This is a genomic window from Zobellia barbeyronii (genome assembly GCF_018603515.1).
In the GTDB taxonomy this organism is placed as follows: Bacteria; Bacteroidota; Bacteroidia; order Flavobacteriales; family Flavobacteriaceae; genus Zobellia; species Zobellia barbeyronii.
Genome location: NZ_JACATN010000007.1, coordinates 57,672 through 159,656 on the forward strand (window position 1 = coordinate 57,672; position 101,985 = coordinate 159,656).

Here is a 101,985-nt window from a genome sequence, read left to right on the forward strand (position 1 = left end):
CCATCATTAACTTTCTAAGTTCAGATTCACATGACCACTGGCGTTATTTACCTTTAGGGTTTGGAGATCAAATGGCCTGGTTATCAGCACAGACAAAAGCCATGACGGTAGATGGTAATTACCATTCCGCTCGCCGTTTACCAGAACTTACCACAAGGGCCATTGAGCGTTTAGAAAATTCTAAATTTAGAGGGGTTGAAGGTATTGGTTCTCTACAGCAATTCTTGACGGTACCTGAAAAATACAACCTTAAATATATATTTTCCAACGATAAATTTTATGACCCCATTCTCTATTTCTGCGGATGGCAGCGCCTACAACAACTGGAAAATGGAATAATGGTCTGGGAGAAATTAAACGTACCTCCCTTTCCCACAATAATGCCCAAAGAAGATGTTCATGTAGCCTTTAAAGTTATGTGGGGAATAATTCCTATTCTTACCGTTGTTCTTGCATTTATTATAAATATTCAGTGGATATGGGTGAGAGCATTAAAAGCAAAAAAACTACCGCAAGGGGAGTTTATGAAATACGCTATTAAGTTTAAGAATTTCCCAAAAAAATTGATAATCATCAATCATATTTGGGCTGTAATTATACTAATTGTTTTGGGGTATGGCATCTATCTATTCTATATCAAAAATGTAGATCAAATTGCTCCTACTAATGTCGTTGAGGCCTATTATGATGCATTAGATTTTAAGGAATTCAACAAAGCATACTCATTTTTAAATCCTGATAGCGATAAAAGCATAGCACAATATATGCTGGAAGTATCGGTAACCGATGGTATTCTAAGTTCTTATGCCAAACTAGATTCTTTAGGTATTGAGTTTTTACAGGAAAATGATACGACCGCTCGTGTCAAAGCAGCCACAAGATGGATTACTCCTTTAGAAAGCATAGATAAGGACTTTTACCATAGCCTTGTTAAGAAAAAAGGCAAATGGTATATTGAACCCTCTACGATAGATAATGATTTACCGCCCGATCAACTCTTTACCTCTAACAATACAACTTTCTTTAATCATGGTAGACGAAAGATTACTACGCAACAAACACATCATGAAGATGTCCTAAAACAACCTGTTTTAGAGGTGCTGAAAGCTAAATTGGTCCAATACAACGGGAGTTATAGTATTATTGGCGAACTGCAAAACGTAGATCACGTTCCTGCAGATGTCGTTATAAAGGGTACACTTTATAATGACTTAAATAAAGAATTGGCAACCTATAATGCCAAAGATGTTGCCAAGCATAAACTGATGCCAAAAGAAACTACTACGTTTAGAATAGATTTTGAAGGTATAGCTTGGTCATCTACAAAAGATACTTTGCCTCCTACTTTTGACCCCGATCAGTTTACTCCTATGACGTTTGAGGAGCAACCTACTAAATTCAACCTACAGTGTGCGGGTAATGTTGCCAATACGGATTTATACAAACAGGTGAGTCTGCAGGAGCTAATTTTTGAAGATCATAAAATTAGTGGTTCCCTTTTTAATTCGGGTATACAGGAAGTAACCATTCCACAGCTGTTAATTTCTTATTATGACGAAAGTAAAAACCTTCTGTGGGTAGAACATGAGTTTTTAACCGATGGTGTTCGCATTCAAAGAAAACGGTATTTTGAGTATGAACCAGCGTGCTTAACGGATATAAAAATTATAAATAGTAGTCTTAAAAACTGTTTCGTAAACGGAAGCCCTAACTCGGAAATTAGTGACAAGCTATTTCCTAACAGGGATAAATCACATGCCGAAGACCAGCTGCAGCCGTACTCCGGAAATGGTTTTGATTATTTAAAATTTGAGTTGAATAGTTATATCGGTAATCCTAAATGAAAATGCACATACTACATATCTGCATTATTTTATCCCTACTTTTCTCGGGGTGTTCTAAGGAAACCGAAGTTAAGAAAGCTTCTAGTGTCAATTTTAAATTGCTCACATCAGAAGAAAATTTTACCGCCGGAGTACCTTTTTCTCTAAAATTTAGCGCTTCAGAGGAATCTAGTCCTGTCTTAGTATTTAGAAATGCGGTAGGCACAACAATTCTGGATACTTCGTATAGCGATGGAGCTGTACAATTTGATGTTCCTAAGAACTTCTATGAAAAATCTGGTATTTGTTATTGGTCATTGGTTTCGGATGCTGAAGAGAAAATAAAGGGCACACTAAACATCCATGTAAATAATAAAAATGGCACTTTTTTAGAATCTTATTTAGGTCCTAGAAGTCTTACCGCTGGGCCTGAAGATTATGCCATGTTTGTAATGTTAGCAACCGATTTTTATGATAATCCATTAAACGATAGTACTTCTATTACAAGTAAAATTCAGTTTCAGGAAAGTCAATCAGAAGAAATATTAAGCTCTAAAAATCTAATTGCTTGGACGCGCGTACGGTCTCCAGAAAAATCTGGTCGGATGCTAATTTCCGCAGCATGTAATGAAACGGACTCGAAAGAGTTTACAACTATTATATATGCTGCAAACCCGGTTGATTTTACTATTTCGTATGAGCGAAATCATGAATATGCAGATGGTAATCAAGTAATAAAATTCAAAACAGATATTATCAGAGACACCTATGGTAACATAGCAAGTGAAGGTACTTTAGTCTATTTTATAATAACAGATGACAAAGGAGCAAAACTTAAAGCACAGGGCACTACGCTAAACGGTAAGGCAGAAGCCCGTCTTCTACATCCCGAACACCAAGCCTCGTGGTCTGTTGAAGCATTTGTTACGGGTGCAGCAAGAAGCAAACCTATTAAAGTTGCTTTTATAGCTTCCGTAACCGATTATGAGGTAACTTTCTTAGACGGTAATAGGACTGTTTCTGTAGGCCCTCTAAAAAGTTTTATGAACCAATTAGTTCCTGACGGCATGCCCATTTCATTATCGATAAAAGATGTAAATGGAGACGTGTTAGATGTACTAAGAACTTCATCTATGCAGGGTGAAGGTAAATTTGAATTATCACCGGATTTCTTTCCGACCGGTAGTTACGAGTTAAAGATTAAGACCGCAGGGATAACGAAAACAAAATCAGTAGAACTAAAATGAAAATAAACAGAACCTTATATCGTATTTTTCTACTGGCGTCATTTTTAGCCCTGAACGGCCTAATCCTATTTGGCATTAGTAGTGCTTGGACGTACTTGAATACGGGTGCGGACCGGACATCTATGCTTCACTTACATGAAGACATTTCGGCCACCTACCTTCCCAAAGTACAATGGGAAATTGCCATGAACGAAGGCAGACCTATGGAAGAACAGACTTTGGGAGAAATTGAAAGAGATTATCTTAGTGCATGGCAAGTACGTAATGCCGCTTACGCCAATAATGTACCCTATGGCATAGCTGACTATTATACAGATAGTATGCGTACTGAACTTTTTAAGATAACTGACCTCAACCTAAAAAATAAAATTACATTACAGACCACTACAATAGAACACCATCCTAAATTGGAATTCTATAGTACGGATGGCAAACTTGTTGTTTTGACAGATAAAAATGTTTTAGCCTATGAGGAGGTTTACCAAAACGAAAACTTAATTACCAAACGCAAACTTTTATCGGATTATAAGGTAATGTTACTTTTAGAGGATGGTTTTTGGAGGGTTAGGCAACTGGTAGAAACGGCCTTGCCTGAAGAAACGTTAGAAGTAGCCTCACAAATTCAAAATCTTGATGACTACCATTTTAAGGGTATAAATTACTATCCACAGGATACCCCTTGGGATATGTTCGGTAGTCAATTTAATGATTCCATAATTGAACATGATTTTAAACTCATGGCAAAAATGGGCGTAAACAGCCTGCGTATATTCATTCCTTACGAGTCTTTTGGTAAGGAATATGTTGACCAAAAAAAAATAGAAAAGGTAAAACGAACGCTTGATATAGCCGAAAAGACAGGACTAGATATCATGCCAACCTTGTTCGATTTTTACGGAAATTATAGCATTCATGATTGGACAATGACCAACCGTCATGTAGAACAAGTAGTTGAAGCCTTAAAAGACCACAATGCTATTATTGCTTGGGATGTTAAAAATGAGCCAGACCTAGATTTTGAGTCTCGGGGTAAAGAACGGGTTTTAGCTTGGCTAGAACAGACTGTAGACCGTATTCGTAAAATAGACACTAAACATGCTATAACTATTGGGTGGTCTAGCCCTGAAGCTGCTGTTAATCTTACTGATAAATTAGACTTGGTCTCTTTCCATTATTACCGTGGAGCTCCAGAGTTTGAAAGTGCTTTCAATATTCTAAAAAGTAAGGTGACCGATAAACCATTGCTGCTTCAAGAATATGGCTATTCTTCATACGACGGAATCTGGAACGGATTTTCAGGTTCTGATGAAAAAGAAAAGGAATATATGGGAACGATTCAAAAGGTGGTAGAAAAGGAGAATCTGTCTCATATGATATGGACACTCTATGACTTCAGGAACATTCCAACTTCCGTAGTTGGGCGCTTACCATGGCGAAAAGTACGGCAGCGTCATTTTGGTTTACTAGATGATAAAGGTGAGAAAAAACCGGTTTACGATATCTTCTTCAATGAGAATCCATAATAACCTATTGTCTTTACAAACAGTTTATCCACTCCCCTTCTACTAAAATAATATAAGAAAATTAAGCTTGGTTAGCACCCAATATATAAGTTGAATTTATTTTCTGCAACGAAGAAAACACGCTCTCGTTTGTCTTTCCTAGAATAGTTAGTTGGCGATTGCGTTTTGCTGCATTGTCATACAATTCTTGAAGCGCACTTGCTCCGTTAACATCAATACTTGTAATTCGATCTAAATTTATAACTATACGTCTATCAGAGCCAAGGTATCTACCTATATGGCGGCTAAGAATTGTTGCACTACTGCTGTTTAAAGTTCCATGAACACAAAATATTCCACGTGCTTCTGTAATTTGTAAAGGCATAATATAAAATTTTGTAGGTTTATTTTTCACTTTTCTACAACACGAAATGACGTATAGAACGCACGAAAAGAAATGTACCGTAGATGGACAGTAATTAACTGTAGATGAGTAGTTTTTATTGTTTTACAGTAATAAAAATAACACCCAAAGTTTTTACCCCACAGTACCAATAAATCCATTTTATGGGCGTTATACTCTTGTGGTAAAAAACCTACTTTAATGTTAAAACTAAATACACTCTGTTTATTCCTGCTTCTTTCCTTCTACGGAATGGCACAAAGTCCGCTTCAACCCGGTTTTACCTTGTTAGAAAAAGGTGATTTTGAACAAGCAGAGACTTTTTTTGAAGGTTATCTTGCTGATGACCCTAAGAATAAAACAGCCTTAATCTGCTACGGGCGTGCTGTAGGATTAAGTGGAGAACCTGAAAAAGCTACAGGAATGTTCTCTTCCCTTTTAGAAGAATATCCTGGTGATTTTGAAATACAGATAAATTACAATGAATCCTTTCTTTGGGATAAGAAATTTAAAGAAGCAGAACCTTTATACGCTCAACTTGTAAAAGAGTATCCAGAAAATTTTGGTGCAGTTTTAGGTTATGCAAATACCCTTAGTAATCTAAAGAAATATGAAAAGGCTTTAGAATGGGTAGAAAGAGCTTTGATCATACAACCTGGAAATCTTAGTGCCAAAACTTCAAGAAAATATATGCGTTTAGGTTATGCAAATGCCTATGTAAACGCACAGAATTACAAAAAAGGAGAAACTTTATTAAAAGAGATATTTATAGATTTTCCTGAAGATAGAGATGCTTTATTAAATCTTGCTAATCTCTATTTGATTACAAAAGAAGTAGATGATGCTAAAGCAATCTACAAAAGACTAGCGACTTCTGAAAAAGATTCCATAACCTCACTTAATGGTATTGCTCTTGCTGAACATATTGGAGAGAACGATAAACAAGCTCTAGTAGTTGCTACTACCGCTAAAGAAAAAGCAGATGCATTTGATGACGCAACAATAAAAGAACAGACCTACGACCGTTATGTCCAAGCCTTAATATGGAACCGAAAGTACATTAAAGCTAAAACTGAAATTGCAGAATTAGAAACTCAATACACCAACAAAAATTGGCTGTATGCACTAAAAGCTATGCTTGGTCTTTATACCGGTTCACCTAAAAAGAGTGTCGCTAATTATGATGCCATTCTTAAAAATGACAGTGCTTCTTTTGATGGAAATTTAGGGAAAGCCAACGCACTTTTTGCAGCTGACCGTATCGTTCCTGCTTACAATGCCGCCTTTGGAACCCTTAAAGTCTTTAAAGACCAGAAAGATGCCATTGGTTTTATTGATAAGTTAAATATATCCTTTACGCCAACCATAGACGAACATCTTGCCTACACTTTTGATAATGGTAATAATGTTGCTTTTTCTACCAATACAACGGCAACTGTACCTTTATCTACAAAGTTTAGCACTAACCTAGCCTATTACTATAGAACTACCGAAAATACAGTTACAGATAATAAAGCGAGTTCTCATGTGCTTTCTGCCGGGTTTGATTACAAATTCCTTCCTAAGACCACATTTAAAGCCGTTGTAGGTTTAAACAAATCTAGTTTTGGTGCAGAGTCCTACACTCAGCCGGTAATAGACACAAAGCTATTACTACAGCCGTTTAAACTGCAAAACCTTGAACTTGGTTACAAACGTGAAATTCAAAGTTTTAATGCCGATTTGATTGAGCGGGAGATTATCATGAACCATTTTGGTTTTAACTATAACTTGGGTACCAATTTCAATTTAGGTTGGTATACGCAAGCTATACATACCACCCAGAGTGATAATAATACCCGTAACCTCTTGTTTACCTCATTATACTACAACTTAATGCGCAAACCGGCCTTAAAAGTAGGTCTTAACTACCAGTACCTTTCTTTTGCCGAACAGGTTCCTACTATTTATTTTAGTCCAGAGAAATACCAGGCAGTTGAAATATTTGCAGACCTAAGAGGCGATATTTCTGAAAACACCCAGTATATGATGAGTGCTGCAACAGGTTTACAACAGGTAGAAGACGACCCAAATACAGTTATCTTTAGAGCAGAGACCGGAATAACCCATAAATTCTCCAAAAGGTTTAGCGGTAATTTATATGGAAAGTATAGTAATATTGCCTCTGCAACTGCTGCTGGTTTTGAGTATACGGAAATTGGTTTGAAGTTAAAATGGCTGATAACCAAGAAACCATTGTTCTACAATAAGATTGTTAAATAATTCTTCCTTAAGAAAGTTCACTAAAGCGCATAAAAAAAGACAACCTTACAATGAAGTAAGATTATCTTGAGACAAATTGTATTTTCACAAACCCATTAAAGTGAAAATATTTTCTAGAAGCTCTTGCTCCTACTATGAATTTATATCTTACAAATTATGCAAAGATGTATGGTTTGTAAAGTGTTGTGATTAGAATAAAATAGCGCTAAGTATTCTAATAATTCCAGATACTCATTACGGCCAAAACGATGCCAATAATTACTGAAACAAGTATACCTATCAAACGTATAGCGGCACCTTTGGAGTTTAAAATGTATAAAAGATTTGCTTTCATGAGTAGATGGCTTTAATATTCTCTACAAATTTACATCTCATATTTAATAATAGGAAAGCACTTACGATGAATTACCTTAACCTATAGATGAATGGTATAAAATTGTAGAAGAGATTTAAACCAAGTTTAATCGTCTCATGAGCTCTGGTCGATTTGATCGACTAATGGGAATAACCATCTTCTTGATAAGAACACTATTATCTTCAATATCAATGATCTTAGAGAAGTTAATAATGTACGACCTGTGTATTTGAAGAAATATTTTTTCAGGTAATTTATCCTTTACTTTTTTAAGCGTTGTATGTACGCGATACTCTTTATTTTCTGTTGTAATATCAATATAATCTCCTTGCGCTTTCACTACTAGTATTTCGTTAAAGTGAAGCTTTATTAATCTCTTATCAATATTGATATAAAGGTCTTGTTCAGCTTGTGCACCAGTCCCAACATTAGTATTTAAACTTGGAACAGAGTCAGGCTGTTTTTTAAGTGCACTTTTTACTTTTTGTATAGATTTCTGAAAACGATCAGCAGTTAAGGGTTTCACCATATAATCTACAATAGCCTCATACTCATATGCTGCAATGGCAAACTCTGTATCTGAAGTGGTCAAAACAACTTTAGGACAATTCTTTAGAGTTTGGACAAAATCTACTCCACTAAAACCTGGCATGTGAATGTCCAAAAACACAACATCTACATCTTGTTGATTCAAAAATTTAATAGCGTCTATGGCATTATCAAACTCTCCAACAACATCTAAATCTGCCACCGCAGAGCAATGTTTTCCTACTATGGCACGTGCTGTTGCTTCGTCATCTACGATAATACAGGTCATACTATTAAATGGTTTTAAGAAAATTATCTATTTGCGTTAAGGTAATTCTAAAATCTGAATCCATATCTGTTTTTCCAGCTCTTAACTGCTCTTCAAATTGAACAGCAAAGCGGTAAGCTTCTTCCATGCTTAAGATGTTGAATTTATGTTTTAATTTATGTACAACATCTGCGGCTTCATTCATGTTTTTGCTATCTATATGTTCCTTATAAGTAGCTCTTTCCATTGGGAATTCGTCCTTCAATATAGAAATAAATTTTTGTTCAAACTCAATGTCATCACCAGATAATTCTTTAATGTATTTAAGGTTTGGTTCTTCCATAGCACTATTTTTTTAACGTAAACGTGAAATTTGCACCCATATTTTCTTCTGACACCAATTCTATAGAACCATCATATAATTTGACGATTTTTTTAGCCAATGCCAAACCCACTCCAGCAGCACTATCATTATTCTCTAGTTTTCTAAACATTTCAAATATGGAAGATTGATGCTTAACTGGAATTCCCTTTCCGTTATCAACTACAGAAAACTTCCAAAATTTATCATCTTTTTCATACTTTATTTCAACTCTGCCTTTGTCCTTATCCTTTGTAGCAGTAATCGCGTTTGTAATTAGGTATGTAAAAACCTGCTCAATTAGGTGCTTTTCAATATGTATCACTGGAAAATTAGAACCATAACTCAAACTAACATTATCCGGTAATGGCACATAACTTTCTATTTCCTTTAAAAGAATATTGATATCAACATTCATTTTAGATTCCATACTAGTCCCAATTGTGGCATGCTCTAGTATTCCATTAATTAAATTGTCCATTTTAGCCAGATTGCTCGAGGCTAAAGCTAAGTTTTCTTTATTTTCTTCCGTTAAGCTATTTTGGTCATCTTCAAGAACCCAGCTTAGCAAAGCATTTACATTACGAATAGGGGATTTTAAATCATGGGACACCATCTGAACATAATTATTAAGAGATTCATTTTGTGCTTCTAAATCCTCTAAAAGAAGGTTTTTCTCCTCTGTAATTTCTTTTACTTCTGCTGCTAAGTAGCTAATATGCTTTGCCAATTTTTCTACATCAAATACTTTTGAAGCATCTCCTTCAAATTGTTTATCCGTACCTAAGTTTGAACTTAGGCTATCCATAGCCAACTCCAAGGACACCAAAATTTTCTTCTGCCTTTCTGCCTCTTTGGTCAACTCTCTATTTGCTACAAATAATTCTTCTGAGCTAATGGCAGTAGCCCTTTGTAACATATTAAGTTTCTCATCATGATTCTGATAAGACATTTCTACGGCAGCCAAAAACATCTGCATCTCAGGGTCTTCGCTAAGATGAGCGGGTAAAGTTTTTTTAAGTTGTCGTTTTAATAGAGAATGCATTATTCGCTAAATAAAGTTAAGGTCATTGTTTGGTTGTGTAACCTACAGGCATCTTTACCGGCAAACGGAGCCATTTCCCCATAAGAATAGAACCCAGTAACCGCTGTATCTGTTCCTATTACAGAGATTACTTCTTCAACTTCCTCTTCCGTTCGCTGATCCATGACCAACTTTCTACCCACACAACTTACTAAAATAGCCAGCTCGGGTTTGTTTTCCCTACCGTTCATAGCGTACTGTGCAGCAATACTTGCACCATCAACTATATCATCTACCGTAGACATCATTAACTGTACACGTGCTCCTTCCGGAACATCTCCAGCCAAAGTCATTGTGTTAGAAGTATCATCAATAGTTAGTATTGTACGAACCAAAGGCTCGTCATCTTCATTAACCCGTACACTTAATGGATATAATAAAGCAGACGTTGGCAACTCCTTTGCTTTTTCTCCCAAATATTTTTTATAGAGATCCAAAGCGGGCTGTCCGTCTAGCTCATAAAGTATGTTATTTTCAGATTTTGTAATTATCCGTTCAGGACCAAAAGGCGTCCAACCACCATAATTGGCGCTTGTTATTTCTAGAGATTCTCCATAAAACCCTATAGCTATTACCTCTCCTTCTTTGGCATTCTCGTTGTATGAGGCAAGTGTTCTTTCAAAACGGTCATCATCTCCACACAAACCACCTGAAAGTCCAATATTATTTATCCTGACACCTTCAAAACCTTCGATTAATGCGCTACCGTTTATAGAGCTACCTTCTGATACTAGAAAAATATGCTTTAGGTTTTCCTTAGAAAACTCGTTAAAAAGAGTTTGTCCCAATAAAAGTTCATTATCTATTTCTGAGACATTCTTTCTCTTTACCGAGAAGTGACATTTTTCAAATTCTATAGCCGTCAATGACACGCCACCTTCCAGTACGGTATCATCTATAATTTCGCCTGCTGTGCTACCCAAAACAATATGTCCGTTTGGAAAAAGTTTCTTTATTTCAATAAAAAGGTTATCATCTTCAAGAAGATACCTATTTCCAAAAACCAAAACCAGAGGTTCCTTTAAATCATGGTTTTCACCAGATATTATTTTAAATGGTTGCTTTCCTTCTTTTATGGCCTGCGTTATTTTCATCTTTAGCTATTAAGGTTGGTCGGTTCTTTTTTGATAGTAAAGTGAAATTCAGTACCCATGTCTTTTTCACTCTCTACCCATACTTCGCCTTCGTAGCGGTCAATAATCTTCTTAACAATGGAAAGGCCAATACCGGTAGACCTTTCATTAGCTCCTATGGATTGAAAAATTTCGAATATTTTCTTATGATACTCCTTAGGTATACCTACTCCGTTATCTTTTATCGAAAACTGCCAATGTGTTTTATTTTCTACAAATAGTACTTCTACAAGGCCTTTTTCCTTTTCTATATGAACTACTGCATTAGAGAGTATATTCTGAAACAATTGATGCATTTTGGTACTATCTGCAATAATCGTGGGCAAAGGTTTAGGTACAACCAATGCAACGTGTTCAGGTATAAATATGCTTTCTTTGATTTTTTCTACAACTTCATTTAAATCAACACTAGAATTATCTAGCGCAGAATCGTTGGCTGTTGAATATTCTAAAATACCTTGGATCAATTTATCCATTGAGGCAACTTTATCTTGCATTAACGTTAGGTTCTCTTGCCCTGCTTCATCAAGCACATCTTTATAATCATCTTGAATCCACGTGGCCAATGCACTTATACTCCGTAAAGGCGACTTTAAATCGTGTGAAACAATATGTGCATATTCCTGAAGTCCTTTATTACTTTGTTCTAATTCCTTAACTAATAATTCCTTTTGTAATTCAAGAAGTTTTTGGGTGGTAATATCTAAGTGAATTCCAACGGAACCTATCAACTTTTTATTGCCATCGTAACGTGGCGCTCCACTTACCAACCAATGCTTTATTTTTCCACTTTTGTCTAGGACTTCAAGCTCGTAAGAATCTGACTCTCCTTCTGCTCGCTTTTCATTTTCCTTATCTAGAACATTCTTATTTTGTACCCGAAGAACATCGCTCCCCTTTTTGCCTAATAATTCATCTTCCTGAAAACCGCTCATTGAACAAAAGCTCTGGTTTACAAATTGAATTATATCTTCTGTATCTACTTCTACCAGACCCAGGTTCATATTGGCAATAATACTGGCATATTTTTCGCGCTCGTAAATTAACCGCTCTTCTGCCTCGCGTTCTCTAGTTATGTCTTCTACCATTGCTAAGACATATTTTAAATTACCCTTATAGTCCCTTACAGCACTAACAGAAGTTTTTCCTATTAAACAACCGCCCTGTTTCTTATAATACCTTTTAATTACAATATCCTTGTCTATTTTACCTTCGGACATTTGCATTACAATTTCATTGGCTGTGGGCCCCTCTATAACTTTAGAAAACTCCTCAAACTTCATGGTTTTAAACTCTGCTTCTGTATAACCAAGAAGTTCTGTAAAAGTCCTGTTTGATTTTATAATTTTGCCTTCAACACTTAATACAATACCCAAAGGAGAACTATCCACTATAATATCTAGCTGCTTTCTTTGTTGCTCAAGCAGCTCTTTAATTTCCATTTCCTGGGTAATATCCCTAATAATTCCCTGGGCACCAATAGGTTCCCTTTTAGTATTAAAGATTAAACTAGCGTTGATTTCTATCCATTTTTCATCGCCATTCTTTACAGAAATTTTAGCACGGTAGTTTTTAAGAGTGCCTATCTCTATAAGATATTTAAAGGATTCAGCAGTATATTTAAGGTAGTCTTGGTGTACAAGATTGGTAAGATTGACTTTTTCTTTGGTGTTATCATAACCTAAGAATTCCTTAGCCGACGTGTTCATATTAATTACGTTGGCATACATATCCATTACCACATATGGATCTATAATGTTTACAAAAACATTATCCAGTTCAGAAACCTTTTCGCTCAATAGATTTTCAAGAGTGCCATTGGCCTCTTTTAATTGTTGTGTAGTTTCGTAGAGTTCTGTAGACTTTTGTTCTAGAATTTTTTCAGCTTGTTGCCTAGCCCTCTTTTGTCTTTCTAGTGCTCTTTTTAGAAGCTGTACTTCTTTATTATCCATTTTGAACAATATCAAATTTAACCTCAGTGCCGTCTTCTTTTAATAAGTCGTAGGTAATTGTAGCGGAACCTCCAAAGTGCTCAAAAGCCTTTTCTATAAGACCATGAGCCAAACGGTATAAGCCTCTAGAGGAAGAGTATACCATTACTATTTTTGTGTCCGTTTTGTCCAGAATTTTAAATGTTGGTAGTTCTGCATCTGGATACAGCTTTTTTACATGTACGTGTATATGATCTTCTATACAATATAAAAGACCTAATGGGGAATTATAGTTCTTAATAACTTCGGGGTGAGAGTTAGCCAAACCTGCAAATAGGTATAGACCAAAAGCATAAATGAGATCGCCAGCCGGAATTTTGGTTTCTTCGCTAAGGTTGGTTATTAGCGTTACCATCTCATTAAACTCATATGTACCTACAGAAGTATAAATACCTTCTGAAGGCAAATGACCATTTTCAATAATATTATCAACAGTCTCAAGACCAAACTTGATCTCTACCATTTCTAAAAACTCTGTAAAAACAATACCCTTCATATACCATAATTTATCTACTAAAAGTAGGAAAAGTAGTATAGTTTAAAGAATTTTTGTTGTGAAACGCACTATTTTGTTAGCCTTTCACCAATTGGTTGATGTCCCAGTACTCAAGAACCTTATGAAGTTTAGATTGATAATCTTCATATTTCAATGGTTTAATCACGTAACCGGCTACTCCAATTTTATAACATTCCAATAAATCTGCTCTGTTTTCAGATGTTGTAAGAATAACTGTAGGAAGATATTTTAGTACGTCATCTGCCTTTAAAATGCTTAAAAATTCTATACCGTTCATTCTTGGCATGTTAAGATCTAACAAAATAATATCTGGCAATCTATTACCCGATCTTAAGATTTCTAATGCATCTTCGCCATTCTTGGTTTCTATTATATTATGCTTAAGTTCTAACTTCTTTACCGTTCGCTGTAACTTCATTACTTCAATAGCATCATCTTCAATCAATAAAATATCCATAACATGTAATTTTTAGTGAAATACAAATTTTAGAATTAAATAATAGAATTTTGACCAGCTATAGACGAGTGACTTTTAACTGTAGACGAATGGAAAATTAGGGTAGTTGAACGATTTCCGTATTTACGCCGTTATTCTCCATTACCTAGTATATAAGCTAACTACAATAGTAATTTGAAGTTCTTAACACAGATGTCTGCCTGCTCTTTTCAAACAATAACTTACTACCTTCCAAGGGATTAAACCAATTACCTACTGTAATTATAAAACTTCTTTGAAAACATTATAAATTTTGCGGATATTTGCAGCCTGTTTAGTACGAAGTGATAGTCTATTTATTAGACTTTTACCATAATCACAAACTATTCTCTAAACAAAAATCTCTCATGCGCACGTGGCGGAATTGGTAGACGCGCCAGCTTGAGGGGCTGGTGGCCACTAGGCCGTGGAAGTTCGAGTCTTCTCGTGCGCACATTAAACCATCAACATCTGTGTTGATGGTTTTTTTTATATACGTATCTTGTCTCTTATTCCTTATAATATTACTTTTTTTACCAAAAGAGCACATTTCAACCCCCTGACTAAGAATAAAATTATTAGATTTGTTTAATGTTTACAACAAAAAGATGAACACTACAAAGAAGACGTTCAGTATACGTGATTTAGAAAACCTATCGGGCATCAAAGCCCATACCATACGTATATGGGAAAAGCGATACAACCTGCTTTCTCCCGAACGAACGGATACTAATATTAGAAGATATAGTTTAGAAAGCCTTCAGAAGCTCTTAAACATTACACTTTTATATAGTAATGGCCATAAAATATCTAAAATAGCGAATCTTAAAGAGGGTAAAATCCCTGAGATTGTAAACGAACTAATTTCGAAAAATAACAATAGCCAAGTTATAAATACTTTTAAGCTGGCGATGATTAATTTTGACGAACAGCTTTTTACTCGCACTTTCAAGACCTTACTTCTTGACAAATCATTCTCAGAAGTTTTTAAAGAGGTTTTTATTCCGCTTTTAAATGAACTTGGGTTACTATGGCAAACAGATACGATCTGTCCTGCGCACGAGCATTTTATTTCAAACCTTGTAAAGCAAAAAATCCTGATTAGCACTCAAGACTTATCTGTTGAGGAAGCTTCTAATAAAAAGACCACATTTATTGCCTATTTACCAGAAAACGAGATTCATGAAATTGGTCTTCTTTATTTAAATTATGAGATTGTTTCTAGAGGATATAAGTCTGTGTATTTAGGGCAAACCGTTCCCTTAGAAAGTCTAGAAGAAGTAATGAAGACTTTTGAAAACGCAACTTTTTTATCCTATTTCACAGTATCTCCCTCAAAGGATAAGGTTGACGATTATATTACCAAATTTAGGTCGTTATCGGCAAATTTCACAAACACTAAACTTTGGTTACTAGGTCATCAGACCCAACATATAGACCAAGAGAAATTACCTCAAACAATTGAAATTTTCTCTTCAATAGATAAAATTGTTGAGCGACTTTAAAACATTACATCACTAAAACAATAATGAAAAAGAAGATTGCCATAATTGGTTCAGGTTTTTCCTCACTGTCCGCTTCGTGCTACTTAGCCAAAGCCGGTCATGAGGTTACTATGTATGAGAAAAACGAAACCGTAGGCGGTAGAGCAAGACAACTCACTAGAGAAGGGTTTACTTTTGACATGGGACCTAGTTGGTATTGGATGCCCGATATTTTTGATAAGTTCTTTAATGACTTCGGAAAGAAAACTTCCGATTATTACCAGCTAGATAAATTAAGTCCAGCCTATAAAATTTTCTTTTCTGATGACAATATCACCATTGGTGACTGTATGGATGACATATGCCAAGAATTTGAGCGTATAGAACCTGGAAGTGCCAAGCACCTAAGAAACTTTATTAGTAAGGCACAGAAGAACTATGACATTGCCATTAACAAGGTTGTCTTGCGACCTGGCCTTTCTCCTTTAGAACTTATTACCCCCGAAACGGCATTACGTGTAGATCAATTTTTCAAGACCATTAGTGGCGAAGTGCGCAAAAAGTTTAAAAACAAAAAATTAATATCTACGCTAGAATTTCCGGTCCTGTTTTTAGGTGCAAAACCAAGCAACACCCCTTCTTTTTATAGTTTTATGAACTATGCCGATTTTGGTTTGGGTACATGGCATCCAAAAGGTGGAATGTATGAAATTGTAAAGGCCATGAAAAATTTGGCTGAAGAAGTTGGCGTAAAAATACATACCGATTCTGCGGCTCTAAAAATAAACGTTGATAATAATAAGGCCGTTGGCGTAAACATTAATGGAGAAGATATCATAGCCGACGTAGTGTTAAGCGGAGCTGATTATCACCACTCAGAAACTTTACTTGACCCAGAATACCGTCAATACTCTGAAGCCTATTGGGACAAGAAGACCTTTGCCCCTTCTTCATTATTATTTTATATGGGTTTTGATAAGAAGCTAAAAAATGTAGAACATCACAATCTTTTCTTTGATACTGATTTTGAGCGACATGCCACAGAAATCTATGACCAACCAAGTTGGCCAAAAGACCCTTTGTTTTATGCCAATTTTCCATCAATTACAGATTCTAGCATGGCGCCCGCTAATTCTGAAACCGGTTTTTTTCTAATACCTATTGCGACAAACTTGACAGATACTCCAGAGCTACGCGCCCAATATTTTGATATTGTCATGGATAGATTTGAGAAACGAACAGGCCAGAGCGTAAAAAATAATATTATCTTTAAAGAGTCGTTTTGTGTAAACGACTTTGTAGAACAATACAATTCTTATAAAGGTAACGCTTATGGTATGGCTAATACATTACGCCAAACTGCTTTTCTTAGACCTGGTCTAAAAAGCAAAAAAGTTGAAAACTTATACTTTACCGGCCAGTTGACTGTACCAGGTCCTGGGGTTCCTCCGGCTTTAATTTCGGGTAAGCTAGTCTCCCAATTAATAAACAAGAACGTCTAAAAGCCAAAACCATGAAATCCCTATTCGATAAAGTTTCCTACCAGTGTAGCCAGATTGTTACAGAATCTTACAGCACTTCGTTCACAATGGCAACGAAGATGTTGTCATCTTGTATTAGACCGGATATTTATAATATTTATGGTTTTGTGCGCTTTGCGGATGAAATAGTAGATACGTTTGATCAGTATGATAAAGAAAAACTCTTTAATCAGTTTGAAGCTAGCCTAAAAGATGCGCTGGAGCAGCGTATAAGTTTAAATCCAATTCTTAATTCGTTTCAACATACCTATCATAAGTATGAGATACCGTATGACCTTGTTGATGCTTTTATGAAAAGTATGCGAATGGATCTATATAAGAACGTTTACAAGACGGATGAAGAATATAAAGAATACATCTATGGTTCTGCAGATGTGGTGGGGCTAATGTGCTTAAAAGTATTCGTGAAAGGGGATACTGAAAAATATGATAGCTTAAAAGAAACCGCTATGGCATTGGGTTCTGCTTTTCAAAAAGTGAACTTCTTAAGAGACCTTAAAAGTGATTTTGAAGATTTAGACCGAAGCTATTTTCCTAATACTGATTTGGCCATGCTGGACGAAGCTTCCAAAACCCGAATCGTAAATGAAATAAAAGCCGATTTTGAACTAGCATATCAAGGAATTATCAGATTACCTAACGAGGCTAAATTTGGTGTTTACACTGCATACAAATACTATTATAGATTATTGAAAAAATTACAACGTACACCTTCTTTAGAAATTAGAACGGTTCGTATTCGCGTTCCTAATTACGAGAAATTTGGGGTTTTGGCCAAGTCGTACGTGAATTACAAATTGAATTTGGTTTAGTATGAAAGCAGTTATTTGGATAACCCTGTTTTTAGGCACATTTTCCTTTATGGAATTTATGGCATGGTTTACCCATAAATATATTATGCACGGTTTTCTTTGGAGCTTGCACCAAGACCACCACAAGAAAGACCATGATTCTTGGTTTGAAAGGAATGATGCTTTTTTTATATTCTATGCCATTGTGAGCATGATACTCTTTTACTCAGGATCAGCAACATCTTTTTGGTATGGTTGGCCTTTGGGTTTTGGTATTCTAGCCTATGGTATTGCTTACTTCTTAGTACATGACATCTTTATTCATCAAAGGTTTAAGATGTTCAGGAACGCAAACAATTGGTATGCTAAGGGAGTTCGTAGAGCGCACAAAATGCATCATAAACATTTGGGCAAAGGAGAAGGGGAATGCTTTGGTATGCTCATTGTTCCTTTTAAATACTTCAAGAACAAATTTTAACTACACCTCTACTCTGCCAGCAGTTGATTTAATAATTTTCTGATTTTTTCACTGTTCCAATCTACAGCTCCATTTGCGGCCATAACAATTTTGCCTTGTTTACTTATAATGTAAGTAGTAGGAATTGTAGATGAACTAAATATTTCTGGTACTTGATTTTCGGCTAGAAAAAAAGGTAGACTGTATCCCTTTTTTAGTGCAAAACTATTAACTCTACTGAACTCTTCCTCGCTCACTAACATAAAGCTTACTTTATCTCCGTAGTCATCATATAATGCTTGAATATCGGGTATTTCAACCAGGCAAGGCTTACACCAAGTGGCCCATAGGTTTAAGAAAACTACTTTTCCTTTTTCATTTTGAAAAGAGTACGCCTCGGTATTCAAATCCGTTAGTTCCCAATCATATGTATTTTCTGGAATGGTCTTATCTGCTTTCAGCTTAATTGAACTATAAGAAATAATACGTCCAGCATAAGCCCTTAATTTAGGGCCTATAGGTGTGAACAAAATAAGGCAGCCGGCAATCAGCAATACTCCTAAAGCAATATATTTTCCAGAAGGTTTCAAGGCGTATGAGAAAGTGATTCTAATAATTGGGTTACAGTATTGTTATCCCAATCACGTGGTTCTTTCGTATCTACCACAATAGCTCCTTCTTTATCAATAATATAAGTTCCTTGAATCTTCGGAATTTTAAAGGGAGCTTCTACCCCAACAATTCTATAGGTTACAGGAAAAGTATATTTATTCTTAATCATGAACTCTTCCACAGGCTCCCGTTCTTCATTAGTTACGAGATAAAAGTCTACCTGATCAGAATACCTATCATATAATTGCTGAATACCTTTTAACTCTGCTGCACTAGGCGTGTTCCAAGAAGCCCAAAAATGGACGAACAGAACTTTACCTTTTGATTCTTTAAAATTAAATAAGTCCCAATTTGCATCCTTCAACTCCCAATCATATCCATCAATTTGTTGTCTATCATCTACATTAATGATGTCTGGAGGAGAAGCAAATACGCGCATAAGCCAAATCTTGCCCCAATACCCAACTGGTGTAACAAAAAAGGAAAGCACGAAGGCCATAATAATAAGCGTAAAAAAAGTTTTTCTTTTCATAGAAATTGTAAATAGGACCAAAATTAAAAAGCTCCCGCTAATTAACGGGAGCTTTTAGATACTATATCAATATTGCTTAGGCTGCATTTTCCTTTTTAATAACGTTCAATGCAGAACCTTCTCTGTACCAAGCTATTTGTGCATCATTATATGTATGATTCACTTTAATAGTGTCTTTACTTCCATCTGCATGAACTATTTCTATAGTCAACTGCTTGTCTGGAGCAAATTCAGCTATATCCAAGAAGTTGAAAGTATCATCCTCTTGTATTAAATCATAATCACTTTCATTAGAAAAAGTCAAACCTAACATACCTTGTTTCTTTAGGTTTGTCTCATGTATACGAGCAAATGATTTTACTATTACTGCCGCAACACCTAAATGTCTTGGCTCCATAGCTGCATGCTCACGAGAAGAACCTTCTCCATAGTTATGGTCACCAACAACTACAGATTTTACTCCTGCCGCTTTGTACGCACGTGCTGTATCTGGCACACCTGCATATTCACCTGTCAATTGGTTTTTGACAAAGTTTGTCTTCTTTCCAAATGCATTTACTGCACCAATTAAGCAGTTATTAGAAATGTTATCTAAATGACCACGGAAACGTAACCAAGGACCTGCCATAGAAATGTGGTCTGTTGTACATTTACCAAAAGCTTTTATAAGCAATTTAGCACCCATTAAACTTTCGTTTTTAATTGGAGTAAATGGCTCTAACAATTGTAATCTTTCTGAATCAGGAGAAACTTTAACCACTATACCGGAACCGTCTGCATCAGGAGCTAAGAAACCAGCATCTTCTACAGCAAAACCTTGTGGTGGTAACTCTATACCTAATGGCATATCTAATTTAACTTCTTCGCCATCTTCATTAAGTAACGTATCGTTCATTGGATCAAAATCCAAACGACCGGATATTGCTATGGCAGCAACCATTTCTGGAGAACCAACAAATGCGTGTGTATTTGGGTTACCATCTGCTCTTTTGGAGAAATTACGGTTAAACGAGTGTACAATTGTGTTTTTCTCATCACCTTTTGCATCACTTCTGTCCCATTGACCAATACATGGCCCACAAGCATTAGTAAAGATTGTAGCACCAAGATTTTCAAAAATCTCTAAAATACCATCTCTCTCCGCAGTATAACGAATCGTTTCTGAACCTGGATTGATACCAAAATCTGATTTTGGTTTAATTTTTTTATCTACTGCTTGTTTCGCTATAGAGGCAGCTCTAGTTAAATCTTCATATGAAGAGTTAGTACAAGAACCAATTAATCCCCAATCTACTTTTAAAGGCCAGTCGTTAGCTCTTGCCTTCTCACCTAACTCACCTACTGGCGTAGCTAAATCTGGAGTAAAAGGACCATTTAAATGAGGTCTTAACTCATCTAAATTAATTTCTATAACCTCATCAAAATATTGCTCTGGATTAGCGTAGACCTCTGCATCTGCAGTTAAGTGTTCTTTTACTTGGTTAGCAGCATCTGCAACGTCTTTACGATCCGTAGCACGTAAATAACGCTCCATAGACTCATCATAACCAAACGTAGAAGTAGTAGCTCCTACTTCTGCTCCCATATTACAAATAGTACCTTTACCGGTACAAGAAAGGTTTTTAGCACCTTCTCCAAAATATTCTACAATTGCACCAGTACCACCCTTTACAGTTAAGATACCTGCAACCTTTAAAATAACATCCTTAGCAGAAGTCCACCCAGAAATATTACCGGTTAATTTAACACCTATTAGTTTAGGGAATTTCAGTTCCCAAGCCATACCTGCCATAACATCTACGGCATCTGCACCACCAACTCCAATAGCTACCATACCTAAACCACCAGCGTTAACTGTATGAGAATCGGTACCAATCATCATTCCACCTGGGAATGCATAATTTTCAAGTACTACTTGGTGAATGATACCTGCTCCCGGTTTCCAGAAACCAATACCATATTTGTTAGAAACAGACTCTAAAAAATTGAAAACCTCTGCACTAGTAGAATTAGCTACTTTTAAATCAGAAACAGCACCGTTTTTGGCTTGTATTAAGTGATCACAATGTACCGTTGTAGGTACAGCTACCTTTGGCTTTCCGGCTTGCATAAACTGCAAAAGAGCCATCTGTGCCGTAGCATCTTGACAAGCAATACGATCTGGAGCAAAATCCACATAGTCTTTTCCCCTTTTGAATGCTTTGCTAGGGTTTCCGTCCCATAAGTGGGAATATAAAATCTTCTCTGAAAGGGTAAGCGGTTTACCTACAATCTCACGTGCTTTATCCACACGCTCGGCCATATTCGCGTACACCCCTTTGATCATATCAATATCAAATGCCATAAAGTCTATTTATAAATTTTGTTATTCTATTTTTGATAGTACAAGATACAAAATGTACAATAATTAAAAGGAAAGGCCTAAGAAATATAGAATGATTATAAAAAAGATTTTTTTCCTTAAAAACCGTCATTAGAAACTAACCTTAAAATAGGTTTTTAAGTACTTAAAAGGTCAAATAAAAAAAAGCCTGAGTCAATGACCCAGGCTTTCAAATTATTATAAGAAGTTCTAATTATTGTACCAATTGTTTTTGAGATGGCTTAAATTTAGTTAACACAATACCATCTACAGCTGCTTCATACTCTTTCATAGTTGGAGTTCTACCTAAAATTGTAGACAACACTACTACTGGTGTAGAAGATAATAAAGACTCCCCTTTCTTCTCTCCAGAGTCTTTTACAACTCTTCCTTGGAATAAACGTGTTGAAGTGGCCATTACCGTATCTCCTGGTTCTGCTTTCTCCTGGTTACCCATACATAGGTTACAACCTGGACGCTCTAAATACAACATGTTTTCATATTTAGTACGAGCTAAACCTTTTGGTGCACTATCATCAAACTCAAAACCGGAATACTTAACTAAAACATCCCAATCTCCCTCTGCTTTTAACTCATCAACAATATTATATGTTGGAGGAGCAACAACTAAAGGTGCTTTAAATTCAACCTTACCTTGTTGTGCCTCAATGTTCTTTAACATTTGAGCCAAGATTTTCATATCTCCTTTATGAACCATACAAGATCCAACGAAACCTAAATCTACTTTTTTAGTTCCACCATAGTAAGATAATGGTCTAATGTTGTCATGCGTATAACGCTTAGAAACATCTTCATTGTTCACATCTGGATCAGCAATCATTGGTTCAGCAATTTCATCTAAATCAATAATAACTTCTGCATAATACTTAGCATTGGCATCTGGTCTTAAAGCTGGTTTAATTCCCGTTTTAAGTTCAGTAATTCTTGTATTTGCTTTATCAACAAGACCTTTAAGTACTTGGTTAGCATTGTCCATTCCTTTATCAATCATGATTTGGATACGACCTTTTGCAATCTCTAATGATTCAATTAATGTATCATCTTCAGAGATACAGATAGATGCTTTTGCTTTCATCTCTGCAGTCCAATCTGTAAAAGTAAAGGCTTCATCTGAAGTAAGCGTTCCAATATGAACCTCAATGATTCTACCTTGGAATACGTTTTCTCCACCAAATTGCTTTAACATCTGAGATTGTGTAGCGTGGACCACATCACGGAAATCCATATAAGACTTCATTTGTCCTTTAAAGGTCACTTTTACCGATTCTGGAATTGGCATTGTAGCTTCTCCCGTAGCAAGTGCTAAGGCAACTGTTCCTGAATCTGCTCCAAAAGCAACACCTTTAGACATACGGGTATGAGAATCTCCTCCAATAATAATATCCCAGTCACCAACAGTAATATCATTTAATACTTTATGAATTACATCTGTCATTGGGAAATATTTCCCTTTAGGATCACGACCAGTAATTAAACCAAAGTCGTTCATAAAGCTCATTAATCTTGGAATGTTAGCCTTAGACTTATCATCCCAAACTGAAGCCGTATGACAACCTGATTGGTATGCACCATCAACAATTGGAGAAATAACCGTAGCTGCCATCATCTCTAATTCTTGAGATGTCATTAATCCTGTAGTATCTTGTGAACCTACAATATTTACTTCTACTCTAACATTAGATCCTGCATGTAATGTTTTGCCTGGTGTATTTCCAACAGCATTTTTATTGAATATTTTTTCAACAGCCGTTAAACCTTGTCCTTCAATAGAAACTTCTTTTGAAGTAGCATAAACTTCTGGAATATCTATTCCTAATATTTTACAAGCTAAAGTTTGTAGTTTTTTACCAAAGACAACAGCGTACGAACCTCCTGCTTTAATAAACTCCATTTTTGGTGGCGTTAATGCAGTAGAAATATCTTTTAATTCTTCACCGTCTTTGTATAATTTTTTTGTCTTTGTATTAATTGTTAATACTGTTCCTGTATCAACCGAATACGTTTGCTTTAAAACTGGCTCGCCATCTGCATCTACAATAGTATTTCCTTCAGCATCTTTTTGCTTTACCCAGTTTTTTAAATCAATACCAATACCTCCAGTTACACTAACTGTTGTCAAGAAAATTGGTGCAATTCCGTTTGTGCCAGCAATTACAGGAGCAAAATTAATAAATGGTACATATTTGCTGAAAGGAACACCCGTCCATAACGCTACATTATTTACTCCTGACATTCTTGAAGAACCAACCCCCATGGTTCCTTTTTCAGCGATTAACATAACACGTTTATCTGGATGCTGCTCTTTTAAAGCCAACAACTCATTTTGCATGTCTTTGTTATGTTCAAATAAACATTGACCATGTAGTTCTCTATCTGAGCGTGAGTGTGCATCACCACCTGGAGAAAGTAAATCTGTAGAAATATCACCTACACCAGCAATGAACGTCACTACTTTTATTTCTTCTTCTACTTCCGGTAGTTTTGTAAAGAATTCCGCCTTAGCGTAGCTTTCTATAATATCTTTTGCAATGGTATTTCCACTTTTCAAAGCCTCTTCTAAACGAGCTGTATCAGCTTCATACAAGAACACTTGTGTTTTCAATACTTCAGCTGCTTCTTTTGCCAAAGCATCGTCAGATCCTAATGCAATATCCAATAACACCTCTACCGAAGGACCACCCTTCATATGAGATAATTGTTCCAAAGCGAATGTAGGTGTGATTTCTTTCACTACTGATTCACCAAGGATAATTTCCTTTAAAAATTTTGCTTTAACACCAGCAGCACTTGTAGTACCAGGTAAAACGTTATAGATAAAAAAGTTAAGAGAACCTTCTCTATACTCATTATCTACATCTTTAATTTGCTCAATGATTTTACTAAGCAATTCAGCTCCATCAATTGGTTTTGGATGAAGCCCTTGAACTTTACGGTCTTCGATTTCCTTAAGATAATCTTTATAAATGCTCATTTAAAAAATGGTTTGAGTGTTAAATTAGCTATAACCTAGTAGTCGGAATTTCTTAGAATTCCTCTCCGAAGACTTGTATAAAAAATTTTCACAGCTAAAATTAAAAGTTAAGCAACAGCATTGATTACATGTTAGATCATACGGCCAAATCACCCTTGATCATACCTACATCTTATGCCATTATTGTGTTTGTTTAAGTTATTGCAATCCCGTAAAATTAAGAAATTAAGATCCGTAAATAAAATTTATACCCTAGGATTCACACCCTTTTGGGAAATTGATCAGTAGATTGCTTTATGCTTGCACTAACTAAAGAAAGAAAGGTAAAAAACTAGATAATTTTTGAAGATTTGGCAATTTCTGCTAGAGTAATTTACCAATAATGGCTTCTTCCGAAATACCTTCGGCCTCTGCTTTGTAGTTTTTAATAAGTCGATGTCTCAAAATACCAGTAGCGACCGCTTGAATATCTTCAGCATCGGGTGAAAACTTACCATTTATTGCCGCATGTGCCTTACCTGCCAAAACAAGATTTTGCGAAGCTCTTGGTCCAGCTCCCCAATCTATGTATTGCTTTACATAATCACTTGCCGTTTCAAGATTAGGCCGGGTAGAGTTTACCAATTTAACAGCGTACTCCACAACATTATCCGGAACCGGAATACGGCGAACAAGTTGTTGAACCTCCAATATTTGTTTGGCATTAAACAAAGCCTGAATATTTACTGAACGGTCCGAAGTTGTATTCTTAACAACTTGTATCTCCTCTTCAATTGTTGGGTACTTCAACTCTATTGCGAACATAAAACGGTCTAACTGCGCTTCAGGAAGCGGGTAAGTACCTTCTTGTTCTATAGGGTTTTGAGTAGCTAGAACAAAAAAGGGAAGTTCTAGTTTATGTTGTTGTCCAGCAATGGTTACTGAACGCTCCTGCATGGCTTCAAGCAAGGCTGCCTGAGTTTTAGGCGGCGTACGGTTAATCTCATCTGCCAAGATGATATTTGCAAAAATAGGCCCTTTAATAAACTTAAAATTCCGGTTTTGATCAAGAACCTCACTACCAAGAATATCACTTGGCATTAAATCCGGAGTAAACTGAATACGTTTAAAATCCAAGCCTAAAGTTTGGGCTATAGTATTCACCATTAAGGTTTTTGCTAATCCAGGAACACCAATCAACAAAGAATGTCCACCCGTATAGATACTCAAAAGAATTTGGTCTATTACCGCATCTTGGCCAACAATGACCTTGGCAATTTCTTTTTTGAGTGCCTTGTGTTTTTCTACGAGATTATTGATTGCCTGAACGTCTGACATAAACTTAATCCTTTACCCAGTTATTGGCAAAATCACAGTCTTTATTATCCTCGTTCACGCTAATATAGGTGTCTTCTATATGGTCGTCCATCCATTTTTTAATGGCATTATATTGCTTTTCCGTTTTAGCTAATTGCTGAATTTTTATATAATCCTTAGAAAAGTTAGCTGTATGCTCATCATACCGGTTAGTAACCTTTAGTATTTTATACTTAGGGCCTCCACCTCTAGGATCTTCTTCTAATAAAGGATATGAAATTTCGTCATCCTTAAGGCTACGCACTTGGTTGTAAAGCGTAGGGTCCATTTTTGTTAGCTCAAAACGAGAATCAAAATTTGTTGGGTTTCTCAAAAGACCACCATCAAACTTAGTTTCTTTTTCATCTGAGAAGTTACGAGCAGCATCCGCAAAGGAATATTTTCCCTCCATGATATGTTTACGAATCGTATCCAACTCTGTCTTTACTTCATCTAAAGCTGTTTGAGAAATTTTAGGTTGCATAAGAATATGACGTAAATCTAATTCCTGACCTCTTATTTTTTCGATGAAAATAATGTGGTAACCAAACTGAGTTTCAAAAGGCTCAGAAACTTCTCCTTCTGCCAAACTGAAAGCTACATCTTTAAAGGTTTTATCAAAACCTGTGTCCTTAGTTATACTATAAAAACCACCTTTTGATTTCGAACCTGGATCTTCAGAATACAAAATAGCTTTTACACTAAAACTTGCATCGTTATCTTCCACATCAGATTTTATCTTGTTTAACTTACCTAAAACTTCCTCAACCTCTTTTTCAGTAGGCTTTGGAGATTTTACGATTTGTGCGATTTCCATTTCCGCACCAAAAACAGGGCGTTCATCTTCTGGAATCTTACTAAAAAACTGACGAACTTCTTCGGGTGTGATTTCTATTTTCTCAACAATACTAGACTGCATTTTCTCAGAAAGCATGCGTAGCTTGTTAATTTTATTGATGTCCTCACGAAGGCTAGCTTCATCTTCCTTTTTGTAGAATTTCAACAGCTTTTCCATAGAACCGGTCTGCTGTACAAAAGATTGAATTTGACGATCGGTAGTAGCCGCAATCTCATCATCTGAAACTAAAAGACTATCCTGTACAGCCTGGTGGGCATACAGACGATCTTCCATTAACTTTCCTAAAAGTCCACAACGCGTAACATCTGCAGTAGAAACTCCTTGACTTTTTAAATCGATTAAAGTTTTTTCTATATCTGATTCCAAAATAACGTAGTCACCTACAACGGCAGATATACCATCTAACTTAATTTTCTTGAAATTTACGGCTGGCTTAGTTGAATCCTTTTCTATACTTGCTTCTGCCTCTAGTAAAGGTTCAGCAGATTCTTCCACATTTTCAATTACCTCTTCCGTTTCAGTTACTTCTTCTTCGGTTTCTTGAGCAAATATGCTTCCTGTAATCAAAAAGCACCCTAAAATGGCAACAAACTTATTCAGCTTACTCATAAACTTCAAATTCTTTTTCTTTAATAGCCTCATCTATAATTTCTGTTTCCAGTTTTCGTAAATAATCGAGTTTTCTTCTACTTAGCAGAACCTGTTTAATTGTAGGTTCAATAAAAGACAGTGGAGCGACATCATTAACATCAAGTACATCGGTAACCTTTGCCAAATATACCCCGTTTGCATCCTCTAACTCAAAAAATTGTGATTTTTTTAGGTGTTTATTGGCATTTTCAAAGGTCAATGGAGGTATTTCTTGTATAATTCTAGTAGCACTTACCCAGATGGAGTCATTGAAGTTTAATTTCTTGAACTGCACCCCTATAGAATCTAAATATGCAATATCATTTTTCTTAAAGCGCTTCAATTTACTTATGACAGCATCTTGGTTCAAGAATTGCTTAGGTAGCTCTACAAATCTAAGTTTTACAATTTTTTCCTTCAGCTTAAAATTTTCTTTCTCCCTTTCGTAAAATCCATTCAACTGTGAGCTACTGATTACAGTATCACCTCCCTGTTGTACCAATGCTTCTTTATAGGCTCTTGTATATAAGTCAATGCGATAATCCGCCACCAAAGCATCATATTCCGCCAATTTTTCTTCCGGAAGATTAATTTTAGCCTTGTCCAATAACAATTGTTTTGATGCCCAATTATTAATATAATTCGTCACAAAAGAAGCACTATCCTCTTTTGAGATTCCTTTAGCCAATAGTTTAGCTACATCATCGCGATACAAATAATTCTCCCCCACACGGGCTAAAAACCCAGGCTCATCTTTTGTCAAGAAAGAACCACAGCCAACAAAAAGGGATACTAAACCCATAATAGCCGAACAATAAACCAGGCGGCGTAATGGTATTAAATTTAATTTCATGGAGCAAAAATAGCAAATCTACTACGGTGGGCAATAGACTCTTAAGTCTTAACAGATTTTTTAATTCCACCTGTAATCCGTTACCTACACTTTATGCTTGTTTTTAAAATTGCTTTCCAGGAAAGCTTGTTTTAATTTAAACGATACTACTTTTGCCCAGTGGTTATTTCAATTTCGTCGAAAACTTGGTTTAGAATCGTAGTAAAAACCTAAATTGGAATCGCTTTAATAAATATAAAGAACACAGAACACTTATTTTATGAGCAGAAAATTAAAACTGATATGGGATTTTAGAGGTCCGGCAGCACAAAAAACTGCGGAACATCATGTAATTCACCTAAAAGAATTTATCGCAATTGAAAAAACGAATCTTGACATTACTGGTTCTCAAGATTTTAATGATATGCACAGCATAGCCTTTATGGTGGTTGACGAAGCAGAAATGATACCGGTTAGAGATGCCCTTAAACCGCATCGTGGAGAAGTCTATGTTGAACCGGCAGAAAGCTAAAAGACTAACTCCCTTATATTCAAATTCTATTAAAACGCATGTTTAAAAAAGGTCTCTTTATAGTTTTAAGTCTACTAATATCTGTTTCCTGCTCTCCTCAAAAACAAGAGCAAAAACAGGAACAACAGCAAACAAGTGACCCGCTGGAGGCTATACTGACTTCTAACACTCCACAAATAAAAAGAGTGATGGACAGCCTTGATCAACATGAAGTTCAGATAAGATATACCCAGATAAATAGAACAGGTGACGAAGTTCACTTCACTGATTTTGATTTTCAGGTAGATTCCGGTAATTACTTTTATCCTGCTAGCACAGCAAAACTGCCAACAGCAGTTGTAGCACTTACCCGTCTGAATCAAATGGACTCTCTAAGTCTCAACACCCGTTTTTATGTTGAGGGCGATTCTATTGAAACTACCTTTTCAGAAGTTATTTCTCAGATATTTGCAGTTAGCGATAACGATGCAAACAATAGATTAATTGAATTTTTAGGCCAAGACACCATCAACACTGTTTTAGGACGCACAGGAGTTGCTCCTATAAGGATATGGCAAAGACTAGGTAATGATGATGACAACGCAACTACGAAACCTTTAATTATTTATGAGAATGATAGCACTGTACGTATGTTATCAAAAAAAATAAATACGTACCCAAAACCATTAGAGCTTAAAAACATTAAAAAAGGAAAGGGTTTCTATGAGGAAGACTCCCTAATGACAGAAGCTTTTGATTTTAGTCTAAAAAATTACTACCCTATTGAAACCCAAGATGCTCTTCTAAAACGAATTATCTTTCCGGAGACGTTTGCAGAAACTGAACGTTTTAATATGAGTGAAGAGCAACGTAATTTTCTACTAAGCACCATGTATACGGTGCCAAGAAAAATTGGTTACGACCCAAAGGAATATAATGATAGCTATTGCAAATTCTTTATTTATGGGGACACAAAAAAGAACATTCCAGAAAATATTAAAATCTATAATAAAGTAGGAGTTGCCTATGGCACCTTAACTGATTGCGCTTACATTAAAGACACAGAAAATAACGTAGAATTTATGATTACCGCGACCTTATTGGTCAATAAGAACGGTATTTTTAATGATGACACCTACGAATACGAGGAAGTAGGCATACCGTTTTTAGCGGAACTAGGCAGACAGTTATATGCTTACGAGCTAAAGCGAAAACAATAACATCCTGCAACATACTTAGCCCTTGGCGCTAGTCTGATTGAAGAAGCGCTGTTTTCTTAACTATAATCAGAGCGCATCTACTTTTATTGTTCTTGAATATATGTTGGGCTCCTATCAATAAATTACTTCATTTCTCGTTATATAAGCTAGTTCTATAGCTTAAAAACAGTCTATTGAGCCTTGAAAAAAGTAATCTTAACATGTCAGACCACCAAGACCGAATTGACCAGCTTCACCAAAAGCTTGAACTACTTCTTAGCAAACAAGAAGGATTCGCCAAAGAATTAATGAAGCTTTATCAGGAAATTGAAGACGTAAAAAAACTTCGGCCTGACCAATTTTTCTCAGAAAAAATAATAACGGAACCCGTTTCTGAAACTCCAGAAATTAAGGAAGTTCAAGAAACTGTTGAAATTGAACAAGCAGTTGTTCAAGAAATAATTGAAACTCCTATTGAAACTCCCGCTGCGCAACCTGCAGCTCCTCAAAAAGTTAAAAAGCCAAAAGGAAAATCAAATCTTGAAAAATTTATTGGAGAAAACCTCATCAATAAAATTGGTATAGCCATAACCGTAATAGGTGTAGCTATTGGCGCAAAATATTCTATTGAGAATGAATTAATAAGTCCGCTTACCCGTATCATTTTAGGGTACTTAGCTGGTTTAGGTCTTTTAGGATTCGGAATAAAACTAAAAGCCAAATACAAAAATTACAGTGCCGTTCTTGTGAGCGGAGCCCTTGCCATTCTTTATTTCATCACTTTTGCTGCCTACAGTTTCTATGACCTGTTCCCGCAATTAATGGCTTTCGCCCTGATGCTTGTTTTTACAATTTTTGGAGTTGTTGCGGCATTGAACTACAACAAGCAGGTTATTGCTCACATTGGTCTGGTAGGTGCTTATGCAGTTCCATTTCTACTGAGTAACAACTCAGGAAATGTAGCTACATTATTTGCTTACATGGCAATTATTAATGTGGGCATTCTGGTTATTTCCTTTAAAAAATACTGGAAACCTCTTTTCTATTCGGCATTTATCTTCACTTATTTGATATATAGCTCATGGATGTTTTTCTCCTATGAGGAAACAGAACATTTTGCTCTGGCTTTCATTTATCTTACTGTATTCTTTGCTATTTTTTATACCGCTGTTTTAGCCTATAAACTTATTAGAAAAGAAAAATTCTTGAAGAGCGACGTGGTATTGCTGCTTTTAAATTCTTTTATTTTTTACGGTCTTGGCTACAGTCTTTTAGCAAACCATGAAACCGGTAAAGACTTACTTGGTGCTTTTACTCTAATTAATGCTATCATTCACTTTGTCGTTAGCGTTATACTATTCAAGAAAAAACTAGCGGATAGAAACCTTTTTCATCTCGTTTCAGGATTGGTACTTGTATTTATAACAATTGCTGCGCCCGTACAATTAGATGGTAACTGGGTTACTTTGTTGTGGACATTACAGGCTGCACTACTTTTCTTTATTGGTCGTACCAAAGGCGTTTCCTTTTACGAATACCTTTCATACCCACTAATGATATTAGCACTTCTAAGTCTAACTCAAGACTGGGGAATGGGCTACGGAGGCTACTATTCCACTACCGAATTGAGCCCTATTTTTAACAGCTATTTTTTAACTTCGGCATTATTTTTAGCTGCTTTTGGTTTTATCAATTGGATAAATCACAAACATAGCATCTCTTCAGAAGGAAAACCAGCCTCTAAACTGCCCGTGATAATGTCTTTTGTAATACCGGTAATGTTGTTGTTTGTTTCTTATATGGCGTTTTACCTAGAAATTGAACAGTACTGGAAAAACTTGTTTGCAGAATCTGAAGTGAATCTGAACCCGAGTGACACTTATAGTTATGGTGAGCACAATTATGACCTACAAGATTTTGGATCTATCTGGCTTTTCAATTACACCTTTTTATTCCTGACCATATTGGCTTTTGTTAACATCAAAAAACTTAAAAATAGAGTTTTAGGTATTAGTAACTTGGTGATGGGCGTAGCGGTAAGTTTCTTTTTTCTAACTGCCGGGTTGTACATTTTAAGTGAACTTCGAGATAGTTATATAGACCGTGCATTTTCTGAATATTATGAAATTGGCATCATGAATATTGGCATACGCTACATCTCATTTGCCTTTTTCGCTATCTTATTAATTACTTTGATAAAGCTTTCTAAACAGGCTTTTATGAATGTGAACCTAAAGATTCCTGTTGAAATTATCACTCATATTTCTATCTTATGGATTCTTAGCAGTGAATTGTTGAATTGGATGCACCTTGCCGGTTCTGACCAATCTTACAAGTTAGGCCTTAGCATACTTTGGGGTGTTTATGCCTTATTCCTAATTGGCTTGGGCATCTACAAGCAACGAAAATACCTTCGTATTGGTGCTATTTCATTATTTGGCATCACACTTGCTAAACTATTTCTGTATGATATTGCATCATTAAATACCATTTCAAAAACCATTGTTTTGGTTTTGCTTGGCGTGCTGTTACTTATCATCTCATTTCTTTACAATAAATACAAAAATGTTATTTCGGATGAAACTGAAAAATAAACTTCTTATTTTCTTCGGATGGTGGTCTTGCACTATGGCTTTTGGCCAACTCTCTACGTATGAGTACAAACAAGAATTAAAAGGAATTTCCGAGCAATGGCATACCGTGACTTTACCTAACCAGGTATTTCACAATACCAATGACAACCTTTCTGACATACGCATTTATGGTATTACTGAAAGTGACACTCTTGAAGCTCCTTATATTCTAAAAGTAGCTTCCGAAAAAAATAGTAAAAAAGAAATTGCGTTTAAACTCTTGAATGCTGCTTCTAACAAAGACGGGTATTACTTTACTTATGAAGTCCCCACTACGGAACCCATAAATAAAATCGACCTAGAATTCAATCAAACCAATTTTAATTGGCACATTGTTCTAGAAGGAAGTCAAACGCAAAACGAGTGGTTTCAAATACTAGATGATTATCGTATTCTTTCCATACAAAACGAGCAAACCAACTATACTTTCAGCACACTAAACTTGCCACAATCTAAATACAAATATTACCGCTTACTCGTTAAAAGCAAAGTAAAACCAGAATTAAAACAGGCAAAAATAAGTTTGGACGGTTCTGTAGGTGCTTCATATAACACCTACCCTACTACCTTTATGAACATAAAGCAAAAAGGCAAGACCACAGTGGTGGATATTGACTTAAACCAAAGGTTACCACTAAGCTTCTTAAAATTGAATATTTCTGACAAGGTTGATTACTACAGACCTATGACACTTCAATATATATCGGACAGCGTTACAACGGAGAAAGGCCTTAAATATACCTACAATAACCTTTATCGCGGCACTTTATCTTCTGTAGACTCCACAGGCTTTAAATTTGCTAGTACCCTAGCACAAAAACTGAGATTAGTTATTCAAAATAATGATAATCAAGCTTTACAAATAGAATCGGCCGTGGCAAAAGGATATACTCACGAGCTGTTAGTCCGTTTTGATAATCCTGCTGATTATTTTTTAGCTTACGGCAACAAAAATGCTCAACTACCTAGATATGACATTCAACAAATAGCTTCTGCAGTTCCCGAAAATGCACCTTCTATAGATTTGGGAGATGTACTAGAAATCTCCAAGCAGAAAAAGACATTGAAAAAGCCACTTTTTGAAAGTAAAGTGTGGCTTTGGTTAGTTATGGGTGCTGTTATTGTAGTTTTAGGATGGTTTACTTTACGTATGATGGCCAAAAGATAATTTTCATAAAGGTTGAATTGAAATACTAATCAACCTAAAATACTTCTTGTTAGTTTACCAATCTAGAATCCTGTAAATTTGCATTCTTAAAACACAAAAGCGTGCAAGAACCCAAACAGACCCGAATTAATAAATACCTTAGTGAAGTTGGCTATTGTTCACGTCGTGCGGCGGACAAATTAATTGACCAAGGCCGTGTTACTATTAACGGTACAGTGCCAGAAATGGGCACAAAAATTACCGAAGGAGATGAAGTTCATGTTGATGGTAAATTAATATCTGAACCTAAAGAAAAACCGGTCTACCTTGCTTTTAACAAACCAATTGGCATTGTCTGTACTACTGACACCAAAGTTGAAAAAGACAATATAATTGAATATATCAACTACCCAAAACGTATTTTTCCTATTGGCAGATTAGATAAACCCAGTGAAGGTCTCATTCTTCTAACCAATGACGGAGATATCGTCAACAAAATTCTAAGAGCGCGTAACCACCACGAAAAAGAATATTTGGTTACTGTTGATAGAGCTATAACCCCAGATTTTGTAGAACGCATGCAAAAAGGTGTTCCTATTCTAGACACCGTTACACGTGAGTGCAAGGTTGAGCAAATTGGCAAGTACGAATTCAAGATTATACTAACGCAAGGTCTTAACAGACAAATTAGACGCATGTGCGAGTATCTAGATTATAATGTACAGCGGCTAAAACGTATTCGCATTATGAACATAAAACTAGATGTTCCCGTTGGCAAATGGCGAGACTTGACAGAAGCTGAGCTAAAAGAGATAGATAGACTTGTATCTTCTTCATCAAAAACACATTTCTAGAGATAGGTTTATTTCTATTAAGAGCTAATACCTTCTTATAAAGGGTTAAGGTTCGTATAGACCAAAAGCAATAGAAATACTCTTTCTAAGAGTTAAACAAGCCTATTTCAGTACTTTATATATCAAAATATAAATTGGCTTGAGCGTCCGTATTTAGCTAAAAATCACTAACTTAGAGAGAACGACAAAAAACATGCCCTTAAAACATAACGTCATGATACAAAAACAAAAAAAGAATACTCAAAACTTCATGATCATGGCATTTTTTATAATGCTTTTAGGCATGATTACAGGAACTCATAATGCTTCAGCTTTCTTTCAAGATGAAACTCAACAAGAAGTTGAATTCAATTTATATAAAGGCGAGGTTCTAGATTCCAAAACAAAGAAACCTCTGGTATTTGCTTCGCTGGCCATAGAAGAATCCAACATAAGCACAATTACCAATGCTGAAGGTGAATTCTCCCTTAAAATCCCTAAAGATGCTGCCAAAGCAAATGTTATTGTATCCTTTCTAGGCTATAGCACAAAAACCATTTCATTAACGCAGCTCAATAAAGAGAAGAACAAAATTATGATGGACATTTCCATCACTGAACTTCCTGGAGTTAATATTGAAGTACCAAAAAATGCCGAAGCCTTAGTACGTGATGTTCTTAAAAGAAAAGGAGAAAATTATTTTGACGACCCTACTCTTATGACTGCTTTCTACAGGGAAACAATCAAAAAACGTAGAAAAAACGTATCGCTTTCAGAAGCTGTTGTAAACATTTATAAAACACCATATACCTCTCTTAAAAAAGATGGCGTAAAGCTCTACAAGGCAAGGAAAAGTACGGATTATGACAAACTAGACACGGTAGCTTTAAAACTACAGGGAGGACCTTTTAATGCATTGTTTGTAGATATCATGAAGTATCCGGAGTATATATTCTCGCCAGAGACAATGGACCATTATATTTTTAAATTTGACCACTCAACACGCGTAAATGACAAATTGATATATGTGGTTAGTTTTGAGCAAAATTCACAAGTTTTAGACCCTTTGTACAAGGGCAAGCTTTATATAGATGCCGAAAATAAAATTCTTACCAGTGCCATTTATAGCCTTAACATTACGGACAAAGATTTGGCGGCAAGACTATTCGTCAGAAGAAAACCGAGAAATGCCCAAGTATGGCCTACTGATGTTGCTTATAGGGTAGATTATCGTGAGAAAAATGGTAAATGGTACTACTCCTATAGTAATGTACTCTTGGAATTTAAAGTGAATTGGGACAAGCGTCTTTTTAACTCTGTTTATAGCATGACCTGCGAAATGGCTGTTACGGATTGGAAGAAGAATCTTAGTACTGAATTTCCGAAAGCTAAGGATAGAATTAAGACCTCTATTATTTTAAGTGACGAGGCTATTGGTTTTGCAGACCCTGATTTTTGGGGACAGTATAATATTATTGAGCCCGAAAAATCTATTGAATCTGCAATAAAAAAGATTCAACGCCAATTGAGAAAGGCAAATTCTGATGGAGGAACATCAATTCCTTAAGAAAAAACAAAAACATAGTTTACAAAAACGGCCAAATGGCCGTTTTTTTTTATGATTCTATTTAAATTCATACTCTCAAATTAAAAGTATGGCCAACAGAAGACAATTTATAGGTGCAGCATTAGGCAGTACGGCAGCCGCATTACTACCCAATCTAGGAATAGCAAACGGTAACCTTTCCATTAGTCCCTCTACAATAAAACCAAAAAGGTTAAAAAAAGGAGATACCATTGCTCTTATCGCTCCGGGCTACGCTATTCAACCCTCCATCTTAGAAGAGGCTAAAGAGACCTTAAAATCCATGGGGTTCAAACCCTATCATACAAATCGAATAATTGGTAATTATGGCTATTTGAGTAACACAGATGAGGAAAGAGCAAAAGACCTCAATGAGATGTTTGCTGACCAAAAAATTGATGGTATTCTATGCGCTCGTGGTGGCTACGGATGTACCCGAATCATGCAAATGATAGATTATGAATGCATAAGAGAAAACCCTAAGGTCTTTATTGGTTTTAGTGATATCACTGCTCTTTTGAATGGTATTAACCAAGAAACGGGGCTTGTTACCTTTCACGGGCCAGTTGGAAGCACTTTAAACGACCCCTATAGTATGAAGCAGCTGGAAAAGGTAGTTATGTTTCCAAAAGAGCAATTAGAAATTCAGAATAGTAAACTTCTAAAACCCGAATTTACTACGAATCCAGAGTTTGAACGTTACACTATTACGGATGGTACTGCCACAGGAAAGGTGGTTGGAGGTAGCCTAACCCTAATTAATGCCTTAATTGGTACGCCACATGAAATTGACTTTACTGATGCTATTGTATTCATAGAAGATGTGGAGGAGGCTCCCTACCGAATAGACCGCATGCTAACCCAGTTAATAGAAGGTAAAACCTTTAGAAAGGCCGCAGGAATTCTATTTGGTGTTTGCGCTGGTTGTAACGAGTCTACAAACCCTATTTCCTTTACGTTAAAGGAAGTAATCATAAATAGAATTAAGCCCTTAGGGATTCCCGCAGCATATGGCATGAGCTTTGGGCACGTAGAAAATAATTTTACGTTTCCTATTGGCATTTCCGCTAAGATGGATGCCAGAAAAATGAGTTTACAATTGCTTGAAAAAGCGGTATTATAATTCCTCAAAAAAAAGGCAGAACAGAAAAACACTAATATGTTTTCCTGTTCTGCCTTTTTAGATAATGTATATCAAATTAATTCGCTACTTCGCTAATAAATTTTAATCGGTATAGTCGGAGTTCTTCGTCTTCATAATCCCCATCAAACTCTTTCATTGCGGCTTCTAAATCATCGGTTTCCGCTTCTAAAAAGTAATCATGAATTTCTTCCTGCTGATCTTCATCAAGAACCTCATCAATCCAATAATCCAAGTTTAGCCTTGTTCCGCTAAAAACAATCTGTTCCATCTCTTTAATAAGCTGTGGAATATCAATTCCCTTGGCCGATGCAATATCACTTAAAGGAAGCTTACGGTCAACATTTTGTATGATATAAAGCTTAAGAGCTGACTTTGCCCCTGTACTTTTTACTACAAGATCGTCTGGTCTAATGATTTCGTTTTCCTCAACATAACTCGCTATAAATGATATAAACGGTTTGCCATACTTTTTTGCTTTACCCTCTCCTACTCCATAAATGGTAGTAAGTTCTTCTTGGGTAACAGGATATTTCATTGCCATATCCTCTAAAGAAGGATCTTGAAAAACAACAAACGGAGGTACACCAAGTTTATTCGCCTGGCTTTTACGGAGATCTTTCAATTGCTTCAGCAACTTCTGATCGGAAACACCCGCTTTTGCCGCGCTTATAATGGCATCGTTACCTTCTTTGGTATACGTATGATCCATTGTCATCATAAAAGATTGAGGTGCCTCTAAATAAGCTTTCCCTTTATCTGTTACGCGTAATATACCGTATTGCTCTATTTCCTTTTTCAGAAAACCTGCTACCAATGTCTGGCGTATTAAAGCCATCCAGTACTCTTTATCTTTGTCTGATCCTATTCCAAATTCAGGTTTTTCATCTGTTTTATGAGATGTTATCAATGCATTTACCTTCCCCAGAAGGGTTCTTACAACTTCTTTAGATTTAAACTTTTCATGAGTAGCCTTCACCACCCTAATAAGTTTAATCACATTTTCTTTGGCCTCCTCTTTTTCTTTTGGATTTCTGGTGTTGTCATCCATATCTGCACCAAGACCGTTGATTTCATCAAACCCTTCTCCAAAATAATGGAGCATGAATTTTCTACGAGACATAGATGTTTCTGCGTATGCAACAACTTCCTGTAACAAAGCATTACCTATTTCTTGTTCGGCAACGGGCTTGTTAGACATGAATTTTTCCAGCTTTTCTATATCCTTGTACGCATAGAATGCCAAACAATGCCCTTCGCCGTCATCTCTACCTGCTCTACCGGTTTCCTGATAATAGCTCTCAATACTTTTAGGTATATCATGATGAATTACAAAACGCACATCTGGTTTGTCTATTCCCATTCCAAAAGCAATGGTAGCAACAACCACATCTACATCTTCCATCAAGAACATATCTTGATATTTTGAGCGTGTCTTTGCATCAAAACCAGCATGATAAGGCACGGCGCTAACGCCATTTACCTGAAGCACTTGTGCCAATTCTTCTACACGTTTTCTACTCAAACAGTATATAATACCAGATTTTCCGTTGTTTTTCTTAACAAAACGAATAATATCGGAATCTACGTTGGCTGTTTTGGGTCGTACCTCATAAAAGAGGTTAGGCCTATTAAAAGATGCTTTAAATGTTGTAGCATCTGTAATACCCAAGTTTTTAATAATGTCTTCTTGCACTTTTGGAGTAGCCGTAGCTGTAAGTGCGATTATAGCAATATTCTCATCTAACCTGTTTACTATACTTCGTAAATTTCTGTATTCGGGTCTAAAATCGTGACCCCATTCAGAAATACAATGCGCTTCATCTACCGCTACAAATGATATTTTTACAGATTGAAGAAACTCAATATACTCTTCTTTGGTTAATGATTCCGGTGCAACATAAAGGAGTTTAGTAACACCGTCTGTAATATCTTGCTTCACCTGTCTCACTTCTGTTTTTGTCAAAGAAGAGTTGAGTACGTGAGCGATACCATACTCAGAGGATATGCCTCTGATTGCATCTACCTGGTTCTTCATTAATGCGATTAATGGCGAAACCACAATAGCGGTACCTTCTTTCATTAATGCGGGAAGTTGAAAACAAAGCGATTTACCACCACCGGTAGGCATAATCGCAAACGTGTTGTTACCTTGTAAAAGACTGGTTACAACACCTTCTTGAAGACCCTTAAATTCGGAAAAACCGAAATATTTTTTTAACGAGGCATGCAAATCAGTTTTTTTCAAAACATTTTTATCTTTTGCCATATCTCGTAAAAAACTTTAGGTAACTGTATCTTAATTTTTTTAACATCATACTTTTCGTTGCGGGGGACTCTAATTTAGTCAAAATATATTTAAGGGTATTAAATTAGCTATACGTCAAGATTATGTAATTTTGTAATCTTAAATATAAAACAAAGTTTCAGAAACTATTGGGGTTTTTGAATAGTTTTATTCAAAACGGTCGTATTTATCGATTACGAGCACATAAAAACAACAGAATCTTAACACTTCTCATAGTTTGAACGATAGCAAAGCTATTCTTGCAGTGGCCAAGAAAACGATAGAATCAGAAAGTGCATCCATACATAACTTGGGCACTTTATTAAACGAAGAATTTTCAGATGCGGTAAACTGCATTCTTGAGTCTAAAGGCAGAGTCATAGTTTCTGGAATAGGCAAAAGTGCCATAATTGCTTCTAAAATTGTAGCTACACTAAACTCTACAGGTACACCTGCTATTTTTATGCATGCTGGCGATGCCATTCATGGTGACCTTGGAACCGTTCAGGAAGACGATGTTGTTATTTGCATTTCAAAAAGTGGTAGTACCCCAGAAATAAAAATGCTGATTCCTCTTATAAAAAGAGGAACTAACAAATTAATAGCCATGACCGGTAATACCGAGTCTTACTTGGCAAATGAAGCAGATTTTGTACTGAACACTTTTGTTGAGAAAGAAGCTTGTCCAAACAATTTAGCCCCAACAACCAGCACCACTGCACAACTTGTGATGGGCGATGCACTTGCTATTTGCCTCCTGAAATTAAAAGGGTTCAGTAGTAAGGATTTTGCTAAATATCATCCTGGTGGGTCATTGGGAAAACGCCTATACTTAAGAGTTTCGGACATTGTTGCCACGAATCAGAAACCTCAAGTACATGTTGATGCAGAGGTGAAAAAAGTTATTGTGGAGATTTCAGAAAAGATGCTAGGTGTGACCGCTGTTACGGAAGGTGATGAAATAGTAGGCATTGTAACGGACGGTGATATTCGTCGTATGCTAAACAAGTACGATAACATAAGTGGCCTAACTGCAAAAGACATCATGAGCAAGAACCCGAAGACTATTTCCGTAGATGTTCTGGCCATTGAAGCATTAGAGCTCATGCAAGAAAAGGGTATCTCACAATTATTGGGTGTAGACGGTAAAAAATACATGGGTGTTGTACATTTGCACAACTTGATCAACGAAGGCATATTATAATGGCAAACCAAAACACAAAGACTCCCGACGAAATGTCGTTTTTAGACCACTTAGAAGAACTAAGATGGCATTTAATACGGTCCGTTTTAGCCGTAGTAATATTGGGTACAGTAGCATTTGTAATGAGTGGCTTTATTTTTGACACCGTTATATTTGGCCCCTCAAAAATGGATTTCCCTACCTACAGATTCTTCTGTGACGTGGCTACTTCCTTAGGGTTTGACTCTGCGTTCTGTGCCGAAAAGCTTCCTTTTACTATACAGAGTAGAACCATGGGCGGGCAATTTTCTGCCGATATTTGGACTGCTATTTGGGTAGGTTTCATTGTTGGGTTCCCGTATGTTCTTTATGAACTTTGGAAATTTATTAGTCCAGGGCTTCATCCTAATGAGAGAAAACATTCAAAAGGTTTCATTTTTATAGCTTCTTTTCTCTTTTTCATGGGCGTTCTTTTTGGATACTACGTAGTAGCTCCATTATCAATCAACTTCTTAGGTACGTACCAAGTAAGTGAGATTGTACTAAACGAATTTGACCTTGACTCATATATCAGTACCGTTAGAGCTGCGGTAATAGCATGTGGAGTTCTGTTTGAGCTACCAATAATTATTTACTTCTTAACCAAAGTAGGTGTTGTAACACCAGAAATACTTAAGAAGTATAGGAAAATTGCGTTAGTAGTTGTTTTAATTCTTTCGGCGGTAATTACTCCTCCGGATGTTGCAAGTCAGATTATTGTAGCTGTTCCCGTGCTTGTGTTATATCAAGTAAGTATTTATATTTCAAAAATTGTACTTAAAAAAGAAGCCAAGCGCGAGAAGAAAGCAAGAGAAAAAGGGTTAAAGAAATCGTAAACACAAGGCTGTTCCAAAAGTTTACCGTTCCTTTAATTTTTGGTCGTCCCAAATAAAGACCTCCAAAATCCAAAACAAGAAACCTCTAAGATGAAGTTAAGAGCTGAAAACATAATGAAATCCTACCGCGGTCGAAAAGTGGTAAAGGGTATTTCTTTAGAAGTTAACCAAGGAGAGATCATTGGCTTATTAGGACCTAATGGTGCTGGTAAAACCACCTCTTTTTACATGATTGTTGGGCTCATAAAGCCAAACGGAGGAAAGATTTATTTGGACGGAACGGATATTACCAACTTCCCCATGTACAAAAGAGCTCAGAACGGTATAGGATACTTGGCTCAAGAAGCTTCTGTTTTTAGGAAGTTAAGTATAGAAAAGAATATTCTTAGTGTATTACAGCTTACCAAACTCAGTAAAAAAGAGCAGCTCATGAAAATGGAGTCGCTTATTGAAGAGTTTAGCTTGGGACATATCCGTAAGAGTCGTGGCGATTTACTTTCTGGTGGAGAGCGCAGACGTACGGAGATAGCACGTGCTCTTGCTACAGACCCAAAATTTATCTTGTTAGATGAACCCTTTGCTGGTGTGGATCCCGTAGCGGTAGAAGACATTCAGCGTATTGTAGCGCAATTAAAAGACAAGAATATTGGTATTCTTATTACCGATCACAACGTACAAGAAACTTTGGCTATTACAGAAAGGTCATACCTTATGTTTGAAGGTGGCATTCTAAAATCAGGGATTCCAGAAGACTTAGCTGCAGATGAAATGGTTCGTAAGGTATACTTAGGACAAAACTTTGAGCTTCGTAAAAAGAAACTTGACTTCTAAATTTAGCTTTTAGAAGTGCCTAGATTAGATATTAAAGAGGCTACCACATAAAATACAATGATAAACGGTACTGCCAAAAACTTCAGCGTTAATAAAAGTACCGCACTTACGATAAGAAAAATATAGCGCAGTGCATTGTCCTTAAAACTCCAAGTTTTGAATTTTAATGCGAACAGTTCAATATTTGCATTCAAAAGATAAGTGCTTAATACTGTCATGAAAATCAAAAACCATTCGTTTAAAATAATATCGTTCAAAGCATCATTGTTCTGATATAGTAATATTAATGGCAACGAAAGAATTAGAAGTGCATTTGCGGGAGTTGGTAAACCTACAAAAGAAGAAACTTGATTTTCATCAATATTAAACTTCGCTAATCTATATGCTGAACCAAGGGTGATTAGAAAACCAAGAAAAGGAAGCAACCCAGATATACCATCAAAAGAAAAAACAGCACCATCGCTAGCATTCCAACCACCACTTGTAGACATTCCTAATAATTGAAACATCACAATTCCCGGTACAAGACCACTGGTAATCATATCCGCAAGAGAATCTAACTGAACGCCAAGTTCACTTTGAACATTCAAGACCCTTGCTGCCAATCCATCAAAGAAATCAAAGAAAATTCCTAAAAACACGAACAATGCCGCCATTTCTAGCTGGTTAGATACCGCAAAAACCGTAGCGACACATCCACAGAAAACATTCAATAAAGTGATTAGGTTAGGAATATACTTTTTCATGAAATGATTTGCTTTTGCGTAAAAATAATACAATTTAACATCAATCAGGTCAGACCATTATTTATTCGGATATTTGCCGAACGAAATTCAGTAAAATTAGAAATGCAATTGAAAAAAATCTTATTCATATTACTTTTCAGCTTTTCAGTTTTGGGATTTGCCCAAGCCCCTGAATTGACGCCCCAGTCTAAGATAAGCGTCGTTACCTGCGGCCCTGGAAGTGAACTATATTCTACCTTTGGACATAGCGCCATCCGTATTGAAGATACTAGTTTAGGCATAAATGCAATATACAATTATGGCACTTTTGACTTTACTACGCCTAATTTCTATATGAAATTTGTTCGCGGAAAGTTAGATTATTCACTTGCCAGACAAAGTTTTCCTTATTTCTTAAAAGAATACGAGTACGAAAATCGCTGGGTAGGAAGTCAAGAATTGCAATTATCATTGGCCGAACGTCAGGAACTCTTCAATTTTCTTGAAACTAACTACCTTCCAGAAAATAGAGATTATAAGTATGATTTCTTCTACAACAATTGTGCTACCAAAATTTGGGATATTTTAAAAGAAGTATACGGAGACAAACTTGTTTTTGACGAAAACTACTTGAAAGAACTACATACCCATCGCCAATTAATACGGCAAAAGGTTAAAATAAATTCATGGTCTGGTTTTGGTATTGATTTAGCTTTGGGCTCTGTAATAGACGATATTGCTACTCCTAAAGAACACATGTTTTTGCCGGATTATATTATGGAGCAATTAGATGTCGCCCAATTAAACGGGCAACCTTTAGTAGCTCAATCCAAGGTTTTACTAGAAGCTAATTCAGAAGATACTACTTCTAGCTTCTTTGCTTCACCAGAACTATGGTTAATTCTACTTCTAATTATTATCCTGGTATTAACCTATTTTGACTTTAAGAACAATACCCGCAGAAGGTGGTTAGACTTTATACTTTTCTTTAGTACAGGCCTTATAGGTCTACTTATTGTTTTTCTATGGTTCTTTACAGACCACGGCACTACTGCAGGTAATTTTAATATATTATGGGCGTTTCCGCCAAACTTAATCATTGCTTTTATAGTTGCTCAAAAGAGAGGTCCTAATTGGATTGCGAAGTATGCTATTTTTCTAGCTATTTTAATTGTTGTTTCCGGTATTCTTTGGATGTTTGGATTACAACTTTTTTCTCCCTTGATATTGGCCATTTGGGCTGCCCTTATCGCACGATATTTATTTTTATTCTGGTCATATCACAAGCCAAAAATCGCATAATTGCATGAATTTACTTACTGTTGAAAATATTTCCAAGTCATATGGTGAACGTGTCCTGTTCAATGACCTATCCTTTGGTATTAATAAAGGCCAGAAAATTGCTTTGATTGCCAAAAACGGAACCGGAAAAACATCTATTCTAAATATAATGTCCGGACTGGATAGTCCCGATTCAGGACAAGTGAATTACCGGAAGGGTATTCGTGTCTCATTTTTAGATCAAGAACCAGATCTTGATCCCAATTTAACGGTTGAGGAGACTATTTTTGCCTCGGACAATGAAATACTCCAAGTTATAAATGCTTACGAAAAAGCATTACATAATACTGAGGATGCAGATGCGTATCAAATAGCTTTTGAAGCAATGGAACGTTTTGATGCTTGGGATTTTGAAACCCTTTACAAGCAAATTCTATCTAAATTAAAATTAGACAATTTAGATGCGAACGTAGGTCTACTATCTGGTGGACAGAAGAAACGTTTGGCATTGGCAGATGCCATAATAAATAAGCCAGACTTATTAGTTCTTGATGAACCTACCAACCACTTAGATCTTGAAATGATTGAATGGTTAGAGGAATACTTTGCAAAAGAGAACATGAGTCTTTTTATGGTAACTCACGACCGTTACTTCTTAGAAAGGGTATGTAATGAAATTATAGAGCTAGAAAATGGTCAGCTTTACCCATATAAAGGCAATTATTCTTACTACTTAGAAAAAAGGGAAGCACGTATTGAACAAGAATCTGTAGAACAGCATAAATCTGAACGCCTTTTCAAGAAAGAGCTGGAATGGATGCGAAAGCAGCCTAAGGCACGTACTACTAAGTCAAAATCACGAATAGACGATTTTAGCACCATAAAGGACAAAGCTAGCCAAAGGAGAAATGACCATGAAGTTCAGCTAGAAATAAATATGGAGCGCGTGGGCAGTAAAATTCTTGAACTCCACAAGCTTGTAAAATCATACCCAGAAAAGCCTATTTTAGATAAGTTTGATTATACTTTTACGAAAGGAGAACGTATAGGGATTATTGGCAAGAACGGAACCGGGAAATCTACATTTTTAAATATCGTAACCGGATCAGACCAACCAGACTCTGGTAAGGTAATAGTAGGAGATACTATTAAATTTGGTTATTACACCCAAAAAGGAATAAACATCAAAGAAGGCCAAAAGGTTATTGATGTTATTCGTGAATTTGGCGATTTCATTCCGCTAATGAAGGGTAGACAAATTTCTGCACAACAACTATTGGAACGTTTTCTTTTCGATAGAAAAAAACAATATGATTTTGTAGATAAATTGAGTGGTGGTGAAAGGAAACGACTTTACTTGTGTACGATTCTTATTCAAAACCCTAATTTCTTAATACTTGATGAACCTACCAACGATTTAGATATCGTTACCTTAAATGTTCTTGAAAGTTTTCTTTTGGACTTTCCAGGCTGTTTAATAGTGGTCTCTCACGACCGGTATTTCATGGATAAAATTGTAGATCACCTTTTTATATTTAGAGGGAATGCAGTTATTGAAGATTTCCCAGGGAATTATTCAGATTTTCGTACTTACGAGGATAGTAAAGTGTTGGAAAGTCGCGAAGAGAAAGCCAATGTAAAAGAAGTAACGGCAAATAAAACCGAACAAAAAAAGAGTAGTCCTAAGACTAAACTGCCTTATTTAGAACAGAAAGAGTATAACAACTTAGAAAAGGATATTAAGAAACTAGAAGCAAAAAAAGTTAAGGTACAGAACCAATTTGCAGATAGCTCTCTAAGTGGTGAAGACATAGATAAACTTTCTATTGAACTAAAGGAAGTGAACGAAGCTATAGAAGCCAAAACAGAGCGTTGGTTTGAACTTTCTGCATTAATGGAAGGATAAACCTTTTCAAAAGCGAAAACAAGCTCTCATAGTCTTTTTGTCAAAACAAAATAACAAATAGTTACTCGTGCAACAGTTGCTAAAACACTTAAAGTTCTTGCCTTCGGCAACCAATCAACATGGGGTGCACTCCCCTTTTATCTATGGCTACGTTACCAAATGTTTATATGGCAAAAAAAAGTACAGTCGCTCTAAAAGCTTAAATGTGCTTTTTAAAAGTATTGCTTATTTTGGGTCAGAGCAGATTATGTTGCAAGACAGTGAAGATGAGTTAAAGAGGTTGATTAACAACTACTTTCCCGAGGCTAAATTTGTACTAGCAGATGCGGATATAATTTACCTTTCAAATAAAGACACTTCTAAAGTAGAGGTCCTTTTATCCAAGAAAATAAACATGAACAATAATACCATGCTTTTACTGGATGGTATTTATGAATCAAAACAATCCGAAGCTATTTGGAAAACATTAAAAAATAACCCCAAAGTAACGGTAACGGTAGATATGTTCTATTGTGGAGCTGTTTTCTTTAGGGAAGAACAAGCTAAGGAGCATTTTAAAATTCGGATTTAAACGCTTATTTTAGATTAAATTGCAATTATGAGCAACTATACTATTTATATTATTTTAGGAGTTGTGGCCGTCATATATATATTATCATCTATGAACAGCCGCCGGCAGTCAAAAGACCGTAAAAGCCGAAAATTTATGGATAATTACGAAAGTCCCAAAAAAGAAGAAAAAGAACGAGACCGTTAATTTCGTCTATTAAGACACTGTAAACCACTGTAAATTTCTTAAAATGAAAATATACACCAAAACAGGTGATAAAGGAACCACCGCCCTAATTGGAGGTACTCGGGTTAAAAAACACCACGTACGGATAGAAAGTTATGGTACGGTAGACGAACTTAACTCTTGGTTAGGCCTAGTTAGAGATCAAAAGATAGATAGCAGGTCTAAGGAGGTTTTGACCAAAATACAGGAGAAACTATTTGTTGTAGGTGCAATTTTGGCGACTGATCCTGAGAAAGCAATCCTCAAAAATGGAAAAAAACGTTTGAATATTGCTGAAATCAAGGCAACGGATATTGAATTGCTTGAGAAAGAAATTGATGTAATGGACGAAGCGTTGCCTCAAATGACGCATTTTATCCTTCCTGGCGGACACACTACAGTGTCATATTGTCATATTGCCAGAACTGTTTGTCGCAGAGCGGAGCGTATGAGTACACTTCTTTACGAAAATGAACCTTTCAACGAGAACGTACTGTTATTTTTGAACAGACTCTCCGACTATTTATTTGTACTGGCACGAAAGTTGTCAGAAAACTTACAAGCAGATGAAATAAAATGGATTCCTGAGGATACAGAAAAAGACAACTAGCAAGCGATTATAAAATATTTGCTTCAGTTTAATTTGCTTTTCTCTAATAATTTGTTTAATTCATCGTTATCAAACTATTAATACAAAAATAATAGTAATAAAATAGCCTGATTTCCTTGGCTATATCGTTATAAAAATTATTTTTGCAAAAATTTAAATTGAACAACTGAAATGTATTGGACATTAGAACTAGCGTCATATTTAAGTGATGCACCCTGGCCCGCAACAAAAGACGAATTGATAGATTACTCAATCCGTACAGGCGCGCCTCTAGAGGTCGTCGAAAACCTTCAGTCTATGGAAGAAGAGGGCGGTGAGATTTACGAATCCATCGAAGAAATCTGGCCAGACTACCCAACAGAAGAAGATTATCTCTGGAACGAGGACGAATATTAGAAATATTACGTTAATTGAAACAAAAAAGTCTCTATCGAGGCTTTTTTTTTATGTAATTTTGGCAGGCATTTAGGCGAAATGTACATAGACTTCAAACTGGAATACCTTTTGCAAAGAACTACGCCATATGCACAATGTAATTATAGTGCCCTTCCGCTCACAATATCTTAAAGGCGGTCTAATACTAAATAGCTAGAAATGAGTTTTTTAAATTCGATATTAAAAGTATTTGTAGGTGATAAATCTGAAAAAGACGTTAAAGAACTGCAGCCTCTTGTAGAACAGATAAGGTCTTTTGAAAAGCAGTTAGAAGGAATAAGTCATGACGAGCTTCGTGAGAAAACTAAAACCTTTAAGCTCAAAATAGCCGAAGACATCAGTGAATTCACCAAAAAGATAGGTGAATTGGAAGAAGAAGTAAAAGCGTCTACGGATATTGATAAGAACGAAGACATTTATGCCGAAATAGATAAACTAAAAGAGGAATCATATAAAGTAAGTGAAGCAACACTTAACGAGATTCTACCTGTAGCATTTGCAGTAGTTAAAGAAACTGCTAAGCGTTTTGCTCAAAATAATATAATAGAAGTTACTGCATCAGAATACGATAGAGAACTATCTGGCTCAAAAGACTACGTAACTTTAGATGGTGACAGTGCTATTTGGAAAAACTCATGGAACGCCGCTGGAAAAGAGGTTACTTGGGACATGGTTCATTATGACGTACAGCTAATAGGTGGTATTGCACTACACCAAGGTAAAATTGCAGAAATGCATACTGGTGAAGGTAAGACCCTAGTAGCAACATTGCCTTTATACCTTAATGCTTTGTCAGGACACGGTACACATTTGGTTACCGTTAATGATTACCTAGCAAAAAGAGATAGTGCTTGGATGGCTCCTATTTTTGAGTTTCACGGTCTTTCAGTAGATTGTATTGATCATCACCGCCCTAACTCAGAAGGAAGAAGAGCTGCTTACAACGCAGACATTACGTATGGTACCAATAATGAATTTGGTTTTGATTACCTACGGGATAACATGGCACACACGCCAAAAGATTTAGTACAACGTCCACATCATTACTCAATTGTAGATGAGGTAGATTCAGTTTTAGTTGATGATGCTCGTACACCATTAATTATATCAGGTCCCGTGCCTGAAGGAGATCGTCATGAATTTAATGAACTTAAACCTAAGGTTGGTGATATTGTAAATCAACAAAGACATCACTTAACAGGGGTTTTAGCTGAAGCAAAAAAACTAATTCAAGAAGGCAATACTAAAGAAGGTGGATTCTTATTGCTACGTGTGCATAGAGGACTACCAAAGAACAAAGCACTTATTAAGTTCTTAAGTGAAGAAGGTGTTAAGCAGTTGCTTCAGAAAACGGAGAACTACTATATGCAAGATAATAACAGGGAAATGCCTAAAGTAGACGAAGACCTGTTATTCGTTATCGATGAAAAGAACAACCAGATTGAACTTACCGAGAAAGGTGTAGATTATATTTCAGGTGAGCAAAATAGAGATTTCTTTGTAATGCCAGATATTGGTGGAGAAATTGCCAAGATTGAAAATCAGAACCTAGATATTGAAAAAGAAGCTGAACTTAAAGAAGAACTTTTTAAAGAGTTTGGAATTAAGAGTGAGCGTATTCATACCATGAGCCAACTTTTAAAAGCATACACGCTTTTTGAAAAAGATGTGGAATATGTGGTAATGGACAATAAGGTAATGATTGTTGATGAACAAACCGGACGTATTATGGACGGTCGTCGTTACTCGGACGGACTTCACCAAGCTATTGAAGCCAAAGAGAATGTAAAAATCGAAGCGCTTACTCAAACATTCGCCACGGTTACATTACAGAACTACTTTAGAATGTATAACAAGCTTTCTGGTATGACCGGTACGGCTGTTACAGAAGCAGGTGAATTCTGGGAAATATATGAGTTGGATGTTATGGAAATACCAACCAACAGACCTATTGCCCGTGATGATAGACACGATTTAATCTACAAGACCAAGCGTGAAAAATATAATGCCATAATTGATGAAGTTACTAAACTATCTCAAGCAGGCAGACCAGTATTGATTGGTACAACTTCTGTTGAAATATCTGAGTTGTTATCACGAATGTTGACTATCAGAAAAGTAAATCACAACGTACTGAATGCGAAACTTCACAAAAAAGAAGCAGATGTAGTTGCCGAAGCTGGTAACCCAGGTGTTGTAACCATAGCTACAAACATGGCTGGTCGTGGTACAGATATTAAACTGACCGATGAAGTTAAAAAAGCAGGCGGTTTAGCTATTGTAGGTACAGAAAGACATGACTCAAGACGTGTAGATAGGCAGTTAAGAGGTCGCTCTGGTCGTCAAGGAGATCCAGGAAGTTCGCAATTCTATGTTTCTTTAGAGGATAACCTAATGCGTTTATTCGGTTCTGACCGTGTGGCTAAAATGATGGATAAAATGGGCTTGGAAGATGGTGAAGTAATTCAACACTCCATGATGACAAAATCTATTGAGCGTGCGCAGAAAAAAGTAGAAGAAAACAACTTTGGAGTTCGTAAACGTCTTTTGGAATATGATGATGTTATGAACGCCCAGCGTGAAGTAGTCTACAAAAGAAGACGTCATGCTATACAAGGTGAGCGTCTAAAAGTGGATATCGCCAATATGGTGTATGATACTTGCGAAGTTATTGCAGATACCAACAAAGCAGCAAGTGATTACAAGAATTTTGAATTTGAACTTATAAAATATTTCTCCATAACATCTCCTATTTCAGAAGATGAATTTAGTAAAATGAGTGTTCAGGATATTGCTAATAAGGTGTATTCTGAAGCTTATAAGTACTATCAAGGTAAAATGGAGCGTAATGCAGCAACTGCATTTCCTGTTATAAAAAAGGTTTACGAAGACAATGCCAACAAGTTTGAGCGTATTGTAGTGCCTTTTACAGATGGTCTTAAAACGCTTAATGTAGTTACTAATTTAGAACTTGCTTATCAAAGTAACGGGAAGGAATTGGTTACTGATTTTGAAAAGAACATTACGCTAGCCATCATTGATGACTCTTGGAAAACACATCTGCGTAAGATGGATGAGCTAAAGCAATCTGTGCAGTTAGCGGTTCATGAACAGAAAGATCCTTTATTGATTTACAAGTTCGAAGCTTTTGAACTTTTTAAAGAGATGATAGACAAGGTGAATAAAGAAGTTGTTTCTTTCTTGTTTAAAGGTGAGCTACCAAGCGAGAATCCTAACGAGATTCAAGAAGCTAGAACTGTAAGCAGACCTAAAGAAGAGCTTCAGACCAGTAAAGAAGAAATACCTAATAGCGATGAACTAGCAGCTCAGAACAGAGCAGCAGGCCAAACACAAGGCCAACGTCCTCAGGTTACTGAAACTATCGTTCGTGAGCGACCAAAGATTGGCCGTAACGATAGAGTTACTATAAAGAATGTAATCTCTGGCGAAAGCAAAACTGTTAAGTACAAACAGGCAGAACCGCTTATAGAAAACGGAGATTGGGTGCTTACAGAAGGGTAAAAACCAGTACTTATTACAATATTTAACGGCAACTTAGAGATAAGTTGCCGTTTTTTTTGCCCGATTGACGAGTAAAACGCTACTTAAATACAATTGTATCTACTATTGCAGGGCTATGAATAAATTACCCCCAAGGTAAAGTTGCGGTTAGTCAAGCAATTCTATACCTAGTTTATTCAGAATTTAACTTCCAGAAATGCCTCCACTTTAAAATTAAAGTGTGTTGTATCTTTGTGGAAGTGTCGCATTTTAAACGCGGATTCACTTCTTTTTTTTTAAATGAATACCGAAAACGTTTACATGCGAAAGCCAAAAACACAGCTGAACAGGATTAGCGATAAGACAAAATTATTACTAAAGTTCAACTATATATCCTCTGCTCTTAGTCTTATTCTAGGTCTAATTTGCTCTTATGCCATTCATATGAGCGGCACCATACCTTATGTTTTCTACTTCTACTTTGTTCTAAATCTATTGAACGTAGCAGCTTTTAATAAGCATAAGAACCTTACGGCAATGGCAATTGGCACTTCTGCACTTTCGTTCTTAAGTACTATTGTAATTACACTTTTTAGTGGTGGCATAAATAGTCCGTTTATTTTCATTCTTGGCCTTATTGTACTAGCAGGTTATATATCTACAAGGGTCTTTGGCAAGGTGTATCTATACCTTATTATTAGTACTATAATCTTAATATATCTTATTGATTATGTCAATTTTGATTTCATAGTAAATGAAGTTCCCGAAAGTTCTAGAGATTTGTTCAGCCTGATCAGTATATTATTTTCCGTTTATTTACTAGGTGGTGTGTTAGGCAAAAACCTATTGAACACCCACCACAAGCTATATAAATCAAAAGCTAAAATTGAAAAAAGTGTAGACGAAAAAGAAAACCTTCTGCGAGAAGTACATCATAGGGTTAAAAACAATCTACAGACCGTCTCCAGTCTTTTGAACTTGCAGGCTAGAAATACACCTAACGAACAAATTAAAGAATTAGTAAAAAGTAGTCAAAATAGGGTGACCGCAATGGCTATGATTCACGAAATGCTCTACGTTCGTGATAACCTCTCTAAAATTGAATTTGGATCGTACGTACAAGAACTTACGCAATTTCTTCTAAGAACAGTAGAACGAAAAGACAGGAAGATAGATGTTGCTATAGATATTCCCGATACTTGGCTGAGTATTGATACTGCCATTCCCTTGGGTTTATTAATCAATGAAACAGTGACTAACTCCATTAAGTATGGCTTTAAAGATATGGAACTGGGTAAAATTACGATTGAACTTGAAAAAAGATTTCAAAATAAATTCATCCTTAAAATTAGTGATAATGGAACCAGTTTCCCTCTAGATTTTGATTTTAAAAACTCTAACACACTGGGATTAAGACTAATTCATAATCTTGCAAGACAACTACAAGGAACAATAGAACGCCTCCCAACTACTGAAGGCACAACCTATAAATTAGTATTTCAAGATATAGCAAGCCAATTTAATACGTAAGTATTATATTAGCTGACACTGTTTTTGTCTACAATTATTTTTCCTTATTACAAATTAGATTTTTCTGTCACAAAATGACAGATAATTCGGAATAAAATTGTAGATTTCTGACAGAAGCCCCAGCTTATCATTTTTCAAATTGTCCCCACCATAGTATAGTTTCATGGCTAAAATTGCCAGGTTTGTACTATTTTACTATTTGGGGTGTAATTTTTCCACTTCGGCTTCAATATAATTAGTAATGCCTAACATGAATACGTTTCAAAGCAGATTAGACAGCCAAAGCAGGCTGTTAATTGACTTTGCATACTCTTCATCTGCCCTATCATTTTTAGTTGGCATAGCCCTTTATATGTTGGGGGTTATGGGCTATCTCCCCGCAACATTTATAATATACGCGGTATTGAACCTTGCTAACATGTTTCTGTATAAGAAATATAACAAGCTACTTATTACATCTGTTATTGGCTCTGCCCTATCACTTATTGGTACAGTAGTAGTAACCCTCTTTAGCGGAGGTATAAACAGTTCGTTTATTTTTGTCTTCAGTATCATTATTCTGGGTGGCTATATGACAGGTCATTTTTTTGGAAAAATATACCTAACAATTATCTTGCTTGTTACCATTGGTATATATGCCGCAAGCGAATACCTTTCCATTCCTAATGAAATACCGGAAAACTCAAGAGACCTTTTCAGCTTCATAAGCATCATTTTTTGCTCTTATTTATTGTTTGTTGTTTTTGGCAAACATCTTTTACTTACTCATGAAAGACTAGAAACGTCAAAAACAAAAATAGAAGAAGGTATTGCGGAGAAAGAATTACTTCTTAGAACAGTACATCATAGGGTAAAGAACAATCTGCAGACCGTATCCAGTCTCTTAAGTTTACAATCCAAGAATACTACAAATGTTAAAATAAAAGAACTAGCTATCAGTAGTCAACATAGAATTAATTCTATGGCTATGATTCATGAAATGCTTTACATGCAGGATAACATCTCCCAGATTGCTTTTAAACCTTACCTAAAAGAACTTACTGATTTCTTAGTGAAATCTGCCAACAGCAAAAATCTAGATGTTACCGTAAACATAGATATGCCAGATGTTAATCTAGGTTTGGATACAACAATTCCTTTAGGCTTGCTAATTAACGAAGCCGTTACAAATTCTTTAAAATATGGGTTTCCAGAAAATACAGCTGGTAGAATAGACATTCTCCTTAAAGAAAACACAGAAGAATCTCAAAGCTATTTTTTAGATATTACCGATGATGGAGTAGGTTTTCCTGCGGAGATAAATCATAAAACCACCAAATCTCTAGGACTTAAACTTATGCACAATCTAGGACGTCAATTAAGAGGTTCTGTATCACGGATTAAAACAGAAAAAGGAACGGGTTACCACATTATTTTTAAAGATAAAGAGCGACATCTACCAGGAATTAATGGGTAATTTATCATTAAGATATGGTTTCCACTTGCTACTTAAAAAATCTATATATTTAAAGTACAATAGAACCACGATATGAAAAACTCTCGACGAAAGTTCCTGTCTTCCATAAGTATGCTTGCTGCCAGTTCTGCTATGCCATTACATGCTTTTAATTTTGGCTCATCAAAAAAACTTAAGGTTGCCCTTGTTGGAACGGGAATACGAGGCATCACATTTTGGGGTAAAAGATTAGTTGACGAGTACTCCGATATTATTGAATTTGTGGGCCTTTCCGATATAAATAGTAGTAGGCTGGCTTATGGTAAAAAATATATTGGTGTCGCCTGCCCTGTTTTTATCGACTTTGAGAAAATGGTGAAGGATACTCGTCCAGACCTTATTATTGTTACTACAAAAGACTCTACCCATCATCAATTTATAATAAAAGGTATAGAAATGGGCTGCGATTTACTAACTGAGAAGCCGCTTACCGTAGACGAAATTAAGTGTCAGGCTATTTTGGATGCTGAGAAAAAATCCGATAAAAACTTAATTGTAGGTTTCAATTATAGATGGAGCCCTTACGCCACTAAGATTAAAGAACTCTTGATGGACAAAACTATTGGCGATTTGGTATCGGTAGATTTCAGCTGGTATCTTAACACCTACCATGGTGCTTCATATTTTAGAAGATGGCATGGCGACATGGAAAGTAGCGGGTCTCTTTGGGTACATAAATCCACTCATCATTTTGATTTACTTAACTGGTGGATAGATTCTGAACCAAGTGAAGTATTCGCTTATGGAGATTTAGAGTTCTACGGAAAAAATAGTCCTTTCAGAGGAGATAATTGCCGTACCTGCAAACATAGTAATGAATGCGATTTTTATTGGGATATTACCCAAAATGAATTTATGAAAGAACTTTATGTAGACCACGAACAAGAAGACGGCTACATACGTGATAACTGTCTGTTCCGAAAAGACATAGATATTTATGATAAAATGTCTGCACAGGTAAAATATACCAACAATACCACTCTGAATTACTCCCTTACCACCTACTCCCCTTTTGAGGGCTGGAGAGTAGCTTTTAATGGCACAAAAGGCCGTATTGAAGCTTCTCAAGATATTCCCTATCATACTAATATTACCGTTTCTGAAGCCGAAAAACATACCAATGAAATGGATCAGACCAACAAAGAAGAACTATCCTATGAGCCCATCATAGTGCATAAACTCTGGAAGGAACATGAAACCATACAAGTACCTATGGAGAAACAAGGCCATGGTGGCGGTGATAAACGCTTGCAAGACAAAATATTCAAGACCGCAGACACAGAAGATCCTTATGGCAGAACTGCAGGTATTAGAGATGGTGCCATGTCAATTCTCATTGGTATTGGTGCAAGACGTAGCATTGAACAGAAAAAAGCCATACAAATTTCAGAGCTTACAGATTTAGTGCCTCAAAAAAAACGATAACAGAAGTTAATTACTTAGTTTTAGAGGTAGTATTTTGCTTACTTTTTTAAGTATACCATTAAACACATTTAGATTTACCATTAGAAAGAAGTTTTACCTAAATAAATAGAGAGAAAAATAAATTACCCTTTCATGCAACAGAGTACAGATTTAGAAAAAAGACTGAAGAGTAAGGTTAGACTAGTTTTAAAAGTCAACTACTACTCCTCTATCCTTTCTCTCATTTTTGGCGGACTATGTTTCTTTCTTTTAGACATTACTGAAGTTATTCCCTATGCCTTTCTCTCTTTTGGTATTCTAAATATTATCAACGTTTTATTATACAAGTACCACAAGAGTCTTACGCTAACCTATAACATTGTTTCCATGATGACGTTAGCCGGAGCCAGTATTGTAACATTATATAGTGGCGGGATCAATAGCCCATTTATTTTTGTACTTGCCCTTATTGTAGTTGCCGGGTACGTTACTACAAGAGCCTATGGTGCACTTTATTTGAATCTAAACCTATTGATAATAGTACTCATATATTCACAGAGCGTAGCAGATTTTAGTTTTGTTAAAGATGTAGTTCCTGAATCTTCCAAAAACCTATTCGCTCTTCTCAGCGTCTTATTTTCAGTTTACCTTTTAGGAGGTGTTTTTGGAAAAAATTTACTTCACGCACATCACAACTTATATAAGACGAAAAACGAGCTTGAAGAAAAAATACAAGAAAAAGAAACCTTAATTAAAGAAGTTCACCACAGGGTAAAAAACAATTTGCAAACCGTTTCTAGTTTATTAAGTCTACAATCAAGAGGTATTGTGGACAAAGACGTTAAAAGCCTATTAAAAAGCAGCCAAAACCGAGTAATTACAATGGCTATAGTGCACGAAATGCTCTATATGCGTGAAGACCTTTCTAAAATTGAATATAAATCTTACGTACAAGAGCTTGCAGAATATTTGGTACGTTCTATAAAAGGAACGAGTAGTAATATTACATTGAATATAGATATTCCCAATGTTAAATTGAATATAGATACCGCTATACCTCTGGGTCTATTAATAAACGAAACCGTCACTAATGCCTTGAAATATGGTATTGTAGATAAAAATAAAGGAGAGATACATATTAAACTTAGAAAAACCGACGATAATGAGTTTGTTCTTAATATGGGTGACGACGGCCAAGGATTTCCCAAAGATGTAACTCATAAAAATTCAAAATCATTAGGCCTGAAGTTGATACATAACTTGTCTAGACAATTACAAGGTTCCATTATACGAGACCTCACTCAAAAAGGAACCCACTATACTATAAAGTTTAAGGAAATAAGAGATCAAATAACTAGTGTGGCATAAATTTCACCCAGATAGTAGAATTATCTTTTCAAAGGCAGCTTTAAAGAACGTAATACTCCTTTTGTCTTTGGAAATAATAGGATATGGCTCAATACTAAGGCTAGAGCCGTTATTAGAATAAATACAATCATAACAGTTATTTTCAAGGTTATACTAAACGTGGCTTATCCAATTTGGTAACAAAAGCCAAAGCTTTTTTTACTCTATATTTTTTCAACTTATATAATCGTACTAAGCTGCTTTTGGCACTAATTTCAGCTTTCTCAGAAGTCTCAACATCACAAGAGCTAGAAGCCAGAACAGAACCCATTTCAAAAACGTAATTTTTAACATTGACTATTGTATTAGGGGGAGCAGTGACTCCGAAGTTTAAAACAAATAGCAAGATTAAAATAGATTTCATAATAATAATTTGGGTTCCATAAAGGTAATCACAAAGTGGCACAAACCTTACCACAAATCGCTGAACCGCAGTAATACTAGGCATCTGAAATAACTTCTGATAAACTGTTTATTATCCTCGGTAAATGAAATACAAATGCCAAACTCTATTCCGCGTTCGTATGGTTTTAGTCAGTTTATGTATACAAAAATCTATCTTAAATAAATGGTGACGGTTAAAGAGAGAAGGTATTTAAGAAACTATAGTTAAAAGAATTTGATAAGAAGCAAGTAAGTATAGTTTTAAATAAAGAGATATTACTTAGTAAATTAAATAACTTAAAAATAAAAGCTAATTGTCATTAAGCCATTTTAGCTTTGTTTCTTTTTGTTGTGAAAGAAAGCGCCTTAGTAACTCTAGCATTATCTCTCTTATATAAACGAGCAACTTCTAAAGTACTTTCTAAACTAACTTCTTCAATAGGCGTTTCTGTAACGATAGTCATTTCAATAGTATTAACCTTAACCTCTTCAGTTGCTGTTTGAGCTTGAGCAGTTACTCCGATAAAAAGAACAAAAATTAAAGTTGCGATAGTTTTCATGACTTGGACGTTTATATATATATAAAACGCCGCAGACCCTATTATACCGAGGTTCCGTTCGCTAAAAAACCCCTTATTTTCGGTTATCTGCACAACTTCGGTTGAAGTGTAAAAAACTATCGATAAACGCGAATGACCTCAAAAACACTTTACCGAACCATTGTGCTTTTAATCCGAAAAGAACTCATTTCTTCCTACTATGAAAAACTAGGATACAGCTAATACAATACTATCATTCAGCTGTAATTGCTATAATTTGCTACATTATGACCGGCCATCATCTGAAACCGATCCAGAAATATGGCTATAGATAAAAAGCTGTTTATCTGCCAAAGGCTAACTAAGTGCGTAAAACAGTTTTTCCTTTGATAGTACTAAAGGAACTAGTTACCTGAACAGTAGTTCCCTTTTCTAGGATATAAGAGTACTACGTACCTGTTTTATAATACTTAATAACCATGTAAAAAGATAAAACTAAGCCTGAAGTCTATTTTCACAATAGTGCATACCTATTTATTAGAGGTTTTTGCCTAGAATAAGAATCAAGACAATTACAATGTAATCTATCTCTTGGATTTTAGAAAGTCAGTTTCTGAAATATAGAATTAGTTTAGTGCTTTGCAGTAGAGTGATTGTTAAAGAACAAATGATTAAGCCATTTTAGCTTTGTTTCTTTTTGTTGTAAAAGAAAGCGCCTTAGTTACTCTAGCATTATCTCTCTTGTATAAACGAGCAACTTCTAAAGTACTTTCTAAACTAACTTCTTCAGTAGACGTTTCTGTAACGATAGTCATTTCAATAGTATTAACCTTAACCTCTTCAGTTGCTGTTTGAGCTTGAGCAGTTACTCCGATAAAAAGAACAAAAATTAAAGTTGCGATAGTTTTCATGACTTGGGCGTTTATATATATAAAACGCCGCAGACCCTATTATACCGAGGTTCCGTTCGCTGAAGAACCCCTTATTTTCGGTTATCGGTACAACTTCGGTTCAAGTGTAAAAAACCATCGGTGAACGTGAATGACCTCAAAAACACCTTAACGGGATTAAGTGTTTTTAATCCGAAATTGAGGGTTTTATTATTTTGAAGAAGTGTCTTTTTACTCTACTACACCTTTAACAAAGGTTTTAGTAGTTAATACTATATGGTAACTATGCTATCTCTGCCTAGAAAAAGCTAGGCTTTACGCAGAAGCTGTTCCTTAATAGATATCAACTTTAAGATTCGGTAAAAACATCTATATATAAAGGAAGGCTTCTTCTCTCTTCTATTTTGGGTGCCCTACAATAAAAAACGATAATTTTCAGTGTATGTACTATTCAGCTTACATACAAAATTGATGAACCAACGATCATGAGCATACTTTTGACGATTATTAGTTAATATTATTGGACTGATACATCTAAATGAATAATTTGCACATTCTTTTGAAAAAGAAAATAGATAAATTTAAAATCCCTAAATTATGAGACGTAATTTAATTACAAAATGGTTTTTGCTTTCAATGTTGTTTGTATCGTTCATTATGGTACCGGTAGCTTGTAGCAGCGATGATGGAGGAACCGAAACAGAACAAACACAAGATCCAGACCCGAAACCAGAACCACAACCGGCACAAGTTGCAGACCCAACAAATGAGAATACCATCATAGATGCTACGGCTGCAGCTCACGCTAACGGGGTAAGTACATCAACAATAACTGTTCAATTGGCCGATGCCGATGGAAAAAAATTAACCGTAAGTGGAGGCGTAGTTGCCTTATCATCTACCGGATCGTCAACTTTAACTGATGTTACAGACAACGCAGACGGTACTTATACTGCAACCGTAAGTGGTACTGTAGAAGAAAGTATTGTGGTATCTGGAACTTTAGACGCAGTAGCTATCACTAGCACTGTTGAAATAACTTTTAACCCGGATGAATCCAACCCTGCTCAAGAAGCAGCCCAGTCAACGGTAGAAGCTGGTCCAACATTGCTCAGAATAAATTGCGGAGGCCCTGAAGTGACTTACGGGGATGTTACGTTTTTAGAAGATCAATACTTTGGTGCTAATAGTCAAATTTTCTCAAATCCTTTTGTAACTGAAATAGAAGGTACAGAAATGGACGAAATCTTTTTAACTGAACGAGTTTCCGCAGATGGCCCAATGTCTAAAGGTCCAACCACATATGACATTCCTGTTACCAATGGAACATATACAGTAAAACTATATTTTGCAGAAATTTATTGGGGTGTTGAAAATCCTCAAGGTCTAGAAGGAGGAGTAGGAAGTAGAATCTTCAACATCTCTATGGAAGAAATGGAAATATTCACAGGATACGATCTCTTTAAGGAAGATGGTCCTGCATCAGCTGGGACACGTATGTACGATGTTGAAGTTATTGATGGAGAATTAAATATTATGTTAGAAGCTACTGTTAACAAACCAAAAATTTCAGCTATCGAAATTTTCGGTACAGGAACAATCGGTTCTTAATAAGAAAACTTAACGTTTAATAGTAATAGGTCTTCAGAGAAAATTCTCTGAAGACCTATTTTTTTTGAACCTTTACTAGTAAGGAAACGTATATAAAACATACTAATCCATTAAAATAATAGAATGATGTTCAAAGCTATACTTGTTACCATATCACTTTTTATAGGCACTTCCTGCCAATCTAATGTTGCAAAGAAAAAATCTAGTCAAGAACCACAGAAAAAAGAACAAATTGCTAAACTAACAAGCCAAGATTTAGACAAATTTGAAACCGCATATTTCGCAAGTGGTTGTTTTTGGTGTGTAGAAGCCATATTTGAAAGTGTAAAAGGGGTTAAAGAAGTTGTTTCAGGTTATTCTGGTGGTACTGAAAAAAATCCAACTTATGAACAAGTTGGAGGAGGCATGACTAGCCACGCTGAGGCTGTTAAAGTTTATTATGATCCAGAAATTGTTTCGTTTACAGCCCTAGTACAAGTATTTTTTGGATCTCATGACCCTACATCGCTAAATAGTCAAGGACCAGATCGTGGAACTCAATATAGATCTGTTGCATTTTATAAAACGGATAAAGAGAAGCAGATTATTGAAGGTTATATAAAAGCTTTAAAAGACCAAAATGTTTACGATGGTGCTCCCATTACAACAGAAGTAACCGAATTTACAAAATTCTATGATGCGGAAGATTATCACCAAGATTATGAACGTAAGCATCCTAAAAACTCATACATTACTAATGTGTCTGTTCCAAGATTAAATCGTTTCAAAGAAAATTTTAAAGAATACTTAAAACAAGATGCTCATTAATTGAGTGCCTTAAGTTCTAATTAAAAAAATAAGCAGCCCTTTGAGGCTGTTTTTTTTTGAGCAAAAGCATTATGCGGCCAATATTAAACCTATTGTAGAATTACTTCGCTGTATTGCGCATTGATGTTTATAGACTTAATCGAATTCTTATTACCCACACTACCCTTATAAACCACACTACCTTGATTGGTAGTTTTATCTAATTTCAGTTTAGAAGCAACTACGAATTCAGACGCAGTTCCGTTCATATAAATATTTGCTTCTACTTCAGGTAGACTGCATTCAAATTTTGCATTTTGAAGGGTAACATCAAGATTTTCAAAATCATCGGCTACATTATGAATAAATAGCGAACCAAAATTATGGGTCACAAAAGCCGTCTTCATAAGGTTTTCTATCGTCACCTCAGAAGACCTAGAACTTAACCGGAGGTTAAAAACTTCTTCTAGGTCAACATTCTCGGAATAGTCCGCTCGCAATTGTCCATAATTCCATTTTTGGACGCTAATAGGGGTATACGAAACCGCAACCTTGGTCTCATCCCCATCTATAATTGCAGCGTATAATTTTGCATGAGAAAGCGTAGCGTTCATATTATTGGTATGTCCCGCTAGTTTCACCTCACCATGCCGCACATTCATTTTTATCTTAGTCGATTTGGGCATTTTAATCTTTATAGTCTTCTTTACCTTGTATTTTCTACTTTCCCCTCCCCTTTTATAATAAAAAGTATTTGAAGGCTGCCTCTGGTTTCGTTCTATTTCCTCCTCCATGCGCTCTTCCATGGCCTCTGCTTTCCTTTCTTCTCGCTCTGCTCTCTTTTCTAACCTTGACTCTATTAGTTCTTTTTTGGCTTCCATTCTGTGTTCTAACTCTTTTTCATGCCGCTCACGTACCTTCTCATGTTTTGCTTCCATTTTTTGATGCCATTCTTCCATACTTTTTTCATAGGGCTTTCCAAAATTTTTCTGAAAATCTTCTTGCCATTTTTTAAGGTAGACCTCCCCCTCTCTTTCAAAAGCCTCGTGGTCAAAATTTGGATTCGGAGCTGGCGGCATAGGTGATTCGGGTGGCATTGGCATTTCCGCTAACTCTGAAAGATTAAAATCGAATTCAAATAAATCAAACTCTGGTACTTCAGGAATTTCAATATGTAAATCGTTTACATCAACAAATGAATTTGTTGACCATGAGTTATCGTTATGGCTAGTAACTACAACTTTTTTACTGTTCCCCATGATAGAGAAACCTTCCTTACTAAAATAGGCTTCTGCCTCTTTATCTGTTGCTCCTTCTAACTGAATAGTAGTTTCAATGCTAACTTGATTTTTATTCCATGTGTCAAACTCAATATCAGTATAACTGGTATTGATGTCCAGAATGGCATTATCTTCAACATTAAAACTCTCTGTATTTACTCTTTCCTTTTTTTGCCCATTGGCCCCTATGCTGATGAGGCATAGGGCAACCGTTAGGGACTTAAACACTAGTCTCTGTAACTGCTCCATTTTTTGATGATTTTAATTGATTCAACTTTTCTTTAAGCCTATGCAATAACTGTAGGCGTAATTGTAGGTTTTTAACCATTGCGGTAATCGTTTGGTCATTTGGACCTATTTCATTTAACTCTTTGCTCAACCTTCCGTATTCGTAATTCAATTCACTCAACTCTCCCATAAAACTATCTATTAGCGCTTTATTCTTATCCGAAACTTCCAATCCTGAAATTTCTAGATTGATGCTGGCCATATAATAATTCTCCACTTTTTTTAAGTCAGGCGAAAGGTCTCCCAACGATAACTTTTCTACTGGCGTAACTTCTGTTTGTTTCTCAACTACGATTTCTTCGGGAACAGATGAGTTTTCTTGCCAAAAAAAGTAGCTTCCAAATCCCAATAGCAATATGACTGAAGCCGCAATTTTCAAATAGGGTAACTTCTTTTTCTTTTGCTCCGGCAGTTCTGCGTCCAAACGTTTAAGAAAACGCTCTTCATGACCAGCTTTTAAAATTGGTCTACCCTCCTCCTCTTCGTTCCCAAAAATTTTCCTAATATCTTGCGCCATAATTCTTTTCTTTCAGTAATTGCTTCAAATATCCTTTTCCTCGTAAAAGTCTAGTCCGACAAGTGGTTTCTGTTAGACTTAATATTTGCGATATTTCGCCATGATCATAACCTTCTAACAAATACATCATAACTACATATTTATATTTTTCTGGCAATTCTTGCATCGCGGCCTTAATCTCTTTTACTGTAACACCATCATCTACAGACCAATCTTCATCTTCCGTCACAGGCAGATGACGCTCTTCAAATTCAATAGTTTCATGTTTTTTCGACTTTAAAAAATCAATACATTTATTGATTACTATTCTTTTAAGCCACGCACCAAACGTAACATTGCCCTCATACTGCTCTATTCTCTGGAAAGCCTTTAGAAAAGACTCTTGTAAAACATCTTCTGCATCATCAGTATTTTTAACATACCGCATAGCCAAACAGAACATACCATCACAGTACTGCCGGTAAAGTTTCAGCTGTCCTTTTCTGTTATTATTTTTACACTGTTCTACTACGTCAATCTGAAACATTGGTCGGGTTTCGTTGTCTGTTTTGAATCTATTCTATTATAAGGACGAAAGAAATACGCTTGTGTTGCAAAAAACACATAATTTTGTAAAGATTTTAATTAGATACATTTGAAACAAGTTACTATACAATCCGAAAACATTATCCTAATCGTTCTAGATTACGGTGCTGTAATTCAAAAATTATTAGTTAAAGGAACTGACGGAAACTACACAAATGTAGTTGTTGGTCTCAACTACCCTAGCGCTTATGAAAATGATAAGAAGTGTTTGGGTGCCTGTGTGGGAAGATACGCTGGCCGAATTTCTAAAGGTGGTTTTGTTTTAGACCAACAAAGCTATCCTTTACATAATGTAAATGGCATTCATTTACATGGTGGAAAAAAAGGTTTTGCAGAGAAAAATTGGAAATTTGAAGAAGTCAATTACGGCCCAGAACCTTTCATAAAACTATCTTATGTAAGCAAGCACCTAGAAGAAGGATACCCAGGCAATTTAAAAGTTACCGTAACTTATAAGTTAGAAAACAATGCCTTAGTCATTGAACATAAGGCGGAGACTGACCGTAAAACGGTTGTGAATCTAACCAATCATACTTATTTTAAATTAGATTACGGAGAAGGTATAGCAGATTATCTGTTGCAAATGAACTGTACACATTTTACCGAAAGCGGTAAAGATTTACTGCCTACAGGAAATTTTGTATCAGTAAAAGGGACTCCCTATAATTTTCTAGAAGAAAGACCTATTGGAAATACACCTTTAGATATACCATTCGCTATCCATCCCAAAACCAATTTAGCAGCTCGGGTCAAGTCTAAAAGGTCTGGTATTACTATGACCGTGCAAACCAACCAGCCTGCTCTTGTTGTTTATACACCACCAGAATTCCCTAGTATTTGTTTTGAAACACAGAATTTTCCCGATGCACCAAATCAGCCTAACTTTCCAAGTTCGGTTTTAAAACCTGGTGAAGAATATAGTAATATATCTAAATATCACTTTTCGGTTACATAGCAAAAAAAAGCCCTAAGAAGTACGACTTCTTAGGTTTTTTTTTATGTAAAGCATATTCTATTCTTCTACCATTAAATTAAGTTCAACGGTAATATTATCTCTTGTAGCTTTACTATAAGGACATATTTCATGAGCTGCATTAATTAGCTCTTCTCCTTTTTCTTTATCTACGGTAGGTAAAAGGCAATCTAATGTAGCATCAATAAAAAATCCATCTTCATCTTTATTAAAACCGATAATAGCCGTTACGCTAAAATCGCCCAAATCATCTACACCAAGATCTTTTGAAACTGCTTGAAGCGCTCCTGCAAAACAGGTTGAATAAGCCGCTGCAAAAAGTTGTTCTGGATTGGTAGATTTGCCATCTGTCTTTCCATTTATGCCAGGCATCTTAATATCTAAATCTACAGCACCATCATCACTTTTAACATGACCGGCTCTACCTCCTGTATTCGTTGCTTCCGTTTTAAAAATAGTTTTCATTACGTATAAGTTTATGATTACGTGAACAAGTTAAGCCATGCAATTACAAAAAAATAGAATGAGTTATTAAATTAATGTGAAAACCATCTTTCCCGTCAAAAAAAGAATGGATTAAACACCTAATGCGTAACTTAGATTAACCAATAGCAAAACAATGAAATTTTTAAAGTGGACTCTTATCACGTTTGCAGTATTAGGCCTTCTATTCTTTTTTGTAATAAGCCCGTATATGAAAACGCAAACAAAAAAAAATAGCCCTGAGAAAACGGTGGCTTATGAAAAAAATGGAATGGACCTGTCAGTAACCTACTCCAGTCCTTCAAAAAAAGATAGAATAATATTTGGTGAACTTGTGCCTTACGATGCCGTTTGGCGGACGGGAGCGAACGAACCCACTACCTTTTCTACTACTAACGATATAAAAATAGCTGGCGAAAATCTTCCTGCCGGTACCTACTCATTATGGACTAGACCCAGCCGCCAAAGTTGGTCTATAATATTTAACAAAAACATACCGGACTGGGGTGTAAGTATTCTCAGTGGAGGAAAAGAAACCAACAGAGTTCCTGAAGAAGATGTGGTTGAAATTGAAATACCAACAGAGCAAACAGCGGAAACGATAGAAAATTTTACCATAGATTTCGATATGCAAAATCAACTCTACATGCTTATTTCTTGGGACAGAACGCTAATTAAAGTACCAATTAGTAAATAAGTTTGGAGAAAAATAAAAATACAGATCCAAAGGGTATTTCTCAAATTCAAAAGAAGAGAAAAAATACTGTTGACCCTACCACATTGGTTGAAGCTCTATGTAAAGGCGATAAAACCGCTCTTGGTAGAGCAATCACGTTAGTCGAGAGTAATAATAAAAGACATATTGAGGAGGCCAACGAGGTCGTTACCCAATGTTTAAAGCGCCCAACTAAAAGCATTCGTGTTGGTATAACCGGTGTGCCAGGTGTTGGCAAAAGTACTTTTATAGAAACGTTTGGCCAACTGTTAACTTCACAAGGAAATAAGGTAGCTGTACTTACCGTAGACCCTACAAGTAGCCAAAGTAGAGGTAGTATTTTAGGAGACAAGACTAGAATGGAAGTTTTAGCAAAAGACCCCAATGCCTTTATACGCCCATCTCCTTCTGGTTTATCTTTAGGTGGCGTCACCCGCAAAACAAGAGAATCAATTATTTTATGTGAAGCAGCAGGTTTTTCTATTATTTTGATAGAAACCGTGGGTGTTGGGCAAAATGAAACTACCGTTCATGGCATGGTAGACTTTTTTCTACTCTTAAAATTGGCAGGTGCAGGCGATGAGCTACAGGGAATAAAAAGAGGCATTATTGAAATGGCAGATGGTATTGTCATTAACAAGGCAGATGGAGATAACCTAGCCAAAGCAAAAATTGCAAAAAGCGAATTTGAAGGTGCTTTACAATTATTCCCACCAAAAGAAAATGGCTGGAGACCAAAAGTGTCTTTCTGCTCTTCTATAGAAAACACAGGTATTGTAGAAGTTTGGGAAATCATTAGCGGTTATATTGATAAAAGTAAAAAGACCGACTATTTTAACGAAAAGCGAAAACAACAAAATAAGAACTGGCTTTTTGAAGCTATTGAAGAAAGACTTAAATCAGATTTTTTTAGTGACTCCCAAATATCAAAAGAAATAGGCAGTTATGTTGAACAGGTAATTTCTAAAGAAATCTCACCTTTTTATGCCGCAGACCAATTGATAACAATTTTTAAAACCCGCTCTTAAATAATTAGCTTAATTTGCGAGCTAAACTTCTTTTAATCTGATGGATTTAGTTACCACATCCCTTCTTTCTATTGTTATACCGGTCTTTAATGAGTCCGAAAATGTTGTTCTTCTTACAGACAGAATACACGAGAGCTTGGTTGGTTACGATTACCAGATTATTTATGTAGATGATTTTTCTTTTGATGGTACTCGAAAAATTATCAAAAACATGAAAGATGAGAAAGTACACCTCATTAGTCTTAAACGGAATTATGGCCAAAGTTTGGCTTTAGCAGCAGGTATTGATTATGCAGAGGGTGAATATATCATTACCATGGATGGTGATATGCAAAACGACCCGAGTGACATCCCCAAGATGTTGATGTATGTAGTAAACGAAGATTATGATCTTGTTACTGGTATTCGCGCAGAAAGAAAAGATTCGTTCGTAAAAAAAATTCCTTCTAAAATAGCTAATGCCTTAATACGCCGTACGGCCAAGCTCGATATAAAAGATAATGGCTGTGCCCTAAAAATTTTTACTAAAGAAACAGCAAAAGAACTGAACCTTTACGGAGAAATGCATCGGTTTATCACCTTATTGGCACATTTTGAGGGAGCGCGTATCAAACAAGTACCCGTGAAACATCATGCCAGACATGCAGGGACATCAAAATATGGTTTGGAGCGTATCTTTAAGGTTGTGGCAGACATCATGTTACTACTCTTCATCAGAAAGTATTTCCAAAGACCAATTCACTTCTTTGGTATTTTTGGTTTTGTACTGATATTAATTGGTCTAATTATAAACGCACATCTATTGGTGGTTAAATTTGGACTAGGAGAAGACATCGGTTCTAGACCATTACTAACATTTGGTATGATGTTTATACTAGCAGGGATTCAATTATTTACTATTGGTATCGTTATGGAGCTATTGATACGCACCTATTATGAATCACAGAATAAGCGTCCTTATAGAATTAAGAACGTGGCGGTTGGAGACCAAATAAAATCATAGATACCTTTTAGTAATTCCTAAAACTATTTTTACCGAATGTGAATAAGATGCATTTTCTTTAATGCTCTCTTTCGAGTAGAAGGGTTCAAGAAGTCTTTACTAAGCATTGAAACCTGATAATCGTTTTCAGTAAACTGCTGGTCCCAATCAAGACCGGCATCTTTAACTCTTCGCAAGTCTATATCATTTACGTAAATCCAAATATCTTTTTTGCCTTTAATAGCTTTTAATGATTTATGCCGCACAGGATGCCGGTTATAAAAATCTAACGCCCATGTATTAAAATCAGATATGCGATAAATCTGATCTACAGGTATTTGCTCTTCTGACACTACTTCCGCCATACTAGAACCCGCCTGGTATTTTAAAAGCTCAGGGTAAAAATGAAGATTCAATACGGAATTTAAGAGCAAAGAACTATAGACTGATATAGTCATAATCCGTAGAAAACGTGCTTCTCTTTTTAAACAGAAATAAATGATGACCATGAGCAAAACAATCAAAAGAACCGAAGCGATAACCCTTTCGAACTTGAATACATAAAAGCAGATGAATAAAATTGCCGTAAATACTATACTAAGAATAAAATACTGCGAGCCTAAAAGTATCCTAAGAGGCTTTTTTTTATCAAATCTGATTAAATCATTTATGTACGATGCAGTGAGTACAGCAAATAAAGGAATTACTATGTTCAGGTAATGAGGTAATTTAAACTGAGAAAGACTAGCTACTATAAAAAAGATAGCAATCGTACCCAAAGTCAAAAATTCAAACTTTGGATTATAAGTAAATTTCAATTTAAACAATGTTCTGACCCGAGAGCCTACCGCAAAGAGCGCAGGAATCGTCCATGGAATGAAAATCCATAAAAAGGTATGAAAAAAGAAAAAATAGTCTTTAGAAGTCTCCCCCATAACTCCTCCGGTACGTTCTAAACTCTGTTCCCAAAATATAAACAGAATACCGCTGCGGTTTGCAGTTCCACGTATCACCTTTTCTGGATGTAGATCAAACTGATGATAATAAGCATACAACATTGGAGCTATAGCTATTCCAAAAAAAACGAGACCCACCAAAACTTTCCAACTAAATAAACTTTCCCATTTTCTGGTATAGCTCAAATGACAAATAATGGCCACACCAATTACAAAAAGAGCAATCTGGCCTTTGGACGAAAAGGCTAAACCTGCTGCCAACCCTCCTATTATAATGGAAATTAAAGTCCGTTTTTCAATGTAAGTAGCAAATTGCCAAATAGATAAAATGGTGAAAGCCGTAAGAACTGCATCAGTCCTAACATCTATTACCGATAATACTATGGTTTGTGCAGTTAGGAAAATTAAAGCTGCCAATTTCCCCGTATTGGTATTATAAAGTAGCTTACCTAACCCGTAGCAACTATAAGCCCCTAATAAAGTAACCAGTATGGCGGGTATTCTATATGCCCAATCAAATAATCCGAAAATTTTAAAGGAAAAAGCAGCAAGCCAAAAGTGTAAATGTGGCTTATCAAGATACTGCGCACCACCTTTTATAAGGTTAACAAAGTCGTTCTCTTGAACCATTCTCATTGCCATTACGGCAAATTGAGCAGAATCTGCTTCAAAGAGGGTGACAAACATTCCGGCCACGTAGACCAGAACAATTAACATTAATAAAGACCAATACCTAAGGTTCGATATCATACAGATATTTCTCTATTGCAAATATATACAACTTAGAAAATAACCAGCTAAAAAACAACCCTATTAGAAGACCCGTTAACACATCTAATGGAAAATGAACGCCTAAATAGATTCTACTGTAAGCAACTAGAAGTGCCCAAGACATCAAGAAAAATCCTATGTAAGCATATTTATGCTTCAGCACTAAAGTAAAGAAAAATGCTACTGCAAAACTATTTGCCGCATGTGCAGAAAAGTAACCGAATTTACCTCCACAAGATGATTTCACCAATCTTACCAAGCCATCCAAATCTGGGTCATGACATGGTCGCAAACGCTGTACTCCATATTTAAAGAAGTTACCTAGTTGATCGGTAACAACAATTAACAATACAACCGTAACCAAAAGGACTAAAGTCTTTTTTAACCCATAGGTTTTGTAAGCTAAAAATAATAGGGCAGCATACAAGGGTATGGCACTAAACTTGTCCGAAATAAACAGCCAAAAACCATCCCAGTCAGAGGTCCCTAAATTGTTTAGAAAAAGGAAGAGTTCTTTATCTTGTTGAATAAGTTCTTGCCACATCTTCTTTAATTATTCTTCGTATCTGGCCACCTCACGGTCATAAAATTCGCCGGCTTGTTCTATAAGACTCTCAGCTTCAGATTCTAATTCCTTTTCATCTTCTGTAGAAAAGTCTTCCAACCACTCTACTTCATCATTCTCTAAATTGATTATGAACCTTGGGTATTCAGTATGTACTACAAATATGGCCGTGGGATAATCTGTATTATCACCTAACAAAAATTTTGGGAATTCCATTTTATGAATTTACTATTAACTTTTTAGTCAAATAATTGAAGCGAATATACAACATAACCGCCGATGCGCTTAGTCCTGTAAGCAAACCTATCCATATACCAGTGCTCTTAAGTTCCGTATGCAAACCTAAGTAATAACTTACGGGAAAACCAATTGCCCAATAGGCTATAAAGGTTATAAGTGTTGGGATTTTTACATCTTGTAATCCGCGTAATGCACCCAATACTACCACTTGTACGCCATCTGATATCTGAAAAAAAGCAGCTACCAAAAGAAGTTCTGCGGCCAAGGCAATTACCTCGGTATTATCCGAAATATTCATTACATCGTCTAAATCTAAATATATGGTTGGAAACCAATGTCTGCCCAATAAAAATAAAGCGGCAAAAACCACTTCTAACAAAAACGTAAGCAAGAATATAGATAGCCCAATACGCCTCAGGTCTACGAAATTCCGTAATCCCTTTTGGTTTCCTACGCGGATCATAGCGGCAATACCCAATCCCATACCAAACATAAAGGTCATACTACTTAAATTTAATGCTATCTGGTTTGCTGCTTGAGCATTCTTTCCTAAAACACCACTAAGCCATATGGCTGCAGTGAAAATGGCAACTTCAAAAAACATTTGTAAAGCCGATGGAAAGCCAAGGTCTACAATTTTTTTGATAACCTTTTTCTCTATCTTCTTAAAATCGAATCCGGTTACATAGTCATGAAATTTCTTTTTGCTTCTGAGTAAATACCAGATATAACCTACCATTAAAACCCGCGAAACCAAGGTGCCGATAGCAGCCCCTACGATTCCCATTTTAGGAAAACCGAAAGAACCGAAAATCAATAGATAGTTGATAGTTATATTCACCACATTGGCCATAATTGTAGCATACATGGGGTATGTGGTTTGGGACAAACCTTCTGAAAATTGCTTAAATGCCTGAAAAATAATTAGAGGCACCAATGAAAAAGCTACTAAATCTAAATACGGTATAGCCAATGCCACCACTTCTTCGGACTGGCGCATAGAGTACATTAATGGCTTCGCTATAAATATGACCCCAAATAGAAACAGCCCTAAAACAGTACACAAAACCAAACCATGCTTTAAGGCACTTTTGGCATCTTCTTTTTTACCGGCACCATCTGCTTCTGCAACTAAAGGCGTGATAGCTGTTGAAAAACCAATACCCAAGGACATGGCCACGAACACAAAACTATTACCCAAGGAAACTGCTGCTAGTTCTGCTGTACCTAACTGGCCTACCATAATATTATCGGCCAATTGTACAAATGTATGCCCCAACATACCCAATATTACAGGTACTGAGAGCTTTATATTATATCTAAATTCTTTAGTGTATTGTTGAAACAAAACTGATCTATTTAATAAGGTTTTTGGTGAAAAGGGATTTTGACCCTTTTCTATTTTCTAACATATTTTTTATGAATTATTTCTCGGCCAATTTGGCTTCCTCCCAAAATACATCCATTTCGCCTAAGGTCATCTCTTTTAATTCTTTTCCTATTCCCTTGGCTTTTGCCTCTAGAAACTGAAAACGACCAATGAACTTTTTATTAGTACGTTCTAAGGCATTTTCAGGACTTATATTCAGAAAACGGGCATAATTTACCATAGCGAACATGACATCACCAAACTCGGCTTCCATCTTGTCTTGGTCCTGTGCTTTGATCTCTTCCCGTAATTCAGAAAGTTCTTCCTGTACTTTTTCCCAGACCTGTTCCGGCTTCTCCCAGTCAAAACCTACACCAGCAACCTTTTCTTGAATTCGGCTTGCTTTCACCAATGCCGGCAAACCTTTGGGTACACCTTCCAAAACACTAGTTTTACCTTTTCCTTCTTTAAGTTTTATGTTTTCCCAGTTTCGTTTTACATCTTCTTCACTGGTTACTTTTACATCACCATAAATATGAGGGTGACGGTTTATTAATTTTTCACATATCTCGTTACAGACATCGGCTATATCAAAATTATTGGTCTCACTACCAATTTTTGAGTAAAAAACAATATGGAGCAATACATCACCAAGTTCCTTTTTTACTTCTTCCAAATCATCTTCAAGAATAGCATCGCCAAGTTCATACGTCTCCTCTATAGTTAGGTGGCGCAAAGTCTGCATGGTCTGTTTTTTATCCCACGGGCACTGCTCACGCAACTCGTCCATAATGGTCAATAAACGGTCAAATGCCTCTAGTTTTTGCTGTCTTGTATTCATTCCTGAAAATTTGAGTAAAAGTACAAAGACCCTTCTTTTAACGTGTCGAAAATTTAGAGTATTTTAGAAGTCCTTACAAAGACTTACCTATACCCAATTATGATTCATACAAACAGAAGAAATTTCTTAAAAAAGTCAGGTTTGGCTGCTGCCGGAACCTTATTCATACCTTCCATGAGCTTCGCCATTGCTCCCAGCGAAAAATTTGGAGTCCAGCTCTACTCCTTTCGAGATGAAATGGCCAAAGATGCTAAAGGCACATTAGAACAAATTGCTTCCATCGGCATTAAAAAAATAGAATCGGCTCGTAGCAAAGAAGGTCTCTATTACGGTCTCTCTCCAAAAGAAATGAAAGATACTTGTGATAGTTTGGGTATGGAACTCTGTAGCGGACATGTTGCTTTGGACAAAGATTTTGATGATACCATGCGCCAAGCAGTAGAATCCGGTCAGGAATATGTTATTTGCTCTTCCCTTCCTAGCAATGGTCAAAACATTGATAATTACAAAAAGGTAGCCGAAGCTTTTAATAAAGCTGGCGAATCTTGTAAAAAACTGGGATTGAAATTTGGATACCACAACCATGAATACGAATTTGAATCTGATAAAGGCGAAGTACTTTATGATGTTCTAATGGATAACACGGACCCAGACCTTGTTCATATGGAACTGGACTTAGGGTGGGTAATTGTTGCAGAAAAAGACCCTCTACATTATTTCAAAAAATACCCTAAACGTTTTCCGTTGTGGCATTTGAAAGATATGAATATGCACGAAAAGATAAGCACTGAATTTGGTAAAGGAGGCCTAGACATAGCTATGATGATGAACTACAAATCTGACTCTGGTGTAAAACATATTTTTATAGAACAAGAAGAATATGCCAGTACGCCTATGGATAGTATGAAACATAACATGAACTTCCTTAAAGCTTTATAAACATGAAAAGAAATCAACTCACTTTTTTCTTGTCAGCTCTTATTATTTTAGGGCTTTCGTCATGTAAATCTCAACAGAATATTTCCAAAGGAATCATTGCCAAAGATGCAAAACTAACTTTAGTTTCAGATGAATATGAGTTTACGGAAGGCCCAGCTGTAGACAAAAATGGCGATATCTATTTTACGGACCAACCTAATGACCGTATCGTAAAATGGGATGCGGCCACCAATACAGTTTCTGACTACATGAAACCGTCAGGGCGTGCCAACGGACTCTATTTTGACCATGACGGCAACCTTTTAGCTGCTGCAGATGAAAAAAATGAACTATGGAGCATTGCTCCCGATAAAAATGTAACCGTTTTAATAGGCAACTACGAAGGGAAAAAACTGAATGGTCCCAATGATCTTTGGGTAGATTTAGCTGGAGGAATTTATTTTACGGATCCTTTCTATAAGAGATCTTGGTGGAAACATACCGAACCAGAACAAACTGCCCGAAGAGTATATTACCTCATAAAAGGAAACTCTATTCCTAGGATAGTTGCTGAAGGTTTTGAGCAACCTAACGGTATTATTGGATCAGCAGATGGTAAAATGCTTTACATTTCGGATATAGGAGCTAAAAAGACTTTTGTTTATACTGTTGATGCTAATGGAAACCTATCTAACAAAAAGTTGTTTACGGATATGGGTTCTGATGGTATGACATTGGATAATCTGGGTAATCTATATTTAACGGGTAAGGGTGTTACCGTTTTCAATTCCAAAGGAGAACAAATAGAACATATAGATGTTCCCGAAAATTGGACTGCCAATGTAACCTTTGGTGGACCCGACCAGAAAACACTTTTCATTACCGCTATGGACTCTGCCTATACTTTAGAAATGAATGTGAACGGGGTGCGATAGTATTATTCTTAAAACAAAAAAAAAGCCATTTCACATAGTTGTGAAATGGCTTTTTCAATTGAAGTGGATTTATGTATTAATAAGCAAGAATTAATTCCATCCGCCACCTAAAGCGCGATATACATTAACCACAGCGCTCATCTGTTTTTGTTTGGTTTCAATAAGCTCAACTTTTGCTTCTAACGCATCACGTTGCGTTAGTAAAACCTCCATATAATCTGCTCTGGCTGATTTAAATAGTCGGTTTGATATGTCTATTGAAGCCGTTAGGGCATCAACCTCTTTCGACCTTAAATCATAACTTTTTTCCAAATTATCAATTTTCGCCAGTTGATTAGCTACCTCAACATAAGCATTCAAAATAGTCTGCTCATAATTGTAGACTGCCTGCAATTGCTTAGCACTAGCTCCATAGTATACTGCTTTAATCGCATTTCTATTAATCAACGGAGCAGTTAAATCCCCGACTAGGGAATAGAGAAGCGACTCTGGTGTTTCTAGCAAATATTTTGCATTAAAAGACTGAAACCCAATTCCTGCTGAAATACCCAAAGAAGGATAGAAACGCGCCTTGGCTACTTTTACATCTAATTTTGCAGCAACTAAATCAAGTTCTGCCTCTTTAATATCGGGACGATTAGCCAACAACTGAGATGGCAGACCCAAATGCACCGTTTCCGGAACCAAATATTCAAAACCTTGATGATCTCGTTCAATATGTTGCGGATAACGACCTAGCAAAAAGTTGATTTTATTCTCCGTCTGCACAACTTCCTGTTGTATTTCGAACTGTAAACTTTTAGTATGAAAAACTTCAGCTTCAAACTTCTTTACCGCCAACTCATTTACTTTGGCAGCAGCCTTTTGAAGTTTTACAATTTCTAAAGCATTGCTCTGAATACCTATGTTTTGCTTAATAATAGCCAGTTCATTGTCCAAAGCCAACAACTCATAATATGAATTTGCTATCTCAGCAATTAGATTGGTCACCATAAAATTTCGACCTTCAATAGAAGACAGGTAACGGGTAACCGCAGCTTTTTTAGCATTCCTCAATTTATGCCAAATATCTACTTCCCAATCAATTTCAGCAGCAACTAAGAAATCACCCAACGGCTCAGGAAATTCTTCTCCAGGCCGTATGTCCGTATTTGCATCACTGGCACCTTGACTGGTATATCTTCCAACTTTTTCCAATCCAGCACCTGCTCGTAAGCCCACAAAGGGGAGGTACTCCCCTTTCCTCTCCCTTACCTCACTTTTAGCAATCGCAATTTCTTGCAAGACTATATTCAGCTCTTGGTTATTGCCCAAAGCCGTATCTATAAGCGTGCGCAAATTGGGGTCTTTAAAATACTCTCGCCAAGCAATGGTACCTGTATTGGTAGAGTCTTGCGAACCATTATAAGTATCCGGCGTTGTGGTATTGGCCGTTCTTTGCAGTGCGGCCGGGCTTTTACATGACGTAAACGTCAGGGATAGACATGCTATACCCAAACCCATATATATTATTCTTTTATACATTTTTCTGAATTTCGTTAGTGGTTTATTTATCCGCTATAGACTCGGCCATCAATGGATGTTGTGGATCATTGTGTACATAATCTTCCGACAATGGATTCTCATCTTCAAACTTGATCAGTTTTCGTTTAGCTGCAATTGTTCCAAACAGATAGTAAAGCCCGGGAACAACGATTACACCGAAAATAGTACCTACAATCATACCACCCGCAGCAGCTGTACCAATGGTACGGTTACCTATTGCACCTGGCCCGGTTGCAAACACTAATGGAATAAGACCTGCAATGAAGGCAAAAGAAGTCATTAAAATTGGACGGAAACGCTCTTTGGCCCCAGCAATAGCAGCATCTAAAACGGATAAACCTTGCTGATGTTTCTGAACCGCAAACTCTACGATCAGTACCGCATTTTTACCCAGCAGACCAACCAGCATTACCAAACCTACCTGCGCATAAATGTTGTTGGAAAGTCCCATAACTTTTAATAGAATAAACGAACCAAAAACACCTGCCGGCAAGGAAAGAATAACCGCAAGCGGTAATAAGAAACTCTCATACTGAGCAGCAAGAATCATGTATACAAATGCCAATACAATCAAGAAAATGTACAAGACTTCGTTACCACGGCCTACCTCATCTTTTGAAAGTCCTGCCCAGTCAATACCATAACCCCTTGGCAATACTTCTTCTGCAACTTGCTGTATAGCTTCAATGGCCTCACCACTACTAAATCCTGGAGCAGGTGAACCGTTTATAGAAGAAGTTGTGTACAAGTTATAACGAGTAATCTCATTTAGACCTTGCTTTTTCTCCATTTTCATGAAAGCCGAATAAGGTACCATTTCATCATGGTCATTCTTCACGTACATTTTCATAACATCTGCCGGTAATTTTCTAAACTCCGGAGATGCCTGAACATATACTTTAAAGAAACTACCAAAACGTACAAAACCTTGTTCGTAGGTACTACCGATAAGAATAGACAAATTGTCCATTGCCTTGGCAATAGAAACCCCTTTTTGCATGGCCAGTTTGTTGTCTATTTTTAGTTCATACTGCGGATAGTTTGCAGCAAAGAAGGTAAACAGACCGGACAATTCTTTACGCTCTCTAAGTGCAGCCATGAAATCATCGTTTACTTTTTCAAAAGCCTTATAATCGCTAGAGTTTGTTTTATCTAACAGACGCAAAGCAAATCCACCTGCTGCTCCATAACCCGGTACTGCTGGTGGTTGAAAAAATTCAATAGTCGCTCCTGGTATGTCTTTCGCCTTTTCTTCTAACTCTTCTATAATTTCTACCGATGACATTTCACGATCAGACCAGTTCTCCAAATTAATAAGACAAGTACCCGCATTTGAACCACGACCTTCCGTCAATACTTCATAACCCGCCAATGCAGAAACCGATTTAATACCTGGTATCTCTTCTGCAATCATCTGTAGTTTACGAGATACTTCGTTTGTACGCTCTAAAGTAGACCCTGGAGGAGTTTGCAAAATAGCATAAATCATTCCCTGATCTTCATTAGGAATAAACCCTGTTGGTAATGTCTTACTTGTAAAAAATATACCCACACAAAAAGCAATCAACAGACCAAAAGTTACGGATCGCCTGTTCACTATCACTTTAAGGAAGTTGGTATACTTGCCTGTTACTTTTTCGAACTTAGTATTAAATCCATCTAAAAACCTATTCAGTAGAGTTTTCTTCCTTGCTACACCATGGTTATTTTTCAATATCATGGCACAAAGCACTGGGGTAAGCGTTAAAGCTACAATCCCAGAAATAACAATAGAAGTTGCCATTGTTATTGCAAACTGTCTGTAAAAAACCCCAACAGGACCCGACATAAACGACACCGGAATAAACACCGCTGTCATTACCAAGGTTATGGCAATAATAGCTCCACTAATTTCGTGAACCACCATTTTTGAGGCCTTAAATGGCGAGAGATTATCCTCCTCCATCTTTACGTGAACGGCCTCTACCACCACAATAGCGTTATCTACCACAATACCTATGGCAAGAACCAATGCAAAAAGCGTAATAAGGTTAATCGTCAGCCCAAATAACTGCATAAAGAAAAAGGCCCCAATTAATGAAACCGGTACCGCAATAGTTGGGATTAAGGTTGAACGCCAATCGCCCAAGAAGATAAACACCACTAAAGCCACCAATATGAAAGCTTCACCAAGTGTATGCACTACCTTTTCTATGGATGCATTTAAGAAACTAGAAACATCATAACTGATTTCATAGTTCATCCCTTTAGGGAAATTATCACCTCTAATTTCCTCTAATTTTTCTTTAACTGCCTTAATTACATCGTTCGCGTTACTACCCGCTGTTTGTTTTAGGGTAATTGCTGCAGAAGGATGCCCATCTAGGTTGGAATAGATATCGTAAAATTCACTCCCTAAATTAACATCTGCAACATCTTTCAAGTATAAAATCTCGCCATCAGAATTCGATTTAATGATAATGTCTTCATATTGTTTTGGCTCATTATACCTCCCTTCATAGGTCAATACATACTCAAGCGATTGCGAGCGTTTACCAGAACTACGGCCTAATCTACCAGGAGAACCAATAATACTTTGCTCTTGCAACGCTTCCATTACTTCTTCGGTAGAAACGTTATAAGCACGCATTCTGTCCGGCTTCAACCAAACCCTCATAGCGTATTGACGGCTACCTAATATTTTTGCCATCCCAATACCCTTAATCCGTTTTAATTCCGGTAGGATATTTACGTTAGCATAGTTGTAAAGAAATTTTTCATCTGCATGCTCATCCTCACTATAAAGGTTGACATACATTAACATATTAGGTTGTGCCTTTGAAATAATAATACCTTCCCGTTGTACCAGTTCAGGTAGTCTACTGGTAACCTGTTCTATACGGTTTTTAACACTAACAACAGCCTGGTTTGGATCTACACCCAAGTCAAAAATAACCTGAATAGTAGCTTCACCAGCACTAGTAGCATCAGAAGTCATATATTTCATTCCGGGCGTTCCGTTTATGGATTTCTCCATAGGAATCAACACCGAATTAACCAATACCTCTGCACTGGCTCCAGGATAGGCAATACTTACATTTACCCTTGGTGGTGCAATAGAGGGGAACTGCGATATGGGTAGTGTCTTGATGGCAAGCATGCCCAAGAACACTATGAACAGTGATATCACAATGGATAGCACTGGTCTTTCTATAAATTTATTAAACATATTCTTGCTATTTTTTTACGTTAGATTATTCTGAGTACAGTTCTAAATGAGCGATAACCTCATCGGGGTTTTCAAACTCAAAGGATATCTCATCATTATCCCTAACCTTACGCAAACCTTCTAGCAAGATTTTGTCGCCTTCTTTCAATCCTTCGCTTACCGCGTAAAGATCTTCCATATCCGCAGATATGGTAATCTCTCTAGAAGACACCTTATTTGCATCATCAACTACAAAAACATATTTTTTATCAAGCACTTCAAAAGTGGCTTTCTGTGGAATAATTAATGCATCTACTAATGGTACAGGCATTAAAACGTTACCTGTCTCCCCATGTCTAAGCAAGCCATCTGGATTATTGAAAGTTGCTCTAAACGGAATGTTACCGGTCTCATTGTTGAAATCTGCCTCTATAGTTTCAACTATTCCTGAATGTTCAAATTGCCTATTATTGGCCATCAATAAATTTACTGTGGCCTTGGTATCATCTTTTAGATTTGTCTTGTAATCCAGATATTCAGGTTCGGATACGTTAAAGTACACCCACATTTTACTATTATCGGATAGGCTGGTAAGTAACTCCCCTTCTTCTACAAGACTACCTGGTCTCACAAGGAACCGGTCAATTATTCCATCAAAAGGAGCTCGTATCTCGGTAAATCCTAAATGCACTTGTGCTAAGGCCAACTCTGCATTCGCCTTATCCAGCTTAGCCTTATCCATTGCCAACTCATTCTGAGAAACAACATCACTATCTGCTAGCGATTTTGTGTTTAGGTATTCAATATTAGCTACTTCAGCTTCTGCTTTTGCCTTTTGTTGTTCTGCTTGATAAAGCTTGGGCATAATTTGAAAAAGCAATTGCCCTTTCTTTACAAACTGGCCTTCATCTACAAATACTTTTTGTAAAAAACCTCTTTCTTGTGATCGTAATTCTATGTGCTGAATAGATTGTATTTGACAAACATATTCATTGGTAACAACAGTATCTTTTTTTAATGGACTGGTAACTAGGAACTTTGTTTCTGCTTCTTTGTGTTTTTTTTCTGATTTACAACTTGAGTGAAATAACAACACAGACAAGCTCATGAGCATGAAGATTCTTCTCATAACTTAATATTTTAGTTTAGATAATGGTTTATGTAGATGCTCTTAGAACATCATTAAGGTGATTTTTTAAGGTGCCTTATTTTCCGCATGGCACTAAAAAAGAAAAGCCCGACAGTAGTATATGTCGAACGTAGCCTTAAATCACAGCTGTAGAACGCTGAACATAAGATGAAGTGTCTTATAAGTAGACAGGTAAGTAATATGTTGGTAAAAAGTAAATTGATTTTTAATCAGGTGAAAAAAGTAACCTGATTGGTAAAATGTAGAAAGCAAATGTAAAGAGGCATACTCTTTTAACCTTTTTTCGGATACTGTTGGTTCGCTTTCCTCCTCTTCCTCCTGTTCGTCAGTAATTTCAATTTTACTGTTGCGTTGTTTTTCAGAAGTAGATGATCTTAAACCTGATGGAATATACTGTTCGGGCTCAACGGTAGTACTATTTCCTTCCGATTGATGCTCTATACTTATATCTGTGACAGTGCTATAAGCTGTATTTGCAGTCAGTTGACCGCAAACGCCTAGAATAAGTATACTTAGAGATAAAAAATATTTTGAGAAGCTTTTTTTCATCTGGCTGCAAAACTAATGCACACCTTTAATGTGCACAAACTGTATCATCTTAAATGTTTGTTAACTCCCTTATTTTTTTTCAAATTGCTATTCTAGCCTGAATATATCAAACAAAAGAGAACAAAAGGGTTCATTTTTTTAATATCTTTCCGTCAGGTCTTTAAGACTAAGGCCTTCTTTAAAACCATAGGCGACATGAAAAATGTATTTGACCAAACCGATGTAAGCGAACTGGTTTCGCGCATTAATAACCTCAACTCAGAAAGCACTAATTTATGGGGAAGAATGAGTGTAGGCCAAATGATGGCTCATTGCAACGTTGCTTATGACATGACCTATACGGACCAATATCCTAAACCCACAGGTTTCAAGAAGTTTATGATCAAACTAATTGCCAAAAAAATGGTTGTTGGGCCTAAACCTTATAAAAGAAATATCCGTACCGCTCCTGAGTTTCTAATAACCGATGAGCGAGATTTTGAATCCGAAAAACAAAAACTTGTTGCTCATCTAGAAAAGACTCAGCAACTGGGCGCTGGGCATTTCCAAAACAAAGAATCTCATGCTTTTGGACCACTTACTTCACAAGAATGGAATGTTCTTTTCTACAAGCATTTAGACCATCATCTTCAACAATTTAATGTTTAGCCTATTTGCTAGAGAAGTTTCTTAAAATCAAATCATTAAACATAATATATTCATTACACATTGTTTTGATGCGCTCTCAACAGCCACAAAACTTTGTTTTTTTACTATCTTTTCACCAACTAAAACAACTCAATTATGCTCATTTACCTCTATGAATTTATCGGAACAGCCTTGCTTATACTTATCGGTAATGGTGTTGTTGCTAATCTGGTATTAAAAGGGACCAAGGGTCCTGATACCGGCTGGACAGGAATTTCACTAGCATGGGGTATAGCCGTTTTTATAGGAGTGTACGTAAGTGCAGATGTTAGCCATGCCCATTTAAACCCTGCAGTAACCCTTGCATTAGCAACGGCAGGAAAATTCAGTTGGGGGTTAGTACCCGGTTATATGTTAGCCCAAGTTTTAGGTGCTATGATGGGTAACTTTATGGTTTGGCTTACTTATAAAAAACATTATGATGCTACTGAAGACCAAGGAGCTATTTTAGCTACCTTTTGCACTGCTCCGGCCATTAGGAGTCCTTTTTGGAATTTTATGACAGAGGCTATTGGTGCCTTTACTCTAGTTTTTGGTGTATTCTTTATTGCTGGTGGTACATTTGGAGAGGAAGCTATTTCACTTGGCTCGTTAGATGCACTTCCTGTAGCTTTATTAGTAATGGGTATAGGTTTTGGTTTAGGAGGTCCAACAGGCTATGCTATTAATCCAGCACGAGATTTTGGTCCAAGATTACTCCATGCTATCTTACCTTTAAAAGGAAAAGGAAGTAGCGACTGGGGCTATGCTTGGATTCCCGTGGTAGCTCCTTTGTTTGGTGGTTTTGTAGCTGCTTTGGCTTATCTTGCTGTTTCTGTTTAAGTAATAAAATATATTCATGAAAAAATTAAGCTTTTTATTTGTTTTCTTTCTAATCGTACAAATTGGTTGCGCCCAAGAATTCATAGAAATACCCTATGAAAAAAGTAAGACCGTAAAATGGACACATGAAGAAAAACAATACTTCTCAGATATTTGGAATACAGAAGTAGTCACTAATGTATCTGTTCCCACTCTACAGATTTTTCAACCTGAGGACCCTAATGGCACTTCTGTTATAATAGCTCCTGGTGGTGCTTTGTACGCGCATAGTATTAATAGCGAAGGAAGAGACGTTGCCAAATGGCTTGCAGATAAGGGAATAACGGCATTCGTTTTAAAGTACCGTCTTGTACCAACTGGTGAAGATGCTGTGCAAGAAGTTAGTGATGAAGGACAAACCAACCCTGAGCGAATAGGTGAAAGAGTGGCCCCCGTTTTACCATTGTCTGTTGCCGATGGACTTTCGGCTGTTTCTTATATTAGAGAAAACGCAGAAAAATATCAATTAGATCCAAACAAAATAGGCTTTATGGGCTTTTCTGCCGGAGGTGCTGTTACTATGGGTGTAGCTTATAACTACACAGATAAAGACCGTCCTAATTTTATTGTTCCTGTGTACGCTTGGACTAGTGCTTATCCTGTTCAAGAAGCACCAGAAAATGCGCCCGAAATGCTGGTAATCTGTGCTAGTGATGACCCTCTAGGTCTTGCACCGGGAAGTATTGAAATTTATAATTCTTGGATGAAGGCCGGTCATACACCGGAGTTGCATATGTACGCTAAAGGCGGTCATGGTTTTGGAATGAAAAAACAAGGTTTACCCGCGGATAATTGGATTCTGCGTTTTTATGATTGGTCAGTTTCTCAAGGAATTACCTCAACTTCAAAATCTGAATAAATGAAAGTATATTTTATCATCTTCCTTCTTGCCTGTTTTATCTCAAACGCACAAAGTGGGTTTACAGATGAAGTAAAGGCTATTGGTCAAAAATATGACACTCTTTATGACGCTTCAAAAGAAAGTATTGTCTTTACGGGTAGTTCTAGTATTCGTGTTTGGAAAGATTTACAAGAGCGCTTTCCTAATCACCAAGTCATAAATTCAGGATTTGGTGGTTCACAGGCTGTAGATTTACTTCAGTTTACTAACGACCTTATTCTACGTTACAAGCCAAAGAAAGTTTTTATTTACGAAGGCGATAATGATATCCAAAGCAAAAAAAGACCAAAAGAAATTATTAGTACTATTGCTAAAATACGTGACCTTATCTTTAAGGACAATCCACAGACAGAAATTGTGCTTATCTCTGCCAAACCAAGTATTTCTAGATGGAAACTGAGAAGAAAGTATAAAAAACTAAACCGCAAGATGGATAAAATGACCCTAACGGACGGACGGTTAAAATATGTTGATGTCTGGAAACCTATGCTTGACGGAAGAAAGGTAAAGCAAGATATTTTTGTAGAAGACGGTCTACATATGAATGCAAAAGGATACGAAATATGGTACTCTACATTAAAAAATTACGTCAATTAGCAACAGAATTATCCCAAACAATAAAACATCAAAGATGAAATCTAACTTAATCAAAGCGTTGTTTATCACCTGCATTTTTGTAGCCTTATGCTCTTGCGAACCTGAGAAGAAGAAACGCGTCTTGAATCTACCACAAACGGATTTGGCCATGGAAAACTTAATTCCACTACCTATGAAGGTCATTCCTACCAATTCAGGTTTTGCACTAGATAAATTTACGGCCATCTATACTTCTGAAAATGCTGATGGTTTTCCTGAAGTGGGACAATTCCTCTCGGAAAAAATTCACACTAAGACCTCATTAGACATTTCTGTGAACGCTCAACAAAGTCCTGAACGCGAAGGTGTAATTTATATTAACCAATCTGATAGCTTGGAGTTAAACGCTCCTGAAGCTTATCAACTTTACATTACCAAAGATTCCATTATTCTAAACTCAAATACTGCGGCAGGTGCTTTTAGAGGGGTACAGACTATCCGCCAGATTATTCCCGAAATACCTAACGATACTGTTGCGGCCTATAAAGTTTGGAACATACCAACAGGTAAGATTATTGACAACCCTGTTTTTGAATATCGGGGAAGCATGCTGGATGTAGCCCGTCATTTCTTTAGTGTAGAAGACGTAAAGAAATATATAGACGTTCTAGCCTATTATAAATACAACGTGCTTCATTTACACCTATCGGATGATCAAGGCTGGCGAATAGAAATTAAGTCTTGGCCAAAACTTACTGAAATTGGCGGCAGTACCGAAGTTGGCGGAAAATTCGGTGGTTTTTATACTCAAGAAGACTATACGGATATCGTTAATTATGCAGCTGAACGCCACATGATGGTCGTTCCGGAAATTGATATGCCAGGGCACACGAATGCAGCATCTGTTGCGTATCCTTTCTTAAATGGAAATGGCAAAAAAGTAAAACTATACACCGGCATGCGAGTTGGTTTCAGCACTTTTGATACAAGAAAGGATACTACCTATGCCTTTATAGATGATGTTGTTAGAGAGATATCTGCTATTACCCCAGGCCCTTACTTTCATATAGGTGGAGACGAAAGCCATGTTACCAAAAAGAAAGACTATATCTATTTTGTTGAGAAAGTAGAAAAAATAGTTCAAAAGTATGGCAAGCGAATGATTGGATGGGACGAAGTTGCTACTGCAGATATTGATTCTTCTTCCGTATCGCAATTTTGGTCCAGTAAGAAGAATGCTGACCTAGCTGTAAAAAAAGGAATGAAAATTATTATGTCTCCAGCAAAGAAAGCTTATTTAGACATGGAGTACGACACCCTTTCAAAACACGGTCTGCATTGGGCAGGATATATACCAACGGACACAGCTTATGTTTGGTCACCTGAAACCTACGAAGGTATTCCCATAGAAAATATCTTAGGTATTGAGGCGCCACTTTGGTCTGAAACTATTAGCAATATAGATGAGCTAGAATATCTTGCGTTCCCACGTGCTATAGGTTATGCTGAATTGAATTGGTCTACACCAGAAAATAGAGATTGGGAGAAATATAAAGTCCGTTTAGCCAATCAGGCACCATTCCTAGACCGAATGAACGTGAAATACTACCCATCACCATTAATAGATTGGAAAAAAAGTAAATACACTTACAAAGAAATTCAGAAAGATTGATACATTAAGTTCCAATTGAAGCATTCTGTAAAATGAATCTGAAATTGGAACTTTTACAACTTAACATTCAAGCTTTTTTTCAACCAATTTCTGAAGCAATGAACGCAAATCATTGAAATCTACTGGTTTCTCTAAATAGGTGATAATTTCTTTAAAAGCGATTGATTTAGATCTATCTTCCGGTCTTCCTGAAGAAGTGGTTATTACTATGGGAATATCTGGACACAGACCCAGGTCATTTTTAGCTTCCAAGAATTCCCAACCGTCTAAAATGGGCATATTTATATCAAGTAAAATTAAATCTGGACAGTCATTTTCCTTTAAATAGTCTATTCCCAATTGACCATTGGTTACAATGGATATATTTTGAAATCCAAGGTTGTTTAGCTTGGTTTCCGATATAAAGTTGGTTACTTCGTCATCTTCAATAATTAGTATATCTATCATGTTGGTTGATTTTATTATTTCTAAAATTGAATCTTAAACTCCGTTCCTTTGTTGACTTGACTTTCTACTTCAATTTTACCTCCACTTTCAGTAACGATTGAGTGAATAATGTATAACCCAACTCCAAGGCCTTCTACATGCGTATGCATCCTCTTAAATAGTCCGAAAATCTTGTTTGAAACACTTTGGTCAAAGCCTAATCCATTATCCTTAAAAGTTAATTGTACTTTACCATTAACTTCTTTAGTTGTTATCTTAATGATTGGTTTCCTTTTTGGATGCCTGTATTTAAGAGAGTTAGACATAAGGTTCTGTATTATACTCTCCATATGAATAGGGCTATATTTGACAACTGAACAACCTGAAAAATCTTCTTTAATAATAGTTCTGCTTTTTATAATATCATCAGAGAGGACTGCTTTGACCTTCCCTACTACTTCTGCAAAAACTACATCTTCACGAATACCGTTAAAAGTAGACTTCATCGCAATTACTTTATTTAGAGCCGTAATTTTATCGCACATCACTTTAGTTACCTTTTGCATGCTATCTACTATAGGTGCTACTTCATCACTTACAGGGCCAGCCTTTAAAAACATTGAGAATAGACTTTTTAAGTTTGTGAGTGGAGCTCTTAAATCATGTGCCGCCACATAGGAAAACTCCTCCAATTCCCGGTTAGATTTTATTAAATTATTATTAACGCTTTCCAAAGAGTTCTGCGCATTCTTTAACTTATCTATAGTGTCACTTAAATTTGTAATATCCAGTGTAGAAATACCAAGATATGCACCTACTTTAAACGCCCTACAAGTCCACTTATAATGAAGATCGCCATTCGCAAAAGCAAGTTCATCATACGCGACTGGAATTCCAGTATTAAGCACATTTTTGTAAGAATCATAGCGATCTGTATCTTTTAGATACGGAAATACATCTAATAGATTTTTTCCAATAAAATTTTCTTTGGAAATACCCATTGTGGTTACAGACGCATGGTTAACGTCCACAAAATTCATTTGGTCATCAAGAATAACAAAAGGAGAATGCGCATTTTCAAAGAAAGCACTCTTTAATTCGTTATTAATTTCGGCTACGCATTTCTTCATATCTTTTTATTTTAACAAATTAATTAGGACTTAGACTGCTAATTTATAGTTGTTTACTAAAAAAATTAAATAAGAAAAGGTGTAAAGAAGAAAACTAAAGGTGAATAACAATTATCTGTAGACGAAAAACATAAGACTTGTTAATAATACTCCTTAAACCATTAAAAAACAGATATTTAAAACAAGTGTATATCTATAAAAAGTAAGGTTAGTTAAAACTTTTTGAATTGATACGTAAAGCTTAAACCATAATCATTCAGCAAAGGGCATGAAAAATTCTAAGAAGATATTCAAATAAATTAGGCTAAAGAGCTATTCAATAGATATTATACCTAACAAAAGGTTCTTAAGCACTCTTATTAGCATACTTTGTAGATAGCAGCAATTTAGTGGCGTTCCAAAATTCTAGAGAAGTTGGATTTGGAGATAATGAATTTTCTGGACTTTCAAAAAAGGTAGATACTAATAATTTGAGATATTGCAAATCACTATTTTCTGATTTTAGATGTTCAAAAGCCATATGCCAAATCAGAAATTCCCTATTGTGAATTCTATTTTCTGAAATCAGCTTTACTTCAGAATGTCTGTCGTCTTCTTTAATTCTTTCGAAAAGTTCTCTTACAACAATTTCTTCGCCTTCAATGTATTGTATGAACCTTTCTTTAAAAAAAAGTAAGCATCCAGTAATGCTATTTTGGTTATTAAATTCACGTGCTTTTCCAAGCATTTCTTGAATTTCCTTAAGGCTAAAATCAGTATTTGCTACAGAGGTATATACTAAACAGAACATGTAATTTGGTATGTGTTTGGTTGTCTTGGTATAACTAAGTTAATAATTAAATCATGAAATAGATATCGAAAAACCTGTAATCGACCGCTATACAGTTTATTCTTTTACACTATTAAAGATTTATCTTACAATAACTTAGTATCAAGTGAATTTGAGTCTCTTTAGACTTTAGAAACAATACTAAAAAAACCCTCGTAAAGAGGGTTTTAATTTATCATAACGTATGGAAATTGACTTTATTCTTCTTCTGAAGCAACATCTTTGTCTGCAGAAAAATCTGTTATATCATTTTCATGAAGAATGTTATACCATTGCATCACTTTTTTAATATCACTGGCATAAACTCTATCTTCATCGTAGTTAGGTAATATTTCAAAAAAATATTCTTCTAACTTAATTTTTTCTGCCTTGTGGGCTACTGAGGTTTTACCACCTTTTTCTTTTACCTGTATTTTTAAAAACACATCTCTTAATGGCAACTCTTCATCTAATGTATAAATTGCTATTTCAGAAAGAATGCTTACGTTACTACGCATACCTACAGTAATACGTTTTTGGTCAATAAGCGATTCTGCAACAAACCCTGTACGGGTCTGTGTTACCAATTTGTAAAGGCCTGGTTTTCCTCCAATGGATAAGATCTTATCTAAACTCATATAAAAATTTACATTTTAGGAGCGCAAATATTGCACTTTTCAATGGATTACAATTAAACTTTAACGTCCTTTTTTCTGGTTAGGAAAACGCATACGATAATCTGCTCTAATATTTCCCTTAGAAATGTTGTTTAACCTGCTCTTAAGTAAACGTTTTTTTAAGGGCGAAAGTTTGTCCGTAAACAAAATACCTTCAATATGGTCATACTCATGTTGAATAACCCTTGCCAAAAGACCATCATAGGTTTCCGTATGTTCTTTAAAATTCTCGTCTACGTAAGTAATTGTGACGGTATCTTTTCTTTTTATGTCTTCATGAATGTCCGGTATACTAAGACAACCTTCGCTAAAAGGCCACTCTTCACCTGTTTCTTCCTCTATATAGGCATTGATGAATACCTTCTTAAAACCGTCCAATTTCTTTTGATCTTCTTCAGAAAGGTCTTCATCTTTCGAAAAAGGAGTAGTATCTACTAAAAATAGACGCACTGGTAACCCAATTTGGGGAGCCGCCAAACCAACTCCATTGGCATTATACATGGTCTCCCACATATTTTCAATCAATTCTTTTAACTTAGGATGCTCTTTAGGTAAGTCATTGCCCACCTTTCGCAATACGGGATCGCCATAGGCGATAATTGGTAATATCATCTAAATTTTATTTAAATAGGCTTGAAGAATAATAGTAGCACTAATTTCATCTACTAATGCTTTATCTCTTCGCTTTTTCTTTTTTAGACCGCTATCTATCATAGTCTGAAATGCCATTTTTGAGGTGAAACGCTCATCATGACGTTCTACAGGTATATGAGGGAAAACTTTTTTTAGTCGATTTAAAAACGGTGCTATTAAAGCTTCCGACTCACTTGGAGTGTTATCCATTTGGCGCGGTTCACCAACAATGAATTTCTGTACATTTTCCTTTTCGGTGTAATCCTTTAAAAAATCTATCAGTTCAAAAGTACGGACAGTGGTTAAACCTGATGCTATTAACTGTAACTCATCTGTAATGGCAATTCCTGTTCTCTTCTTTCCATAATCTAACGCCAACAATCTTCCCAATACTAATTTATTTTTTGCAAAAATAACCTATAAATTGTTATAACCGTAAAATTGAAACCCCAAATCATATTTGACTCTTATATTTGCACCGTAAGGAGCAAGGATACTAAAAGCATCATTTGTCCCAGGAAAATAATCATACGATTAGAATACATCGCACTATCAGCGCTGTAGATAACACTATAATTCTATAGAAAAATGACCGAGTTAAGAAAGACCATAGAAAATGCATGGGAAAACAGAGAACTTCTAAAAGAAGCTGCTACTCAAGAAGCCATAAGAGAAGTTATAAACTTATTGGACCTAGGTAAACTGCGCTGTGCTGAACCAACTGAAAACGGTTGGCAGATCAACGAATGGGTAAAGAAAGGTGTTGTGCTTTATTTCCCTATTCAAAAAATGGAAACCCTTGAAGCCGGTATTTTTGAATATCATGATAAAATTCCTTTAAAACGAGGTTATAAAGAAAAAGGAATCCGTGTGGTACCTAATGCCATTGCACGTCACGGTGCTTATATTTCTGCTGGTACTATTTTAATGCCTAGCTACGTAAATATAGGAGCTTATGTAGATGAAGGAACCATGGTAGATACATGGGCAACTGTAGGAAGTTGTGCGCAAATAGGTAAAAATGTGCACTTAAGTGGTGGTGTAGGAATTGGAGGCGTACTTGAGCCATTACAAGCAGCCCCTGTTATTATTGAAGATAATGCATTTATTGGCTCTAGATGTATAGTTGTAGAAGGTGTACGCGTTGAGAAAGAAGCTGTTTTAGGTGCCAATGTTGTACTTACCGCATCAACCAAAATTATAGATGTTACTGGAGATGAACCAATTGAAACTAAAGGTAGGGTTCCTGCACGTTCAGTTGTTATACCAGGGAGTTATACAAAGAAATTTCCAGCCGGTGAGTTTCAGGTGCCATGCGCTCTGATCATCGGAACAAGAAAAGAGAGTACAAATAAGAAGACCTCTCTAAATGATGCGTTGCGTGAATATGACGTAGCTGTTTAAATTTTGTAGGAATTTTATTGGTTTGTATACTTTTTTATAGCTTTTATAGTTATAGTTTTGTTAATCGAAAGCACAGCTCTATACATTTACCAGTTTATGAACAGCCCTAGCGAAAAAATTTCAGCATTAATAATCACCTATAATGAGATTGGATACATTGAAAAATGTATTGAATCTATGGTATTTGCAGATGAAATTATTGTGGTTGATTCATACAGTACAGACGGTACTTTTGAGTATCTAGAAAATCATCCAAAGGTTAAAGTTATTCAACGACCTTTTGAAAATTTCACTGATCAGAAGTCTTTTGCCTTGCGCCAAGCTTCAAATGATTGGGTTCTTTTTCTAGATGCAGATGAAGTTTTGACACCAAAACTTCAAAACGAAATTCAGCATACAATTAATAGTGGCACAAAGAAAAATGCCTTTTGGTTTTACAGGACTTTTATGTTCAAAGACGAAAAGGTATTTTTCAGCGGCTGCCAAACCGATAAGAATTACCGTCTTTTCAGGAAAAGTAAGGTTGCTTTTGCTAAAGACAAAATAGTACACGAAACCCTTAATGTTATTGGGGAATCTGGTACTTTAAAAACTAAATTGATTCATTATTCGTATAAGGATTATTCCGATTTTAAAGGAAAAATATTGAAGTACGGAAGAATGAAGGCAATAGAATCTCTTCGTAAGGGCAGAAGATTTTCTTACGCCAAACTTGTGATTAAGCCTATTTGGAAGTTTTTCAACCGTTACATAATTCGCCTTGGCTTATTTGACGGATTTAAAGGACTTGTTCTTTCCTACATTCACGCTCGTGGTGTAGTTGAACATTATAAGACCCTAAAAGCTCTAGAAACAGAAACTAGAACCTCAACAGCGCCTATCAGTACAATTTTAGAAAGAGCTGCTTAGTTTGTTTTCAAGTTAAAACCTATTCTTATCCTTTACTAGACCATTATAAATAATCACTTTTTATATTCGGTATCAGCTAAACCTCTATATTTCTTAATTTATAGCAACAATTTTCTTTTGATCAATTTGTATGCTTATTTTTACCCTTTCGCGGAAAAAAGGCATGAAAAGTAAACCAAAACTTACCATAATCATATCATATTACAAGGCTCTGGAGAATCTAAAATTGATTCTCAAAGCGCTTGGCAAACAGAGTTTTAAGAACTTTGAGGTTATTGTTTCCGAAGACGATAACAATCCTGAAACAGTAGGCTTTATGGTTAATAATAGAGACCACTACCCTTTCCCTATTCAACACTTAAACCAAAAAGAGGATTTAGGTTTTCGTAAGAATATGATGCTAAACCTTTCTATCAAAGCTTCTAATTCTGATTTTTTAGTTTTTATAGATGGTGACTGTGTTCCTCATAAACATTTTGCTAAACAATATGCTGATAAAGCCGAAATAGGCTATATCCTTTGGGGACGACGAGTAATGCTAGGCCAGAAAAAATCTATGCAAATTCTAAAAAATAAATCAATATCCGGACTTGATCTCTTTTCACTTGCCAACTCAGACAGCGAAAAACTTAAAGATGCTATTTACTCTCCAAATCTAAGTCTCTCATTGAAAGAAAAAGGACTAAAAGGCTGCAACTGGGGTGTTTACAAAGAACACTTAGTTGCCGTAAATGGTTTTGACGAAGATTATATAAGAGCGGGGGTTGGCGAAGATGACGATATAGAATGGCGCTTAAAGGAAAACGGACTTCATAAAAAATCGATGAAAAATAAAGCTATTGTTTATCATTTACATCATGAAAGAAGCTATGCCGATGAAGGAGTCAGAAAGAATAATGAACTCTTAGAACAAAAGAAAAAGGCTAACCATACAAAATGTCTTCACGGTCTAGATAGTTTAGATTAATCAACTATAAACCATAAAGCACTCAATAAACCTAAAAGCACTACTTTAGTTACCCGATCAAACAGAACTTAAAAATGAGAATTGGTTTCGAAGCAAAAAGAGTTTTCCATAACAATACCGGTCTCGGTAATTACGGACGGGATGTTATCCGAATTCTTAAGAAATTCACCCCAATAGATCAATTTTATCTATATACTACATCTGTTTCATCTCAAAAAAGATTTGATTCCTTTGACAAAATTGTTATAAAATTACCCGAAAGTGGAATTTGGAAAAAATTGTCTTCTATTTGGCGCTTAGGACCTGTGGCTAATCAGATTAAAAAAGATGAAATCAATCTATATCATGGCCTTTCGGGAGAAATACCATCTGGGTTAAAATCAAGAGGTATACCAACCATTGTTACTGTTCACGATCTTATTTTCTTTAGCCATCCTCATTATTACTCATTTTTTGATAGAATTATTTATTCGATAAAATCGAAACACGCAGCAAAAAATGCGGACAAAATAATTGCAATTAGTGAACAGACCAAACGAGATGTTATAAAATATTTAAATGCAGAAGACTCCAAAATTCAAGTTGTTTATCAAGGTTGTAACAAAGCTTTTAAGCAAGAATATCCACAATCAGAAAAAGATAAAGTTCGAGAAAAATATAGCTTACCTGAACAGTATATACTAAACGTAGGCACCCTTCAGGAGAGAAAAAATGCATTACTTATTGTAAAAGCTATTAAGGGCACGGACTATAATCTGGTATTAGTAGGCGGTGAAAAGAAATATGCTCAAAAAATACATTCTTACATCAGAGAAAATAACCTTGAAAATCAAGTTTCGTTTTTAAAAAATGTTTCTGTTAATGAGCTTGCTGTCATCTATAAAATGGCAACTATTTTTTGTTATCCCTCGCTTTGTGAGGGGTTTGGAATACCTATTATTGAGGCATTGTTCAGTAAAATTCCTGTAATTACTTCGCAAGGAAATTGTTTTCCCGAAGCAGGCGGACCTAATTCTGTTTACATAGACCCATCTAGTGAAGAAGGCTTACGAGAGGCTTTCCGAAACCTTTATTACAACGCAGATGAGAGAAGACGTATAGCTGATTTAGGCTATACCTATGTACAGCGTTTTTCTGATGAAGAAGTAGCAAAAAATTTATTCAAGGTTTATAAATCTATGCTTTAATGAAAACTATCTGTTTCTTTAATAGCGTAGAAAATTGGGGCGGTGGCGAAAAATGGCATTTTGACACCAGCCTGTATATGCATAAAAAAGGGCATCAAGTTCTTGTTATCGCCCATGAAAAAAGTGAACTTCTAAACAGATTAAAAGGCACAGGGGTTCCTACTATCGGTCTAAAAGTTGGTAATCTTAGCTTCTTGAACCAGGCTAAAATCGATAAAATAAAGAACATTCTGATAGAGCACCAAGTAGGTTGCATTATCATTAATCTTTCTCGTGATTTAAAATTAGCCGGACTTGCCGCAAAAAAAGCGGGTACTGAAAAAATTATTTATAGAAGAGGTAGTGCCATACCTATTAAAGATTCTGTTCTTAATCGCTATTACTTCAAAAACGTTGTAACTCATATTTTAGCTAATTCAGAAGCTACTAAAAATACGGTTCTATCAAATAACCCAACCCTGTTTCCTAAAGAAAATATCACTGTTATTTATAACGGTATTGATATAGACGGATTTCTTAGCAAGGAGGTAAAACCCCAATACCGTTCCATTAACAAAAATGAGGTTGTATTGGTCAATTTAGGCAGATTAGAAGCCCAAAAAAATCAACAGTTCTTAATTTTACTCGCTAGCGAACTTAAAAAACGACAAGTCCCTTTTAAATTATTGATAGGCGGCGAAGGCCGATTAAAGGAAGCTTTACAACAACAAGCTAAGGAATTGAATGTTTCTGAGAATGTTCTTTTTTTAGGATTTATTGAAGAGCCTAAAAACTTTATAGTTTCTGGCGATATTTTTCTTCTTTCCTCTTTATGGGAAGGCTTTGGGTATGTAATAGCAGAAGCTGCACTTTGTAAAAAACCTGTCGTAGCTTTTGACACAAGTAGTAATCCTGAAATTGTATTACAGGAAAAAACAGGATACTTAACCAAGGTAAATGACGTAGAATCCTTTGCGAATAAGGTTGAAAAACTGATAACAAATCCCGACCTACGAGAGCAAATGGGCAAGGCGGGTTTTGAGTATGCTCAAAAAGCATTTAATGCGAACACCATTCTTAAAAAAATTGAAAATTATCTGACTGCTAAAAAGCCAAAAACAAATAATATTACGGCTTTGCTAATTACCTATAATGAGATTGAACATATAGATGCCGTTCTTGAAAATATTGATTTTGCAGATGAAATTATAGTTGTAGATTCATTTAGTACAGATGGAACTGTAGAACGGATAAAAGCACATTCAGGAGTAAAATTTATTCAAAGGGAATTTAAAAACTACACCGACCAGAAGGCATATGCCATGGAACAAGCGTCTAACGATTGGATACTCTTTTTAGATGCTGATGAAAGGCTGACCCCCGAATTACGAAAGGAAGTCATTGAAACAGTAAACACAAACGACGAGGAGATTTCCGCATACTACTTCTACAGAACTTTCATGTTTAAAAAAGAAGAGTTACGTTACAGTGGTTGGCAAAGCGATAAGAATTACCGTCTTTTCAAGAAAAGTAAAGTTAACTTTACTAAAGATCGTATTGTTCATGAAACCTTAGTTGTTCAGGGCAAGTCAGATGTATTAAAACATAGACTTATCCATTATTCTTATAAAAATTACGAAGACTACAAAAGTAAGATGGTCAAGTACGGTCAGATGAAGGCTATAGAAGAACTTCCTAAAAATTATAGTCCTAACGCCTATCACTTCATCGTTAGACCTTCATACAAATTTATAAACCATTACATTTTAAGGCTTGGTATTCTAGATGGAAAAAAAGGTGTTATCATCTGTTATCTGAATGCTCTTGGCGTTTATTCGCGCTACAAAGAACTAAAACGCCTTAAAAAACAGCGCTAATTTTTTCACATGCAAGACCTTAATACAGAAATCAACAAATGCATAGAGGTGCTACAAAATGGCGGCCTCATTCTCTACCCTACGGATACCGTTTGGGGAATAGGATGTGATGCTACTAATGAAGCCGCGGTTAAAAAAGTTTATGAGTTAAAACAAAGAGAGGACAGCAAAACCCTTATCTGTTTGGTTGCCAATGACGCAATGTTAGAGCGTACGATTGAAGAGGTCCCTGAAGTGGCTTACGATATTATAGACCTTTCTACAAAACCTACGACTATAATTTACGACAAGCCTAAAGGCGTTGCAAAAAATCTGGTTGCCAAAGACAATACCTTGGGTGTTAGGGTAGCATCGGATAAATTTTGTAGGTATTTAATTAACAAGTTCAAAAAACCTATAGTTTCCACTTCTTCTAACATTTCTGGAAGACCAACTCCCAAAAGTTTTGATGAAATAGACGCTGTTATTTTAAAAGGTGTAGACTATGTGGTAAATTTGCAGCCCGAACAAAAATCCGGAGTACCTTCAGCTATTATAAAACTGAGTAACGATGGTACAGTTAAGATTATACGGCAGTAATTTATAATGAAATACATATTTAGGTTTTTATAGAATGAAAAAAATCTACAACCTAAAGTCTAAAAATTAAACCTTTGAACCATACACAAGCGCTTTCCAACCCTATTTTTAAGATCGTTTCACAAGCTGCGGATGAACTTGGGGTAGATTGTTATGTAATTGGTGGGTTTGTCAGGGATTACCTGCTAGAAAGAGGAACACATAAAGATATAGATATTGTAGCTATTGGAAGTGGTATAGAACTGGCAAAAAAAGTAGCATCTTTACTCAAGGGAAAACCAAAAGTTAGTGTTTTTAAAAATTTTGGTACCGCTATGTTACGCCATGACGATATTGAATTAGAGTTTGTTGGTGCCCGTAAAGAAAGTTACCACAGAGATAGTCGGAAACCGGTAGTTGAAGATGGAACTTTGTCGGACGACCAAAACCGACGCGATTTTACCATCAATGCTTTAGCTATATCGCTAAATTCTAGTAATTACGGAGAACTGCTAGACCCTTTTGATGGTGTTTCCGATTTAGATAACAAAATTATTCGCACGCCTCTTGAGCCAGGAATTACGTATTCGGATGACCCGTTGCGTATGATGCGCGCCATTCGTTTTGCTACCCAACTAAATTTCACGATTGAGGAGGCCTCTTTACAAGCTATTACGGATAATAAAGACCGTATTACTATTATCTCCAAAGAGCGAATTGTAGATGAACTAAATAAAATTTTAGAAAGTAGTGTGCCTTCATTAGGGTTTTCTCTACTTCATAAAACGGGCCTTCTACCCTATATTTTACCGGAATTAGTTGCCTTGCAAGGTATAGAAGAAATTGAAGGACAGCGCCATAAAGATAATTTTTGGCACACTCTGGAAGTAGTTGACAACATTTCGGAAACCACAGATAACCTTTGGTTGCGTTGGGCTGCTTTGTTACACGATATTGGTAAAGCACCGACTAAAAAATTTCACAAAAAAATTGGATGGACATTTCATGGACATGAATTTGTTGGTTCAAAAATGGTGTACAAGCTTTTTAAGCGACTCCGCATGCCATTGAACGATAAGATGAAGTTTGTTCAGAAAATGGTATTAATGAGTTCTAGGCCTATTGTTCTTTCTGAGGATTATGCTACAGATTCTGCGGTACGACGTCTAGTTTTTGATGCAGGAGAAAATGTTGAAGACTTAATGACCCTCTGTGAGGCAGATATCACAACAAAAAATCCAAAAAAACAGAGAAAATACAAGAACAACTTTAAAGTTGTTCGTCAGAAAATCATTGAAGTAGAAGAGCGAGATAGCATTCGTAAGTTCCAGCCTCCAGTAAGTGGCGAAGAAATCATGGAAACTTTCAACTTAAAACCTTCAAAAGAAATTGGCATTATCAAAGAAGCTATTAAAGAGGCAATTTTAGAAGGTGAAATTCCCAATGAATATGAAGCGGCAAAAGAATTTATGCTAAGAAAGGGTAAAGCAATTGGTCTTACACCGTCCTAAATTCAGCATATTAGGGTACTTCTTTATATCAAAAAAAGATACCAAGCTATTTTAACAATAGACCTCATTTTCTAACGTTTTACTGTTGAGACACAATGAAAGGACAATCGCATCGTTCAAGTGATTTTATTTATCAACGACATATTTACCAATTGTACCGATTTATTTTGGTAGTCAACGATAAGAATAGTCACAAATGATAAAAATAGATACCTTTACATAGGCAGATTCAAGATTGTCCCCCTTTTTATCCAATTAAAAAGTCATGAAAAAATTCCTTCTGATTGCACTCATTACCACTACTACAATAGGTGGCCTTAGAGCTCAACAAGATGCCCAGTATACACAATACATGTACAACCCAATGCCCATTAACCCAGCATATGCAGGTTCCCGTGGTGTTTTTAGTATAGCGGCATTACACCGTTCACAATGGGTTGGTGTACAAGGTGCCCCAACAACACAAACACTTAATTTTCATACACCAGTCTCAGACAGAGTAGGTGTTGGTCTTTCTATCGTAAATGATGATATAGGAAACGGAACAAGTCAAGAAACTTATTTTGATGGTGTTTTTTCCTATACTGTACCCCTTTCAAGAGAAGCAAAACTTGCATTTGGTTTAAAGGCTAGTGCACACGTGTTAAACCTAGATTTTAGTAAACTTGCTAACTACCAAGATGAAACTTCTGGTACAGGTCTAACTAATATTGATAACAAGCTTTCTCCAAACTTTGGTGCAGGTGTTTACTATTACAATGAGCGATTTTATGTAGGCCTATCCGTTCCTAATTTCTTGGCAACCAAGCATTTTGATGGTGATGCATCTAGTTCTTCTTTTTTAGCAAAGGAACGTATGAACTTTTATTTGATGACAGGATATGTTTATGACCTTAATCAAAGATGGCAATTTAAACCAACGCTACTGGTAAAAGCAGTAAATGGAGCCCCTTTACAGGTGGATGTTTCAGCTAATTTCATGTTCAGAAATAAATTTATTTTAGGAGCCGGTTATAGGTGGGATGCTGCTCTTAGTGCTCTTTTTGGATTTCAAGCTTCAGACCAAATATTATTAGGGTTAGCTTACGATAGAGAGGTTACTGAACTTGGTGGTTCGCGATTCAATGACGGTTCATTTGAAGTAATTTTAAGGTATGAATTTCGCTCACGTCGCAGAAGAAGTATAGCACCAAGATTTTTTTAAGCTTCAGACTATTTTACTCCCGTTCTAACTCCAATTTTTGTGGTGGTTTAAACTCGTACACCCCTTTTTTTATATCGGGTTTAGCCTAAATCACCCGAAAAAACAATTTTGCCACTAAGTTATCCTACACATTAAGGGGTCTATACATCTAGTTTTTTACACTATACAACATATAGTTTGCAAGGTCTCGTGACCTAATTAAATTTACGCCACAAATTTGTAGGTCTTTTTTTACAATAGCTATAAACGGCTATTCCAAAGACTTTATAAAATACATTCCCAATTGGCGAATCGTTTTAAAAAAATTTTCGGGGCATTTCTCTTAGTATTACTTGCCCATGTGGCAAACGCTCAGCAAACCACAAATTGGACATCGGTATCACCCTCAGTATGGGAATCCGTTACCAGTGATGGTTTGGTACGCGTTCAATGTACTGTATCTGGGGGTGTATCAATTTCAGGATCTGAAACAATGGGTTGCACCAGTGCTGCAACCTATAGCGATCCTGCAGTTTTTGGAAGTCCCTCTTTAGAGGTTTCTGCTAGTTCATCAAACTCAGGAAATTTGAGTTTTTATTTTTTTGACGCCGTAACTAATAATCAGGTTTACATTGTAAATCCAATTTTACATGCTGACAAAGTGGGTACTTTCACACTAATTCCTATTCTCGGAGGCGGCGCGGCCACTGGTAATTTCAACATTACCAATGGTACATGGTCGGAACTAAGTTCCAATGGAACTATATTTCAATCTACATCAACCCTTTTTAATATTGACGATAGTGCGCTACTGGCCAGTTCCGGGGGTGAATGCGATAATGGAGTTAGTGACGGAGCAGGTGGAGGCAGTTTACGTGTTAACAATGTAACTCAGTCAATCCAAATGGATGTAGACGTAACAGGTGGCTTGCTTAGCCTCCTAGGGTTAGGGTCAACCGTCGATGAAGTAGAGTTTATTCTAACAGATATAATAATTGCAGAACCCAAAATTGAAGTAACCAAAACAGTTGTCGAAAACTTTTCAGACCCTGTTAGTACTGGCGATATTATAGATTACACAATTACCGTAGAAAACACAGGCAACGTTACTTTAGATAATATTGACCTAACAGATACTTTTACCGATATAGATTCAAACAATCTAACTTTAACAAACTCCCCTACTTTTAGTAGTTCCTCTTTAAGCTCGCTTGAAGGCACACTCCTTCCTACTGAAACAGCAACCTATTTAGCAAGCTTTTCAATAACTGCACCTGCATTGGAAACAGGAGGAGTTATTAATCAAATAAGTGTTCTTGCCGATAGTCCATACGGAACGGATGACGTAGATGATATTTCTGATAATGGTATTGATACCGACGGAAATATCGAAGATGACGCTACTATAAGTTATTTTCCTACGACCGAGGACGATACAGTTGACATATGTGAAGAAGGGATAGTTGATATTTATATGCTCACAAATGATAATTTTGGAGGAAACGGACCTTCATCTGGAAGCATATTTATTGTTAGTCCAGCTAGCTCTGGAACTGCTTTAGTTAATGATAACACAACCCCATCCAATCCTGTTGATGATTATATAACCTATTCTTCAGCCCTTGGATATACAGGTTCAGATAGCTTTGTTTATGGAATAACAGATAGTAAAGGATATACTCAACATGGAACAGTATCCATTACAGAAACCGCCGCACCGGATGCAGGAACAGATGGAACATTGATTATCTGCACAGGAACTACAGTGACAGAAACTCAGCTTTTTAATGAACTCGGTGGTACACCCGATTCCGGGGGAACTTGGACTCCTACTCTTGCAGGTGCAGGAACATACACCTATACCGTAACGGCAACATCGCCATGTACTGTCGATAGTACTTCCGAAATAGTCGTTTCCGAACAAGCAGCACCGAATGCGGGAACCGATGGAACATTGACCATATGTCAAGGTGCAACAGTAACAGAAGCTCAACTTTTTAATGAACTCGGTGGTACACCCGATTCTGGTGGAACATGGTCACCAACAATGGCTGGAGCAGGAACATACACCTATACCGTAACCGCTACTTTACCTTGTACCGTTGATAGTACTTCCGAAATAGTCGTTTCCGAACAAGCAGCACCGAATGCGGGAACCGATGGAACTTTAACTATTTGCGAAGGAACTACCGTAACAGAAATACAACTTTTTAATGAACTCGGTGGCACGCCCGATTCCGGGGGAACTTGGACTCCTACTCTTGCGAGTACAGGAACTTATA

Annotated in this window: 90 protein-coding genes and 1 tRNA gene (1 of these 91 cut by a window edge); 52 read left to right on the top strand and 39 right to left on the bottom strand. The window is 36.2% G+C overall.

What is annotated here, in order from left to right; genetic code table 11:
- The 3 genes in view from HW347_RS19075 to HW347_RS19085 are tightly spaced (at most 2 nt apart) and all read left to right on the top strand, a layout consistent with a single transcriptional unit that may run on beyond the window.
- A protein-coding gene (locus HW347_RS19075; RefSeq protein WP_214613331.1) for a hypothetical protein crosses the window boundary here: on the top strand, positions 1-1,844 show its 3' portion. 1,243 nt of this gene lie to the left of the window's left edge; 1,844 of the gene's 3,087 nt are visible here — the last part of the coding sequence; the start codon falls outside the window, past its left edge; its stop codon occupies positions 1,842-1,844.
- A 2-nt stretch (positions 1,845-1,846) separates the two neighbouring features.
- Positions 1,847-3,070, top strand: coding sequence for a hypothetical protein (locus HW347_RS19080; RefSeq protein WP_214613332.1), 1,224 nt, complete (start codon positions 1,847-1,849; stop codon positions 3,068-3,070).
- Complete coding sequence (locus HW347_RS19085) at positions 3,067-4,593, top strand: cellulase family glycosylhydrolase (RefSeq protein ID WP_214613333.1); 1,527 nt, start codon at positions 3,067-3,069, stop codon at positions 4,591-4,593. The genes HW347_RS19080 and HW347_RS19085 overlap by 4 nt, the downstream gene beginning before the upstream one ends.
- Before the next feature lie 61 nt (positions 4,594-4,654).
- Here the strand turns inward: HW347_RS19085 and HW347_RS19090 are convergent, their stop codons facing one another.
- The gene (locus HW347_RS19090; RefSeq protein WP_214613334.1) at positions 4,655-4,987 is read right to left on the bottom strand and encodes an STAS domain-containing protein; all 333 of its coding nucleotides are present in this window, start codon (positions 4,985-4,987) and stop codon (positions 4,655-4,657) included.
- A gap of 189 nt (positions 4,988-5,176) precedes the next feature.
- On the opposite strand from HW347_RS19090, the gene HW347_RS19095 reads away from it, so the two are divergent.
- Complete coding sequence (locus HW347_RS19095; protein WP_214613335.1) at positions 5,177-7,237, top strand: tetratricopeptide repeat protein; 2,061 nt, start codon at positions 5,177-5,179, stop codon at positions 7,235-7,237.
- Positions 7,238-7,686: 449 nt separating this feature from the next.
- Here HW347_RS19095 and HW347_RS19100 read toward each other — a convergent pair whose 3' ends face one another.
- The 7 genes from HW347_RS19100 to HW347_RS19130 form a co-directional block, all read right to left on the bottom strand.
- A complete protein-coding gene (locus HW347_RS19100; protein ID WP_214613336.1) occupies positions 7,687-8,409 on the bottom strand; it encodes a LytR/AlgR family response regulator transcription factor in 723 nt (240 codons plus the stop codon).
- Positions 8,410-8,413: 4 nt separating this feature from the next.
- Positions 8,414-8,731, bottom strand: a complete 318-nt coding sequence (locus HW347_RS19105; protein WP_155594301.1) for an Hpt domain-containing protein — start codon at positions 8,729-8,731, stop codon at positions 8,414-8,416.
- 4 nt (positions 8,732-8,735) lie between these two features.
- Positions 8,736-9,794 (bottom strand): sensor histidine kinase, encoded by a 1,059-nt coding sequence (locus HW347_RS19110; RefSeq protein ID WP_214613337.1) that lies wholly within the window; start codon positions 9,792-9,794, stop codon positions 8,736-8,738.
- Positions 9,794-10,927 carry an FIST signal transduction protein gene (locus HW347_RS19115; RefSeq protein ID WP_214613338.1) on the bottom strand — a complete coding sequence of 378 codons (1,134 nt, stop codon included), beginning with the start codon at positions 10,925-10,927 and terminating at the stop codon, positions 9,794-9,796. Before HW347_RS19115 ends, HW347_RS19110 begins: the two co-directional genes overlap by 1 nt.
- A 2-nt stretch (positions 10,928-10,929) precedes the next feature.
- Positions 10,930-12,918: a PAS domain-containing sensor histidine kinase gene (locus HW347_RS19120; protein ID WP_214613339.1), complete on the bottom strand. Its 1,989-nt coding sequence runs from the start codon at positions 12,916-12,918 to the stop codon at positions 10,930-10,932.
- Positions 12,911-13,453 carry a heme NO-binding domain-containing protein gene (locus HW347_RS19125; protein ID WP_214613340.1) on the bottom strand — a complete coding sequence of 181 codons (543 nt, stop codon included), beginning with the start codon at positions 13,451-13,453 and terminating at the stop codon, positions 12,911-12,913. Before HW347_RS19125 ends, HW347_RS19120 begins: the two co-directional genes overlap by 8 nt.
- Before the next feature lie 76 nt (positions 13,454-13,529).
- Complete coding sequence (locus HW347_RS19130; RefSeq protein WP_214613341.1) at positions 13,530-13,931, bottom strand: response regulator; 402 nt, start codon at positions 13,929-13,931, stop codon at positions 13,530-13,532.
- A 388-nt stretch (positions 13,932-14,319) separates the two neighbouring features.
- Between HW347_RS19130 and HW347_RS19135 the strand changes: the two genes are divergently transcribed.
- The 5 genes from HW347_RS19135 to HW347_RS19155 all read left to right on the top strand — a co-directional run bounded on the left by HW347_RS19135 (position 14,320) and on the right by HW347_RS19155 (position 18,243).
- Positions 14,320-14,403, top strand: a tRNA-Leu gene (locus HW347_RS19135).
- A gap of 154 nt (positions 14,404-14,557) precedes the next feature.
- Positions 14,558-15,454: a MerR family transcriptional regulator gene (locus tag HW347_RS19140; RefSeq protein ID WP_214613342.1), complete on the top strand. Its 897-nt coding sequence runs from the start codon at positions 14,558-14,560 to the stop codon at positions 15,452-15,454.
- Positions 15,455-15,477: 23 nt separating this feature from the next.
- Positions 15,478-16,935 carry a phytoene desaturase family protein gene (locus HW347_RS19145; protein WP_214613343.1) on the top strand — a complete coding sequence of 486 codons (1,458 nt, stop codon included), beginning with the start codon at positions 15,478-15,480 and terminating at the stop codon, positions 16,933-16,935.
- 11 nt (positions 16,936-16,946) lie between these two features.
- Entirely contained in the window at positions 16,947-17,786 is an 840-nt protein-coding gene (locus HW347_RS19150) for a phytoene/squalene synthase family protein (RefSeq protein WP_155594309.1), read from the top strand.
- Position 17,787: 1 nt separating this feature from the next.
- A complete protein-coding gene (locus HW347_RS19155) occupies positions 17,788-18,243 on the top strand; it encodes a sterol desaturase family protein (protein ID WP_214613344.1) in 456 nt (151 codons plus the stop codon).
- An 8-nt stretch (positions 18,244-18,251) separates the two neighbouring features.
- Here HW347_RS19155 and HW347_RS19160 read toward each other — a convergent pair whose 3' ends face one another.
- From HW347_RS19160 to HW347_RS19190, 7 genes are all read right to left on the bottom strand, one after another.
- On the bottom strand, positions 18,252-18,812 hold the full coding sequence (locus tag HW347_RS19160) for a TlpA family protein disulfide reductase (RefSeq protein WP_214613345.1): 561 nt from the start codon (positions 18,810-18,812) through the stop codon (positions 18,252-18,254).
- Positions 18,809-19,366: a TlpA family protein disulfide reductase gene (locus tag HW347_RS19165; protein WP_225901991.1), complete on the bottom strand. Its 558-nt coding sequence runs from the start codon at positions 19,364-19,366 to the stop codon at positions 18,809-18,811. The genes HW347_RS19160 and HW347_RS19165 overlap by 4 nt, the downstream gene beginning before the upstream one ends.
- 76 nt (positions 19,367-19,442) lie before the next feature.
- Positions 19,443-21,710: an aconitate hydratase gene (locus HW347_RS19170; protein ID WP_214613346.1), complete on the bottom strand. Its 2,268-nt coding sequence runs from the start codon at positions 21,708-21,710 to the stop codon at positions 19,443-19,445.
- A 232-nt stretch (positions 21,711-21,942) separates the two neighbouring features.
- Positions 21,943-24,720 carry a bifunctional aconitate hydratase 2/2-methylisocitrate dehydratase gene (locus tag HW347_RS19175; RefSeq protein ID WP_214613347.1) on the bottom strand — a complete coding sequence of 926 codons (2,778 nt, stop codon included), beginning with the start codon at positions 24,718-24,720 and terminating at the stop codon, positions 21,943-21,945.
- Between the two features lie 363 nt (positions 24,721-25,083).
- Complete coding sequence (locus tag HW347_RS19180) at positions 25,084-26,037, bottom strand: AAA family ATPase (RefSeq protein WP_214613348.1); 954 nt, start codon at positions 26,035-26,037, stop codon at positions 25,084-25,086.
- A 4-nt stretch (positions 26,038-26,041) separates the two neighbouring features.
- Entirely contained in the window at positions 26,042-27,523 is a 1,482-nt protein-coding gene (locus HW347_RS19185; RefSeq protein WP_214613349.1) for a peptidylprolyl isomerase, read from the bottom strand.
- On the bottom strand, positions 27,516-28,346 hold the full coding sequence (locus tag HW347_RS19190; protein WP_225901992.1) for a peptidyl-prolyl cis-trans isomerase: 831 nt from the start codon (positions 28,344-28,346) through the stop codon (positions 27,516-27,518). Before HW347_RS19190 ends, HW347_RS19185 begins: the two co-directional genes overlap by 8 nt.
- A 310-nt stretch (positions 28,347-28,656) precedes the next feature.
- On the opposite strand from HW347_RS19190, the gene HW347_RS19195 reads away from it, so the two are divergent.
- The 7 genes from HW347_RS19195 to HW347_RS19225 all read left to right on the top strand — a co-directional run bounded on the left by HW347_RS19195 (position 28,657) and on the right by HW347_RS19225 (position 37,407).
- Positions 28,657-28,908: a hypothetical protein gene (locus tag HW347_RS19195; RefSeq protein WP_214613351.1), complete on the top strand. Its 252-nt coding sequence runs from the start codon at positions 28,657-28,659 to the stop codon at positions 28,906-28,908.
- Positions 28,909-28,946: 38 nt separating this feature from the next.
- On the top strand, positions 28,947-30,107 hold the full coding sequence (locus tag HW347_RS19200; protein ID WP_214613352.1) for a serine hydrolase: 1,161 nt from the start codon (positions 28,947-28,949) through the stop codon (positions 30,105-30,107).
- A gap of 200 nt (positions 30,108-30,307) precedes the next feature.
- Positions 30,308-32,680 (top strand): DUF2339 domain-containing protein, encoded by a 2,373-nt coding sequence (locus HW347_RS19205; RefSeq protein ID WP_214613353.1) that lies wholly within the window; start codon positions 30,308-30,310, stop codon positions 32,678-32,680.
- Positions 32,664-33,887 carry a DUF3999 family protein gene (locus tag HW347_RS19210; protein ID WP_214613354.1) on the top strand — a complete coding sequence of 408 codons (1,224 nt, stop codon included), beginning with the start codon at positions 32,664-32,666 and terminating at the stop codon, positions 33,885-33,887. Before HW347_RS19205 ends, HW347_RS19210 begins: the two co-directional genes overlap by 17 nt.
- 101 nt (positions 33,888-33,988) lie before the next feature.
- Positions 33,989-34,720, top strand: a complete 732-nt coding sequence (rluF, locus tag HW347_RS19215; RefSeq protein ID WP_194532145.1) for a 23S rRNA pseudouridine(2604) synthase RluF — start codon at positions 33,989-33,991, stop codon at positions 34,718-34,720.
- Positions 34,721-34,934: 214 nt separating this feature from the next.
- Positions 34,935-36,266 carry a carboxypeptidase-like regulatory domain-containing protein gene (locus HW347_RS19220; RefSeq protein ID WP_225901993.1) on the top strand — a complete coding sequence of 444 codons (1,332 nt, stop codon included), beginning with the start codon at positions 34,935-34,937 and terminating at the stop codon, positions 36,264-36,266.
- 88 nt (positions 36,267-36,354) lie between these two features.
- Positions 36,355-37,407 carry a S66 peptidase family protein gene (locus tag HW347_RS19225; protein ID WP_214613355.1) on the top strand — a complete coding sequence of 351 codons (1,053 nt, stop codon included), beginning with the start codon at positions 36,355-36,357 and terminating at the stop codon, positions 37,405-37,407.
- A gap of 76 nt (positions 37,408-37,483) precedes the next feature.
- On the opposite strand, the gene HW347_RS19230 is transcribed toward HW347_RS19225, so the two are convergent.
- Positions 37,484-39,694 (bottom strand): RecQ family ATP-dependent DNA helicase, encoded by a 2,211-nt coding sequence (locus tag HW347_RS19230; protein ID WP_214613356.1) that lies wholly within the window; start codon positions 39,692-39,694, stop codon positions 37,484-37,486.
- A 256-nt stretch (positions 39,695-39,950) separates the two neighbouring features.
- Here HW347_RS19230 and HW347_RS19235 point away from each other — a divergent pair, with 256 nt between their 5' ends.
- From HW347_RS19235 to lptB, 3 genes are all read left to right on the top strand, one after another.
- The gene (locus HW347_RS19235; protein ID WP_155594324.1) at positions 39,951-40,916 is read left to right on the top strand and encodes a KpsF/GutQ family sugar-phosphate isomerase; all 966 of its coding nucleotides are present in this window, start codon (positions 39,951-39,953) and stop codon (positions 40,914-40,916) included.
- Complete coding sequence (gene tatC, locus HW347_RS19240) at positions 40,916-41,770, top strand: twin-arginine translocase subunit TatC (protein ID WP_155594325.1); 855 nt, start codon at positions 40,916-40,918, stop codon at positions 41,768-41,770. Before HW347_RS19235 ends, tatC begins: the two co-directional genes overlap by 1 nt.
- 90 nt (positions 41,771-41,860) lie before the next feature.
- The gene (gene lptB / locus HW347_RS19245; RefSeq protein ID WP_214613357.1) at positions 41,861-42,601 is read left to right on the top strand and encodes an LPS export ABC transporter ATP-binding protein; all 741 of its coding nucleotides are present in this window, start codon (positions 41,861-41,863) and stop codon (positions 42,599-42,601) included.
- Positions 42,602-42,603: 2 nt separating this feature from the next.
- On the opposite strand, the gene HW347_RS19250 is transcribed toward lptB, so the two are convergent.
- Positions 42,604-43,347 (bottom strand): CDP-alcohol phosphatidyltransferase family protein, encoded by a 744-nt coding sequence (locus tag HW347_RS19250; protein WP_214613358.1) that lies wholly within the window; start codon positions 43,345-43,347, stop codon positions 42,604-42,606.
- Positions 43,348-43,449: 102 nt separating this feature from the next.
- Here HW347_RS19250 and HW347_RS19255 point away from each other — a divergent pair, with 102 nt between their 5' ends.
- The 11 genes from HW347_RS19255 (at position 43,450) to HW347_RS19305 (ending at position 57,631) form a co-directional block, all read left to right on the top strand.
- On the top strand, positions 43,450-44,628 hold the full coding sequence (locus tag HW347_RS19255; protein WP_214613359.1) for an Lnb N-terminal periplasmic domain-containing protein: 1,179 nt from the start codon (positions 43,450-43,452) through the stop codon (positions 44,626-44,628).
- A 4-nt stretch (positions 44,629-44,632) separates the two neighbouring features.
- Positions 44,633-46,513, top strand: a complete 1,881-nt coding sequence (locus HW347_RS19260; protein WP_214613360.1) for an ABC-F family ATP-binding cassette domain-containing protein — start codon at positions 44,633-44,635, stop codon at positions 46,511-46,513.
- A 67-nt stretch (positions 46,514-46,580) separates the two neighbouring features.
- The gene (locus tag HW347_RS19265) at positions 46,581-47,084 is read left to right on the top strand and encodes a hypothetical protein (protein WP_214613361.1); all 504 of its coding nucleotides are present in this window, start codon (positions 46,581-46,583) and stop codon (positions 47,082-47,084) included.
- Between the two features lie 27 nt (positions 47,085-47,111).
- Positions 47,112-47,270 carry a hypothetical protein gene (locus HW347_RS19270; protein ID WP_214613362.1) on the top strand — a complete coding sequence of 53 codons (159 nt, stop codon included), beginning with the start codon at positions 47,112-47,114 and terminating at the stop codon, positions 47,268-47,270.
- A 43-nt stretch (positions 47,271-47,313) separates the two neighbouring features.
- Positions 47,314-47,898 (top strand): cob(I)yrinic acid a,c-diamide adenosyltransferase, encoded by a 585-nt coding sequence (locus HW347_RS19275; protein ID WP_214613363.1) that lies wholly within the window; start codon positions 47,314-47,316, stop codon positions 47,896-47,898.
- A gap of 171 nt (positions 47,899-48,069) precedes the next feature.
- The gene (locus HW347_RS19280) at positions 48,070-48,294 is read left to right on the top strand and encodes a DUF2795 domain-containing protein (RefSeq protein WP_013994285.1); all 225 of its coding nucleotides are present in this window, start codon (positions 48,070-48,072) and stop codon (positions 48,292-48,294) included.
- A 198-nt stretch (positions 48,295-48,492) separates the two neighbouring features.
- Positions 48,493-51,855, top strand: coding sequence for a preprotein translocase subunit SecA (gene secA / locus HW347_RS19285; RefSeq protein WP_214613364.1), 3,363 nt, complete (start codon positions 48,493-48,495; stop codon positions 51,853-51,855).
- 300 nt (positions 51,856-52,155) lie between these two features.
- A complete protein-coding gene (locus HW347_RS19290) occupies positions 52,156-53,364 on the top strand; it encodes a sensor histidine kinase (protein WP_214613365.1) in 1,209 nt (402 codons plus the stop codon).
- A 250-nt stretch (positions 53,365-53,614) separates the two neighbouring features.
- Positions 53,615-54,820, top strand: a complete 1,206-nt coding sequence (locus HW347_RS19295; protein ID WP_214613366.1) for a sensor histidine kinase — start codon at positions 53,615-53,617, stop codon at positions 54,818-54,820.
- Positions 54,821-54,892: 72 nt separating this feature from the next.
- Positions 54,893-56,284 carry a Gfo/Idh/MocA family oxidoreductase gene (locus HW347_RS19300; protein ID WP_214613367.1) on the top strand — a complete coding sequence of 464 codons (1,392 nt, stop codon included), beginning with the start codon at positions 54,893-54,895 and terminating at the stop codon, positions 56,282-56,284.
- Between the two features lie 132 nt (positions 56,285-56,416).
- Positions 56,417-57,631 carry a sensor histidine kinase gene (locus HW347_RS19305; protein WP_214613368.1) on the top strand — a complete coding sequence of 405 codons (1,215 nt, stop codon included), beginning with the start codon at positions 56,417-56,419 and terminating at the stop codon, positions 57,629-57,631.
- 148 nt (positions 57,632-57,779) lie between these two features.
- Here the strand turns inward: HW347_RS19305 and HW347_RS19310 are convergent, their stop codons facing one another.
- From HW347_RS19310 to HW347_RS19320, 3 genes are all read right to left on the bottom strand, one after another.
- Complete coding sequence (locus HW347_RS19310; RefSeq protein WP_214613369.1) at positions 57,780-58,034, bottom strand: hypothetical protein; 255 nt, start codon at positions 58,032-58,034, stop codon at positions 57,780-57,782.
- A 340-nt stretch (positions 58,035-58,374) separates the two neighbouring features.
- Positions 58,375-58,614, bottom strand: coding sequence for a hypothetical protein (locus tag HW347_RS19315; RefSeq protein ID WP_214613370.1), 240 nt, complete (start codon positions 58,612-58,614; stop codon positions 58,375-58,377).
- A 650-nt stretch (positions 58,615-59,264) separates the two neighbouring features.
- Positions 59,265-59,504, bottom strand: coding sequence for a hypothetical protein (locus HW347_RS19320; protein ID WP_194532162.1), 240 nt, complete (start codon positions 59,502-59,504; stop codon positions 59,265-59,267).
- A 576-nt stretch (positions 59,505-60,080) separates the two neighbouring features.
- On the opposite strand from HW347_RS19320, the gene HW347_RS19325 reads away from it, so the two are divergent.
- Entirely contained in the window at positions 60,081-61,094 is a 1,014-nt protein-coding gene (locus HW347_RS19325; protein ID WP_214613371.1) for a malectin domain-containing carbohydrate-binding protein, read from the top strand.
- A gap of 126 nt (positions 61,095-61,220) precedes the next feature.
- Entirely contained in the window at positions 61,221-61,901 is a 681-nt protein-coding gene (msrA, locus tag HW347_RS19330; RefSeq protein ID WP_394370293.1) for a peptide-methionine (S)-S-oxide reductase MsrA, read from the top strand.
- 89 nt (positions 61,902-61,990) lie between these two features.
- Here the strand turns inward: msrA and HW347_RS19335 are convergent, their stop codons facing one another.
- Genes HW347_RS19335 through HW347_RS19345 form a run of 3 tightly spaced genes read right to left on the bottom strand, consistent with a single transcriptional unit; the run spans position 61,991 to position 64,491 of the window.
- Entirely contained in the window at positions 61,991-63,409 is a 1,419-nt protein-coding gene (locus tag HW347_RS19335) for a hypothetical protein (RefSeq protein ID WP_214613373.1), read from the bottom strand.
- A complete protein-coding gene (locus tag HW347_RS19340; protein ID WP_214613374.1) occupies positions 63,381-63,965 on the bottom strand; it encodes a hypothetical protein in 585 nt (194 codons plus the stop codon). The genes HW347_RS19335 and HW347_RS19340 overlap by 29 nt, the downstream gene beginning before the upstream one ends.
- Entirely contained in the window at positions 63,949-64,491 is a 543-nt protein-coding gene (locus HW347_RS19345; protein WP_214613375.1) for an RNA polymerase sigma factor, read from the bottom strand. The genes HW347_RS19340 and HW347_RS19345 overlap by 17 nt, the downstream gene beginning before the upstream one ends.
- A 108-nt stretch (positions 64,492-64,599) precedes the next feature.
- Here HW347_RS19345 and HW347_RS19350 point away from each other — a divergent pair, with 108 nt between their 5' ends.
- Positions 64,600-65,505, top strand: a complete 906-nt coding sequence (locus tag HW347_RS19350; protein ID WP_214613376.1) for an aldose epimerase family protein — start codon at positions 64,600-64,602, stop codon at positions 65,503-65,505.
- A 57-nt stretch (positions 65,506-65,562) separates the two neighbouring features.
- Here the strand turns inward: HW347_RS19350 and HW347_RS19355 are convergent, their stop codons facing one another.
- Positions 65,563-65,988, bottom strand: coding sequence for an organic hydroperoxide resistance protein (locus HW347_RS19355; protein WP_214613377.1), 426 nt, complete (start codon positions 65,986-65,988; stop codon positions 65,563-65,565).
- Positions 65,989-66,217: 229 nt separating this feature from the next.
- Here HW347_RS19355 and HW347_RS19360 point away from each other — a divergent pair, with 229 nt between their 5' ends.
- From HW347_RS19360 to HW347_RS19370, 3 genes are read left to right on the top strand one after another with little or no spacing between them, the layout of a single operon-like run.
- Positions 66,218-66,703: a DUF2911 domain-containing protein gene (locus HW347_RS19360; protein ID WP_225901994.1), complete on the top strand. Its 486-nt coding sequence runs from the start codon at positions 66,218-66,220 to the stop codon at positions 66,701-66,703.
- Between the two features lie 2 nt (positions 66,704-66,705).
- Complete coding sequence (meaB, locus tag HW347_RS19365; protein ID WP_214613379.1) at positions 66,706-67,749, top strand: methylmalonyl Co-A mutase-associated GTPase MeaB; 1,044 nt, start codon at positions 66,706-66,708, stop codon at positions 67,747-67,749.
- 40 nt (positions 67,750-67,789) lie between these two features.
- Entirely contained in the window at positions 67,790-68,752 is a 963-nt protein-coding gene (locus tag HW347_RS19370; RefSeq protein WP_214613380.1) for a glycosyltransferase family 2 protein, read from the top strand.
- A 29-nt stretch (positions 68,753-68,781) separates the two neighbouring features.
- Here HW347_RS19370 and HW347_RS19375 read toward each other — a convergent pair whose 3' ends face one another.
- The 5 genes from HW347_RS19375 to mazG all read right to left on the bottom strand — a co-directional run bounded on the left by HW347_RS19375 (position 68,782) and on the right by mazG (position 73,473).
- Positions 68,782-70,437, bottom strand: a complete 1,656-nt coding sequence (locus HW347_RS19375; protein ID WP_214613381.1) for an ArnT family glycosyltransferase — start codon at positions 70,435-70,437, stop codon at positions 68,782-68,784.
- Positions 70,421-71,002, bottom strand: a complete 582-nt coding sequence (locus HW347_RS19380; RefSeq protein ID WP_214613382.1) for a phosphatase PAP2 family protein — start codon at positions 71,000-71,002, stop codon at positions 70,421-70,423. Before HW347_RS19380 ends, HW347_RS19375 begins: the two co-directional genes overlap by 17 nt.
- Positions 71,003-71,011: 9 nt before the next feature.
- Positions 71,012-71,239 carry a hypothetical protein gene (locus HW347_RS19385; protein WP_038238904.1) on the bottom strand — a complete coding sequence of 76 codons (228 nt, stop codon included), beginning with the start codon at positions 71,237-71,239 and terminating at the stop codon, positions 71,012-71,014.
- Position 71,240: 1 nt separating this feature from the next.
- Positions 71,241-72,611, bottom strand: coding sequence for an MATE family efflux transporter (locus tag HW347_RS19390; protein WP_214613383.1), 1,371 nt, complete (start codon positions 72,609-72,611; stop codon positions 71,241-71,243).
- A 76-nt stretch (positions 72,612-72,687) separates the two neighbouring features.
- Positions 72,688-73,473: a nucleoside triphosphate pyrophosphohydrolase gene (gene mazG / locus HW347_RS19395; protein WP_214613384.1), complete on the bottom strand. Its 786-nt coding sequence runs from the start codon at positions 73,471-73,473 to the stop codon at positions 72,688-72,690.
- Positions 73,474-73,572: 99 nt separating this feature from the next.
- On the opposite strand from mazG, the gene HW347_RS19400 reads away from it, so the two are divergent.
- Positions 73,573-74,412 carry a sugar phosphate isomerase/epimerase family protein gene (locus tag HW347_RS19400; RefSeq protein ID WP_214613385.1) on the top strand — a complete coding sequence of 280 codons (840 nt, stop codon included), beginning with the start codon at positions 73,573-73,575 and terminating at the stop codon, positions 74,410-74,412.
- A gap of 2 nt (positions 74,413-74,414) precedes the next feature.
- Complete coding sequence (locus HW347_RS19405; RefSeq protein ID WP_214613386.1) at positions 74,415-75,326, top strand: SMP-30/gluconolactonase/LRE family protein; 912 nt, start codon at positions 74,415-74,417, stop codon at positions 75,324-75,326.
- A gap of 90 nt (positions 75,327-75,416) precedes the next feature.
- On the opposite strand, the gene HW347_RS19410 is transcribed toward HW347_RS19405, so the two are convergent.
- The 4 genes from HW347_RS19410 to HW347_RS19425 all read right to left on the bottom strand — a co-directional run bounded on the left by HW347_RS19410 (position 75,417) and on the right by HW347_RS19425 (position 81,757).
- Entirely contained in the window at positions 75,417-76,850 is a 1,434-nt protein-coding gene (locus tag HW347_RS19410; protein ID WP_214613387.1) for a TolC family protein, read from the bottom strand.
- Between the two features lie 22 nt (positions 76,851-76,872).
- Positions 76,873-80,079 (bottom strand): efflux RND transporter permease subunit, encoded by a 3,207-nt coding sequence (locus HW347_RS19415; protein WP_214613388.1) that lies wholly within the window; start codon positions 80,077-80,079, stop codon positions 76,873-76,875.
- 25 nt (positions 80,080-80,104) lie between these two features.
- Entirely contained in the window at positions 80,105-81,187 is a 1,083-nt protein-coding gene (locus HW347_RS19420) for an efflux RND transporter periplasmic adaptor subunit (RefSeq protein WP_214613389.1), read from the bottom strand.
- 141 nt (positions 81,188-81,328) lie between these two features.
- Positions 81,329-81,757 carry a hypothetical protein gene (locus tag HW347_RS19425; protein ID WP_214613390.1) on the bottom strand — a complete coding sequence of 143 codons (429 nt, stop codon included), beginning with the start codon at positions 81,755-81,757 and terminating at the stop codon, positions 81,329-81,331.
- A gap of 195 nt (positions 81,758-81,952) precedes the next feature.
- Here HW347_RS19425 and HW347_RS19430 point away from each other — a divergent pair, with 195 nt between their 5' ends.
- The 5 genes from HW347_RS19430 to HW347_RS19450 all read left to right on the top strand — a co-directional run bounded on the left by HW347_RS19430 (position 81,953) and on the right by HW347_RS19450 (position 86,454).
- Positions 81,953-82,405 carry a DUF1569 domain-containing protein gene (locus HW347_RS19430; RefSeq protein ID WP_214613391.1) on the top strand — a complete coding sequence of 151 codons (453 nt, stop codon included), beginning with the start codon at positions 81,953-81,955 and terminating at the stop codon, positions 82,403-82,405.
- 135 nt (positions 82,406-82,540) lie between these two features.
- Positions 82,541-83,266, top strand: a complete 726-nt coding sequence (locus tag HW347_RS19435; RefSeq protein ID WP_214613392.1) for an MIP/aquaporin family protein — start codon at positions 82,541-82,543, stop codon at positions 83,264-83,266.
- Between the two features lie 16 nt (positions 83,267-83,282).
- Positions 83,283-84,164: an alpha/beta hydrolase gene (locus HW347_RS19440; RefSeq protein ID WP_214613393.1), complete on the top strand. Its 882-nt coding sequence runs from the start codon at positions 83,283-83,285 to the stop codon at positions 84,162-84,164.
- Positions 84,165-84,803, top strand: a complete 639-nt coding sequence (locus tag HW347_RS19445) for a GDSL-type esterase/lipase family protein (RefSeq protein ID WP_214613394.1) — start codon at positions 84,165-84,167, stop codon at positions 84,801-84,803.
- 34 nt (positions 84,804-84,837) lie between these two features.
- Positions 84,838-86,454, top strand: a complete 1,617-nt coding sequence (locus tag HW347_RS19450; RefSeq protein ID WP_214613395.1) for a family 20 glycosylhydrolase — start codon at positions 84,838-84,840, stop codon at positions 86,452-86,454.
- A 60-nt stretch (positions 86,455-86,514) separates the two neighbouring features.
- Here the strand turns inward: HW347_RS19450 and HW347_RS19455 are convergent, their stop codons facing one another.
- The 6 genes from HW347_RS19455 to ruvX all read right to left on the bottom strand — a co-directional run bounded on the left by HW347_RS19455 (position 86,515) and on the right by ruvX (position 90,518).
- Entirely contained in the window at positions 86,515-86,901 is a 387-nt protein-coding gene (locus HW347_RS19455) for a response regulator (RefSeq protein ID WP_214613396.1), read from the bottom strand.
- Between the two features lie 20 nt (positions 86,902-86,921).
- Positions 86,922-88,010 (bottom strand): ATP-binding protein, encoded by a 1,089-nt coding sequence (locus HW347_RS19460; protein ID WP_214613397.1) that lies wholly within the window; start codon positions 88,008-88,010, stop codon positions 86,922-86,924.
- A gap of 346 nt (positions 88,011-88,356) precedes the next feature.
- A complete protein-coding gene (locus HW347_RS19465; RefSeq protein WP_214613398.1) occupies positions 88,357-88,800 on the bottom strand; it encodes a BLUF domain-containing protein in 444 nt (147 codons plus the stop codon).
- A 236-nt stretch (positions 88,801-89,036) separates the two neighbouring features.
- Positions 89,037-89,456 (bottom strand): DUF5606 family protein, encoded by a 420-nt coding sequence (locus tag HW347_RS19470; protein ID WP_214613399.1) that lies wholly within the window; start codon positions 89,454-89,456, stop codon positions 89,037-89,039.
- Between the two features lie 60 nt (positions 89,457-89,516).
- Positions 89,517-90,107 (bottom strand): peptide deformylase, encoded by a 591-nt coding sequence (def, locus tag HW347_RS19475; RefSeq protein WP_214613400.1) that lies wholly within the window; start codon positions 90,105-90,107, stop codon positions 89,517-89,519.
- Positions 90,108-90,518 (bottom strand): Holliday junction resolvase RuvX, encoded by a 411-nt coding sequence (gene ruvX / locus HW347_RS19480; RefSeq protein WP_214613401.1) that lies wholly within the window; start codon positions 90,516-90,518, stop codon positions 90,108-90,110. It lies immediately after the preceding gene.
- A gap of 198 nt (positions 90,519-90,716) precedes the next feature.
- On the opposite strand from ruvX, the gene HW347_RS19485 reads away from it, so the two are divergent.
- The 9 genes from HW347_RS19485 to HW347_RS19525 form a co-directional block, all read left to right on the top strand.
- Complete coding sequence (locus HW347_RS19485) at positions 90,717-91,532, top strand: 2,3,4,5-tetrahydropyridine-2,6-dicarboxylate N-succinyltransferase (RefSeq protein ID WP_214613402.1); 816 nt, start codon at positions 90,717-90,719, stop codon at positions 91,530-91,532.
- 96 nt (positions 91,533-91,628) lie between these two features.
- Positions 91,629-92,441: a glycosyltransferase family 2 protein gene (locus tag HW347_RS19490; protein ID WP_214613403.1), complete on the top strand. Its 813-nt coding sequence runs from the start codon at positions 91,629-91,631 to the stop codon at positions 92,439-92,441.
- Positions 92,442-92,604: 163 nt separating this feature from the next.
- The gene (locus HW347_RS19495; RefSeq protein WP_214613404.1) at positions 92,605-93,408 is read left to right on the top strand and encodes a glycosyltransferase; all 804 of its coding nucleotides are present in this window, start codon (positions 92,605-92,607) and stop codon (positions 93,406-93,408) included.
- Between the two features lie 74 nt (positions 93,409-93,482).
- Positions 93,483-94,595 (top strand): glycosyltransferase family 4 protein, encoded by a 1,113-nt coding sequence (locus HW347_RS19500; protein ID WP_214613405.1) that lies wholly within the window; start codon positions 93,483-93,485, stop codon positions 94,593-94,595.
- A complete protein-coding gene (locus HW347_RS20800) occupies positions 94,595-96,451 on the top strand; it encodes a glycosyltransferase (protein ID WP_214613406.1) in 1,857 nt (618 codons plus the stop codon). Before HW347_RS19500 ends, HW347_RS20800 begins: the two co-directional genes overlap by 1 nt.
- A gap of 9 nt (positions 96,452-96,460) precedes the next feature.
- A complete protein-coding gene (locus HW347_RS19510; RefSeq protein WP_214613407.1) occupies positions 96,461-97,030 on the top strand; it encodes an L-threonylcarbamoyladenylate synthase in 570 nt (189 codons plus the stop codon).
- A 74-nt stretch (positions 97,031-97,104) separates the two neighbouring features.
- A complete protein-coding gene (locus HW347_RS19515) occupies positions 97,105-98,520 on the top strand; it encodes a CCA tRNA nucleotidyltransferase (protein ID WP_225901995.1) in 1,416 nt (471 codons plus the stop codon).
- A 265-nt stretch (positions 98,521-98,785) separates the two neighbouring features.
- On the top strand, positions 98,786-99,724 hold the full coding sequence (locus tag HW347_RS19520; RefSeq protein ID WP_155594377.1) for a PorP/SprF family type IX secretion system membrane protein: 939 nt from the start codon (positions 98,786-98,788) through the stop codon (positions 99,722-99,724).
- A gap of 283 nt (positions 99,725-100,007) precedes the next feature.
- On the top strand, positions 100,008-101,985 hold a 1,978-nt coding region (locus HW347_RS19525; protein ID WP_214613408.1), incomplete at its 3' end, for a DUF7507 domain-containing protein.

Bases quoted from the DNA above. Each gene is read 5' to 3' on its own strand.
- HW347_RS19080 (WP_214613332.1), top strand. From the start codon at position 1,847: ATGCACATACTACATATCTGCATTATTTTATCCCTACTTTTCTCGGGG.
- HW347_RS19085 (WP_214613333.1), top strand. From the start codon at position 3,067: ATGAAAATAAACAGAACCTTATATCGTATTTTTCTACTGGCGTCATTT.
- HW347_RS19095 (WP_214613335.1), top strand. From the start codon at position 5,177: ATGTTAAAACTAAATACACTCTGTTTATTCCTGCTTCTTTCCTTCTAC.
- HW347_RS19100 (WP_214613336.1), bottom strand. From the start codon at position 8,409: ATGACCTGTATTATCGTAGATGACGAAGCAACAGCACGTGCCATAGTA.
- HW347_RS19105 (WP_155594301.1), bottom strand. From the start codon at position 8,731: ATGGAAGAACCAAACCTTAAATACATTAAAGAATTATCTGGTGATGAC.
- HW347_RS19110 (WP_214613337.1), bottom strand. From the start codon at position 9,794: ATGCATTCTCTATTAAAACGACAACTTAAAAAAACTTTACCCGCTCAT.
- HW347_RS19115 (WP_214613338.1), bottom strand. From the start codon at position 10,927: ATGAAAATAACGCAGGCCATAAAAGAAGGAAAGCAACCATTTAAAATA.
- HW347_RS19120 (WP_214613339.1), bottom strand. From the start codon at position 12,918: ATGGATAATAAAGAAGTACAGCTTCTAAAAAGAGCACTAGAAAGACAA.
- HW347_RS19125 (WP_214613340.1), bottom strand. From the start codon at position 13,453: ATGAAGGGTATTGTTTTTACAGAGTTTTTAGAAATGGTAGAGATCAAG.
- HW347_RS19130 (WP_214613341.1), bottom strand. From the start codon at position 13,931: ATGGATATTTTATTGATTGAAGATGATGCTATTGAAGTAATGAAGTTA.
- HW347_RS19140 (WP_214613342.1), top strand. From the start codon at position 14,558: ATGAACACTACAAAGAAGACGTTCAGTATACGTGATTTAGAAAACCTA.
- HW347_RS19145 (WP_214613343.1), top strand. From the start codon at position 15,478: ATGAAAAAGAAGATTGCCATAATTGGTTCAGGTTTTTCCTCACTGTCC.
- HW347_RS19150 (WP_155594309.1), top strand. From the start codon at position 16,947: ATGAAATCCCTATTCGATAAAGTTTCCTACCAGTGTAGCCAGATTGTT.
- HW347_RS19155 (WP_214613344.1), top strand. From the start codon at position 17,788: ATGAAAGCAGTTATTTGGATAACCCTGTTTTTAGGCACATTTTCCTTT.
- HW347_RS19165 (WP_225901991.1), bottom strand. From the start codon at position 19,366: ATGAAAAGAAAAACTTTTTTTACGCTTATTATTATGGCCTTCGTGCTT.
- HW347_RS19170 (WP_214613346.1), bottom strand. From the start codon at position 21,710: ATGGCATTTGATATTGATATGATCAAAGGGGTGTACGCGAATATGGCC.
- HW347_RS19175 (WP_214613347.1), bottom strand. From the start codon at position 24,720: ATGAGCATTTATAAAGATTATCTTAAGGAAATCGAAGACCGTAAAGTT.
- HW347_RS19180 (WP_214613348.1), bottom strand. From the start codon at position 26,037: ATGTCAGACGTTCAGGCAATCAATAATCTCGTAGAAAAACACAAGGCA.
- HW347_RS19185 (WP_214613349.1), bottom strand. From the start codon at position 27,523: ATGAGTAAGCTGAATAAGTTTGTTGCCATTTTAGGGTGCTTTTTGATT.
- HW347_RS19190 (WP_225901992.1), bottom strand. From the start codon at position 28,346: ATGGGTTTAGTATCCCTTTTTGTTGGCTGTGGTTCTTTCTTGACAAAA.
- HW347_RS19195 (WP_214613351.1), top strand. From the start codon at position 28,657: ATGAGCAGAAAATTAAAACTGATATGGGATTTTAGAGGTCCGGCAGCA.
- HW347_RS19200 (WP_214613352.1), top strand. From the start codon at position 28,947: ATGTTTAAAAAAGGTCTCTTTATAGTTTTAAGTCTACTAATATCTGTT.
- HW347_RS19205 (WP_214613353.1), top strand. From the start codon at position 30,308: ATGTCAGACCACCAAGACCGAATTGACCAGCTTCACCAAAAGCTTGAA.
- HW347_RS19210 (WP_214613354.1), top strand. From the start codon at position 32,664: ATGAAACTGAAAAATAAACTTCTTATTTTCTTCGGATGGTGGTCTTGC.
- HW347_RS19220 (WP_225901993.1), top strand. From the start codon at position 34,935: ATGATACAAAAACAAAAAAAGAATACTCAAAACTTCATGATCATGGCA.
- HW347_RS19225 (WP_214613355.1), top strand. From the start codon at position 36,355: ATGGCCAACAGAAGACAATTTATAGGTGCAGCATTAGGCAGTACGGCA.
- HW347_RS19230 (WP_214613356.1), bottom strand. From the start codon at position 39,694: ATGGCAAAAGATAAAAATGTTTTGAAAAAAACTGATTTGCATGCCTCG.
- tatC (WP_155594325.1), top strand. From the start codon at position 40,916: ATGGCAAACCAAAACACAAAGACTCCCGACGAAATGTCGTTTTTAGAC.
- lptB (WP_214613357.1), top strand. From the start codon at position 41,861: ATGAAGTTAAGAGCTGAAAACATAATGAAATCCTACCGCGGTCGAAAA.
- HW347_RS19250 (WP_214613358.1), bottom strand. From the start codon at position 43,347: ATGAAAAAGTATATTCCTAACCTAATCACTTTATTGAATGTTTTCTGT.
- HW347_RS19255 (WP_214613359.1), top strand. From the start codon at position 43,450: ATGCAATTGAAAAAAATCTTATTCATATTACTTTTCAGCTTTTCAGTT.
- HW347_RS19260 (WP_214613360.1), top strand. From the start codon at position 44,633: ATGAATTTACTTACTGTTGAAAATATTTCCAAGTCATATGGTGAACGT.
- HW347_RS19270 (WP_214613362.1), top strand. From the start codon at position 47,112: ATGAGCAACTATACTATTTATATTATTTTAGGAGTTGTGGCCGTCATA.
- HW347_RS19275 (WP_214613363.1), top strand. From the start codon at position 47,314: ATGAAAATATACACCAAAACAGGTGATAAAGGAACCACCGCCCTAATT.
- HW347_RS19280 (WP_013994285.1), top strand. From the start codon at position 48,070: ATGTATTGGACATTAGAACTAGCGTCATATTTAAGTGATGCACCCTGG.
- secA (WP_214613364.1), top strand. From the start codon at position 48,493: ATGAGTTTTTTAAATTCGATATTAAAAGTATTTGTAGGTGATAAATCT.
- HW347_RS19290 (WP_214613365.1), top strand. From the start codon at position 52,156: ATGCGAAAGCCAAAAACACAGCTGAACAGGATTAGCGATAAGACAAAA.
- HW347_RS19295 (WP_214613366.1), top strand. From the start codon at position 53,615: ATGAATACGTTTCAAAGCAGATTAGACAGCCAAAGCAGGCTGTTAATT.
- HW347_RS19300 (WP_214613367.1), top strand. From the start codon at position 54,893: ATGAAAAACTCTCGACGAAAGTTCCTGTCTTCCATAAGTATGCTTGCT.
- HW347_RS19305 (WP_214613368.1), top strand. From the start codon at position 56,417: ATGCAACAGAGTACAGATTTAGAAAAAAGACTGAAGAGTAAGGTTAGA.
- HW347_RS19310 (WP_214613369.1), bottom strand. From the start codon at position 58,034: ATGAAATCTATTTTAATCTTGCTATTTGTTTTAAACTTCGGAGTCACT.
- HW347_RS19315 (WP_214613370.1), bottom strand. From the start codon at position 58,614: ATGAAAACTATCGCAACTTTAATTTTTGTTCTTTTTATCGGAGTAACT.
- HW347_RS19320 (WP_194532162.1), bottom strand. From the start codon at position 59,504: ATGAAAACTATCGCAACTTTAATTTTTGTTCTTTTTATCGGAGTAACT.
- HW347_RS19325 (WP_214613371.1), top strand. From the start codon at position 60,081: ATGAGACGTAATTTAATTACAAAATGGTTTTTGCTTTCAATGTTGTTT.
- msrA (WP_394370293.1), top strand. From the start codon at position 61,221: ATGTTCAAAGCTATACTTGTTACCATATCACTTTTTATAGGCACTTCC.
- HW347_RS19335 (WP_214613373.1), bottom strand. From the start codon at position 63,409: ATGGAGCAGTTACAGAGACTAGTGTTTAAGTCCCTAACGGTTGCCCTA.
- HW347_RS19340 (WP_214613374.1), bottom strand. From the start codon at position 63,965: ATGGCGCAAGATATTAGGAAAATTTTTGGGAACGAAGAGGAGGAGGGT.
- HW347_RS19345 (WP_214613375.1), bottom strand. From the start codon at position 64,491: ATGTTTCAGATTGACGTAGTAGAACAGTGTAAAAATAATAACAGAAAA.
- HW347_RS19355 (WP_214613377.1), bottom strand. From the start codon at position 65,988: ATGAAAACTATTTTTAAAACGGAAGCAACGAATACAGGAGGTAGAGCC.
- HW347_RS19360 (WP_225901994.1), top strand. From the start codon at position 66,218: ATGAAAACGCAAACAAAAAAAAATAGCCCTGAGAAAACGGTGGCTTAT.
- HW347_RS19370 (WP_214613380.1), top strand. From the start codon at position 67,790: ATGGATTTAGTTACCACATCCCTTCTTTCTATTGTTATACCGGTCTTT.
- HW347_RS19375 (WP_214613381.1), bottom strand. From the start codon at position 70,437: ATGATATCGAACCTTAGGTATTGGTCTTTATTAATGTTAATTGTTCTG.
- HW347_RS19380 (WP_214613382.1), bottom strand. From the start codon at position 71,002: ATGTGGCAAGAACTTATTCAACAAGATAAAGAACTCTTCCTTTTTCTA.
- HW347_RS19385 (WP_038238904.1), bottom strand. From the start codon at position 71,239: ATGGAATTCCCAAAATTTTTGTTAGGTGATAATACAGATTATCCCACG.
- mazG (WP_214613384.1), bottom strand. From the start codon at position 73,473: ATGAATACAAGACAGCAAAAACTAGAGGCATTTGACCGTTTATTGACC.
- HW347_RS19400 (WP_214613385.1), top strand. From the start codon at position 73,573: ATGATTCATACAAACAGAAGAAATTTCTTAAAAAAGTCAGGTTTGGCT.
- HW347_RS19405 (WP_214613386.1), top strand. From the start codon at position 74,415: ATGAAAAGAAATCAACTCACTTTTTTCTTGTCAGCTCTTATTATTTTA.
- HW347_RS19410 (WP_214613387.1), bottom strand. From the start codon at position 76,850: ATGTATAAAAGAATAATATATATGGGTTTGGGTATAGCATGTCTATCC.
- HW347_RS19415 (WP_214613388.1), bottom strand. From the start codon at position 80,079: ATGTTTAATAAATTTATAGAAAGACCAGTGCTATCCATTGTGATATCA.
- HW347_RS19420 (WP_214613389.1), bottom strand. From the start codon at position 81,187: ATGAGAAGAATCTTCATGCTCATGAGCTTGTCTGTGTTGTTATTTCAC.
- HW347_RS19425 (WP_214613390.1), bottom strand. From the start codon at position 81,757: ATGAAAAAAAGCTTCTCAAAATATTTTTTATCTCTAAGTATACTTATT.
- HW347_RS19430 (WP_214613391.1), top strand. From the start codon at position 81,953: ATGAAAAATGTATTTGACCAAACCGATGTAAGCGAACTGGTTTCGCGC.
- HW347_RS19435 (WP_214613392.1), top strand. From the start codon at position 82,541: ATGCTCATTTACCTCTATGAATTTATCGGAACAGCCTTGCTTATACTT.
- HW347_RS19440 (WP_214613393.1), top strand. From the start codon at position 83,283: ATGAAAAAATTAAGCTTTTTATTTGTTTTCTTTCTAATCGTACAAATT.
- HW347_RS19445 (WP_214613394.1), top strand. From the start codon at position 84,165: ATGAAAGTATATTTTATCATCTTCCTTCTTGCCTGTTTTATCTCAAAC.
- HW347_RS19450 (WP_214613395.1), top strand. From the start codon at position 84,838: ATGAAATCTAACTTAATCAAAGCGTTGTTTATCACCTGCATTTTTGTA.
- HW347_RS19455 (WP_214613396.1), bottom strand. From the start codon at position 86,901: ATGATAGATATACTAATTATTGAAGATGACGAAGTAACCAACTTTATA.
- HW347_RS19460 (WP_214613397.1), bottom strand. From the start codon at position 88,010: ATGAAGAAATGCGTAGCCGAAATTAATAACGAATTAAAGAGTGCTTTC.
- HW347_RS19465 (WP_214613398.1), bottom strand. From the start codon at position 88,800: ATGTTCTGTTTAGTATATACCTCTGTAGCAAATACTGATTTTAGCCTT.
- HW347_RS19470 (WP_214613399.1), bottom strand. From the start codon at position 89,456: ATGAGTTTAGATAAGATCTTATCCATTGGAGGAAAACCAGGCCTTTAC.
- def (WP_214613400.1), bottom strand. From the start codon at position 90,107: ATGATATTACCAATTATCGCCTATGGCGATCCCGTATTGCGAAAGGTG.
- HW347_RS19485 (WP_214613402.1), top strand. From the start codon at position 90,717: ATGACCGAGTTAAGAAAGACCATAGAAAATGCATGGGAAAACAGAGAA.
- HW347_RS19490 (WP_214613403.1), top strand. From the start codon at position 91,629: ATGAACAGCCCTAGCGAAAAAATTTCAGCATTAATAATCACCTATAAT.
- HW347_RS19495 (WP_214613404.1), top strand. From the start codon at position 92,605: ATGAAAAGTAAACCAAAACTTACCATAATCATATCATATTACAAGGCT.
- HW347_RS19500 (WP_214613405.1), top strand. From the start codon at position 93,483: ATGAGAATTGGTTTCGAAGCAAAAAGAGTTTTCCATAACAATACCGGT.
- HW347_RS20800 (WP_214613406.1), top strand. From the start codon at position 94,595: ATGAAAACTATCTGTTTCTTTAATAGCGTAGAAAATTGGGGCGGTGGC.
- HW347_RS19510 (WP_214613407.1), top strand. From the start codon at position 96,461: ATGCAAGACCTTAATACAGAAATCAACAAATGCATAGAGGTGCTACAA.
- HW347_RS19520 (WP_155594377.1), top strand. From the start codon at position 98,786: ATGAAAAAATTCCTTCTGATTGCACTCATTACCACTACTACAATAGGT.